General features: G+C 61.8%; 99 protein-coding genes and 1 riboswitch. Of the genes, 50 read left to right on the forward strand and 49 right to left on the reverse strand.

The window, feature by feature from the left end:
- Nucleotides 1-3: 3 nt before the first annotated feature.
- Nucleotides 4-399, forward strand: a complete 396-nt coding sequence (locus OC71_RS01820) for a DUF1090 domain-containing protein (protein ID WP_041063442.1) — start codon at nt 4-6, stop codon at nt 397-399.
- A 178-nt stretch (nt 400-577) separates the two neighbouring features.
- Here OC71_RS01820 and OC71_RS01825 read toward each other — a convergent pair whose 3' ends face one another.
- Nucleotides 578-1027: a cytochrome c gene (locus OC71_RS01825; protein WP_041063443.1), complete on the reverse strand. Its 450-nt coding sequence runs from the start codon at nt 1025-1027 to the stop codon at nt 578-580.
- Between the two features lie 128 nt (nt 1028-1155).
- Here OC71_RS01825 and OC71_RS01830 point away from each other — a divergent pair, with 128 nt between their 5' ends.
- Nucleotides 1156-2340, forward strand: a complete 1185-nt coding sequence (locus OC71_RS01830) for a murein transglycosylase A (RefSeq protein WP_041063445.1) — start codon at nt 1156-1158, stop codon at nt 2338-2340.
- A 140-nt stretch (nt 2341-2480) separates the two neighbouring features.
- On the opposite strand, the gene OC71_RS01835 is transcribed toward OC71_RS01830, so the two are convergent.
- Together OC71_RS01835 and OC71_RS01840 are read right to left on the reverse strand one after the other, a co-directional pair.
- Entirely contained in the window at nt 2481-2864 is a 384-nt protein-coding gene (locus tag OC71_RS01835; protein WP_027610617.1) for an MAPEG family protein, read from the reverse strand.
- A 39-nt stretch (nt 2865-2903) separates the two neighbouring features.
- Entirely contained in the window at nt 2904-3737 is an 834-nt protein-coding gene (locus OC71_RS01840; protein ID WP_041063447.1) for an EamA family transporter, read from the reverse strand.
- Nucleotides 3738-3888: 151 nt separating this feature from the next.
- Between OC71_RS01840 and OC71_RS01845 the strand changes: the two genes are divergently transcribed.
- Nucleotides 3889-5154 (forward strand): sodium:proton antiporter, encoded by a 1266-nt coding sequence (locus tag OC71_RS01845; protein ID WP_041063449.1) that lies wholly within the window; start codon nt 3889-3891, stop codon nt 5152-5154.
- Here OC71_RS01845 and OC71_RS01850 read toward each other — a convergent pair whose 3' ends face one another.
- Nucleotides 5155-6054 (reverse strand): formate/nitrite transporter family protein, encoded by a 900-nt coding sequence (locus tag OC71_RS01850; protein ID WP_041063451.1) that lies wholly within the window; start codon nt 6052-6054, stop codon nt 5155-5157.
- Between the two features lie 151 nt (nt 6055-6205).
- Nucleotides 6206-6613 carry an acyl-CoA thioesterase gene (locus tag OC71_RS01855; protein ID WP_003229043.1) on the reverse strand — a complete coding sequence of 136 codons (408 nt, stop codon included), beginning with the start codon at nt 6611-6613 and terminating at the stop codon, nt 6206-6208.
- A 196-nt stretch (nt 6614-6809) separates the two neighbouring features.
- Nucleotides 6810-6908, forward strand: a riboswitch (S-adenosyl-L-homocysteine riboswitch).
- A 23-nt stretch (nt 6909-6931) separates the two neighbouring features.
- Here OC71_RS01855 and ahcY point away from each other — a divergent pair.
- The 4 genes from ahcY to OC71_RS01875 all read left to right on the forward strand — a co-directional run bounded on the left by ahcY (nt 6932) and on the right by OC71_RS01875 (nt 12401).
- Nucleotides 6932-8341, forward strand: coding sequence for an adenosylhomocysteinase (ahcY, locus tag OC71_RS01860; RefSeq protein ID WP_007959684.1), 1410 nt, complete (start codon nt 6932-6934; stop codon nt 8339-8341).
- Nucleotides 8342-8515: 174 nt separating this feature from the next.
- Nucleotides 8516-9361 carry a methylenetetrahydrofolate reductase [NAD(P)H] gene (gene metF / locus OC71_RS01865; RefSeq protein WP_003229047.1) on the forward strand — a complete coding sequence of 282 codons (846 nt, stop codon included), beginning with the start codon at nt 8516-8518 and terminating at the stop codon, nt 9359-9361.
- Nucleotides 9362-9509: 148 nt separating this feature from the next.
- Nucleotides 9510-10322, forward strand: a complete 813-nt coding sequence (locus OC71_RS01870) for an ABC transporter substrate-binding protein (protein ID WP_041063457.1) — start codon at nt 9510-9512, stop codon at nt 10320-10322.
- Nucleotides 10323-10544: 222 nt separating this feature from the next.
- The gene (locus OC71_RS01875; RefSeq protein ID WP_041063459.1) at nt 10545-12401 is read left to right on the forward strand and encodes a DEAD/DEAH box helicase; all 1857 of its coding nucleotides are present in this window, start codon (nt 10545-10547) and stop codon (nt 12399-12401) included.
- A 232-nt stretch (nt 12402-12633) separates the two neighbouring features.
- On the opposite strand, the gene OC71_RS01880 is transcribed toward OC71_RS01875, so the two are convergent.
- From OC71_RS01880 to OC71_RS01890, 3 genes are all read right to left on the reverse strand, one after another.
- Nucleotides 12634-13227 carry a YceI family protein gene (locus OC71_RS01880; RefSeq protein WP_041063462.1) on the reverse strand — a complete coding sequence of 198 codons (594 nt, stop codon included), beginning with the start codon at nt 13225-13227 and terminating at the stop codon, nt 12634-12636.
- Between the two features lie 31 nt (nt 13228-13258).
- On the reverse strand, nt 13259-13810 hold the full coding sequence (locus tag OC71_RS01885) for a cytochrome b (protein ID WP_041063464.1): 552 nt from the start codon (nt 13808-13810) through the stop codon (nt 13259-13261).
- A gap of 346 nt (nt 13811-14156) precedes the next feature.
- Entirely contained in the window at nt 14157-15944 is a 1788-nt protein-coding gene (locus tag OC71_RS01890; protein ID WP_041063465.1) for a flavin monoamine oxidase family protein, read from the reverse strand.
- A gap of 224 nt (nt 15945-16168) precedes the next feature.
- On the opposite strand from OC71_RS01890, the gene OC71_RS01895 reads away from it, so the two are divergent.
- Both OC71_RS01895 and OC71_RS01900 read left to right on the forward strand, forming a co-directional pair.
- Complete coding sequence (locus OC71_RS01895) at nt 16169-17575, forward strand: adenosylmethionine--8-amino-7-oxononanoate transaminase (protein ID WP_041063467.1); 1407 nt, start codon at nt 16169-16171, stop codon at nt 17573-17575.
- A gap of 144 nt (nt 17576-17719) precedes the next feature.
- Complete coding sequence (locus tag OC71_RS01900; protein WP_041063469.1) at nt 17720-18439, forward strand: 16S rRNA (uracil(1498)-N(3))-methyltransferase; 720 nt, start codon at nt 17720-17722, stop codon at nt 18437-18439.
- A gap of 4 nt (nt 18440-18443) precedes the next feature.
- Here OC71_RS01900 and OC71_RS01905 read toward each other — a convergent pair whose 3' ends face one another.
- Both OC71_RS01905 and OC71_RS01910 read right to left on the reverse strand, forming a co-directional pair.
- Nucleotides 18444-19346, reverse strand: a complete 903-nt coding sequence (locus tag OC71_RS01905; protein WP_041063471.1) for a transporter substrate-binding domain-containing protein — start codon at nt 19344-19346, stop codon at nt 18444-18446.
- Nucleotides 19347-19387: 41 nt separating this feature from the next.
- Nucleotides 19388-20629, reverse strand: a complete 1242-nt coding sequence (locus tag OC71_RS01910; RefSeq protein ID WP_041063473.1) for a D-amino acid dehydrogenase — start codon at nt 20627-20629, stop codon at nt 19388-19390.
- Between the two features lie 108 nt (nt 20630-20737).
- On the opposite strand from OC71_RS01910, the gene OC71_RS01915 reads away from it, so the two are divergent.
- Nucleotides 20738-21694 carry a LysR family transcriptional regulator gene (locus OC71_RS01915; RefSeq protein ID WP_041063475.1) on the forward strand — a complete coding sequence of 319 codons (957 nt, stop codon included), beginning with the start codon at nt 20738-20740 and terminating at the stop codon, nt 21692-21694.
- A 51-nt stretch (nt 21695-21745) separates the two neighbouring features.
- On the opposite strand, the gene OC71_RS01920 is transcribed toward OC71_RS01915, so the two are convergent.
- On the reverse strand, nt 21746-22363 hold the full coding sequence (locus OC71_RS01920; RefSeq protein ID WP_007964065.1) for a hemolysin III family protein: 618 nt from the start codon (nt 22361-22363) through the stop codon (nt 21746-21748).
- Between the two features lie 171 nt (nt 22364-22534).
- Here OC71_RS01920 and OC71_RS01925 point away from each other — a divergent pair, with 171 nt between their 5' ends.
- Nucleotides 22535-23455 carry a LysR substrate-binding domain-containing protein gene (locus OC71_RS01925; RefSeq protein WP_041063477.1) on the forward strand — a complete coding sequence of 307 codons (921 nt, stop codon included), beginning with the start codon at nt 22535-22537 and terminating at the stop codon, nt 23453-23455.
- 196 nt (nt 23456-23651) lie between these two features.
- Here OC71_RS01925 and madM read toward each other — a convergent pair whose 3' ends face one another.
- From madM to pilG, 16 genes are all read right to left on the reverse strand, one after another.
- A complete protein-coding gene (madM, locus tag OC71_RS01930) occupies nt 23652-24416 on the reverse strand; it encodes a malonate transporter subunit MadM (RefSeq protein ID WP_041063479.1) in 765 nt (254 codons plus the stop codon).
- A 1-nt stretch (nt 24417) separates the two neighbouring features.
- On the reverse strand, nt 24418-24834 hold the full coding sequence (gene madL, locus OC71_RS01935) for a malonate transporter subunit MadL (protein ID WP_027610595.1): 417 nt from the start codon (nt 24832-24834) through the stop codon (nt 24418-24420).
- A gap of 66 nt (nt 24835-24900) precedes the next feature.
- Complete coding sequence (gene mdcH / locus OC71_RS01940) at nt 24901-25821, reverse strand: malonate decarboxylase subunit epsilon (protein ID WP_041063482.1); 921 nt, start codon at nt 25819-25821, stop codon at nt 24901-24903.
- The gene (locus OC71_RS01945; RefSeq protein WP_041063484.1) at nt 25818-26438 is read right to left on the reverse strand and encodes a malonate decarboxylase holo-ACP synthase; all 621 of its coding nucleotides are present in this window, start codon (nt 26436-26438) and stop codon (nt 25818-25820) included. Before OC71_RS01945 ends, mdcH begins: the two co-directional genes overlap by 4 nt.
- The gene (mdcE, locus tag OC71_RS01950) at nt 26432-27217 is read right to left on the reverse strand and encodes a biotin-independent malonate decarboxylase subunit gamma (RefSeq protein ID WP_041063486.1); all 786 of its coding nucleotides are present in this window, start codon (nt 27215-27217) and stop codon (nt 26432-26434) included. Before mdcE ends, OC71_RS01945 begins: the two co-directional genes overlap by 7 nt.
- Nucleotides 27214-28065, reverse strand: a complete 852-nt coding sequence (locus tag OC71_RS01955) for a biotin-independent malonate decarboxylase subunit beta (RefSeq protein WP_041063488.1) — start codon at nt 28063-28065, stop codon at nt 27214-27216. The genes mdcE and OC71_RS01955 overlap by 4 nt, the downstream gene beginning before the upstream one ends.
- The gene (locus OC71_RS01960) at nt 28058-28357 is read right to left on the reverse strand and encodes a malonate decarboxylase subunit delta (RefSeq protein WP_003229075.1); all 300 of its coding nucleotides are present in this window, start codon (nt 28355-28357) and stop codon (nt 28058-28060) included. The genes OC71_RS01955 and OC71_RS01960 overlap by 8 nt, the downstream gene beginning before the upstream one ends.
- A complete protein-coding gene (locus OC71_RS01965) occupies nt 28357-29229 on the reverse strand; it encodes a triphosphoribosyl-dephospho-CoA synthase (protein WP_041063495.1) in 873 nt (290 codons plus the stop codon). Before OC71_RS01965 ends, OC71_RS01960 begins: the two co-directional genes overlap by 1 nt.
- Nucleotides 29229-30899, reverse strand: coding sequence for a malonate decarboxylase subunit alpha (gene mdcA / locus OC71_RS01970; RefSeq protein WP_041063497.1), 1671 nt, complete (start codon nt 30897-30899; stop codon nt 29229-29231). The genes OC71_RS01965 and mdcA overlap by 1 nt, the downstream gene beginning before the upstream one ends.
- Before the next feature lie 321 nt (nt 30900-31220).
- Nucleotides 31221-31586, reverse strand: a complete 366-nt coding sequence (locus OC71_RS01975) for a DUF6124 family protein (protein ID WP_041063499.1) — start codon at nt 31584-31586, stop codon at nt 31221-31223.
- 530 nt (nt 31587-32116) lie between these two features.
- On the reverse strand, nt 32117-32587 hold the full coding sequence (locus OC71_RS01980; protein ID WP_041063502.1) for a chemotaxis protein CheW: 471 nt from the start codon (nt 32585-32587) through the stop codon (nt 32117-32119).
- Complete coding sequence (locus tag OC71_RS01985) at nt 32580-38492, reverse strand: Hpt domain-containing protein (RefSeq protein ID WP_041063504.1); 5913 nt, start codon at nt 38490-38492, stop codon at nt 32580-32582. Before OC71_RS01985 ends, OC71_RS01980 begins: the two co-directional genes overlap by 8 nt.
- An 11-nt stretch (nt 38493-38503) precedes the next feature.
- On the reverse strand, nt 38504-40558 hold the full coding sequence (locus OC71_RS01990) for a methyl-accepting chemotaxis protein (protein WP_041063506.1): 2055 nt from the start codon (nt 40556-40558) through the stop codon (nt 38504-38506).
- Nucleotides 40559-40712: 154 nt separating this feature from the next.
- Nucleotides 40713-41252: a chemotaxis protein CheW gene (locus tag OC71_RS01995; RefSeq protein ID WP_007964098.1), complete on the reverse strand. Its 540-nt coding sequence runs from the start codon at nt 41250-41252 to the stop codon at nt 40713-40715.
- 10 nt (nt 41253-41262) lie between these two features.
- Nucleotides 41263-41628, reverse strand: coding sequence for a twitching motility response regulator PilH (gene pilH, locus OC71_RS02000; protein WP_025109154.1), 366 nt, complete (start codon nt 41626-41628; stop codon nt 41263-41265).
- 60 nt (nt 41629-41688) lie between these two features.
- Nucleotides 41689-42093 (reverse strand): twitching motility response regulator PilG, encoded by a 405-nt coding sequence (pilG, locus tag OC71_RS02005; protein ID WP_041063509.1) that lies wholly within the window; start codon nt 42091-42093, stop codon nt 41689-41691.
- 225 nt (nt 42094-42318) lie between these two features.
- Here pilG and gshB point away from each other — a divergent pair, with 225 nt between their 5' ends.
- The 7 genes from gshB (at nt 42319) to OC71_RS02040 (ending at nt 48408) form a co-directional block, all read left to right on the forward strand.
- A complete protein-coding gene (gene gshB / locus OC71_RS02010; protein WP_041063511.1) occupies nt 42319-43290 on the forward strand; it encodes a glutathione synthase in 972 nt (323 codons plus the stop codon).
- A gap of 107 nt (nt 43291-43397) precedes the next feature.
- Entirely contained in the window at nt 43398-44297 is a 900-nt protein-coding gene (locus tag OC71_RS02015) for an energy transducer TonB (protein WP_041063513.1), read from the forward strand.
- Between the two features lie 212 nt (nt 44298-44509).
- The gene (locus tag OC71_RS02020) at nt 44510-45082 is read left to right on the forward strand and encodes a YqgE/AlgH family protein (protein WP_041063515.1); all 573 of its coding nucleotides are present in this window, start codon (nt 44510-44512) and stop codon (nt 45080-45082) included.
- Nucleotides 45082-45519 carry a Holliday junction resolvase RuvX gene (ruvX, locus tag OC71_RS02025; protein ID WP_003229101.1) on the forward strand — a complete coding sequence of 146 codons (438 nt, stop codon included), beginning with the start codon at nt 45082-45084 and terminating at the stop codon, nt 45517-45519. The genes OC71_RS02020 and ruvX overlap by 1 nt, the downstream gene beginning before the upstream one ends.
- A gap of 81 nt (nt 45520-45600) precedes the next feature.
- Nucleotides 45601-46107 (forward strand): bifunctional pyr operon transcriptional regulator/uracil phosphoribosyltransferase PyrR, encoded by a 507-nt coding sequence (gene pyrR, locus OC71_RS02030; RefSeq protein ID WP_007964111.1) that lies wholly within the window; start codon nt 45601-45603, stop codon nt 46105-46107.
- Between the two features lie 28 nt (nt 46108-46135).
- On the forward strand, nt 46136-47140 hold the full coding sequence (locus OC71_RS02035) for an aspartate carbamoyltransferase catalytic subunit (RefSeq protein ID WP_041063517.1): 1005 nt from the start codon (nt 46136-46138) through the stop codon (nt 47138-47140).
- Nucleotides 47137-48408 carry a dihydroorotase gene (locus tag OC71_RS02040; RefSeq protein ID WP_041063519.1) on the forward strand — a complete coding sequence of 424 codons (1272 nt, stop codon included), beginning with the start codon at nt 47137-47139 and terminating at the stop codon, nt 48406-48408. The genes OC71_RS02035 and OC71_RS02040 overlap by 4 nt, the downstream gene beginning before the upstream one ends.
- Nucleotides 48409-48515: 107 nt before the next feature.
- Here the strand turns inward: OC71_RS02040 and OC71_RS02045 are convergent, their stop codons facing one another.
- A complete protein-coding gene (locus OC71_RS02045) occupies nt 48516-48947 on the reverse strand; it encodes a TM2 domain-containing protein (protein WP_041063521.1) in 432 nt (143 codons plus the stop codon).
- Between the two features lie 248 nt (nt 48948-49195).
- Between OC71_RS02045 and OC71_RS02050 the strand changes: the two genes are divergently transcribed.
- Nucleotides 49196-49822, forward strand: coding sequence for a C40 family peptidase (locus OC71_RS02050; protein ID WP_041063523.1), 627 nt, complete (start codon nt 49196-49198; stop codon nt 49820-49822).
- Nucleotides 49823-49943: 121 nt separating this feature from the next.
- Here the strand turns inward: OC71_RS02050 and OC71_RS02055 are convergent, their stop codons facing one another.
- Nucleotides 49944-50978 carry a type IV pilus twitching motility protein PilT gene (locus OC71_RS02055; protein WP_041063525.1) on the reverse strand — a complete coding sequence of 345 codons (1035 nt, stop codon included), beginning with the start codon at nt 50976-50978 and terminating at the stop codon, nt 49944-49946.
- A gap of 56 nt (nt 50979-51034) precedes the next feature.
- Between OC71_RS02055 and OC71_RS02060 the strand changes: the two genes are divergently transcribed.
- From OC71_RS02060 to OC71_RS02110, 11 genes are all read left to right on the forward strand, one after another.
- On the forward strand, nt 51035-51721 hold the full coding sequence (locus OC71_RS02060) for a YggS family pyridoxal phosphate-dependent enzyme (protein ID WP_041063527.1): 687 nt from the start codon (nt 51035-51037) through the stop codon (nt 51719-51721).
- Nucleotides 51722-51749: 28 nt separating this feature from the next.
- Nucleotides 51750-52568 (forward strand): pyrroline-5-carboxylate reductase, encoded by an 819-nt coding sequence (proC, locus tag OC71_RS02065; protein ID WP_041063530.1) that lies wholly within the window; start codon nt 51750-51752, stop codon nt 52566-52568.
- Between the two features lie 10 nt (nt 52569-52578).
- Nucleotides 52579-53169, forward strand: coding sequence for a YggT family protein (locus OC71_RS02070; RefSeq protein ID WP_041063533.1), 591 nt, complete (start codon nt 52579-52581; stop codon nt 53167-53169).
- Nucleotides 53166-53462 (forward strand): DUF167 domain-containing protein, encoded by a 297-nt coding sequence (locus tag OC71_RS02075; RefSeq protein ID WP_041063536.1) that lies wholly within the window; start codon nt 53166-53168, stop codon nt 53460-53462. The genes OC71_RS02070 and OC71_RS02075 overlap by 4 nt, the downstream gene beginning before the upstream one ends.
- A 228-nt stretch (nt 53463-53690) precedes the next feature.
- Nucleotides 53691-54830 (forward strand): homoserine O-acetyltransferase, encoded by a 1140-nt coding sequence (locus tag OC71_RS02080; protein ID WP_041063539.1) that lies wholly within the window; start codon nt 53691-53693, stop codon nt 54828-54830.
- A 7-nt stretch (nt 54831-54837) separates the two neighbouring features.
- On the forward strand, nt 54838-55458 hold the full coding sequence (gene metW, locus OC71_RS02085) for a methionine biosynthesis protein MetW (protein WP_003229126.1): 621 nt from the start codon (nt 54838-54840) through the stop codon (nt 55456-55458).
- 26 nt (nt 55459-55484) lie between these two features.
- Nucleotides 55485-55919 carry a DUF4426 domain-containing protein gene (locus tag OC71_RS02090; protein WP_041063542.1) on the forward strand — a complete coding sequence of 145 codons (435 nt, stop codon included), beginning with the start codon at nt 55485-55487 and terminating at the stop codon, nt 55917-55919.
- The gene (gene rdgB, locus OC71_RS02095) at nt 55916-56512 is read left to right on the forward strand and encodes an RdgB/HAM1 family non-canonical purine NTP pyrophosphatase (RefSeq protein WP_041063545.1); all 597 of its coding nucleotides are present in this window, start codon (nt 55916-55918) and stop codon (nt 56510-56512) included. The genes OC71_RS02090 and rdgB overlap by 4 nt, the downstream gene beginning before the upstream one ends.
- Nucleotides 56509-57714, forward strand: a complete 1206-nt coding sequence (gene hemW, locus OC71_RS02100) for a radical SAM family heme chaperone HemW (RefSeq protein WP_041063547.1) — start codon at nt 56509-56511, stop codon at nt 57712-57714. The genes rdgB and hemW overlap by 4 nt, the downstream gene beginning before the upstream one ends.
- A 22-nt stretch (nt 57715-57736) precedes the next feature.
- Nucleotides 57737-58060, forward strand: a complete 324-nt coding sequence (locus OC71_RS02105) for a DUF3392 domain-containing protein (RefSeq protein ID WP_003229134.1) — start codon at nt 57737-57739, stop codon at nt 58058-58060.
- A gap of 130 nt (nt 58061-58190) precedes the next feature.
- A complete protein-coding gene (locus tag OC71_RS02110; RefSeq protein WP_041063550.1) occupies nt 58191-58739 on the forward strand; it encodes an RNA 2'-phosphotransferase in 549 nt (182 codons plus the stop codon).
- A 129-nt stretch (nt 58740-58868) separates the two neighbouring features.
- Here the strand turns inward: OC71_RS02110 and trmB are convergent, their stop codons facing one another.
- The 4 genes from trmB to OC71_RS02130 form a co-directional block, all read right to left on the reverse strand.
- On the reverse strand, nt 58869-59594 hold the full coding sequence (gene trmB, locus OC71_RS02115) for a tRNA (guanosine(46)-N7)-methyltransferase TrmB (protein WP_027610572.1): 726 nt from the start codon (nt 59592-59594) through the stop codon (nt 58869-58871).
- A 9-nt stretch (nt 59595-59603) separates the two neighbouring features.
- On the reverse strand, nt 59604-60398 hold the full coding sequence (locus OC71_RS02120; protein WP_007964131.1) for a thiazole synthase: 795 nt from the start codon (nt 60396-60398) through the stop codon (nt 59604-59606).
- A 60-nt stretch (nt 60399-60458) separates the two neighbouring features.
- Nucleotides 60459-60659, reverse strand: coding sequence for a sulfur carrier protein ThiS (gene thiS, locus OC71_RS02125; RefSeq protein ID WP_161794890.1), 201 nt, complete (start codon nt 60657-60659; stop codon nt 60459-60461).
- Between the two features lie 80 nt (nt 60660-60739).
- A complete protein-coding gene (locus OC71_RS02130) occupies nt 60740-61111 on the reverse strand; it encodes a DUF423 domain-containing protein (protein WP_041063556.1) in 372 nt (123 codons plus the stop codon).
- A gap of 74 nt (nt 61112-61185) precedes the next feature.
- On the opposite strand from OC71_RS02130, the gene mtgA reads away from it, so the two are divergent.
- A complete protein-coding gene (gene mtgA, locus OC71_RS02135; RefSeq protein WP_041063559.1) occupies nt 61186-61908 on the forward strand; it encodes a monofunctional biosynthetic peptidoglycan transglycosylase in 723 nt (240 codons plus the stop codon).
- Between the two features lie 206 nt (nt 61909-62114).
- Here mtgA and rpoH read toward each other — a convergent pair whose 3' ends face one another.
- The 4 genes from rpoH to ftsY form a co-directional block, all read right to left on the reverse strand.
- Nucleotides 62115-62969: an RNA polymerase sigma factor RpoH gene (rpoH, locus tag OC71_RS02140; RefSeq protein ID WP_003229146.1), complete on the reverse strand. Its 855-nt coding sequence runs from the start codon at nt 62967-62969 to the stop codon at nt 62115-62117.
- Nucleotides 62970-63085: 116 nt separating this feature from the next.
- Entirely contained in the window at nt 63086-64111 is a 1026-nt protein-coding gene (ftsX, locus tag OC71_RS02145) for a permease-like cell division protein FtsX (RefSeq protein ID WP_041063562.1), read from the reverse strand.
- Entirely contained in the window at nt 64108-64779 is a 672-nt protein-coding gene (ftsE, locus tag OC71_RS02150) for a cell division ATP-binding protein FtsE (protein WP_003229148.1), read from the reverse strand. The genes ftsX and ftsE overlap by 4 nt, the downstream gene beginning before the upstream one ends.
- Nucleotides 64776-66296: a signal recognition particle-docking protein FtsY gene (ftsY, locus tag OC71_RS02155; protein ID WP_041063567.1), complete on the reverse strand. Its 1521-nt coding sequence runs from the start codon at nt 66294-66296 to the stop codon at nt 64776-64778. Before ftsY ends, ftsE begins: the two co-directional genes overlap by 4 nt.
- A gap of 344 nt (nt 66297-66640) precedes the next feature.
- Between ftsY and OC71_RS02165 the strand changes: the two genes are divergently transcribed.
- From OC71_RS02165 to OC71_RS02185, 5 genes are all read left to right on the forward strand, one after another.
- Nucleotides 66641-67996, forward strand: coding sequence for a pitrilysin family protein (locus OC71_RS02165; protein WP_025112091.1), 1356 nt, complete (start codon nt 66641-66643; stop codon nt 67994-67996).
- The gene (locus tag OC71_RS02170) at nt 67989-69476 is read left to right on the forward strand and encodes a pitrilysin family protein (protein WP_041063572.1); all 1488 of its coding nucleotides are present in this window, start codon (nt 67989-67991) and stop codon (nt 69474-69476) included. Before OC71_RS02165 ends, OC71_RS02170 begins: the two co-directional genes overlap by 8 nt.
- Nucleotides 69476-70081 (forward strand): 16S rRNA (guanine(966)-N(2))-methyltransferase RsmD, encoded by a 606-nt coding sequence (gene rsmD, locus OC71_RS02175; RefSeq protein WP_041063575.1) that lies wholly within the window; start codon nt 69476-69478, stop codon nt 70079-70081. Before OC71_RS02170 ends, rsmD begins: the two co-directional genes overlap by 1 nt.
- 113 nt (nt 70082-70194) lie before the next feature.
- Entirely contained in the window at nt 70195-71193 is a 999-nt protein-coding gene (locus OC71_RS02180; RefSeq protein ID WP_041063576.1) for a hydrolase, read from the forward strand.
- Nucleotides 71169-72020, forward strand: a complete 852-nt coding sequence (locus OC71_RS02185; protein ID WP_177327896.1) for an AraC family transcriptional regulator — start codon at nt 71169-71171, stop codon at nt 72018-72020. The genes OC71_RS02180 and OC71_RS02185 overlap by 25 nt, the downstream gene beginning before the upstream one ends.
- Before the next feature lie 78 nt (nt 72021-72098).
- Here OC71_RS02185 and OC71_RS02190 read toward each other — a convergent pair whose 3' ends face one another.
- Entirely contained in the window at nt 72099-72953 is an 855-nt protein-coding gene (locus OC71_RS02190) for a sulfurtransferase (RefSeq protein ID WP_041063579.1), read from the reverse strand.
- Nucleotides 72954-72984: 31 nt separating this feature from the next.
- Nucleotides 72985-73656: a TetR/AcrR family transcriptional regulator gene (locus tag OC71_RS02195; protein WP_007964152.1), complete on the reverse strand. Its 672-nt coding sequence runs from the start codon at nt 73654-73656 to the stop codon at nt 72985-72987.
- 145 nt (nt 73657-73801) lie between these two features.
- Here OC71_RS02195 and OC71_RS02200 point away from each other — a divergent pair, with 145 nt between their 5' ends.
- From OC71_RS02200 to OC71_RS02220, 5 genes are all read left to right on the forward strand, one after another.
- A complete protein-coding gene (locus tag OC71_RS02200) occupies nt 73802-75232 on the forward strand; it encodes a coniferyl aldehyde dehydrogenase (protein WP_041063582.1) in 1431 nt (476 codons plus the stop codon).
- Between the two features lie 28 nt (nt 75233-75260).
- On the forward strand, nt 75261-75806 hold the full coding sequence (locus tag OC71_RS02205) for a hypothetical protein (protein WP_041063585.1): 546 nt from the start codon (nt 75261-75263) through the stop codon (nt 75804-75806).
- Between the two features lie 130 nt (nt 75807-75936).
- Nucleotides 75937-77532, forward strand: a complete 1596-nt coding sequence (locus tag OC71_RS02210; protein ID WP_041063588.1) for a GMC family oxidoreductase — start codon at nt 75937-75939, stop codon at nt 77530-77532.
- Nucleotides 77533-77647: 115 nt separating this feature from the next.
- The gene (gene coaD, locus OC71_RS02215; RefSeq protein ID WP_003229157.1) at nt 77648-78127 is read left to right on the forward strand and encodes a pantetheine-phosphate adenylyltransferase; all 480 of its coding nucleotides are present in this window, start codon (nt 77648-77650) and stop codon (nt 78125-78127) included.
- Nucleotides 78128-78229: 102 nt separating this feature from the next.
- On the forward strand, nt 78230-78481 hold the full coding sequence (locus OC71_RS02220) for a YfhL family 4Fe-4S dicluster ferredoxin (RefSeq protein WP_003195146.1): 252 nt from the start codon (nt 78230-78232) through the stop codon (nt 78479-78481).
- A gap of 151 nt (nt 78482-78632) precedes the next feature.
- On the opposite strand, the gene OC71_RS02225 is transcribed toward OC71_RS02220, so the two are convergent.
- The 3 genes from OC71_RS02225 to OC71_RS02235 form a co-directional block, all read right to left on the reverse strand.
- Nucleotides 78633-78956 carry a hypothetical protein gene (locus OC71_RS02225; RefSeq protein WP_041063610.1) on the reverse strand — a complete coding sequence of 108 codons (324 nt, stop codon included), beginning with the start codon at nt 78954-78956 and terminating at the stop codon, nt 78633-78635.
- Nucleotides 78957-79025: 69 nt separating this feature from the next.
- Nucleotides 79026-79838 carry a bifunctional DNA-formamidopyrimidine glycosylase/DNA-(apurinic or apyrimidinic site) lyase gene (gene mutM, locus OC71_RS02230; protein WP_041063613.1) on the reverse strand — a complete coding sequence of 271 codons (813 nt, stop codon included), beginning with the start codon at nt 79836-79838 and terminating at the stop codon, nt 79026-79028.
- Nucleotides 79839-79850: 12 nt separating this feature from the next.
- On the reverse strand, nt 79851-80663 hold the full coding sequence (locus OC71_RS02235; protein ID WP_174377003.1) for an HDOD domain-containing protein: 813 nt from the start codon (nt 80661-80663) through the stop codon (nt 79851-79853).
- Between the two features lie 228 nt (nt 80664-80891).
- On the opposite strand from OC71_RS02235, the gene OC71_RS02240 reads away from it, so the two are divergent.
- From OC71_RS02240 to ilvD, 6 genes are all read left to right on the forward strand, one after another.
- The gene (locus OC71_RS02240; protein ID WP_041063618.1) at nt 80892-81431 is read left to right on the forward strand and encodes a type 1 glutamine amidotransferase domain-containing protein; all 540 of its coding nucleotides are present in this window, start codon (nt 80892-80894) and stop codon (nt 81429-81431) included.
- 207 nt (nt 81432-81638) lie between these two features.
- A complete protein-coding gene (locus OC71_RS02245) occupies nt 81639-82835 on the forward strand; it encodes a class I SAM-dependent rRNA methyltransferase (protein ID WP_041063621.1) in 1197 nt (398 codons plus the stop codon).
- 437 nt (nt 82836-83272) lie between these two features.
- Nucleotides 83273-84346 carry a SagB family peptide dehydrogenase gene (locus tag OC71_RS02250; RefSeq protein WP_041063625.1) on the forward strand — a complete coding sequence of 358 codons (1074 nt, stop codon included), beginning with the start codon at nt 83273-83275 and terminating at the stop codon, nt 84344-84346.
- Nucleotides 84343-85320, forward strand: coding sequence for a diiron oxygenase (locus tag OC71_RS02255; protein WP_041063628.1), 978 nt, complete (start codon nt 84343-84345; stop codon nt 85318-85320). The genes OC71_RS02250 and OC71_RS02255 overlap by 4 nt, the downstream gene beginning before the upstream one ends.
- Nucleotides 85313-86545 (forward strand): multidrug effflux MFS transporter, encoded by a 1233-nt coding sequence (locus OC71_RS02260; RefSeq protein WP_041063631.1) that lies wholly within the window; start codon nt 85313-85315, stop codon nt 86543-86545. The genes OC71_RS02255 and OC71_RS02260 overlap by 8 nt, the downstream gene beginning before the upstream one ends.
- Before the next feature lie 257 nt (nt 86546-86802).
- Nucleotides 86803-88644 carry a dihydroxy-acid dehydratase gene (gene ilvD, locus OC71_RS02265; RefSeq protein WP_041063634.1) on the forward strand — a complete coding sequence of 614 codons (1842 nt, stop codon included), beginning with the start codon at nt 86803-86805 and terminating at the stop codon, nt 88642-88644.
- 190 nt (nt 88645-88834) lie between these two features.
- Here the strand turns inward: ilvD and OC71_RS02270 are convergent, their stop codons facing one another.
- Nucleotides 88835-89890 carry a hypothetical protein gene (locus tag OC71_RS02270; RefSeq protein WP_041063639.1) on the reverse strand — a complete coding sequence of 352 codons (1056 nt, stop codon included), beginning with the start codon at nt 89888-89890 and terminating at the stop codon, nt 88835-88837.
- A gap of 241 nt (nt 89891-90131) precedes the next feature.
- On the opposite strand from OC71_RS02270, the gene OC71_RS02275 reads away from it, so the two are divergent.
- Entirely contained in the window at nt 90132-91523 is a 1392-nt protein-coding gene (locus OC71_RS02275) for an L-cystine transporter (RefSeq protein WP_041063642.1), read from the forward strand.
- Nucleotides 91524-91637: 114 nt separating this feature from the next.
- Here the strand turns inward: OC71_RS02275 and OC71_RS02280 are convergent, their stop codons facing one another.
- Nucleotides 91638-92150 (reverse strand): dihydrofolate reductase, encoded by a 513-nt coding sequence (locus tag OC71_RS02280; RefSeq protein ID WP_041063645.1) that lies wholly within the window; start codon nt 92148-92150, stop codon nt 91638-91640.
- 85 nt (nt 92151-92235) lie between these two features.
- Here OC71_RS02280 and OC71_RS02285 point away from each other — a divergent pair, with 85 nt between their 5' ends.
- Together OC71_RS02285 and OC71_RS02290 are read left to right on the forward strand one after the other, a co-directional pair.
- Nucleotides 92236-93609: a DUF2868 domain-containing protein gene (locus OC71_RS02285; protein WP_041063648.1), complete on the forward strand. Its 1374-nt coding sequence runs from the start codon at nt 92236-92238 to the stop codon at nt 93607-93609.
- Nucleotides 93602-94987: a GTPase/DUF3482 domain-containing protein gene (locus OC71_RS02290; protein WP_041063651.1), complete on the forward strand. Its 1386-nt coding sequence runs from the start codon at nt 93602-93604 to the stop codon at nt 94985-94987. The genes OC71_RS02285 and OC71_RS02290 overlap by 8 nt, the downstream gene beginning before the upstream one ends.
- Nucleotides 94988-95148: 161 nt before the next feature.
- On the opposite strand, the gene OC71_RS02295 is transcribed toward OC71_RS02290, so the two are convergent.
- The 5 genes from OC71_RS02295 to OC71_RS02315 all read right to left on the reverse strand — a co-directional run bounded on the left by OC71_RS02295 (nt 95149) and on the right by OC71_RS02315 (nt 100866).
- Nucleotides 95149-95706, reverse strand: coding sequence for a phosphonate degradation HD-domain oxygenase (locus OC71_RS02295; RefSeq protein WP_041063655.1), 558 nt, complete (start codon nt 95704-95706; stop codon nt 95149-95151).
- On the reverse strand, nt 95706-96839 hold the full coding sequence (locus OC71_RS02300; RefSeq protein ID WP_041063659.1) for a TIGR03364 family FAD-dependent oxidoreductase: 1134 nt from the start codon (nt 96837-96839) through the stop codon (nt 95706-95708). Before OC71_RS02300 ends, OC71_RS02295 begins: the two co-directional genes overlap by 1 nt.
- A 165-nt stretch (nt 96840-97004) precedes the next feature.
- Entirely contained in the window at nt 97005-98030 is a 1026-nt protein-coding gene (locus OC71_RS02305; protein ID WP_041063660.1) for a putative 2-aminoethylphosphonate ABC transporter substrate-binding protein, read from the reverse strand.
- A gap of 35 nt (nt 98031-98065) precedes the next feature.
- Nucleotides 98066-99790: a putative 2-aminoethylphosphonate ABC transporter permease subunit gene (locus tag OC71_RS02310; protein WP_041063663.1), complete on the reverse strand. Its 1725-nt coding sequence runs from the start codon at nt 99788-99790 to the stop codon at nt 98066-98068.
- Nucleotides 99790-100866 carry a putative 2-aminoethylphosphonate ABC transporter ATP-binding protein gene (locus OC71_RS02315; protein ID WP_041063666.1) on the reverse strand — a complete coding sequence of 359 codons (1077 nt, stop codon included), beginning with the start codon at nt 100864-100866 and terminating at the stop codon, nt 99790-99792. Before OC71_RS02315 ends, OC71_RS02310 begins: the two co-directional genes overlap by 1 nt.
- Between the last annotated feature and the right edge of the window lie 29 nt (nt 100867-100895).

Here is a 100895-nt window from a genome sequence, read left to right on the forward strand (position 1 = left end):
TTTATGAAATTTCTTGCACCGCTCGCCTTGCTGACCCTCTGTGGCGTTTTGGCCGCACCTGCGATGGCCGACGAAGACGCGCCGGGCCTGACCGGTTGCGCCGCGAAGAAGCAGGGCATCATCAATCAGATCGAACAAGCCAAATCCCGAGGCAACACCGATCAGCAGGCCGGTCTGCAAACCGCTCTGGATGAAGTGACCAAGAACTGCACCGATGCCGGCCTGAAGAAAGAACGCGAAAACAAGGTGCTGGAAGCCAAGCACGAAGTCAGCAAACGTCAGGCTGATCTCGACAAGGCGATGAAGAAAGGTGATCCGGAGAAGATCGACAAGCGCAAAAACAAACTCGCCGAGTCGCGCAAAGAACTGCAGGATGCGCTGGACCAGATTGACAAGTAACCCGTATTGAGGGCGATGTCCTGTGGCGAGGGAGCTTGCTCCCGCTGGGCGGCGCAGCCGTCGTAACCCCATTCAATCGATTTGAGTCTGTTACAGCGCGGTTGAGTGGGGTTGGGGCCGCTTCGCGGCCCAGCGGGAGCAAGCTCCCTCGCCACAGTTTTCCAGCAGTCTCAGACAATCAATGATCCCGAAACTCTTTATGGCAAGCGCTGCAGGCATCTTCAACCTTCTGCACCGCCGGTCCCAGGTTGCCGGCCTTGTACGGCTGAACCTTGCTGGCGATCACCAGTTCACCGGTGGCCGCCTCAAGGTTACGGGCCAATTCCTGAAAGCGGGCCTGACGCAGCCAGACATCGTCCTTGGCGCTGGTGTGATCTTCTTCGCGCACCTGCGGGAAATGCTTCCACGGTTCATGGGACAACGCATCAAGTTTCACCGCGCCTTCGGCGAATTTCGGCCCGTCGAACGGAATGCGTCCGCGCAACATGCCGCCCAGGTCTTCACCGGTCTTGAGCATCTGCTTGAAGATCGCCTTACGTTGACCCAGCGGCGAATTCGGATCGACGCCGCCACAGGCGGACAAGGTCAGACAGGCCAGCAATACAACAGAAATTCTTTTAAGAGTCATGGTGGCTTCAGGTCACGGAATTCGGCGGCCAGTATCCTCGCGTCGCCGTCAAACACCAATAGCCCTATTAAAAATACGGGTTGCCCGAGCGCATGGAGCACTCGGGCAACCGGCACAGGAATCACTCCATGAACAGCCGTTTCAAGGCCTGGCGTCACCCGCTGATCGCAACCCTGCCGCTGCTGGCAATCCTTGCTGGCTGTACGGGCGGCGACAATGCCAAACCGAAAACCCACGCCTTGGCGACTTATTCCAGCGCCACCTGGGAAGCCCTGCCGGCGGTGTCCGACAGCGACCTGGTCGCCGGTTTCGGCTCGTGGCGCAGCGCCTGCACCCGACTCAAGGCTGATCCGATCTGGGGTGGCACCTGCGCGGCAGCCGCCAACGTGCCGCAGAGCGCCGGCGAAATTCGCGCGTTTCTCAAGCAGAACCTGGATGTGTTCGGGTTGCGCGCCGAACACGACAACCCCAACGGCCTGATCACCGGTTACTACGAGCCGGTCTACCCCGGCAGCCTGACCCCCACCGAAACAGCCAACGTGCCGGTATATGGCGTGCCCGAAGACATGATCATCGTGTCGCTGGACAGCATTTACCCCGAACTCAAGGGCAAGCGCCTGCGCGGTCGCCTCGAAGGCCGGGTGCTCAAGCCGTATGACGACGCCGCAACCATCGAATCCAAAGGCGTCAAAGCCCCGGTAGTGGCGTACCTGACCGATCCGATGAACCTGCAGTTTTTGCAGATCCAGGGTTCCGGGCGAATTCAGACACCGGACGGCAAACAACTGCGCATCGCCTACGCCGACCAGAACGGCCACCCGTACCGACCGATCGGTCGCTGGCTGGTGGAACAGGGCGAGTTGAAGAAAGAAGACGTGACCATGAGCGCGATCAGCAATTGGGCCAAGGCCAACCCGTCGCGCATTCCGGAGCTGTTGGGCAGCAACCCGAGTTATGTGTTCTTCACCCGCAACCCGGACAGCAACGAAGGCCCACGTGGTTCACTGAACGTACCGCTGACCGCTGGGTACAGTGCGGCGGTGGATCGCAAGGTGATTCCGTTGGGCAGTCTGCTGTGGTTGTCGACCACCCGTCCGGACGGCACCGCTCTGGTTCGCCCGGTCGCGGCGCAGGACACTGGCGGCGCGATTGCCGGCGAGGTGCGCGCGGACTTGTTCTGGGGCACCGGCGACGCAGCCGGGCAACTGGCCGGGGACATGAAACAGCAGGGGCAGATCTGGATGCTCTGGCCTAAAGGTGCGGCGTTGCCGCAAGTGCCCCAGGTCGCCGACACGGTTAAGGACAAACCTTAAGCGCCTCGGCGCCTGAGCCATTGCCTTCGCGGGCCAGCCCGCTCCCACAGGTATCCATGGCGAGCACAAATCCTGTGTACACCCAAGCCCCCTGTGGGAGCGGGCTTGCCCGCGAAGAGGCCGGCAGCAGCACCCGAGAATCAGACAGATACAAAGAAGAACGCAGCAATCAGCCCCATCCCGACAAACCACACCAGCGACCGCAAGATCGCCCAATCCGCCAGGTAGCAGATGATGTACAGCAGGCGACTGGTGATAAACAGCACCGCCAGCACATTCACTGTCACCAGCTGCGCCGTGCCCACCAGATGCGCAACAATCACTGCGGCAGCAAATGCCGGCATCACTTCGAAGCTGTTCAGCTGCGCTGCATGCGCCCGTCGGGCGACGCCGCCCACGCTATCGAGAAAGTCCCGAGGATCATGATTGTCACTGAGCCGGAAACCGCCCGAGACCTTGGCCACAATCGTGCACACATACGGCAGGAAAATCGCGATCAATACACACCACAGAGCCACCGTCATAACGCCGTCCTTTTTTCGAGTGTTGGAAATGGCGGGCAGTCAGAACTTCATCACCAGCATGCCGATCAGCACCAGCCCACAGGCTAAGAGCCGCGGCCTGCCGAAAGGTTCTTTCAGATAACGCATACCGAACAGCACCACCAGGATCACGCTGATTTCACGCAGCGCTGCCGCTTCGGCAATCGAGCCCAACTGCATCGCCCATAGCACCAGAGCGTAGCTGAACAACACGCAGAACCCGACCGCCAGCCCCAGCTTCCATTGCTCGCGCCAGAACACCAGAAATGCCGGGCGTTTGGCGACCCACGCCAGCAACGGAAACGGCCAGGCGCTGAGCAGCGTGACCCAGACCAGGTAATCCAGCGGATGCGACCAGCGCCGCAAGGCTTGGCCATCGATGTAGGTGTAGCAACCGATGCACAAGCCGATCAGCGCCACCACCGGCAGCATCGACCACGGCAAATGTTTACCACCACCGCCCTGCCAGAGCAGGCAGACCATGCCCAACGGAATCAGCATGATTCCGAAGATCTGCTGCGTGGTGAGCACTTCGCCGGCGAAGATCAGGGTCAGCGCCAGTACCACCAGCGGCGACAAGCCGCGCATCAAGGGATAGACCAACCCGAGGTCGCCGACCCGATAAGCCTGGATCAGCAGATAGCGATACAGCAGCTCGAATGCTGCCGACGCCAGAATCCACGGCCAGATTTGCGCCGGTGGCAGGCTGATGAATGGAAAGGCCAGCGCCACGAACAACAGCGCCACCGTGTCCATGCACGCCACCACCAACAGCCGTTCGGCACTGAACTTGATCAGGGTATTCCACGTCGCATGCAACAGCGCCGCCATCAACACCAGAACTGTCGCCGCCACGTCCCACTCCTTGATTTTTTGTTGACCCTACACCAATGCGTACCACTGACCAACCGAGGGACGTGATTGTGTCCCCACCCCGAAACAGCCCATCCAACGTTCGCGCCGAAGAATCGGGGCGCTGTCTTTCCCCCCATCCAATGGAGCCCGGATGCTAGAACTTGTAGCCGCTTTTATCTGCCTCACCACCCTTCTCACCTTCGTCAATTACCGCTTCATCGGCCTGCCGCCGACCATCGGCGTCATGGTCACCGCGCTGATGTTCTCCCTGTTGCTGCAAGGCCTGAGCGTGCTCGGCTACCCCGGCCTCGAAGAACGCGTGCAGCAACTGATCGGCCAGATCGACTTCGGCGACCTGCTGATGAACTGGATGCTGTCGTTCCTGCTGTTCGCCGGCGCCCTGCACGTCAACCTCAACGATTTGCGCAGCTATCGCTGGCCCATCGGCCTGCTGGCGACGTTCGGCGTGCTGATTGCCACCGCCGTGATCGGCAGCCTCGCCTATTACATTTTTGCCCTGTTCGGCTGGCACGTGAGCTTCCTCTACTGCCTGCTGTTCGGCGCGCTGATTTCGCCGACCGACCCGATCGCGGTACTCGGCGTACTGCGTACCGCCAATGCCTCGAAACCGCTGAAAACCACCATCGTCGGCGAGTCGTTGTTCAACGATGGCACGGCGGTCGTGGTGTTCACCGTGCTGCTGGGCATCGCTCAGTTGGGTGAGACGCCGACTCTCAGCGCCACGGCCATGCTGTTCGTTCATGAAGCCCTTGGCGGCGTGCTGTTCGGCGGGCTGATCGGTTATGGGGTGTACCGGATGATCAAAAGCGTCCAGCAGCATCAGATCACTGTGATGCTGACCCTGGCGCTGGTGATCGGCGGTTCGGCGATGGCCACCGAGTTGCACGTTTCGGCGCCGATTGCGATGGTGGTCGCCGGTCTGATCATCGGCAACCTGGGACGCAACCTGGCGATGAACGACATGACCCGCAAGTACCTCGACGGCTTCTGGGAGCTGCTCGATGACATGCTCAACGCCCTGCTGTTCGCGCTGATCGGCATGGAGCTGTTGCTGCTGCCGTTCAACTGGGCGCATGTGGCGGCGGCCAGTTTGCTGGCGCTGGCGATCCTGCTGTCGCGCCTGCTCACCGTGGCCCCGGCCATCGTTCTGTTACGGCGTTGGCGCACAGTGCCGCGTGGCACCATCCGCATCCTGACCTGGGGCGGTTTGCGCGGTGGTGTCTCGGTGGCACTGGCGCTGGCCCTGCCGCTGGGCCCGGAGCGCGATCTGCTGCTGAGCATCACCTACATCGTGGTGCTGTCGTCGATCCTGTTGCAGGGTCTGACCATCGGCAAACTGGTCAAGCACGCCACCCGTGACGAGCCGGCCACAGCGGCCGAGCCCGCGCATCACTGATCATTTTCTGATCTGCTGCGGATCGGGCTTCTTGGCCTGATCCGCAGACTCTTTGCCAGTTTCTTTCGGCGCGCCGCTCTCGCTGCGGATCTGCGCATGGCTGATCAGGGCAAAGATGCAACTGCCGCCGATGATGTTCCCCGCCAGCGTCGGACCGGCAAACACCATCCAGAAATCACTCCACGGCAACTCGCCGGCAAACACCAGATACGAGACTTCTGCCGAACCGACCACGATGTGGGTGAAGTCGCCCAACGCCATCAGATAAGTGATGAGGATGATGATCCACATCTTCGCGCTCTCCATGGACGGGATCATCCAGACCATGGTGGCGATCATCCAGCCGGAGACGATGCCCTTGGCGAACATCTGGCTGGCGTGGTTCTCCATGACCTTGCGGCCGATTTCAAGGAAGGCGTGATCGGTCTTGGTGTCAAAGATCGGCAGCTCGAGCATCACGTACGCCACCAGAATCGTCCCGCACAAATTGCCGAACAGGACGACGCCCCACAAGCGGATCAACCGGCCAAAATTGGCCAGGGTCGGTTTGGTCATCACCGGGAGGACGGCGGTCAGGGTGTTTTCGGTGAACAGTTGCTGGCGGGCAAGAATCACCGCGAGGAAACCGGCACAGTAGCCGAAACTGGCAATGACCTTGAATTCGTCGCCCTCGGGCAGGCGTGAATTGAGCAGGCCCATGCCCATCAGCGACAGGCCCATGGTCAATCCGGCCGCGAGCGCCGACCACCACAACGCGGCGATGCTGCGCTCCAGTTCCTGATCGCCCTGAGTGCGGATGATTTCATGCAGAACCGCTGCGCGAGGCGGCTGGTTTTTCTCGACTTCATGTTGTTCATCGGTCGAGAGATTGGGGGTCTTGCCGTCTGTCGGGGTGGTCATGGCGTGGGAACCGGGTGGGGGCTTTTAGCTACGACCCTTGCCGTTCGGAATACGTTCTGTAGGAGCTTCCGAAGGCTGCGATCTTTTGATTTTGCTCGACCAAAACAAAGTCAAAAGACCGCAGCCTTCGGCAGCTCCTACAGGGCTTGCATTACTTGGTGACGAGCTCATCTTCCTTGAACTGATCTTTGACGTACTTGATCTCGGTCCGCCCGTGCGGCGCCGGCAGGCCGTCTTCGCCGAGGTTGACGAAGACCATCTTCTCGACCGTGAGGATGCTCTTGCGGGTGATCTTGTTGCGTACTTCGCAGGTCAGGGTGATCGAGGTGCGGCCGAACTCGGTGGCGGTGATGCCCAGTTCGATGATGTCGCCCTGGCGCGAGGCGCTGACGAAGTTGATTTCGGAAATGTACTTGGTCACCACGCGCTGATTGCCCAACTGGACGATCGCGTAGATCGCCGCCTCTTCGTCGATCCAGCGCAGCAGGCTGCCGCCGAACAGGGTGCCGTTGGGGTTCAGGTCTTCGGGTTTTACCCATTTGCGGGTGTGGAAATTCATGTTCACTCCTGAGCGTTTGCCGAAAGATGGCGCCATCTTGGCAGACCGGGCGGTCAGGCTCCATGAGCCTTCTACTATGGTCGCGATTAGCGATCTTCATCTGGCCGACAGAAACCCTTTGGAAGATCAGTCTAGACGGCTATAATCGCCCCCGTTTCAAAACGGTAACCTTCACTTGCTACCGTTTTCCCGCCACCTGTCCGAGGGGCGCTGCAGCAGGATCAACCTGTCAGGCTCGGATGGGGCGTTGACTGGCCACGGCCGGACACTAAACGCACAACGGCGCCCATTCGCATACATTACGAATGGAGGCTCTTCATGAGCGCTGTTATCACGCCTGCAGATTTTAACGATTACAAAGTTGCCGACATGTCCCTGGCTGCCTGGGGCCGTCGCGAAACCATCATCGCCGAGTCGGAAATGCCGGCCCTCATGGGTCTGCGCCGCAAGTACGCCTCCGAGCAGCCACTCAAGGGCGCGAAAATCCTCGGCTGCATCCACATGACCATTCAGACTGCCGTGCTGATCGAAACCCTGGTTGCCCTGGGTGCCGAAGTACGCTGGTCGTCCTGCAACATTTTCTCGACTCAGGATCAGGCCGCTGCGTCCATCGCTGCCGCCGGCATCCCGGTTTTCGCCTGGAAAGGCGAGACTGAAGAAGAGTACGAGTGGTGCCTGGAGCAGACCATCCTGAAAGATGGCCAGCCATGGGACGCCAACATGATCCTCGACGACGGCGGCGACCTGACTCAGCTGCTGCACGACAAGTACCCACAAGTACTGGATCGCGTTCACGGCGTGACCGAAGAGACTACCACTGGCGTTCACCGCCTGCTGGACATGCTGGCCAAGGGCGAGCTGAAAATCCCTGCGATCAACGTCAACGACTCGGTGACCAAGTCCAAGAACGACAACAAGTACGGCTGCCGTCACAGCCTGAACGATGCGATCAAGCGTGGTACCGACCACCTGCTGTCCGGCAAGCAAGCGCTGGTCATCGGTTACGGTGACGTGGGTAAGGGTTCGGCCCAGTCCCTGCGTCAGGAAGGCATGATCGTCAAGGTTTCCGAAGTTGACCCGATCTGCGCCATGCAGGCCTGCATGGACGGTTTCGAACTGGTTTCGCCGTTCATCGACGGTATCAACGACGGCACCGAAGCGAGCATCGACAAAGCGCTGCTGGGCAAGATCGACCTGATCGTGACCACCACCGGTAACGTCAATGTTTGCGACGCGAACATGCTCAAAGCCCTGAAGAAGCGCGCTGTTGTCTGCAACATCGGCCACTTCGACAACGAAATCGACACCGCTTTCATGCGCAAGAACTGGGCGTGGGAAGAAGTGAAGCCACAGGTTCACAAGATCCACCGTACCGGCCCGGGCGCGTTCGATGCACAGAACGATGACTACCTGATCCTGCTGGCCGAAGGCCGTCTGGTGAACCTGGGCAACGCCACCGGTCACCCGAGCCGCATCATGGACGGCTCGTTCGCCAACCAGGTACTGGCGCAGATCTTCCTGTTCGGTCAGAAGTACGCCGACCTGTCGCCAGCCCAGAAAGCCGAGCGTCTGACCGTTGAAGTACTGCCGAAGAAACTCGACGAAGAAGTGGCCCTGGAAATGGTGCGCGGCTTCGGTGGCGTGGTTACTCAACTGACCAAGCAACAGGCTGACTACATCGGCGTGACCGTCGAAGGCCCGTTCAAGCCGCACGCTTACCGCTACTGATTGGCTGAGCGTCGACGCGGTGTGCCTTGCGCACCGCGTTGCCTGACTGGCGCTGCTGACCGCTCTGTGTAGGAGCTGCCGCAGGCTGCGATCTTTTGATCTTCAAAGATCGCAGCCTGCGGCAGCTCCTACAGGAGTACAGCGTCCGGCTTACGTGTTTCCAAGGGTATGACCATGTCCCAAGACCGTCGCTACAGCTTCGAGTTCTTCCCGACCAAGACCGATGCTGGGCATGAAAAACTGCTCAACGTTGCCCGTCAGTTGGCAACGTACAACCCCGATTTCTTTTCCTGCACCTACGGCGCTGGCGGTTCGACCCGTGATCGCACCCTCAACACCGTTCTGCAGCTGGAAAGCGAAGTCAAAGTACCGGCCGCACCGCACTTGTCGTGCGTCGGCGACAGTAAAGACGACCTGCGCGGACTGCTGAACGAGTACAAGGCTGCCGGCATCAAGCGCATCGTCGCCCTGCGCGGTGACCTGCCGTCCGGCATGGGCATGACCAGCGGCGAGCTGCGTCACGCCAATGAACTGGTTGAATTCATTCGTGAAGAAACCGGTGATCATTTCCACATCGAAGTTGCCGCTTATCCGGAGATGCATCCGCAAGCGCGCAATTACGAAGACGATCTCGCCAACTTCGTGCGCAAGGCCCGCGCCGGCGCCGACAGCGCGATCACCCAGTACTTCTTCAACGCCGACAGCTACTTCTACTTTGTCGACCGTTTGCAGGCGCTGGGCGTGGACATTCCGGTGGTACCGGGGATCATGCCGATCACCAACTACAGCAAGCTGGCGCGTTTCTCCGATGCCTGCGGTGCGGAAATCCCGCGCTGGATCCGCAAGCAACTGGAAGCCTACGGCGACGACAGCCAGAGCATTCAGCGCTTCGGCGAGCAGGTTGTCAGCGAAATGTGCGAACGCCTGCTGCAAGGTGGCGCACCAGGGCTGCACTTCTATTCCATGAACCAGGCCGAGCCTAGTCTGGCGATCTGGAATAACCTGAAGTTGCCGCGCTAAAAAGCACCTAAGCAAAATCAAAAGATCGCAGCCTTCGGCAGCTCCTACAGGGGTGTCGCGGCTGCGATCTTTTGCTTTTGAATCCCCGAATTAGAGCTTGTGCAGGCACTTTCTGGCTCTTTCGCGTTTCTCGTCGTAATCTCAAGCCATGCCTTTGATCGCGCAATTATTCACGGTGCTGGTTTTTGCTTGCCTGAGCTTTGCCGCTCGGGGCGAGAAGTTGCGTATTGTCACCGAGCCATGGGCGCCGTACGTGTACGAAGAGGACGGCAAGAACCTCGGGCTGGATTACGAAACCACGGCCATCGTGTTCAAGCGTCTGGGGATCGAGGTCGAATGGCAATTTTTGCCGTGGAAACGTTGCCTGTCGATGCTCGAAACCGGTCAGGCTGACGGCGCACTGGACATCTTTCACAGCGACGAGCGCGACGCCACCCTGCTCTACCCCATCGAACCGCTGTCGGACGTCGAGTTCGTGATGTTCTACGCCAACGACCGGCCACACCCGTTCAGCAAACTCGAAGAACTCAAAGGCCTAACCATCGGCACCTCGCCGGGTTATCTGTACAGCCCTGACTTCAGCGAATCGACACTGTTCACCCGCGAACCGGCGCCAACCCACGAAGCCAACTTCGGCAAACTGCTGCGCGGGCGTATCGACTTGCTGATCACCGATCGCCGCGTCGGTCAGCATTTGCTCGATCAATTGAATATCCGCGATCAAATCAGCGAAAACCCTACAGTTATCAGCCGCCAGAGCCAATATCTGGCCGTTCGCCGCAATGCCGGGATGGATCTGCTGGTGGCGCGTTTTGGCGCCGAGCTCAAGCGCTTCAAGCGCGAACCGGCCTACGCCGAGCTCAGCGCACGCTACGGCGCAGCCCCGGTCGACGCCGCGCCAATGAGCAACGTCTCGGCCAGCCGCAAAACCGTTGAGCAGCAGGAAAGCAGCGCGCAGTGATTGCTCTGTTATACTCCGGCGTTCCCGCCAGGCTCACGCCCGGACGCCCGGAACCGTAACAGGCCTCCAGTCCCGCTACAGCGCAGCTTTTCAGCCCGCGCGAGCGCTCCTGACGTGCCTTCGAGACCGCAGCAGGACCGGACGGGATCGCGTCCTCTTAAACGCGATTCGCGCCAGGCAAGACTCCCATTGGGCCAAGCCCTAACTAAAACAGGATTACTCATGTCCTTTGCTTCCCTCGGTCTCTCCGAGGCTTTAGTCCGTGCCATCGAAGATGCGGGCTATACCGAGCCTACTCCGGTGCAACAGCGGGCCATTCCCGCCGTGTTGCAAGGTCGCGACCTGATGGTTGCGGCACAGACAGGTACCGGTAAAACCGGCGGTTTCGCCCTTCCGATCCTGGAGCGGTTGTTCCCCAACGGTCACCCGGACAAATCCCAGCGTCACGGCCCGCGCCAACCGCGCGTCCTGGTCCTGACCCCGACCCGCGAACTCGCGGCCCAGGTTCACGAGAGCTTCAAGATCTACGCCCGTGACCTGAAATTCGTCAGCGCCTGCATCTTCGGCGGTGTCGGCATGAATCCTCAAGTCCAGGCCATGTCCCGTGGCGTTGACGTCCTCGTCGCCTGCCCGGGTCGCCTGCTTGACCTCGCCGGCCAAGGCAGCGTTGACCTGTCCCACGTCGAAATCCTCGTCCTCGACGAAGCCGACCGCATGCTCGACATGGGTTTCGTGCACGATGTGAAGAAAGTCCTCGCGCGTCTGCCGGCCAAGCGTCAGAACCTGCTGTTCTCGGCGACCTTCTCCAAAGACATCACCGATCTGGCCGGCAAACTGCTGCACAACCCGGAACGTATCGAAGTCACGCCGCCGAACACCACGGTCGAGCGCATCGAACAACGCGTGTTCCGTCTGCCGGCCAGCCACAAGCGTGCCCTGCTGGCGCACCTGATCACCGCCGGCGCCTGGGAACAGGTGCTGGTGTTCACCCGCACCAAGCACGGCGCCAACCGTCTGGCCGAATACCTGGACAAACACGGCCTGCCGGCTGTGGCGATCCACGGCAACAAAAGCCAGAACGCCCGCACCAAAGCCCTGGCCGACTTCAAGGCCGGTGAAGTGCGCATTCTGGTAGCGACCGACATCGCCGCGCGCGGTCTGGACATCGACCAGTTGCCACACGTGGTCAACTTCGAGCTGCCGAACGTCGATGAAGACTACGTGCACCGCATCGGCCGTACTGGCCGTGCCGGTCGTTCGGGCGAGGCGATCTCGCTGGTCGCGCCGGACGAAGAAAAACTGCTGAAAAGCATCGAACGCATGACCAAGCAGAAAATCGCCGACGGCGACCTGATGGGCTTCGATGCCAGCACCATCGAGGCCGAGAAGCCTGAAGTGCGCGAGCGTCCGGACATGCGCAACCCGCGCAACTCCCGCGGTCCGCGCGGCGACGGTCCGAATGGCGGCGGCGGTCGTAAAGACAAAGGCAAAGACAAGGGCAAGGAAAAACCCGCCGGCGAACGCGGCGAGCGCCCTGCCCGTCAGCAGAAACCACGTGAAGGCACGCCGAGCCGCGAACAGCGCCCAAGCCAGCCACCACGCGCGGCGGCTGATCGTGCACCGGACGAGTTCCTCGACGACGATATCGATAACTTCGGTAACCGCGTCGATTACGTGCCGAAAGCTGCTCCAGCCGGTGGCCGTGGCCGTCGTCCGGGTGCTCCGGCACAAGGTGCAGGCGCAGGCGCTCCACGCGGTGGTCAATCGCAAGGTCGCCAGAACGGCCCGCGCAACAGCAATGGTTCGAGCACCGGCACTCCGCCGGGCAAACGCAACGGCCCGCGCAACGGAGCTCCGCGTGACGGCCAGGGCCGTCGTGACGAGTCCTCGCGCAACCGCCGTCCGGCTCGCGACGATCAGCAACGCGCCGAACCGGCCGTGCAGAACCCGCGCAGCACCGGGCCGAAGATCATGCACAAGGAGTCCAAGGCTGACCGCTTCCCGACACCTGAGCAGCTCGATCAACTGCCGACCCGTCCGCGCGGCGAAAAACCAGCCTTGCTGACCCGCAATCGCTGAGTTATCGCAGCCATTAAAAATGCCCCGGTTCGAAAGAGCCGGGGCATTTTTTATGGATGTCCCAGAACCCGCTTTCTGTAGGAGCTGCCGAAGGCTGCGATCTTTTGAGGTTGGTTTTTCCAGGATCAAAAGATCGCAGCCTTCGGCAGCTCCTACAGGGATTCGGGTTGTGGCGGGCAATAAAAAACGCCCCCGGCCTTACGACCGGGGGCGTTTTAGTGTGGCAGCGAAGTTATTTCGCTTTCACACCTTCGAACGAGATGTACAGGTCGACGTTGTCGGACTGTGGACCCAGGTCCATCATCTTGCCGAAATCAGAACGCTTGATGCTGGTAGTACCTTCGAAGCCGGCACGGTAGCCGCCCCATGGATCCTTGCCTTCGCCCAGGAACACGGCCTTGACCACGATTGGCTTGGTCACGCCGTGCAGGGTCAGGTCGCCGGTCACGTCAGCCGTGTCTTTGCCAGCGGCGTTCTTGCCGGTGGATTTGACGCTGGTGGAGACGAACTTGGCGTCAGCGTATTTGCCCACGTCCAGGAAGTCTTTGCTGGCGATGTGCTTGTCGCGCTCGGCGTGGTTGGTGAACACGCTGGCGGTCTTCACGTTGAATTCGATTTTGCTGTCTTCAGGCTTGGCAGCGTCAAAGCTGAACTTGCCGTCGATGTCCTTGAAGGTACCGGTGATGTAGCTGTAGCCCAGGTGGCTGATCTTGAAGTCGACGAAAGCGTGCTGGCCTTCCTTGTCGACGGTGTAATCAGCAGCCATCACGTTCGCGGACAGTACGGCCGAACCGATTGCCAGAGCGGCCAGAGTCTTTTTCAACATGCTTTCTTTTCCTTTGAGTCGAGGTTGAATTTCAGGATTTGCGACCGAGCATTCGCGTCAGGGTCGCATCACGATCGATAAAGTGGTGCTTCAATGCTGCCAACGCATGGAGACCGGAAAAAATTACCAGCGCCCACGCCAGCCAGAGATGAATCACCCCAGCGGTATCTGCCTGATCCGGTAGCCCGGAAACCAGTGCAGGCACTTCAAACAGACCAAACACCGGAATCCCGACACCGTCTGCGGTGGAAATCAGGTAACCGGCAAGCATCACAGCGAACAGCCCGACGTACAGAAACCCGTGGCCGAATTTGGCGCCGATGCGGGTCATGCGGCTGTAGCTTTGCAGCGTCGGTGGCGGTGGGCTGATAAAGCGCCACAACACCCGCAACACCATCACACCCAGCAGCACCAGACCGATGCTCTTGTGCAGATCCGGCGCGTCTTTGCGCCAGCTGCTGTAGTAATCCAGCCCCACCATCCACAGACCCAGCGCAAACAGTCCGAAGACCGCCAGCGCCACGCCCCAGTGCATGAAGATGCTGACCCAACCATAGCGTGAAGCAGAGTTACGTAGCTGCATTGCCCAAATCCTGTGAGAACTGCGAACCAAGACTAGCGAGTTATCTATCGAATTAAAGCGGAAAATTTTGCTTTGAAATATCGAGAAATACGATCAAGAGTCTGTAAGTGGCTTGTTAAGGAAAGATTAACCGGGAAAAGTGTGGCGGGATGTCAGGTGGAAGATCCTGATGATGTGCTGTATGAACAGGCCTCATCGCGGGCAAGCCCGCTCCCACAGTGGACAATAGCGCACACAAACTCTGCGCTCACCGCAAAACCTGTGGGAGCGGGCTTGCCCGCGATGAGGTTCTCACAGGCAATAAAAAAGCGCGGCCGTAGCCGCGCTTTTCATTCACCGCAAAGCCTTACTGCGCTTTGCTGTCCGTGCCTGCCGCCGGAGCCGGCGCTGTAGTCGGTTTCGCCGCTGGCTTCTTCGCCGGCTCAGCCTTTTTCGCCGCAGGCTTGGCCGGGGCCTTTTTCGCCTCGGTTTTCGCTGCAGGCTTCTTCGCCGCAGGCTTGGCTGGCGCTTTCTTCGCCGGCTCGGTTTTCACCGGAGCAGCGGGTTTCGGCGCTTCCACCGGAGCTGGCGCAGGTGCCGGAGCCGGTGCAGGCGCTGGAGTCACTGGCGCTGGAGCCGGCTCAGGTGCCTTCGTAGGCTCTGGCTTCTTCTCGTCGTCCGAACCGCCAAACAGGTTGCTGAAGAAGTTACCTTTCTTCGCCGCCACGGCACCCGCCGCGCCCGCCGCTGCTGCAGCCGGAACCACTTTGACCGGCTCAAACGACTTGCCGGCGGCCAGGTCTTCAACCTGACTGGCCGCACGCTGACCGGTGCGCAGCGCACCTTCCAGGGTGCCCGGATACAGGGTGTCGGTGTGCTCGCCCGCGAAGGTCACGCGTTGCAGCGGACGCTCCCACAGGCGCCAGAACTTGCTGATCTGGCCCGGACCGTAAGCCAGGTAAGCGCCGCCCATCGACGGATCGGTGCTGTAACGACGGATTTCATAACCGGTGAACGAGCCACGGGCCTGTGGATAAAAAGCGTGCAGACGGATCAGCACCTGATCGACCATCTGCTTGTCGCCGAACGCCTGCATCACGCGGGCGTTGTCGCCGGACAGGTTGATCACCACATTGGCGCCGCCCTTCAGCGCCGGCTCGATCCAGAGCATGCCGAGGCCGGCGTTGCTGTAGATCTCACCGGACATGCGCGCCTTGCTTTCCCACACCGGCGTCTTGAACTTCAACATGATCTGGTCGCGCCAGCCGTAGTTGGTGCCCTTGATCGCGGCCAGATGCTGGGCGTCCAGTGCCGGGGTCAGCGCAATCTTGTTCAGCGCGCGCAGCGGCACGGCCAGCACCACGTAATCAGCCTGGTAGCCGACACTGCCGACCTTGACGGTCACGCCGTCCTTGTCCTGAGTGATCGCCGACACCGGCGAGTTGGTTTTGATGGTCTTGATCTGCTTGACGAAGGCCTGGGCCAGTACCTGGCTGCCGCCGACCAGACGCGAAGCACGCAGGTCGCGGTCGGAGACGCCGCGATACACGCGGTTCTGCTGGGCGAAATACAGCAGCGACAGGCGCGAAGGCTCGTCGTAGTGGGTGCGGATGTCCTGGTTGATCAACTGACGCGCGGTGGCCGGCAGGTTCTGCTTGTCGAGCCAGCTCGACACGTTGATCTGGTCCAGCGCATGCAGGGTGTTGGTCGCGGCCGGGTTCTGCGGGTCGTCGATCGAACGGGCCAGATCGTCGAGGGTTTTCTGATAGCGCTTCAAGGCATCGGCGGTGGCCGGTTGCTTGGTCGCCAGATCGGCTGCGGAGAAATACTCGCCGTCGATCAGATAACCCGGGGTACGCACGAATTCAGGGGCCGGCGTGGTGCTCAGCTTGAAGGTCGAGACGTATTTGTTCAGCACCGGCTGGGTCTTGTCGTTGCCGATCCACTCGCTGGTGGCCATGCCCGAGCGACCGCCCAGGCTCGGTTTGGCTTCCAGCAGGGTCACCTGCCAGCCCTTGTTTTGCAGCTCGTAAGCCGCGGTCAGGCCCGACAGGCCGCCGCCGATCACGATTGCGGTTTTATCCTTGGCCAGCGCCGTAACGCTGAACAGCCCCAACATCACCAGCGCACAGGCGCGCAGCCAACCGACAGACATTCAGCGAACTCCGGAAATACACGTAGGAAAAAGCAGTTTTTGCGGGTCAGACGACCCAAAGAACCGCGAAGAATACGTCAGCCATCAAAACGCCGCCAGCGACGTCTATCGGCCCATACAAAGTAGCTCAATCGACACAATGGGTTGTTCCGACGCGATGCATTGCATAGGCTTGCGCGATTGTTTGCCCGCGCCTGACGCGAGCCGCCTCGAGGAGACTGTAAATGGGCCTGAATAACCAGTGGATGCAACGCGACCTCGCGGTGTTGTGGCATCCCTGCACCCAGATGAAAGACCACGAACAGCTGCCGCTGATCCCGATCAAGCGCGGTGAAGGCGTGTGGCTCGAAGACTTCGAAGGCAAGCGCTACCTCGACGCCGTCAGCTCCTGGTGGGTCAACGTGTTCGGCCACGCCAACCCGCGCATCAACCAGCGCATCAAGGATCAGGTCGATCAGCTGGAGCACGTGATTCTCGCCGGTTTCAGCCATCAACCGGTGATCGAGCTGTCCGAGCGCCTGGTGAAGATGACCCCGCAAGGCCTGAACCGGGTGTTCTACGCCGATAACGGTTCGTCCTGCATCGAAGTCGCGCTGAAAATGAGCTTTCACTACTGGCTCAACCGTGGCCAGCCGAACAAGAAGCGTTTCGTCACCCTGACCAACAGCTACCACGGCGAAACCATGGCGGCGATGGCGGTCGGTGACGTGCCGCTGTTTACCGAAACCTACAAAGCGCTGCTGATGGACACCCTCAAGGTGCCGAGCCCGGATTGCTACCTGCGCCCCGAAGGCATGAGCTGGGAAGAACATTCGCGCAACCTGTTCGCCGCCATGGAACAGACGTTGGCAGAGCATCATGACAGCGTGGCGGCAGTCATCGTCGAACCGTTGATTCAAGGCGCCGGCGGCATGCGCATGTATCACCCGGTGTACCTCAAGCTGCTGCGCGAAGCCTGCGACCGCTACGGCGTGCACCTGATTCACGACGAAATCGCCGTTGGCTTCGGCCGCACCGGCACGATGTTCGCCTGTGAACAGGCTGGCACCCGCCCGGACTTCCTCTGCCTGTCCAAGGCCCTGACCGGCGGCTACCTGCCACTGGCGGCGTGCCTGACCACCGACGAGGTCTACAGCGCGTTCTACGACGACTACCCGACCCTGCGCGCCTTTCTCCATTCGCACAGCTACACCGGCAACCCGCTGGCCTGTGCGGCGGCGCTGGCGACCCTGGATATCTTCGAGCAGGACAACGTCATCGAGAACAACCAGGCACTGGCCCGGCGCATGGCCTCGGCCACTGCGCATCTGGTCGATCACCCGAACGTCAGCGAAGTGCGGCAGACCGGCATGGTCCTAGCCATCGAAATGGTCAAGGATAAAGCCACCAAAGAGGCCTACCCTTGGCAGGAACGTCGCGGCCTGAAGGTGTTCCAGCATGCGCTGGAGCGTGGCGCGCTGCTGCGGCCGCTGGGCAGTGTGGTGTATTTCCTGCCGCCGTACGTGATCACCCCGGAGCAGATCGATTTCCTCGCCGAAGTCGCCAGCGAAGGCATCGACATCGCCACTCGCGACAGCGTCAGCGTGGCGGTGCCGAAGGATTTCCACCCGGGCTTCCGTGATCCGGGCTGATCTATTTCACTTAAGCTTCAGCGGTGACCGGAGTACCGTCATCGCTGGCAAGCCAGCTCCCACAGGTCCTGCGCAAAACCCTGTGGGAGCTGGCTTGCCAGCGATGGGGCCGCCAGACTTTTACAAATTTTACAGAGACCCCGCATGAGACTGTCCCGCTTCTTTATCGACGCCCCCCTGAGCACCGGCGAACACGAACTGCCGGAAGCCCAGGCGCATTACATCAGCCGCGTGCTGCGCATGGCCGAGGGCGATGCGGTGCAGTTGTTCGACGGTTCCGGCCATGAGTTTCGCGGCGCGCTGGTGGAAGTCGGCAAGAAACGCGTCGTCGTACAGATCGACGAGCAGTTCGCCGGGCAGATTGAATCGCCGCTGCAGATCCACCTCGGCCAAGGCCTGTCCCGGGGCGAACGGATGGACTGGGCGATCCAGAAAGCCACCGAGCTGGGCGTGACGGAAATCACCCCGATCTTCAGCGAGCGCTGCGAAGTGCGCCTGAAGGACGAACGCGCCGACAAGCGCCTGCTGCACTGGCGTCAGGTGGCGATCAGCGCTTGCGAGCAATGCGGTCGTTCGCGGGTTCCGGTGATTCATCCACCGGTGCTGCTGGCGGACTGGCTGAAACAGACCGAAGCCGAGCTGAAACTGGTGCTGCACCCGGTGGCCGAGCCGTTGGTCAGCCACGCCAAGCCTGGGACCCTGGCGTTCCTGATCGGACCCGAAGGCGGCTTGTCCGACGCCGAAGTCGAGCAAGCCAAATCCAACGGTTTCCACGCCGCCCGCCTCGGCCCACGCGTGCTGCGTACCGAGACTGCGCCGGTTGTGGCACTGGCGGTGGCGCAGCAATTGTGGGGTGATTTCTAACCCGTCACGGCACCGGATCACTGATCGGTTTGGCGATGATTGCCTTGAGTTCGCTGGTCATCGGGAACTCAAGGTTCAAGCCTTTCGGCGGGATCGGCTGTTCGAACCACTTACGGTAGATCCCGTTGATCTCCCCCGAACTGTACAGATCGGCCAGCGCGCCGTTCACCAGCGCGAGGAATGGCGGATCATCCTTGCGCACCATGCAGCTGTAGATTTCCCGCGATTGCTCCTCCCCCACCACGACCCAGTTGTGCGGGTCCCGCGCCTTGGCCCGCTCGCCGTAGAGCAATGCGTCGTCCATGTAGAAGGCCGCTGCCCGTCCCGACTGCAGCATCTGGAACGCCTCGCCGTGATCCTTGGCGCTGATCACGAACATGTTCAGTTTGTGGTCAAGGTTGTAGCTCTTCAGATAGCGCTCGTTGGTGGTGCCGGCGGTGGTCACCACGTTCTTGCCGCGCAGGTCATCGAAGCTGTGGATGCCGCTGTCCTTTGCGGTCAGCAACTGCCCTTTGACGTAGATGAAACCGTAGGAGAACGCCACCTGTTTCTGCCGCTCGGCCGTCACCCCGGTGGAGCCGCACTCAAGATCAACCGTGCCGTTCTGCACCAGCGGAATCCGCGTCTGCGACGTCACCAGGTTGTACTTCACCTTCAGCTCCGGCAACGCCAGTTGCTGCTTGATCCGCTCGACAATCTTGCCCGCCAGCTCCACCGAATACCCCATCGGCTGCCCGGTGTGATCGCCCACATACGAGAACGGCACCGACGCATCGCGATAGCCCAGGGTGATGCTGTTGGCGCTGGCGATCTTGCCAAGCGCGCCGGTCAGCGGCACTTCATTGGCCTGTGCCTGGGCGCCGATGAACAGCGCCAGTGTGCAGCCGAGCAACGTGATTTTTTGCATTGTTATTCTCCGTTGTAGTTGGGGTGTTTTAGCAGAAACCGTCACGCCGCACGGGGATTGAGCCCGTGCAGGTCAATGGATGTACGCTGCTGACCGATCAGTTCGCTGAGCAACTGCCCGCTGCCGCAGGCCAGGGTGAAACCGAGCGCGCCGTGGCCGAGGTTGAGCCACAGATTGCGATACGCCGTGGCGCCCAACAACGGTACGCCGGTGGGGGTGGCCGGGCGCATGCCCGCCCATTCCACAGCCGCGTCGTAATTGCCGGCATCGGGAAAGGTGTCGCGGGCCTGGCGCTTGATCAGTGCCAACCGCTCGGGATCTACCGCCGGGTCGAAACCGACGATGTCGACCATCGCCGCCACCCGTAACTGTTCGCCGATGCGCGCGTAGACGATCTTGCGGTCGTAGTCGGTGATGCTCACGTCCGGCGCCCGATGCTCATCGCCGATCGGCACGGTCAGGCTGTAACCCTTCAGCGGATACAGCGGCAGGCGCAGGCCGGGCAGCGCCAGCAAAGGGCTTCGGTGCCCGGCGGCGATCACCAGTTGTTCAACTGGCAGGGTTTCGTTGCCAAGCTCAATCGCCGTAACGACGCCGTGGCTGTGGCGAATGCCGGTGACTGCCTGACCGAGGCGAAACTCGCAGCGACCCGACGCCGTCAATCGCGCCGCCAACTGCTGGCAGAAGGCGTGACAGTCGCCGACTTCTTCATCCGGCGTGTAGATCGCGCCTACAAACGGCGCATCGGTCAGTGCCGGTTCCAGCTGCGCACATTCGGCGGCGGACAACACCTGTTGTTGCTGCGGATCGGCCAAGCCCTTGCGCGCATGGTCGAAGCTGGCGGCATTGCGGAAGGTCACCAGTTTGCCGTTGCGCCGCCAGTTGAAACCGATGAGCCCGTCATCCTCGCGCCAGCGTTTCAGCGTGCTCTGGCTGAACAGCGCCAGACGCAACAGATGCGCCGCGTTTTCCCGGTTGACCGAGGTGCGGCAGGCGGCGAGAAACGACGCCATCCAGCGCCACTGCGCCGGGTCCAGACGCGGGCGCAGCTTGAGCGGCGAGTCGCCGCGCAGCATCCAGCCGATCGCCTGCAACGGCACGCCGGCATCGGCCAGCGGCGCCACATAGCGGTAGGACAACTGGCCGCCGTTGGCGAAGCTGGTTTCGCTGCCCAGCGACTGCCGCGCCTCGACCACTGTTACTTCGAAACCGTCGCGCACCAGCGCATAGGCCGTTGCCAACCCGATCACGCCGCCGCCGATGATGCACACACGCTGAGCCATGTCCGTCCCTATTTCTATGTGAAGACGAGGCTGAGGTTAGGATGAGGTGACAGGCGCCGAACAATGAATAAAGATGCCAGACCTATAAACAAAGGTTATGGACTCGCCATGCGCCTTCGCCACATCGAGATTTTTCAGGCCATTCGCCAGACCGGCTCGGTCAGCGCCGCTGCGCAATTGCTGCACGTCTCTCAGCCGGCGGTGACCAAAGTGCTGCAGCACGCCGAGCAGCAGTTGGGCTTTCCGCTGTTTCTGCGGGTGCGCGGTAAATTGCAGGCGACTCCGGAAGCGCTGGAGCTGGAGCGCGAAGTCGACAAGGTCACGGAAAGTCTGCAAGGCGTGCGACGCCTGGCCCAGAGCCTGCGCCGCGAGCCCGGCCACAGCCTGCGGATCGGCGCGACCCCGGCGCTGGCGCTGTCGTTGCTGCCGCCGGCGATCCGGCAATGGACGGCACAGTTCCCGGACATCGCCTGCGAACTGTCCAGCGCCCACAGCCGCGAGCTGATGCAGAACCTGCTGATGCGCGAAGTGGACGTGGCCCTGACGTTGCAGTTGCCGGATCATCCGGGACTGAAGGCGCAGGCATTGGCCTCGGGCGTGTTGGTGGCGCTGGCGCCGAAAGGTTACTGGCCGGAGGAAGAAGCCGGTCAGCCGTTGCCGCTGATGGCGTTGGCGGGAGCACCGCTGATCGGGCTATCCAGCGCCGACCCACTGGCTGCCCGACTCGACAGCTACCTGGAAACGGTCGAGCCACCGCCTCGCGTGCGGATCGCCGTGCAGACGTATTCGCTGGCGCGGGCGATGGTGGAGTCTGGCGCCGGGGTGGCGGTGATCGACCCTTTCACGGCACTCGGTGCTTCGCCAACCAGCACCGTAATCCGCCCGTTGGCGCCGCCCTTGCCGATCACGTTGTACGCAGTGACCCGCGCCACCGAACCGCCACCGCATACCCTCGGCGACTTGTTGCAGATATTCAGCAGACGCGCGCAGATACAACTGCAAACCCTGGTCCCTGTGGGAGCTGGCTTGCCAGCGATTGCGGTGGCCCCATCAACACATGAGTGACTGACAGGCCGTCATCGCGGGCAAGCCCGCTCCCACAGGATTTGTGATGTTCTAAAGGACATAAAACAGAATCGCCACAAAGTGCAGCAGACTCCCGGCGATCACGAACAAATGCCAGATCCCGTGCGCATGCCGTAACCGGTGATCCAGGGCAAAAAAGATGATCCCCACGGTGTACAACACCCCGCCCGACGCCAGCCAGGCAAACCCTGCCGTGCCCAACGCCGCAATCAACGGTTTGACCGCCACCAGCACGATCCAGCCCATCACCGCGTAGATCACGATCGACAGGATCCGCGCTTCGGAGCGTGGCTTGATCTCCTGCAGGATGCCGATCAGCGCCAGCCCCCAGACAATCCCGAACAACGTCCAGCCCCACGGCCCGCGCAGCGTCACCAGGCAGAACGGCGTGTAGCTGCCGGCGATCAGCAGATAGATGGAAAAGTGATCGACCTTCTTCATGATCGCTTTCTTGCGCCCGCGCACGCTGTGGTACACGGTCGAGGCGCTGTAGAGCACCAGCAAGGTAAAGGCGTAGATCGCCACGCTGACGATCTTCCACGGACTGCCGTCGAGGCTGGCAATCACCAGCATCCACACGCCGCCGATAAACGCGGCCACGGCCCCGACCAGATGCGTCCAGGCGTTGAGTTTTTCCCCGTGATACATGTGTCGCTCACCTCAAGATTCGTTACCGCAACGCGCAAGGCTCGGGCCTTGAGCGTAAAAGCGCAATGTTTCTGTTCAAAGCCAGGATCAAAAGATCGCAGCCTCCGGCAGCTCCTACAAAGAGCGGCGCATACCGGGCACAATCGACGCATTCTAAAAAGAGTCCGCGCCATGCTGATCGACGAAGAATTGACCCTGAAAAAACTCGAGGTGTTCCTCGCCTTCATGCGCACCGGCAATCTGGCGCGTGCCGCAGCCGAGTTGCAGACCAGCAATGTCAGCGTGCACCGGGCGATCCATTCGCTGGAAAGCGCCCTGCGCTGCCCGCTGTTCAAGCATGAAGGGCGCAACCTGACGCCATTGGAAAGCGCCTACGTGCTCGAAGAACGCGCGCAGAAGCTGATCCAGGACGTGGTCGAGAGTGTGCGCCTGACCCGCGAGGCCGCCGGTTTCTCCGCTGAACGCTTCAAACTCGGCTCGCTGTACTCGCTGACGGTGAAAACCGTACCGCAACTGATCATGGGCCTGAAGATCCGCCGCAGCGAACTCAACATCGACCTGATCCTCGGCTCCAACATCGACCTGCTCTACAAACTGAAGAACATGGAAGTCGATGCGATTCTGGTGTCGCTGGACGACACGGTCAGCGACCCGGACTGCGAGCAGATCCCGCTGTTCTCCGACGACATTTTCCTCGCCACACCGGCAGATTCAAGGTTCGCCCAACGCAGTGAAGTCGATCTGGCCGAGGTGCGCGACGAAACCTTTATCACCCTGACCCAAGGCTTCGCCACCCATCAGGACGGCATTCGGGTATTCAAGCAAGCGGGGTTCGAGCCGAAGGTGGCGATGCAGGTCAACGACATCTTCACCCTGCTGAGCATGGTCAGCTCCGGGGTCGGCTATGCGCTGCTGCCAGGAAGGATTGCGGCGGTGTACGAGAATCGGGTGAAGCTGATCCCGTTGCAGGAGAAGTACCGCTTGCAGCAGCACATTGGCGTGGTGTTCTTGAAGGCCAAGGAGCGCGATCCGAATCTGCTGGCGTTGCTGGCGGAGTGTCGGATGTATGCCAATCGCCAGGTTGGGATTTAGAGCAAAATCAAGATCAAGAGCTACCCCCTCACCCCAGCCCTCTCCCCCAAAGGGTAGAGGGGGAAAGGGAGCAGATCTTCATGGGTTTCAAGACCTGAGTTCGACTCAGGACTTTCAAGTCGGCATACCTCCAGCATCCAACTCGGTCAGTCCCCTCTCCCCCCGGGAGAGGGTTAGGGTGAGGGGCTTTTGATTTTCAGCCCACAATCCCGCGAACAATGAAGAACAACAGCGAAGGCCCCAGCAAGCACCCAAGCCCGGTGTGGAACGTCGCCGTCAATGCCCCATAAGGCACCAACCGCCGATCCGTCGCCGCCAGCCCCGCCGTCACCCCGCTCACCGTCCCGGCCAGACCACCGAACACCATCGCCGAACGCGGATTATCCAGGCCCATCCAGCGCGCCGCGACCGGCGTGCCGATCATCACCAGAATCGCCTTGATCAACCCGGTGGCAATCGACAGCGCCATCACATCCGAAGTCGCGCCAATCGCCGCGCCGGTCACCGGCCCGACGATGTAGGTCACCGCGCCCGCGCCGATGGTGGTCATGCTCACCGCATCGCGATAGCCGAAGGCCCAGGCCATGCACGCGCCGACAATGAACGGCAACACCGTACCGAGCAGCAGCGCGATCACGCCAATCAACCCGGCCTTCTTCGCCTCGGTCGCCTGCACTTCGAACGCCGTGGCGACAATCGCGAAATCCCGCAGCATCGCCCCGCCCATCAGGCCGATGCCGGAGAACAGCGTCAGATCCGCCAGGCCTTTCTGGCCGCCCGTCAGGGTGCCGCCGACCCAGGCCAGCACCAGACCGATGACGATGGCAATCGCCGAGCCGTGAATGCGCCCGAAAGTCAGGCGTTTGGAGAGAATCACCGAGACCCACATGATCACGCCGACGAAAGCGAACGCGGTGATCAGGCCGTTGTGTTCCAGACCGTTTTCAATGAGTGCCCACATGTCAGCGACCTCCTACCGGGGTACCGACCGGGGTGACTTCCACCGGTTCGTCAGGCAATGGCTCACCTTTATGGGTGCGGCTGATCAGGGCAATCGTGCAGCCACAGACCAGCACCGAACCGATGGCCGCCAGCACCGCCACCGGGCCGCCGTGCAGGGCGGTGACGACGTTCTGTTGCGCGGCCATCGCCACCACCACCGGAATGTACATTGCGCCCCAGAAGCCGACGCCCATCTCGCAATCCTTGGTCATGCCGCCGCGTTTCTGCATCCACAACCGCGCGCAGATCAACAGGATCATGGCGATGCCGACCCCGCCGACGTTGGATTTGACGCCCAGCAACACGCCGAGCATGTCGCCCATGATCACCCCTGCCAGCGTACAGATCGCCAACAGCGCCACACCGTAAATAATCATTGTTGTAGTCCTCAAAGTGCATCGTCGAATGTTGTTTTTGTTGTTCGAAGCCTGAGTCGCGGCGGTTTATGGTCGGCGGCCACCCTCCTCTCGCAACAGCGCCTGCAAGGTGTCCAGACGCGCACTGTCGAAGGCAGTGACCGTGCCCGATTCGAACACCCGGCGCGCCAGCCCGGTCAGCACCGCACCGGGCGGCAGTTCAATCTGTAAACGCACGCCGCGCTCGTAAGCGCTTTGCACGGTGCCGCGCCAGTCCACCACGCGGCACATGTTGAACGCGAGATCGTCGCGCAGGGCGTCAGTCTTGATCAGCGGACGCGCGCGACTGCCACTCAGGTAAGCGATTTTCGGAGTCTTCAGTTCAACTTTGGCGAAGGCTTCGGCGAGGATTTGCGCAGGTTTTTCCAACAGCGGACAGTGCGACGGCACGCTCACCGCCAGACGTTTCGCCAGACCGGCGCCACGACTGCGCGCCAGTTCCGCCACCGCTTGCATCGCCGCGTCACTGCCGGCAATCACCACCTGGTTATCGGCGTTGATGTTGGCCAGGTAAACCGGCGACTCCGCGCTGTGCACCTGCGCCAGCAGCGTTTCGACGGTGGATAATTGCAGGCCGATGATTGCGGTCATGCCAAAGCCTTGTGGATAAGCCTGCTGCATCAATTCACCGCGCAGGCTGACCAGATTTAACGCATCGCTGAAGCTCAGCGCCCCGGCGACCACCGCTGCCGGGTATGCGCCGATGGACAGGCCGGCGACGTAATCCGCCGTGAGTCCGTCCTGCAGCAACTGCCGCGAGGCAGCGACCCCGGCGATCAACAGGCACAGCTGAACCGCCCGGGTGCTGCGCAACGCATCGGCAGAATCGAGCAATGCGACATCTTCACCGAGCACCTCGCTGGCCTCGGTCAAGGTTGCCCGAGGCAAACGCTGGAGCATGCCCGGTTGCTGCGCGCCCTGGCCGGGGAACACCAGCAGGCTGCTCACGCTGCCTGCTCCTGCGGGTTCCACGGATCAGCCACCAAACAGGCTTGATGGGCGTTTTTCAGCAGCACCCGTGCAGACCCGCCGGCCCATTCGCGCAACGCGACTGCACCGAACGGCGTCTGCAATTGCATGTCGACCCGGCACACGGCTTGATCAAAAACCGCGACCAGTTTGCGTGCCTGATTACGGGTGATCATCTGCGGCGTACGCAGAATCAGATCGAGATCGCTGGCCTCATGCATCGCGACAAAACCACTGGCCAACTCAAACCCGACACTGCCGCTGATGCCCCAGACCCAACCGCAATCATCGAGCATCGGCCGCAGTTGTTTGAGGGCCTGCATCACTGGCAGATCGCGCGCGCAATCGACATGACAAAGCGCTTCGGGGCTGACCCGACAGGCAATCGAATCGAGCGCCATAAACGCCGCCAGCCGCTGCTCACGGAACACACCGCGCACGCCCACCGCGACCAAACCTTCAGCGCTCACCGCCCGCCGCACCACCACCGGTTGCCCGGCAGCCAGCGATTCGACTGCCCACTGCGGCGCATCCGCCGGCAACTGCGCCGGGGTCATGCCCCACAGCAGATCGTGGGCCAGTGGCAGGTTCACCACTGCGCCCTCAGCAGTTCACGCACGCGGCTGGACGCTTCACGGTTTTTCGCACCGAGACGCTTGCTCAAGTCAGTGCTGGCGATATCGCCGATGGCCTGTTTCAGGCACTCGGTCACCCGCGCCAGATCCTCCGCCGTCGGCTGCTCGATCTGCTGCACCGAGAGGGTTTCCCAGAGCAATCCGAGGCTGGCGTAGCTGTCGATGTCATAGGCCATCGGCGGCACGCTGGCGGCCAGTGCTTCCAGTTCCTCGACACTGCGCAGTGTCACTCGCGCCGCCGAGGCCTTGCCCATCGCATGCACCATCACCCCGGGATCGCGCAGGGCAATCAAGCGGTTGGCCTGATAACCGTGGGCCAGAAACGCCCCGGACATCGCCTTGCCCACCAGCAGCGCAATCACCGGATGCCCGGCCAGACGGGCGCGGGCATAAGCGTCCGCCGCACCGGCCAGGGCCTGGTGAATGCCGAGGGCTTCTTCGCGGCGGCCGTAAGCCTGGCTCGGAACATCGACGATGGCGATGATCGGGCGCTTGTGAGCTTGATCATGATCAGCCGTGATCACCTCATCCACAGCCTTAGCCAGACCCCAGCCTTCGAGCAAACCGACTTCGCCGTTGCGAGCCCGTGGGAAACGGTTGTCGGGGTCAGCGACCACCGCAATAAATCGCCCGAGTTCGCCATCGGCAACTTGCAACGACGGCGGCAAGCCTTCTACGGCTTTCGCGCCAGCGCTCAGGGCGTTGAACCAGTTCAAACCGCGCACGGAATAACCACTCATGAGCGCTCTCCTTGATACAGATCGCGAACCACCGACGGTTCGATTTGCTTGCCAGTGTCCAAACGGTTCAGGCGTTGCAGAAACCAATCGGCACGCTGACTGCGCGGCCGGGTTGGCAAACCCTGTTGCAGCAACGCACCGACCTGCTGGCGAATCTGTGCCACATCATCGGCGACGTAACGATCCACCAAGCCGCTGGCGAAACGCTGCTCGCCACCGGTCAGGCTCCAGATGAAGGGCCGGTCGCGGGAGTCGTATTCCTCGATCCCGGCTTCCTGCTCGATCACCTGTGGGCCGTTCAACCCAAGGCGCGCTTCCTGGGTCACCAGCAAATAACTGCACAGCGCAGCGGCAATCGACATGCCGCCGAAACAACCGACGCTGCCCGCGACCACGCCGACCACCGGTTGGTACTGCTGCAAGTCGACAATCGCCGCATGAATATCGGCAATCGCCGCCAACCCGAGATTGGCTTCCTGCAAGCGCACGCCACCGGTTTCCAGCAGCAACACGGCGCGCGTCGGGATGCCTTTGCGGTTGTCTTCGGCGGCCAGTTCCAGCGCGCCGGCAATCTTCGCTCCGCCGACTTCGCCGAGGCTGCCGCCCTGGAACGCGCCTTCAATCGCGGCGATCACCAGCGGCAGGCCATCGAGGCTGCCTTTGGCAATCACCACGCCGTCATCGGCTTGCGGTACCACGCCCTGGCGTTCGAGCCACGGCGACATGACCCGTTGAAACGGGTCGAGCAATTCGCGGAAGGTCCCGGCGTCGAGCAAGGCTTTCGCCCGTTGCCGCGCACCGAGTTCGACGAAGCTGTGCTTGTGCAACAGCGCTGCGCTGTCAGTCATGGCCGATCTCCTCGAAACCTTGTTCCAGACGCAGGCGCACCACACCCGGCGTGGCGCCGAAATCGTGAATATCGATGGCCATCGCCGGTGGCGTGGTGCCGTCGAACATCCGCGCAAACAGATGCTGCCAGCGCTGCTGCGCACCGTTGACCGAAGTCTGCACATTGATCGTCAGCTTGCCGGCCAGCCCCGGCTCGATCAGCACTTCCAGATCGCCCGAGCCGACACAACCGACCAGCGCGCGCCCGCGTGGCGGCTGCCCGGCGGGAAATTCAAAGGATAAGGTTTCCATCAAAACGCTCCCTGAAGGATGCCGTCGCGCTCGATTCGGTCGAGCAGCAGCGTGGCGGCGAGCAAGTCGGCGGCGCCACCGGGCGAGGCATTCAATGCGATGAGTTGTTGATCCAGTGCGTGCAGGCGCCGACGCCCGTTGAGGCTGGCGCTGCCACCGGCGTCGAGCACCGCTTGCGCGCCTTGCTGCATAGCGTGCAGGCCCTGTTCACCGGCGCGGTAGAGCACGCAGGTGTCGGCCAGATCGGTCATGATCGCCAGCAGCGCATCGAGCCGGGCGTTCTGTTCGCCGTGACCGTTGGCGCGGCTGCGTTTGAGTTGCGGCAGGCCGCGTTGCAACACGGAAGGGAAGCCGAGTTGCGCTTCCTCACGGGCACCGCGTGCGCCGTAACGCAGGGCGACTTGTGCGCCGTGGCTCAGCGGTTTTGGTGCGTAGCGATCATCCAGCAAGGCCAGACGTGCGGCGCGAAGAGAGACGGCGTTGGCGCCGGAGGATTTCGGTTCCAGCGCAGCGGCGGTCACCAGTAATCCCAGTGCCCAAATTGCTCCGCGATGGGTATTCACCCCGTTGGTGGTCGCGAGCATCGCTTGCTCGCCTTCGCGACCGAGGCGGCCAATCGCTTCGCGCAACGTTGAATCGACTGCGCCGATTTCAGCTGCGGCTTCAGCCATTTCCTTGAACGCCGGCCACAACGACAATGCCGAAGCGTGCATCAGGCCCAGGTGCAGATCGGTGTGCGCGCCATTGCCACGCCGGTCGACCAGCGCCGGTTTCGGCGACAGATCGGCTTCGTCGATCAGCGCATCCACCGCCAGATCGGCCAGGCGTTCGCTCAGGCTCAGGGGTTTCGCTTGCAGGTTGAGTGCGTGCATTACCAGCTCCTGAACTTGGCGGGCGGGTTGTAGAGGCCGCCGGACCACTCGACCAGATCGGCCACGCTTTTCGCCGCCAGCAGTTCACGGGTGGCGTCGGTGCGGCGGATGCCGAGGTCTTCGGGCAAAGCGATCAGGCCTTCGCGGCGCATGCGTTCAGTGTCTTTCGGGTTGTGGCGCAGGCCGATGGCGGTGACGCCGGCGACCGCTGCAATCATCGCCTGGCGCTCTTCCAGCGAGCGCGCTTTGTACAGGTAGGCGATGCCTTCTTCGGTGAGCAGGTGGGTGACGTCGTCGCCGTAGATCATGATCGGCGCCAGCGGCATACCGCTTTTCTTCGCCACTTCCACCGCGTCGAGGGTTTCGACGAAGGTCGGTTTGCCGCCCTCCTGGAAGGTCTCGACCATTTGCACGACAAGTTTCTTGCCGCGTTCGAGCATCGGTTGCGGCGCGTCGTCGTGGCGCATGTCGAGCCACGCCGGGGTGCCGTGACGCCGACCGCGCGGGTCGTGGCCCATGTTCGGCGCGCCGCCGAAACCGGCGAGGCGACCACGGGTGACGGTCGAAGAATGGCCGTCGCCATCGACTTGCAACGTTGCGCCGATAAACAGATCCACCGCGTACTGCCCCGCCAGTTGGCAGAACATCCGGTTGGAGCGCAGCGAGCCGTCGCGGCCGGTGAAGAACACGTCCGGGCGCGCGGCGATGTAGTTTTCCATGCCCAGTTCGGTGCCGAAGCAATGCACGCTCTCGACCCAACCGCTCTCGATCGCCGGGATCAACGTCGGGTGCGGGTTGAGCGTCCAGTTGCGGCAGATCTTGCCTTTGAGGCCGAGGGATTCGCCGTAGGTCGGCAGGATCAGTTCGATCGCGGCGGTGTTGAAACCGATGCCGTGGTTGAGCGACTGCACGTTGTGTTTTTCGTAGATCCCGCGAATCGCCATCATCGCCATCAACACGTGCACCGGTTTGATGTGCCTTGGGTCGCGGGTGAACAGCGGTTCGATGTAGAACGGCTTGTCGGCCACCACCACAAAATCCACCCATGACGCCGGAATATCCACGCGCGGCAGTTCGCTGACATCGTCGACCAATTGGTTGACCTGAACGATGACGATGCCGTCGCTGAAGGCCGCCGGTTCGATCAGTGCCGGGGTGTCTTCGGTGCTGGGGCCGGTGTAGATGTTGCCGGCGCGGTCGGCCATGAACCCGGCCGAGAGCACGACGTTGGGGATCAAGTCCACCACCAGCCGCGCGTAGAGTTCGATGTAGGTGTGAATCGCGCCGATTTCCAGCAAGCCGTCTTCGAGCAACTGGCTGATGCGCAGGCTCTGGGTGCCGGCGAAGGAGAAATCGAGCTTGCGGGCGATGCCGCGTTCGAACAGATCAAGGTGCTCGGAGCGACCGACGCTGGGCATGATCATGTGCAGATCATGCAGCTTGGCCGGATCGGCTTTGGCCAGCGAACGGGAAAGGAAATCCGCCTGCTTCTGGTTGTTGCCCTCCAGCACCACCCGGTCGCCGGGATGAATCAGCGCTTCGAGCGCGGCGACGATCTTGTCGCTTGGCAGTACCACACCGTCGGCCAGCCCGCGCACCTTGTCGAGACGCCGCTGCTTCTCGTCACGCCGCCGCGTCCAGCGCGAGTCGGGGGAAATTGTTGTTGTCATGCTCACTCCACGGGGTTCGCTGTCGTGGAGCCAAGGTAGGCGTGTGAGCGGGGCGCATCAATCAAGCGCGGTGGTGGATCGTTACGGTCAGGGTAACGATCGAGAGCTGCCCTCACCCTAGCCCTCTCCCGGAGGGAGAGGGGACTGATTGGGGGATGCTCAAGGGATACGCCGACCTGGGAGTGTTGTACTGAATCCGGAATTCACCAGGTTTACCAAATCCATAATCGACTCGGTTTTTCAGGTCGATGTACAACGCCAGACACCTCGGTCGGCCCCCTCTCCCTCCGGGAGAGGGCTGGGGTGAGGGTCGGCTTTTAATCACTCCGTCGGCACCAACCTATCCAACACCCGATTCACCGCCATCTCCGCCACCATCACCACCTGAGCAATGCCCTGCAGCGTCTTGCGGTGCGTGCCTTGCACCAGCGCCGCATGGTTGTTGAGCATGACCGTAGCGGAGCCGAGGGATTCGCTGGCGTCGGCCAGCAGGGATTCGCTGTCGGCGTCGGGGTTGGCCATGTACAGCGTGTTGGGGGTGTAGGGCGTGGCCATGAGGTCGGGTTTTGGCGGGCCGAGGTAATGGTCGAGGGCGCGTTCGGCGGCTTCGTGGAATTTCTTTGATTCGGGGGCTTCGTAAGGGGATGCCGCATCTGTTGGCGGCGGATTTGGTGTTGGTTTAATCATTCTCAGGTTCCGAAATAAGGCTGGAACCGCTTCTCTGCTAAAAGAAGGGGTGGCAGCTGAACGCAGGTTAGCAGACCGGGGAACCTAAGGAAGCCGGCGCGCCGAAGCGCCCTGCGCACAGCCGCCATCGAATGCAGGCACTGAGCCTGACGATGATGTATGTGCACCCTTAGATTAACCACGGGCTGCTAAACCCGATCACTGGGAATCAGTGACGCAATCAAGTTACGCAGCCTGCCGAGGGCGCACAAGCCGGCGGATTCTGGTGCATGCGTAGGCAGTGGCGCAAGGATTTGTAGGCTGGTGAGGCGTAACACCGGGTGTCTTTAAACAGCTGTGCTGGAAAGTGTTTATTGCACTGCAGAAATTGAAGATTTTCCTGTAAGAATTTGCTGATTCAACTGGCCCCATCGCTGGCAAGCCAGCTCCCACAGGGTTTTGTGTGACTCACAAAATCCGAATACGACGCGGACACTGTGGGAGCTGGCTTGCCAGCGATGAGGCCAGTCAAAGCACCACAAACCTCTAAATCAGTGAACCAGCCCAGCCTCCACCAACAACTGCTCCAACCCCAACAAATCCGGGACCTTGGCCACCTGTTCCCCGACCTGCACCGCCGCCTGTTCCAGCGCACACAACGGCACATCGACATAACTCAACTGACTGTCGAGCTTGTACGAACGCGGGATCCCCTGCACCAGCAGCGCAATGAATTTCAGCCGCGGCAAGCCGCCGAGGGCGTTGAGGATGACGATCCGCGCGCGTTCGCCGATAACGATTTTCTGCCCGCACGCCGACTCGAAACTCAGCAGCGGAATCTGCCGCTCCCGCCAGCTCACCCGCCCCAGGTACCACGGCGGGGTATCGAGGTCGAAGGCGCTGGCCTGGTAGTCGATCAGCTCGGCGACGGCGACGTTGGGCAGGATCAGGTTGCGGTCGGCCAGTGGCAGCAGCAGGCCGGTGAGTTGGCTGCTGCGCGCGTTGTGGCGACGCTCATGCATGTTTCTTGCTCCAGTGGGCAATGCTTTCGAGCAGTACCGATTCCTGATACGGCTTGCCGAGGTAGTCGTTGACGCCGATGGCCATCGCACGGTCGCGGTGTTTCTGCCCGGTGCGCGAGGTGATCATGATGATCGGCAGGTGTTGCAGGCGTTCGTCGTGGCGCACCTGGGTGGCGACTTCGAAGCCGTCCATGCGCGGCATTTCAATGTCGAGCAGCATCAGGTCGGGCATGTGTTCTTCGAGCAGCAGCATCGCGTCGACGCCGTCCTTGGCGGTCAGCACGTTCATGCCGTGGCGTTCGAGCAAACGGCTGGTGACCTTGCGCACGGTGACCGAGTCGTCGACCACCAGCACCAGCAGGGGTTTCTGCGGCTCACTGTCGATGTCCGCCTGCGCCGGATGCTGGGCGATCCGCGCCTGCATCGCGCGGATCGGCGCGAGCAAATCAAGAATCAGCACCACCCGACCATCGCCGAGAATCGTCGCCCCGGACACTCCTTGCACCGCCGCAAACTGCGGGCCGAGGCTCTTGACCACGATCTCGCGAGTGCCGGCCATCGCATCGACCTGCACCGCGATGTGCCGGTCATTGCACTGCACCAGCAGCACCGGCAATGGCAGGCTCTGGCCGAGCAGTTTGGGGCGTGGCGCGGTTTTCAGCAGCTCGCCCAGATAGCACAGTTCGTAGCGCTGACCGGCGTAGTGGTAGCTCGGCGGATCGTTGCGGTAGTGCGCTTCCAGATCATTCGGCAACACGCGGACGATGCCTTCGATGGTGTTCAGCGGAATCGCGTATTGATCCTCGCCGCACTGCACCATCAGCGCGCGGTTGACCGACACGGTGAACGGCAGACGAATGCGAAAATGCACGCCCTGCCCCGGCACCGAATCGATGCTCATGGTGCCGCCGAGCTGGCGGACTTCTTCGTGAACCACGTCCATGCCGACGCCGCGTCCGGAAATCTGAGTGATCTTTTCCGCGGTGGAAAAGCCCGGCTGCAGGATGAACTGCAGCACGTCGCGGTCGCTGATTTCGGCGTCCGGTGCCAGCAGGCCGCGCTTGATCGCCTTGCGCCGCACCGCTTCGAGCGGCACCCCGGCGCCATCGTCACGGATATCGAAAACGATGTCGCCGCCCTCGCGGGTCAGGTCGAGGGTGATCGTGCCCTGCGCCGGTTTGCCCGCCGCCAGCCGCACTTCGGCCGACTCCAGGCCATGGTCGACGGCGTTGCGCAGCATGTGCTCCAGCGGCGCGGCCATGCGCTCCAGCACGTTGCGATCCATCTCGCCTTCGGCGTTGCCGATGATGAACGCGACGTCTTTGTTCAGCTCTTCGGCGACCTGCCGCACGATGCGTTTGAGGCGCGGCAACATCCGTTCGAACGGCACCATGCGCGTGCGCATCAGGCCTTCCTGCAACTCGGTGTTGATCCGCCCCTGTTGCTGCAACAGGTTCTCGGCGTCGTGGTTGCGGCGCTCGAGGGTTTCCTTGAGATCGAGCAAGTCGGAGGCGGATTCGAACAGTGCCCGCGACAGTTGCTGCAACTGCGAATGGCGGTCCATTTCCAGCGGGTCGAACTCTTCGTAACCGAGGCGTTCGGCATCGACTTGCTGACGGCTGAGAATCCGTCCCTGGGTTTCAGTGTCGAGCCGGCGCAACTGATCGCGCATGCGTTCGATGGTGGTTTCCATCTCGTTCAGCGCGGTTTGCGCATCGCTGACCTGCTGCTCGATACGCCCGCGGAAAATCGAAGTTTCGCCGGCCAGATTGACCAGTTCATCAAGCAGTTCGGCGGAGACCTTGACCATGTCCGCGCCGGCATCGGCGGCAGGCACCGCAGGCTCGGTCTTGGCCGGAATCGGCCGCAACGGCGGCGTGTCGGGGGTCGCCGGATGGCTGAAATTCTGGATCGCGTTGATCAGCCGATCCGCCGGCGGGCATGGCTGCCCGGCGCGCACGCCGTCGAGCATCTGCGCCAGGCGGTCATGCCCGCGCTGCACCAGCGCGAACAGTTCGGCGGACGGCTGCAGCACGCCGGTGGCGAGGCTTTCGTAAAGGAATTCGAGCTCATGGGCGAGGTCGCCGATCGGGCCGATCTCGACCATCCGCGCGCCGCCCTTGAGCGTGTGCAGATCGCGCAGCAGGGTTTCCACTTCCTGCCGATTGCCCGGCTCGGCCTGCCAGCGCAGCAACGCCGCGCCGGAGCTTTCGATGATGTCGAAACCCTCTTCGAGGAAGATGTCCAGCAGCTCCGGATCATGCGCCGCGCTGTCTGATTCAGCCGTCGGTTGCGCCGCTTCGGCAGTACCGGCGGCGCCCTGGCGGAACTGGCGGATCGTCTCGATCAGATCCTGCGCCGGGCGCAATGGTTGATGCGCCTGCAACTGCTCCAGCAACAAGGCCAAGCGGTCATGGCCCTTGTGCAGCAAGCGGCCCAGCGCATCGCTGTGACTGTAGCGACGATCCACCAGCCCTTCGTAAAGGCTTTCCAGCTCATGGGCCAGATCGCCGATGGCGTCGACCTCGGCCATCCGCGCGCCACCCTTGAGCGTGTGCAAATCGCGCTGCAACGACGACAGCGGCGCAGCGTTGTCCGGGTCGCTCAGCCAGCGTTGCAAGGCTTGCCCGGCGCTGTCGAGAATGTCTACCGCCTCTTCGAGGAAAATCTCGACGATCTCGTCGTCCGGCGCAGTCTCGACATTGGCGCGGGACAGTTCGGCGGTGGCGGCACCCAGTTCGCTGATGTTCAAGGTGCGGCTGCCGTCGCTGCGGATCAGCCCCATCGCCGTCGGATCGAGGCTTTCATCGAGCAGTTCGTGCAAGGCGCGGATGCGCTGCGGCTGCGGGGTAATTTCCTGGCCGGCAGCCAGTTCGTCGAGCATGTTGATCAGCGCTTCATGAGCGTTCTGCGCTTCGTGGAAAAACCTGTCGCTGACCGCCAGGCTGCTTTCTTCGACAGCGCCATACAGGTCGAGCAAGGCTTCGCACAACACATCCACCGGCAGCAGATCGGCGAGGTGTGCGCCTTCGCCCAACGTGGTCAGCTCATCCAGCAGCGCACTGAGTTCCTGGCGCTCGCCGGGGTGTTGCTGCCAGCGTTGCAACAGGCTTTCGGCATCGAGCAGGATGTCCATGCCCTGGGCGAGGAAGTTGTTGATCAGTTGCGGATCGCGCTTGATCCGCAGGCCGGTGTTCGGCGCGCTGAGGATCGCTTCCAGACGTTCGGCCAGCAGCGTTTCGGTGCGTTTGATCAGCGACTGCGCACCGACAATCGGCGCCAGCGGATCGTGCTTGAGCTGGCGCAAACCAACGCGGAACAGGCCTTCGGCTTCGAGGAGCAATTCCACTTCATCCAGATCCAGTGGCAACTGATGCGCCTTGAACTCGCGCGCCAGTTTATCCAGCGGCGCGGCCAGTTCGGCAATCGGCAATACGCCGGCCATCGACGCACTGCCCTTGAGCGTGTGCAAGGCGCGCTGCAATTCGTCGCTGGCCGGCAGCGGCACATGCTCGGCGGCCTGATCGAGAAAGCGGTTGAGGCTGGCGAGGTGGGTTTCGGCCTCGTTGCGGAAGATCTCCAGCAACAGCGGATCGAGGGCCGCCACATCGTCGACGTCTTCGGCCGCCAGCGGCTCGACGCCTTTGGCCAGCGCATGCGCGCGGGCCGCCAGTTGATCGACATCGCTGCGCTGCCGCTGGCGCTGAGTGGCGAATTCGCTGATCAGTTCCGGCAGCAACAACACCGTGTCGGTGAGCAACTGCTGCACCTGCGCACCGGGCTCGACGCTGTGTTCCAGCACGCGGTTGAGCAGGTTTTCCACCGCCCAGGCCAGCTCGCCAAGGATCAGCGCACGCACCATGCGCCCGCTGCCCTTCAAGGTGTGAAAGGCGCGGCGCAGTTCGGTCAGGGCGGCGCGGTCATGAGTGTCAGCCGTCCAGCGCGGCAGGTATTCGTGCAGGACTTCGAGCACCTCGTCGGTCTCTTCGAGGAACACTTCGCGCAGTTCATCGTCCACCGGTGCTTCATCGCGCGGCGGCGGCATCAGGCTGCCGGGGGTGATCAAGGCAGGCGGGTTGACTGCCGATACCGGACTGGCCAGCACCTCGGCCAGCGACTGCACGGTCTGCGGATCGTCCAGCGCCTGCAGGTCCTGCATCACCAGCGCTTCGCTGGGGCTGAGTACATCGTCGAGCAACGGCACGTGAGGTTCGCCGGGTGGCTCGTCAGGAAAGAAACCGAGGCTGGCGAGGCTCTTCTGTGCAACATCCAGCAGTTGTTCATTCGGCGCTTGCGGGTCGTCGCTCAGGCGTTCGAGGTAATACTCGAGGCTGGTGATGACGTCGGCGAGGTGATCCAGTTGCTGCCAGCCCGGCTCATGCGGATCGAGCAGCAGGTGTTCGCGGATGAAGCTATTGCAGGCCTCGACCAGACTCGCCGCGCGGCTCAGCGGAATCATCGCCAGCGCGCCGCGCACCTGGGTCAGCAACTCCGGCAGCGGTTGCAGTTGCTGGCGATCCCAGTCGGCGTCGATGTAATCGACGATCATGTCCTTGGCCTGTTGCAGGCAGATGCGCGCTTCCTTGATCACGATCTGGTGGATCTGTGTCAGGTCGGTGGTCGGCAGGCGCGCGTCTTCGGGACTTTCCGGCTCTACGGTGCCGACCATTCCGGCAAGGTTGGCTTCGACGTAGAGCAGCGCGCCGGCAACGTCCATCAGGGTCGCGTCATTCGGTTCGCGCTGGCCCTGAGCGAGGCTGAGCACCACCGCCAGTTGATCGATGATGACTTTGCGCGGCTGGCCGAAACCGAGCACCGCGAGGGTATCGGCGATCTGCCGCAACGGCGCCAGCAGGCTCTCCAGGTCGGAGGTGTGTTGACGGTCGCTGCGCACGAACAGGTCGAGGCGCTCCTTGACCCGCACCAGCTCTTCGCACAGCGCCGCCAGCACCGAGCGCATCGCATCGCGGTCGGGGCCGGCCAGGCGCGCGCGTTCTTCGTCGACCATCGCGCTGTCGGGCAACGCGTCGTCCAGGGAGTAGCGATCTTTCATGGTCAGCATCTGCCCGGTGGGATGTTCGGCTTTGGCAATATAGAACAGCAGGCTTTTCAGCAGCTCCGGCGGGGCCGGCTGATTGAGGCCGCGCGGGCCTTGTTCAAGCAGGCGCTTGAGTTCCTTGTCGGCGTCCTTGAACAGGCTGCGCAGTGCCGGACTGTTGGCGATGGAGCCTTCGCGCATGCCTTCGACCAGCGCTGAAGCGACCTGCCACAGCGGACTCAACGGCGCATCGCCGCTGAGCGCTTCGAGGCGCTGGAAGACTTTCGCCAGGTATTCGAGGTGCGTCTGGTCGTCCTGCTCGCGCAGCAACCCGACCAGCGCCATTTGCAGCATCTGGCGCAACTTGCGCAATACGTTGGGCAATTCGGCCGGCTCCAGCGCTGCCAGCGCTTCTGCGTTCAACGGCGGCAAGTCCGGCAGTGGCGGGCTGAACAGGCTGGTTTCCGAGAGCAGGCTGTCGCCGCGCGCACTGCGCAGGTCGTTGATCAGCGGCAGCACCACCAGCGGCAAGTCGCGGCGGGCGCTCTGCACGCGATCGAGGTAAATCGGCAATTGCCCGAGGGCTTGCAGCAGCAAGTGCAGGGCTTCATCGCGATGGGCGACGCGCCCCTGCTGCAAGGCTTCGACCAGATGCTCCATTTCTTCGGCGAGCAACGCCGCGCCGTAGAACTCGACCATCTGCAAACTGCCGTGCACCTGATGGATATAGCCCAGGCACTCATCCAGCCCCGGCGCGGCCTGCGGGTCATCGAGCACGGTTTCAATCGCCTGATGCGCCTGTTTCAGCGTTTCGGCAATTTCACCCTTGACCCATTCGAGGGCCACGTAGTCGTGCCGGTCACCCATAACCACTCCACTCACGCCTTGTCCGTCGCGGACGCCGACGGCAAGGTGAAACCGGATACCGAACGGCGCAGCTGACTGGCCATCTTCGCCAGGTTGCCGATGCTCTCGGCGGTGGCGGTCGAGCCAGACGAAGTCTGCGAGGTGATCTGCTGGATCACGTTCATCGTCAGCGAGATTTGCCCGGCCGACGAGGTCTGCTGCTGTGCCGCGTTGGAGATGCTCTGGATCAGCGCCGCAAGGGTTTTCGAAACACCTTCGATTTCTTCCAGCGCCACACCGGCATCCTGCGCCAGTCGCGCGCCACGCACCACTTCGGTGGTGGTCTGCTCCATGGAAATCACCGCTTCGTTGGTGTCGGTCTGAATCGCCCTCACCAGCGTTTCGATCTGCCGGGTGGCGGCGGACGAGCGCTCGGCCAGCCGCTGCACTTCATCGGCAACCACGGCAAAACCGCGTCCGGCGTCCCCGGCCATCGAGGCCTGAATCGCCGCGTTGAGCGCGAGAATGTTGGTCTGGTCGGCAATGTCGTCGATCAGGCTGACGATGTCGCCGATTTCCTGGGACGACTCGCCGAGGCGCTTGATGCGTTTGGCGGTGTCCTGAATCTGTTCGCGGATGTTGTCCATGCCGTGGATGGTGTTGTGCACCACCTCGTTGCCCTTGTTGGCGATTTCCACGGAACGCTCGGCCACCGCCGAGGACTCAGCGGCGTTGGCCGACACCTGATCGATGGACTGGGCCATGTCGCTGATCGCGGTCGAGGCTTCGGAAATCTGCTGCGCCTGATGCTCCGAGGCCTGGGCCAAGTGCATGGCAGTGGCCTGGGTTTCCTGCACGGCGGCAGCCACCTGGCCGGCGGTGAGGTTGATGGTCGCAACCAGATCGCGCAGTTGGTCGACCGAGTAGTTGATCGAGTCGGCGATGGTCCCGGTGAAGTCTTCGGTCACCGAGGCGGTCACCGTCAGGTCACCGTCGGCGAGGTCTTCGATCTCGTCGAGCAGGCGCATGATCGCGTTCTGGTTACGCTCGTTCTTCTCGGCGGTCTCGCGCAACTGGCGGTTGGTTTCGCGGACCATGACCATGCCGATCAGGATGATCGAGGCCAGTGCCAGCAAGCCCAGGACGTAGCCGCCAATGGTGTCGGTGCTGCGCCCGCCGGCAAGGTTTTCGAAACCGCTGGCGAGGTGCGAAGCCTCATCAAGCAGGGTCTGCGACAGGCTGAAGATGTTGCTCGCCGATTCACGGACCTTGAACAGCTCCGGCGAGGTTTCGAGGATTTCGTCCACGGAGCCGGAGACGAACTGGAACAGCTCGGAAATTTCACTCAGGCGCGCACGGGCATCGCGGTCTTCGACCTGGCTGATTTTCAGGGTCGGGTTGCCCTGCAACATACCGTTGAGCACCTGGCCGAAACGGGTGGCGTCGCGGCCAAAAGCGTCGGCGGCCTGCTGCGAGTTTTCGTCGCCTGCAAGCACGGTGTTGACCGCGCCGAGAATGCGTTCGGCCAGCAGCGATTGGCGCTGGGCCATCGCCACTTGCGCCGCCGGGGCGCCGCGTTGCAGGAGAATTTCGACGACTTTTTCGTATTCGATCTGCAACTGCGGCACAGTTTCGGCCAGGGTCGCGGCGACCTGATGCAGCGAGAGTACGGTCTGTTCGCTGGAGAGAATCGCGTCGGTGTTTTTCAGCAGGCGTTCCCAATCCAGCTGCACCGCGCGCATTTCCGGGCGCACGGCGGCTGGTGCGGGTGGCAGGCCGGTGGCCGGGTCGCCCTTTTTCAGATAACCCCAGCGCTGGGCAAAATCGTTGCGCGCATCGCTCAGCAGCTTGAACGCGGCGGCCTTGCCGGCGGCGGCCTCGGTGGCGTTCTTGGCGATGCGTTGCGACAGCACGCGCAGCTCACCGGCGTGGCCGATGTACTGCTTGTCGTAATTGGCCTGGGTGTTGAGGTAGGCGAAGTTGGCGAACAGCAGCATGATGAACACGATCAGTGCGATGAACAGCACGATGATCTGCGAACGACTGCGCGACCCTTCTGCCGACTTGCCTGTTTTTGCTTTTGTCATCGGTCCTCGCCTATTCCCGCGCCATTTAAAGCTCACCGAAAACCCTGTGGGAGCGGGCTTGCCCGCGATGAGGCCGGCACATCCGACATCTATGGCGACTGATCTGACGCCATCGCGGGCAAGCCCGCTCCCACAGATTTGGGTGGTGTTTCGACTAAATCGCGACGCTCATGAACACCGGCGATTTGGCCAGCGCAAACAGGCTGAACACCCGCCAGTTCTGCTCACGCCGGAAATAGCCTTTGACGAACTCGGCCTTGGAGCCTTGGCGCTTGCTGATCGAGATCGGTTCGAAGCTGTCCTGCTCGAAGTGCTGCAGGCCGAACACCTCATCCACCAGCAGCCCGGCAAACACGTCGTTGTGCTCCACCACCAACACCCGCCGCTGTTTGCGCAGCGGTGACAGTTCGTGACCGAAAAAGCCGCACAGGTCCATGATCGGCAGCAAGCGCCCACGCAGGTTAGCCACCCCTTTGACCCACGGCTTGACCCCGGGCAACTGAGTGCAGCGCGGTTCGTGCAGCACTTCGCTGACTTCGCCCATCGGCGTCACGTACCAATGCTCGCCGAGGCGAAAACCGATGCCGCTCCAGCGATCCTGACGGCCGGGCTGCGACGGCAGGTCCGCCGCCAGCAGACGGCAGCGCTGGTCGATCTGCCACAGCAGTTCGAACGCGGTCAGCGACTGGTTCATGGCCGCGCGATCAACCGGCCAGCACGTTGTTCAGGGTCTTGATCAGCATGTCTTCTTCGACCGGTTTGGTCAGGTAATCCTTCGCACCCTGGCGCGTGCCCCAAACCTTGTCGGTTTCCTGATCCTTGGTGGTGATGATGATCACCGGAATATGGCTGGTCTCGGCATCCTTGGTCAGTTGCCGGGTGGCCTGAAAGCCGTTGAGGCCGGGCATGACGATGTCCATCAGCACGGCGTCGGGTTTTTCCTGACGGGCCAGGGCCACGCCGTCGGCGCCGTTTTCGGCCTTGAGCACTTCATGGCCGTGCTTTTCCAGCATGCCGGTGAGTTTGTACATTTCAGTCGGCGAATCATCGACGATCAGGATACGTGCCATGGTCTTCCCCATTTTTCTTGTCGACTCCCGGCCCGCTGGCCGAGCGTCACTGTACGTGTCTTACTGCGGCAAAACGGCGGCAAAGCCCGGAACGTGGGCCTGAATCGCGTCGAGCAGTTCTTCCTTGCTGAAAGGCTTGGTCAAAAATTGATCAGAACCGACAATCCGCCCCTTGGCCTTGTCGAACAGCCCGTCACGCGACGACAGCATGATCACTGGCGTGGCCTTGAACGCACTGTTGTTCTTGATTAAAGCGCAGGTCTGATAACCATCCAGACGCGGCATCATGATGTCGACAAAAATGATCCCGGGGTGGTTGTCGGCGATCTTGGCCAACGCGTCGAAGCCGTCGATGGCCGTGATGACCTCGCAGCCCACATTCTTCAACAGCGTTTCGGCGGTGCGACGAATCGTTTTCGAGTCGTCGATCACCATGACCTTCAAGGCGCTGGACTGCTGTTCCATAAGGGGGCTCTACCGTCGCCTTTGCGAATCAAATTGTCCGTTTTGCGATGAGTAATGGCTGGAAACCCTTGATGCTCAAGGGCCAGCACGCTATGCCAGCCTTTTTAGCACAGTCTCCAGATGCAATCTATCGACGGGTTTTTCCTTGACCGAAAACCCGCCCGGAGCCACTCTGGCGGCACTTTTTCAATACCGATCCGGTAGCCAATTTTCGAGGAAAACCCAATGAGCGTTCGCGTCGGGATTGTCATGGACCCTATCGCCAGCATTTCCTATAAAAAGGATAGCTCGCTGGCCATGCTGCTGGCCGCGCAGAAACGTGGCTGGGAACTGTTCTACATGGAACAGCGCGACCTGTATCAGGCCGAAGGTCAGGCCCGGGCGCGCATGAAGCCGCTGAAAGTCTTCGCCAACCCGGAAAAATGGTTCGAACTGGACGCCGAGCAGGACAACCTGCTGAGCGACCTGGACGTGATCCTGATGCGCAAGGATCCGCCGTTCGACATGGAGTTCGTCTACTCCACCTACCTGCTGGAACAGGCCGAAACCGCCGGCGTGCTGGTGGTCAACAAACCGCAGAGCCTGCGCGACTGCAACGAGAAGCTGTTCGCCACGCTGTTCCCGCAGTGCACCCCGCCGACCATCGTCAGCCGTCGTCCGGACGTGCTGCGTGAATTCGCCGACCACCATGGCGACGTCATCCTCAAGCCGCTGGACGGCATGGGCGGTTCGTCGATCTTCCGTCATACCGCCGGTCACCCGAACCTGTCGGTGATCCTTGAAACCCTGACGCTGCACGGCAAGCAGCAGATCATGATTCAGGGTTACCTGCCGGCCATCGTCGATGGTGACAAACGCATCCTGATGATCGACGGCGAGCCGGTGGATTACTGCCTGGCACGGATTCCGGCCCAGGGCGAAACCCGTGGCAACCTCGCCGCCGGTGGTCGTGGTGAAGCGCGGCCGCTGACCGACAAGGATCGCTGGATCGCCGCGCAAGTCGGCCCGACCCTGCGTGAGAAAGGCCTGCTGTTCGTCGGTCTGGATGTGATCGGTGAGCACCTGACGGAAATCAACGTCACCAGCCCGACCTGCATCCGCGAAATCGACAACGCATTCGGCACCGACATCGGCGGCATGCTGATGGACGCGATCGACAAGAAGCTGCAAGCCGCCGGCAAAAAGCCACAAGCTTGATGCACGTCACATGCAGTCTGTCGCTTGAAGCGTGAAGCCCAAGGCGTGAAACCAACATTGCGTTATCATGCGCAGCCTCTGAAAAACGCGATGTTGGTTTTCTTGTCATGACCCTCCCGTCCGATCTGCCCGCAGAACTCGCCCAGCGTGGCGTGCGCCCGGCCGATCGCCTCGGTTTTACCCTGTTTCTCGCGGCGCTGATTCATTTGGCGCTGCTGCTCGGCGTGGGCTTCACCATGGTCGAGCCCAAGCAAATCAGCAAAACCCTGGAAATCACCCTCGCCACCTTCAAGAGCGAAACCAAGCCGAAAAAGGCGGATTTTCTCGCTCAGGAAAACCAGGAAGGCAGCGGCACCCTCGACAAGAAGGCGATTCCCAAGACCACCGAGGTCGCGCCGTTCCAGGACAATCAGGTCAAGAAAGTCACCCCGCCTCCGGCCGCCAAGCCAGAAGTACGCGAGGCCGCGCCGAAAGCTGCGGTGACCACGGTGGCGCCGAAACAGCAAAAGGCGCCGACCAAGAAAGAAGAAACCAAAACCGAAACCAAGCCTGCGGTCAACGCGCCGACATTCGACAGCTCGCAGCTGTCCAGCGACATCGCCAGCCTCGAAGCCGAACTGGCCAACGAACAACAGCTGTACGCCAAACGCCCGCGGATTCACCGCTTGAGCGCGGCCTCGACCATGCGCGACAAGGGCGCCTGGTACAAGGACGACTGGCGCAAGAAGGTCGAGCGCATCGGCAACCTCAATTACCCGGAAGAAGCGCGGCGCAAGCAGATTTACGGCAACCTGCGCCTGATGGTTTCGATCAACCGCGACGGCTCGCTGTATGAAGTGCTGGTGCTCGAGTCCTCCGGCCAGCCGCTGCTGGATCAGGCGGCGCAGCGCATCGTCCGACTGGCGGCACCGTTCGCGCCGTTTACCGGCGATCTGTCGGATATCGACCGACTGGAAATCATCCGCACCTGGAAATTCGCCCGGGGCGACAAGCTTTCCAGCAACTGACCGCCGGCATAAGGGCTTTTGTGGCGAGGGAGCTTGCTCCCGCTGGGCTGCGAAGCGGCCCCCTGGCATTTTTCAGACACACCTGGATATCAGATTTTACGACTGCTGCGCAGCCGGGCGGGAGCAAGCTCCCTCGCCACAGGGGGCGGGCAGACCATTTGCAACGCATCTCCAGCTTGTCAGTTCGCCCCTTGAACGCCACACTATCGCTCATGAAAAACGTCAGCCCCAGCTACCTCAAGCATCATTTCCTGATCGCCATGCCGCACATGGCCGACCCGAACTTTGCCCACACCTTGACCTACATCGTCGAGCACACGGCCAATGGCGCCATGGGGCTGGTGGTCAATCGACCGCAAGAGCTGAATCTGGCTGACATCCTCGAGCAATTGCGCCCGGACATCGATCCGCCAGCGCTGTGCCAGCATGTGCCGATCTTCATCGGTGGCCCGGTGCAGACCGATCGCGGTTTCGTCCTGCACCCGTCGGGCAAGACCTTTCAGGCCACCGTCGAACTGGACGGTGATCTGGCGCTGTCCACCTCGCAGGACGTGCTGTTCGCCATCGCCGACGGCGTAGGCCCGGCGAAAAGCGTAATCACCCTTGGTTATGCCGGTTGGGAAGCCGGGCAACTGGAGGCCGAGCTGGCCGACAACGCTTGGCTGACCTGCCCGTACGACGCCGACATCCTGTTCAACACCAGCAGCGAGCTGCGTCTGGAAGCGGCGGCACGGCACCTGGGGATCAACCTCAGCCTGCTGACCAGTCAGGCGGGGCACGCCTGATGGCCCTGCGCCTGATTCTCGGCTTCGACTACGGCACCAAACAGATCGGCGTTGCGGTCGGCCAGGTGATTACCGGCCAGGCCCGTGAGCTGTGCACCCTGAAAGCGCAGAACGGCGTGCCCGACTGGAATCAGGTCGAAGCGCTGTTCAAGGAATGGAAACCCGACGCCGTGGTGGTCGGCCTGCCGCTGAACATGGACGGTACGCCCAGCGAGATGTGCCTGCGCGCGGAGAAATTCGCCCGCCGTCTCAATGGCCGTTTCAATGTGCCCTTCTATACCCACGACGAACGCCTGACCACCTTTGAAGCCAAGGGTGAGCGACTGGTGCGTGGCGGGCAGAAAGGCAGTTACCGCGACAACCCGGTGGACGCCATCGCCGCCGCTCTGCTGCTGCAGGGCTGGCTCGATGAAAACACTGCATTGTTTGAATCCTGACAAGCGCTTCGGCGCTTTTCTTTTGGTTATAAACCCAGCCACGTCCGGCAGGACGCGGCTCGGAATCACGAAGGAGCATCCATGAGCCTGCCCAATCCCGCCGATCTGATCAGCCAGATGGCGACCCGCCTCAAGGCGCACCTTGCACAGCGTGATATCAGCGAACCGCGTTACATCGGCATTCGCACCGGTGGTATCTGGGTCGCACAGGCCCTGCTCAAGGAACTGGGCAGTGACGCGCCGCTGGGCACGCTGGATGTTTCCTTCTACCGCGACGACTTCAGCCAGAACGGCCTGCACCCGCAAGTGCGTCCGTCGGCCCTGCCCTTCGAGATCGAAGGCCAGCATCTGGTGCTGATCGATGACGTATTGATGAGTGGCCGGACCATCCGCGCCGCCATGAACGAACTGTTCGACTACGGCCGCCCGGCCAGCGTGACCCTGGTCTGCCTGCTCGACCTGGACGCCGGCGAGCTGCCGATCCGCCCGAACGTGGTCGGCGCGACCCTGTCGCTGGCCGCCAATGAGCGGGTCAAGCTGTCCGGCCCGGAGCCGCTGACGCTCGAACTGCAAGACCTGAATTCCTAACCCGCCCTTATTGAGAGTCCCCCTCGCGATGACGCCTCTAGATACCAAGCGCCCGCTGCAGCTCAATGATCAGGGCCAGCTGCGCCACTTCCTCTCGCTCGACGGCCTGCGCCGCGAGTTGCTGACGGAAATCCTCGACACTGCCGACTCGTTCCTCGAAGTCGGTGCCCGGGCGGTGAAGAAGGTCCCGTTGCTGCGCGGCAAGACCGTGTGCAACGTGTTCTTCGAAAACTCCACCCGCACCCGCACCACCTTCGAACTGGCGGCCCAGCGGCTGTCGGCGGACGTGATCACCCTGAACGTGTCGACCTCGTCGGCCAGCAAGGGCGAAACCCTGCTCGACACCCTGCGCAACCTCGAGGCCATGGCCGCCGACATGTTCGTCGTGCGCCACGGTGATTCCGGCGCCGCACACTTCATCGCCGAGCATGTCTGCCCGCAGGTGGCGATCATCAACGGCGGCGACGGCCGTCATGCGCACCCGACCCAGGGCATGCTCGACATGCTGACCATCCGTCGGCACAAGGGCGGTTTCGAAAACCTCTCGGTGGCGATTGTCGGCGACATCCTGCACTCGCGGGTCGCGCGCTCGAACATGCTGGCCCTGAAGACCCTGGGCTGCCCTGACATCCGCGTGATCGCGCCGAAGACCCTGCTGCCGATCGGCATCGAGCAGTACGGCGTCAAGGTCTACACCGACATGAACGAAGGCCTCAAGGACGTCGACGTGGTAATCATGCTGCGCCTGCAGCGCGAGCGCATGAGCGGCGGCCTGCTGCCGAGTGAAGGCGAGTTCTATCGCCTGTTCGGCCTGACCACCGCACGTCTGGCCGGAGCCAAGCCCGATTGCATCGTCATGCACCCGGGGCCGATCAACCGTGGCGTGGAAATCGAGTCCGCGGTGGCCGACGGCCCGCACTCGGTGATCCTCAATCAAGTCACCTACGGCATCGCGATCCGCATGGCCGTGCTGTCCATGGCCATGAGCGGGCAAACAGCGCAACGTCAATTCGAGCAGGAGAACGCCCAGTGAAGCTCAGCATTCTCGGCGCCCGCGTCATCGATCCAAGCAGCGGCCTGGATCAAATCACCGATATCCACGTTGAAGCCTGCAAGATCGTCGCCCTTGGCGCCGCACCCGCCGGTTTCACTGCCGTTGAAACCATCGACGCTCAAGGCCTCGTTGCCGCGCCCGGGCTGGTCGATCTGAACGTCGCCCTGCGCGAACCGGGCTACAGCCGCAAAGGCAGCATCGTCAGCGAAACCCGCGCGGCGGCGGCGGGCGGCGTGACCAGTCTGTGCTGCCCGCCGAAAACCAAACCGGTACTCGACACCTCGGCCGTGGCCGAACTGATCCTCGACCGCGCCCGCGAAGCCGGCAACACCAAGGTGTTTCCGATTGGCGCGCTGAGCAAAGGCCTGGACGGCGAACAGCTGGCAGAGCTGGTGGCGCTGCGCGACGCCGGGTGTGTGGCGTTCGGCAATGGTCTGGAGAGTTTCCGCAACACCCGCACCCTGTGCCGGGCACTGGATTACGCGGCCACTTTCGACCTGACAGTGATTTTCAATTCGCAGGATCACGATCTGGCCGATGGCGGTCTAGCCCATGAAGGTGCCGTTGCCAGTTTCCTTGGCTTGCCGGGCATTCCGGAAACTGCGGAAACCGTGGCTCTGGCTCGCGATCTGCTGCTGGTCGAGCAGACCGGCGTGCGCGCGCACTTCAGCCAGTTGACCAGCGCGCGCGGCGTGGCTCTGATCGCTCAGGCGCAGGCCCGTGGCTTGCAGGTCACTGCAGATGTCGCCCTGTATCAGTTGATTCTCACCGATGAAGCGCTGATCGACTTCAGCAGCCTGTATCACGTGCAACCGCCGCTGCGCACCCGCGCCGACCGCGACGGCCTGCGTGAAGCGGTGAAGTCCGGGGTGATTTCGGCGATATCCAGCCATCACCAGCCGCATGAGCGCGACGCCAAACTGGCGCCGTTCGGCGCGACCGAGCCGGGCATCAGCAGTGTTGAATTGCTGCTGCCGCTGGCGATGACGCTGGTTGACGATGGCTTGCTGGACCTGCCGACCCTGCTGGCGCGCCTGAGCACTGGGCCTGCGGACGCGCTGCGTTTGCCGGCGGGCAAACTGGAAGTCGGCGGCGCGGCGGATATCGTGCTGTTCGATCCGAAGGCGTCCACCGTGGCCGGTGAAGGCTGGCTGTCGAAGGGCGAGAACTGCCCGTTCCTCGGGCACAGCCTGCCGGGCGTGGTGCGTTACACCTTGGTGGATGGGCGGATCAGCCACCAGGCGTAACGCTGTGGCGAGGGAGCTTGCTCCCGCCGGGCTGCGCAGCAGACCTTCTTTTGGATCAAGAGAGGGGCCGCTTCGCGACCCAGCGGGAGCAAGCTCCCTCGCCACAATTACTGGAAAGCGCCGCGATTCTGCGCGTTGCGCACGGATACCTGATCATTCAGGGTCCAGAAGTCATACAGCACCCCGACAAAGAACAACCCGCCGGTCAGCAGATACAGCAACCCGCTGATCCACTTGCCCTGGTACATCCGGTGCACGCCGAACACGCCCAGGAACGTCAGCAGAATCCACGCCACGTTGTATTCGATCGGCCCTGCGGTGAAACGCAGATCCGCCTCGCGATCCATTGCCGGGATCAGGAACACGTCGATCAGCCAGCCAATGCCCAGCAGACCGAAGGTGAAGAACCAGATCGTCCCGGTCACCGGCTTGCCGTAATAGAAGCGGTGAGCGCCAGTGAAACCAAAAATCCACAGCAGATAACCGATGATTTTGCTGTGCGTATCCTGCGGTGCAGCGACCTGCTGATAGCGGTTCATGAAGACCTCGATTCACTCGATAGATAAATTTTCTTTAATTCTTTGTGACTTTTTTACAGGGAGCCGACGTACGGCAAATGATACTGTGTCGTCCGTCAAAGCCTTATACCACCGGACTTCTGTCGGACAATCGCGTCCATTTGCCGCTTGTTTGGTTCCGTTGCCTCCCGATTGAATCGACCAACGGCCTCGGAAGGGACAAAAAAGCTGTTATAAAGTTGCGCGCTACCACCTAAGAGCCACGCCTAATGCGACCATTTTTCAAGACATGGCTAACTATTTGCCTATTAATGCCACTGGCCGCCCACGCCACCAATCGTGAGCAACGTCTTCCCAACGTTAACGGTTTCACTCCTAAATCCCATGCTTCGGCTCCTTCGAGCAAGAGCAGCAAACAAACGAAACACACCACGCTCGCCAGCAAGAATCACGGCAAGCTGGTGCCACCGATGGCCAACAAGGAAAGCAGCAACGTCCTGAGCCGTGCGGTGAACGTCCTCGGTACTCCCTACCGTTGGGGCGGCAGCAGCCCAAGTAAAGGCTTCGACTGCAGCGGTCTGGTCAAATATGCGTTCAACGATTCCACGTTCGACCTGCCACGCACCTCCAACGCCATGGCCAGCGGGCATGGTGAGAAAGTCGAACGCAAGGACCTGAAACCGGGCGACCTGATTTTCTTCAACATCAAGAGCCGCCGGGTCAACCACGTTGCCATCTACCTGGGCAACGACCGCTTCATCCACGCACCACGCCGTGGCAAAGCGGTCAGCATCGATACGCTGAACAAGCCGTACTGGGAACAGCACTACGTGGTTGCCAAGCGTGTGCTGCCGAAAGAACCGGGCGGCAAGCAGATGCGCGTGGTTCAGCGCTGAAACACGATCAACTGTGGCGAGGGAGCTTGCTCCCGCCGGGCTGCGCAGCAGCCCCAAAATCTTGTGAGCGCTACGCGCTCAAGCGGGAGCAAGCTCCCTCGCCACAGGTGCATTCCAGCCTTTAGAAATTATCCGGCGTACGCGCCTTTTCCCGCGCATGCTCGCGGCTGATCAAGCCCTTGGTCACCAGTTCCTTCAGGCACATGTCGAGTGTCTGCATCCCCAACGACCCACCGGTCTGAATCGCCGAATACATCTGCGCCACCTTGTCCTCGCGGATCAGGTTCCGGATCGCCGACGTTCCCAGCATGATCTCGTGCGCCGCCACCCGCCCGCCACCGATCTTCTTGATCAGCGTTTGCGACACCACCGCCAGCAGCGACTCGGACAACATTGAACGCACCATGGACTTCTCGTCGCCCGGGAACACATCGACAACTCGGTCGATGGTCTTGGCGGCCGACGTCGTGTGCAGCGTGCCGAACACCAGGTGCCCGGTCTCGGCGGCAGTCAGTGCGAGGCGGATGGTTTCCAGGTCGCGCATCTCACCCACCAGGATCACGTCCGGGTCTTCGCGTAGCGCCGAGCGCAATGCCGTGGCGAAACTGCGGGTATCGCGATGGACTTCGCGCTGATTGATCAGGCATTTGCGCGATTCGTGGACAAACTCGATCGGGTCTTCGATGGTGAGAATGTGATGATGGCGATGGGTGTTGAGGTAGTCGATCATCGCCGCCAGCGTGGTCGACTTGCCGGAACCGGTCGGCCCGGTCACCAGCACCAGCCCGCGTGGCGCATCGGTGATCTTGCGAAACACATCGCCCATGGCGAGGTCTTCCATGCTCAGCACTTTCGACGGAATGGTGCGGAACACCGCACCGGCGCCACGATTCTGGTTAAACGCATTGACCCGAAAACGCGCGACGCCGGGAACCTCGAACGAGAAATCCGTTTCCAGGTGTTTCTCGAAGTCGACGCGCTGGGTGTCGTTCATGATGTCGTAGATCAATTCGTGCACTTGCTTGTGATCCAGCGCCGGCAGATTGATCCGCCGCACATCGCCATCGACGCGGATCATCGGCGGCAGACCGGCCGACAGGTGCAGGTCGGAAGCGCCCTGTTTGGCGCTGAACGCCAGCAGTTCAGTGATATCCATAGCGTCCCTCAATTCCAGTAGAATGCCGCGAACCTTCAGACCGCCGGCGCCTCTTGATGTCCACGATAGCAGACAACATTCTTCAGGTTAGTTCGCGCATCCAGGCTGCCACCGCAGCGGCCGGGCGCAGTGAAAACAGCGTGCAGTTGCTGGCGGTCAGCAAGACCAAACCCGCACAAGACCTGCGTGAAGCCTACGCCGCCGGCCTGCGTGACTTTGGCGAGAACTATCTGCAGGAAGCCTTGGGCAAACAGCTCGAACTGGCCGACCTGCCCTTGATCTGGCACTTCATCGGCCCCATTCAATCGAACAAGACTCGCGCTATCGCCGAGCATTTCGACTGGGTGCACTCCGTGGATCGCCTGAAAATTGCCCAACGCCTGTCCGAACAGCGCCCGGCCGAGCTGCCGCCGCTGAACATCTGCATTCAGGTCAACGTCAGTGGTGAGGCCAGCAAGTCCGGCTGCACCCCGGCCGACCTGCCGGCGCTGGCCGAGGCCATCAGCGCCCTGCCCCGATTGAAACTGCGCGGGCTGATGGCGATTCCCGAGCCGACCGAAGATCGCGCCGAACAAGACGCCGCTTTTGCTGCCGTGCAACGTTTGCAGGCCAGCCTGAATCTGCCGCTCGACACACTTTCCATGGGCATGAGCCACGACCTCGAGTCGGCCATCGCCCAAGGCGCCACCTGGGTGCGGATCGGTACCGCCCTGTTTGGTGCCAGAGATTACGGTCAGCAATGACCGACAGCCATCTGAAAAAGGACCTGACATGAGCAACACACGTATTGCCTTTATCGGTGCCGGCAACATGGCCGCCAGTCTGATCGGCGGCCTGCGCGCCAAGGGTCTGCAAGCCAGCCACATCCGCGCCAGCGATCCGGGTGAAGAAACCCGCCAACGCGTCAGCGCCGAACACGGCATCGAAACCTTCGCTGACAACGCGCAGGCCATCGACGGTGTCGACGTGATCGTGCTGGCGGTCAAGCCACAGGCGATGAAAGCCGTGTGCGAAGCCATCCGTCCAAGCCTGAAACCGCAGCAACTGGTGGTGTCGATCGCAGCCGGCATCACCTGCGCGAGCATGACTGCTTGGCTCGGCGAGCAGCCGATCGTGCGCTGCATGCCGAACACCCCGGCGCTGCTGCGTCAGGGCGTCAGCGGTTTGTACGCCACCAGCGAAGTGACTGCCGAACAGCGTCAGCAGGCTGAAGAGCTGCTGTCCGCCGTGGGCATTGCGCTGTGGCTGGACGAAGAGCAGCAACTCGATGCGGTGACCGCCGTCTCCGGTTCCGGCCCGGCGTACTTCTTCCTGCTGATCGAAGCGATGACCGCTGCTGGCGTCAAACTCGGCCTGCCAAAGGAAATCGCCGAGCAACTGACCCTGCAAACGGCGCTGGGCGCCTCGCACATGGCGGTATCCAGCGATGTCGACGCTGCCGAGCTGCGCCGCCGCGTGACGTCGCCAAATGGCACCACAGAGGCCGCGATCAAATCATTCGAGGCTAATGGCTTCGAAGCCCTGGTGGAAAAAGCACTCGGCGCCGCCGCGCACCGCTCGGCCGAAATGGCCGAACAACTGGGCAAATAAGGAGCCTTACATGATTGGATTGAACACCGCAGCGGTTTACGTGCTGCAAACCCTCGGCAGCCTGTACCTGCTGATCGTGCTGTTGCGCTTCGTCCTGCAACTGGTGCGCGCGAACTTCTACAACCCGCTGTGCCAGTTCGTGGTCAAGGCCACCCAGCCGCTGCTCAAGCCGCTGCGCCGGATCATCCCGAGCCTGTTCGGCCTGGATATGTCATCGCTGGTGCTGGCAATTCTGGTGCAACTGGCCTTGATGGCCCTGACCCTGCTGCTGACCTACGGCACCACCGGTAACCCGCTGCAGCTGTTCATCTGGTCGATCATCGGCGTGACCGCGCTGTTCCTGAAGATCTTCTTCTTCGCCCTGATCATCAGCGTGATCCTGTCGTGGGTCGCCCCAGGCAGCCACAACCCGGGCGCTGAACTGGTCAACCAGATCTGCGAGCCGGCGCTGGCACCGTTCCGCAAGATTCTGCCGAACCTCGGCGGTCTGGACCTGTCGCCGATCTTCGCCTTCCTCGCGCTGAAGCTGATCGACATGCTGGTGATCAACAATCTGGCGGCGATGACGATGATGCCGGAAATCCTGCGCCTGCTGATGTGAGCTGGTTTCGCTGGGACGGGGACGATTTGATCCTCGAATGTCATCTGCAACCGGCAGCCCGCAGCGATGATTTCGCCGGGCTGCACGGTGACCGCCTGAAGATACGCCTGACCGCGCCGCCGGTCGAGGGCAAGGCCAATGCGTATCTGATGGGCTTTCTGGCCAAGGCGTTTGGGGTGTCCAAAAGCCAGGTCAGTTTGCTCAGCGGCGAGCTGAACCGGCAGAAACGGGTGAAGATCTGTTCGCCGAAGAAGCTGCCGGAGTTGCCAGGGTTGTTTGGGCGCTTGTCTTGAGTTTTGCGGCGTCTGTACCCCTCACCCCAGCCCTCTCCCCCTGGAGAGGGAGCCGATCCAGGGTGTTTTCAGAAACTGAGTTCAGCCCGGATAGATCAGGTCGGTGTAGCTCAAAAGAACACCTCGGTCGGTCCCCTCTACCTCTGGGAGAGGGCTAGGGTGAGGGCCGCTTGCCGCTAACCCCCCCGGTCTTTAGACTTACGCCTCATTTCAACGAGAGCAGGGTCGATGCCAGCTGCCTTTCCCCCCGATTCTGTTGGTCTGGTGACGCCGCAAACGGCGCACTTCAGTGAACCTCTGGCTCTGGCCTGTGGCCGTTCGCTGCCCGCCTACGACCTGATCTACGAAACCTACGGCACGCTGAACGCGCAGGCGAGCAACGCCGTGCTGATCTGCCACGCCTTGTCCGGGCATCATCATGCCGCCGGCTATCACAGCGTCGACGACCGCAAGCCCGGTTGGTGGGACAGCTGCATCGGCCCGGGCAAACCGATCGACACCAATAAGTTCTTCGTGGTCAGCCTGAACAATCTGGGCGGCTGCAACGGCTCCACTGGCCCGAGCAGTATCAATCCGGAAACCGGCAAGCCATTTGGCGCCGACTTCCCGGTGCTCACCGTAGAAGACTGGGTGCACAGCCAGGCGCGTCTGGCCGACCGGCTCGGCATTCGTCAGTTCGCCGCCGTGATCGGTGGCAGCCTCGGCGGCATGCAGGCCTTGCAGTGGACCATCACCTACCCGGATCGCGTGCGTCACTGCCTGGCTATCGCCTCGGCGCCCAAGCTGTCGGCGCAGAACATCGCCTTCAACGAAGTCGCGCGTCAGGCGATCCTCACCGACCCGGAATTCCACGGTGGTTCGTTCCAGGAACAAGGGGTGATCCCCAAGCGTGGGCTGATGCTGGCGCGGATGGTCGGGCACATCACCTACCTGTCCGACGACTCCATGGGCGAGAAATTCGGCCGTGGCCTGAAGAGTGAAAAGCTCAACTACGACTTCCACAGCGTCGAGTTTCAGGTCGAGAGCTATCTGCGCTATCAGGGTGAAGAATTCTCCGGGCGTTTCGATGCCAACACCTACCTGTTGATGACCAAGGCGCTGGACTACTTCGATCCGGCGGCGAACTTCGACGATAACCTGGCAAAAACTTTCGAAAACGCCACCGCCAAGTTCTGCGTGATGTCGTTCACCACCGACTGGCGCTTCTCCCCGGCCCGCTCGCGGGAGCTGGTGGACGCGCTGATGGCGGCACGCAAAGACGTGAGTTATCTGGAGATCGATGCGCCACAGGGCCACGACGCCTTCCTGATTCCGATTCCGCGCTATTTGCAGGCGTTCGGCAATTACATGAACCGAATTACGGTGTGAACAAGCCATGAGAGCTGATCTGGAAATCATCCAGGAATGGATCCCCGCCGGCAGCCGCGTGCTCGACCTCGGCTGCGGCGACGGCGAACTGCTGACCTGGCTGCGCGACAACAAGAATGTCACCGGTTATGGCCTGGAAAACGACGCCGACAACATCGCCGAATGCGTGGCCAAGGGTATCAACGTCATCGAGCAGGACCTGGACAAGGGCCTGGGCAACTTCGCCAGCAACAGTTTCGACATCGTCGTCATGACTCAGGCCCTGCAAGCCGTGCATTACCCGGACAAGATCCTCGACGAAATGCTGCGGGTCGGTCGTCAGTGCATCATCACCTTCCCCAACTTCGGGCACTGGCGCTGCCGCTGGTACCTGGCAAGCAAGGGCCGGATGCCGGTGTCGGAATTTCTGCCGTACACCTGGTACAACACGCCGAACATTCACTTCTGCACCTTCGAAGACTTTGAAGAACTTTGTCGCGAACGTGATGCGAAGGTCATTGATCGGCTTGCCGTGGATCAACAGCACCGCCACGGGTGGGCCAGTAAGCTATGGCCTAATCTGTTAGGTGAGATTGGTATCTACCGCGTCAGCAGCCCGGTGCTTGCAGATCATCGGGTCGCGGTCTGAACCACGACATTTCGAGGAGAACGATCATGGGTCGCTTGATTACTGTGCTATTGGCCGCCTGCCTGAGTCTGTCGGCGGTGGCCGCCGATGCCATCAAGGGCGAACGCAAGGAAGTGTTCGGTGACGTTACCGTGCACTACAACACCTTCAACTCGACCTTCCTGACACCCGAGATCGCCAAGGCAGCCGAGCTGATCCGCAGCAAGAACCAGGGCGTGATCAACGTCTCGGTAATCAAGGACGGCAAACCGCTGATCGCCAACGTCACTGGCACGATCAAAGACCTGACCAGCCAGAGCGTGCCGCTGAACTTCCGCCAGGTCACCGAACAGGGCGCGATCTACTACATCGCGCAGTACCCGGTGGAGCAGCAGGAAACCCGCACCTTTGAAATCAAGGTGCAGAACGGCGACAAGATCAACACCATCAACTTCAACCAAGAACTCTTTCCCGGCGAATGATGAACCTCACGCAACTCGTACTGGCCAGCCATAACGCCGGCAAACTCAAGGAACTCCAGGCCATGCTCGGCGATTCGGTGCAACTGCGCTCGATCGGCGAATGGAGCAAGGTCGAACCGGAGGAAACCGGTCTGTCGTTCGTCGAGAACGCGATCCTCAAGGCGCGCAATGCCGCGCGCATCTCCGGCCTGCCGGCGCTGGCCGACGATTCCGGCCTGGCGGTGGATTTCCTTGGCGGCGCGCCGGGCATCTACTCGGCGCGCTATGCCGACGGCAAGGGTGATGCGGCGAACAACGCCAAACTGCTCGACGCGCTTAAAGACGTGCCGCAAGCCGAGCGCGGTGCGCAGTTCGTCTGCGTGCTGGCACTGGTGCGGCATGCCGATGATCCGCTGCCGATCCTCTGCGAAGGCCTGTGGCACGGGCGCATCCTGACCGCCGCCAGCGGCGAGCACGGTTTCGGCTACGACCCGCTGTTCTGGGTGCCGGAGCGTGACGTGTCCAGCGCCGAACTGAGCCCGGCCGACAAAAACCAGATCAGCCACCGCGCCCGTGCAATGGATCTGCTGCGCCAGCGTCTGGGTTTGAAATGACCGACAACCCCTCCGCGTCGTCGCTGATCATCGGCGGCGCCGCCTCTTCGCCTCGGGCGCCGCTGCCGACGCTGCCGCCTCTGGCGCTGTACATCCACATCCCGTGGTGTGTACGCAAATGCCCGTATTGCGATTTCAACTCGCACACCGCCAGCCCGGTGCTGCCGGAACAGGAATACGTCGACGCGTTGCTGGCTGACCTGGATCAGGACCTGCACGCGGTGTATGGCCGTGAAATCAGCTCGATCTTCTTCGGTGGCGGTACGCCGAGCCTGTTCAGCGCGCAAGCCCTCGGGCGCTTGCTAAAAGGCGTCGAGCAGCGCATCCCGTTTGCGCACGACATCGAGATCACCCTGGAAGCCAATCCAGGCACCTTCGAGCAAGAGAAGTTCGTCGCGTATCGCAAGCTGGGGATCAATCGCCTGTCGATCGGCATCCAGAGCTTCCAGCAGCAGAAACTCGAAGCCCTCGGCCGTATCCACAACGGCGACGAAGCAGTGCGCGCGGCGGGTATGGCACGCCAGGCCGGGTTCGACAACTTCAACCTCGACCTGATGCACGGCCTGCCCGATCAGTCACTGGACGATGCCTTGAGCGACCTGCGCCAGGCCATCGAACTGAAACCGACGCACATCTCCTGGTATCAGCTGACACTGGAGCCGAACACGGTGTTCTGGAACCAGCCGCCGGTGCTGCCGGAAGACGATACGCTGTGGGACATTCAGGAAGCCGGGCAAGCGCTGCTGGCCGCGCACGGTTACGCGCAATACGAAGTCTCGGCCTATGCCCAGCCCGGGCGGCCGGCGCGGCACAACCTCAATTACTGGAGTTTCGGCGACTTCATCGGCATCGGCGCCGGCGCCCACGGCAAGCTCAGCCATCCGGACGGGCGCATCGTGCGCACCTGGAAGACACGCCTGCCAAAGGACTATCTCAACCCAGCCAAGAGTTTCCAGGCCGGCGAGAAAGCCCTGAGCAATGACGAGATGCCGTTCGAGTTCCTGATGAACGCCCTGCGCCTGACTGCCGGGGTGGAATCACGCCTGTATCCCGAACGCACCGGCCTGCCGCTGGAAAGCCTCGCAGAAGGCCGGGCAGCGGCAGAACAAAGTGGCCTGTTGCAGGTCGAACCGTCACGTCTGGCGGCCACCGAGCGCGGACAGTTGTTCCTCAACGACTTGCTGCAACAATTTCTGAACTGATTTCAGCCCCAAGGGAAAACGCATGGATTTGATACTCGATCTGCTCGCCACCGTGTCCCGCTGGAGCCGCAGCAACCTCTCGGAAATCGCCCTGGCGCTGGTGGGCTGCCTGCTGGTGCTGTTCGGCGCCGACTTCAAAGGCTGGGTCGAACAACGCCTGGGCAGCATCGCCGGCGCCCTGCGCGTACCACTGATGGCCCTGCTCTGCGTGATCGGCAGCGGCGCCGCCCTGATCTACGCGACGCCGTGGGTGGTCAAGGGCCTGAGCCAGTTCAACAACTACAGCCTGGCGCCGGTGTTGCTGGTGGTGCTGGTGCTGATCGGCGTCGTCGCTGACCGCCGCTGATCTTTCAGTACCCCCAAAACAACTGTAGGAGCTGCGGCACGCTGCGATCTTTTGATCTTCAAATCAAGATCAAAAGATCGCAGCGTGCCGCAGCTCCTACATTCGATTGCGCCAAGAGACAGGGAAGTTCATGAGCAAAAAACTGTTGGACGAGACAAGCAAATTTCTCAGCTTCGTATTGCGCCACGAACCTCAGGCGATCGGTCTGGTGCTGGATTCTGAAGGCTGGGCGAATATCGACGCACTGATCAGCGGCGCTGCGCGTGACGGTCATGAACTGGATCGCGAACTGATTGAAGCGGTCGTGACAAGTAGCGACAAGAAGCGCTTCTCGATTTCCGAGGACGGCCAACTGATTCGTGCGGTTCAGGGCCACTCAACGAAAAGCGTGGATCTGCAGTTCGAGCAGAAACCGCCACCGCAAACGCTGTATCACGGCACAGCAACGCGCTTTCTTGATTCAATCAAAGAACAGGGTCTGATCCCGGGATCACGCCATCACGTGCACCTTTCCCAAGACATCGGCACCGCTTCGACCGTCGGGAAGCGCTATGGCACCGTGGTGATTCTGCAAGTCGCCGCACGGCAGATGGAAGAACAGGGCTTCAAGTTCTTTCAGGCCGAAAACGGCGTCTGGCTGACAGAACAGGTGCCGGCGCGCTTCATCTCTACCCTGTAATTTCTCGAACACCCAAAACAACTGTGGGAACGAGCTTGCTCGCGAAGGCGTAGTGTCAGTCAACTCAGCGTTGAATGATCCATCGCATTCGCGAGCAAGCTCGCTCCCACCGTTTTTATTGCATGTTGCTTAAGCGATTTTCTCGAACTTCAGATCCCACACGCCATGCCCAAGACGTTCGCCGCGGCGTTCGAACTTGGTGATCGGGCGCTCGGCCGGGCGCGGTACGCATTTGCCGTCTTCGGCGAGGTTGCGGTAGCCCGGGGCGACGTTCATCACTTCCAGCATGTACTCGGCGTACGGTTCCCAGTCGGTGGCCATGTGCAGGATGCCGCCGACCTTCAGCTTGCTGCGCACCAGTTCGGCGAAGGACGCCTGAACGATGCGACGCTTGTGGTGACGGCTCTTGTGCCACGGGTCAGGGAAGAACAGCATCAGGCGATCGAGGCTGTTGTCGGCGATGCAGCGGTTGAGCACTTCGATCGCGTCGCAATCGTAGACCCGCAGGTTGGTCAGGCCCTGAGTCAGCACGCCATTGAGCAGCGCGCCAACACCCGGACGGTGCACTTCCACACCGATAAAGTCCTGATCCGGTGCCGCCGCGGCCATTTCCAGCAGCGAGTGGCCCATGCCGAAACCGATCTCCAGCGAGCGCGGTGCCGAACGGCCGAACACCTGATCGTAATCCACCGGCGCGTCGGCCAGCGGCAGCACGTACAGCGGCGCGCCCTGGTCCAGACCACGTTGCTGGCCTTCGGTCATGCGCCCGGCGCGCATCACGAAGCTCTTGATGCGGCGGTGTTGGCGCTCGTCGCCCTCTTCCGTCTGGATAGGCGTGTCGTTCGATTCAGTCATCAATGGCTCTTACTTGATCAGACCATCCAGCGGCGAAGAGGCGCTGGCATAGAGTTTTTTCGGCATGCGGCCGGCGAGGTAGGCCAGACGGCCCGCGACGATCGCGTGTTGCATGGCTTGGGCCATCATCACCGGTTGCTGGGCGTGGGCGATGGCCGAGTTCATCAGCACGGCGTCACAGCCCAGTTCCATGGCGATGGTGGCGTCGGAGGCGGTACCGACACCGGCATCCACCAGCACCGGAATTTTCGCTTCTTCGAGGATGATCTGCAGGTTGTACGGGTTGCAGATCCCCAGACCGGAACCGATCAGACCGGCCAGCGGCATGACCGCGATGCAGCCGATTTCCGCCAGTTGCCGGGCGATGATCGGGTCATCACTGGTGTAAACCATCACGTCGAAGCCTTCCTTGACCAGCGTTTCCGCGGCCTTGAGGGTTTCGATCACGTTGGGGAACAGGGTTTTCTGGTCGGCCAGCACCTCCAGCTTCACCAGGTTGTGGCCGTCGAGCAGCTCACGGGCCAGGCGGCAGGTGCGCACGGCCTCGATAGCGTCGTAGCAACCGGCGGTGTTCGGCAGGAAGGTGTAGCGATCCGGCGACAGCACTTCGAGCAGGTTCGGCTCGCCTTCGATCTGGCCGAGGTTGGTACGGCGCACGGCGAAGGTGACGATCTCGGCACCCGAGGCTTCGATGGCCTGACGGGTTTCTTCCATGTCACGGTACTTGCCGGTACCGACCAGCAAACGCGACTGGTAAGTACGACCGGCCAGAACAAAAGGCTTGTCGCTGCGAACGATGCTCATGGGGAATCCTCTTTAGGGGTGAGGGTCTTGCAGAATTCTGTGCCCTTGCGGGCCGGGCGACTAGCCGCCGCCGATGGCATGCACCACTTCAACATGGTCGCCGTCATTGAGAACGGTGTCGGCATGCTGACTGCGCGGGACGATATCCAGATTGAGTTCAACTGCCACCCGCCGACCGGTCAGGTCCATACGGGCAATCAGGGCCGCAACGGTTTCACCGTCGGGCAGTTCAAGGGATTCGCCGTTCAACTGAATGCGCATGCGCCAGGCCGCCATCATTTTTAGGGGGTGGCATTCTAGCCCGATCATGACCTAAAGGTCAGCACCAAGCGTCAAGCGGTTTACTGCAGGCGCCAGGCGGCAAGCCCAAGGCACAGCCAGCCGACCAGAAACGCCAGCCCGCCGAATGGGGTGATGATGCCGAGCTTGCTGATGCCGGTGGTAGTCAGCACATACAGACTGCCGGAGAACAGCAGGATACCGAGGGTGAACGATGCCCCCGCCCAAGCGACGAGACGCCCCTGAATCTGCGAGGCCAACAGTGCAACACCAAACAACGCCAAAGCGTGCACCAGCTGATAGGTCACGCCAGTGTGGAAAATCGCCAGATACTCGGGGGTCAGGCGGTTTTTCAGGCCATGAGCGGCGAAGGCGCCCAGGCCCACACCGGTAAAACCAAAGAAAGCGGCCAGCATCAGAAAGCCACGCAGCATGTGGAACTCCAGTCAGACTCGTTCGGCAGGGTCTGTATAATGGCCCGCTCCATCGGTTCGGCCAAGCCATCTCTATGCTGCGTTCACTTTTGCGTCGTCTCACGAAGGCCCTGCTCTGGTTCGCGGGCGGCAGTGTATTGCTGGTGTTGCTGTTTCGCTTCGTGCCGCCGCCGGGCACGGCGCTGATGGTCGAGCGCAAGGTTGAATCCTGGGTCGACAGCGAGCCGATTGACCTGCAGCGCACCTGGAAACCGTGGGACGAGATCTCCGACGATCTGAAGGTCGCGGTCATGGCCGGCGAAGATCAGAAGTTTCCCGAGCACTGGGGTTTTGACTTCGGCGCGATCCAGGCCGCATTGGCCCACAACGAACTCGGCGGTTCGATTCGCGGCGCCAGCACCCTGAGCCAGCAAGTGTCGAAGAACCTGTTTCTGTGGTCGGGGCGCAGCTATCTGCGCAAAGGCCTGGAGGCCTGGTTTACTGCACTGATTGAAGTGTTCTGGCCCAAGCAGCGGATTCTTGAGGTTTATCTGAACAGCGTCGAGTGGGATGACGGGGTGTTTGGTGCCGAAGCGGCGGCGCGCCATCACTTTGGTGTGAGCGCCAAGTCACTGTCGCGGCAGCAGGCCAGTTATCTGGCGGCGGTGCTGCCTAACCCGCGCGTGTGGAGCGCCAGCCATCCGACGGCTTATGTATCGCGCCGGGCCGGATGGATTCGGCAGCAGATGAGCCAGTTGGGCGGAACCAGTTATTTGCTGGGGCTGGATGATTCGCGTCGGGCGCCTTGGGCGCGATAGCCCTCACTGTTCTTATAGACACTGAAAATTCCTGTGGGAGCGGGCTTGCCCGCGATAGCGGTAGTTCAGCCACCATCTACATGAATGACCCGACGCCATCGCTGGCAAGCCAGCTCCCACAGGGATTAATGCCGCCCTGACATATGCGCATAAAAAAACGCCCCGATCATCGCTGATCGGGGCGTTTTTGTTTGCCTGAGCGCCGGTTACGCGGCGATCGACAACTTGAGCTTGTTCATCGCGCTCTTCTCGAGCTGACGGATCCGCTCGGCCGACACGTTGTACTTCTGTGCCAGGTCGTGCAGCGTGGCTTTCTCTTCTGCCAGCCAGCGCTGGTAGAGGATGTCACGGCTACGCTCGTCCAGCACTTCCAGCGCTTCGTGCAGGTTGTGGTTGGAGTTGTCGCTCCAGTCGGCATCTTCCAGTTGACGCGCCGGGTCGTACCGGTGGTCTTCCAGGTAGTTGGCCGGCGACTGGAAAGCACTGTCGTCATCGGCCTCTGCAGCCGGGTCGAAAGCCATGTCATGGCCGGTCAGGCGACTTTCCATCTCGCGCACTTCACGCGGTTCGACGCCGAGGCTTTCCGCCACACGGTGGACTTCCTCGTTGTTCAGCCACGCCAGACGCTTCTTCTGGCTGCGCAGGTTGAAGAACAGCTTGCGCTGGGCCTTGGTGGTCGCGACTTTCACAATGCGCCAGTTGCGCAGGATGAACTCGTGAATTTCCGCCTTGATCCAGTGCACGGCGAACGACACCAGACGCACACCCATTTCCGGGTTGAAGCGCTTTACAGCCTTCATCAGACCGACGTTGCCTTCCTGGATCAGGTCAGCCTGAGCCAGACCGTAGCCGGAATAGCTACGGGCGATGTGTACGACAAATCGCAGGTGGGCGAGCACCATCTGCCGAGCCGCCCCAAGATCCTGCTCATAGTAGAGACTCTCGGCCAGTTCACGCTCCTGCTCCGGCGTCAGCAATGGAATGCTGTTGACGGTGTGCACATAGGCTTCCAGGTTCGCACCCGGAACCAACGCGTACGCAGGTTGCAAAGAATTGGTCATGCGAAAAAACCTCCCACTTACATACTCGTGCCTCTCGGCACTGCGAAAAATTGACCGGGAATTCAAGTGCAAGTTCCCAAAAAAAACCGCAAGGTCAATCACGCGCAAAAAAGATTCTACTTCGGCGCCAGCTCCCTGAGATGACGTGCGACTGCAATCCATGCACCGATATAACCCAACAGCACCGCGCCAAGCAAGAGCGACAGACCGTCGGCAACTGGCACTCCGGCCAGCGCGAAATCACTGCCGTACAAGCCGGCCAGTCCAACCACCGCGTCGTTCAGCCAGTTCAGGCCGAACGCCAGCACACCCCAGGACAAGACACCCGCACCGAAGCCATACAACGCGCCCATATAAAGGAAGGGACGACGCACATAGCTGTCGGTGCCGCCGACGAGTTTAATCACTTCTATCTCTGTGCGGCGGTTTTCAATATGAAGACGAATGGTATTGCCTATCACCAAAAGTAATGCAGAAACCAACAGCACCGTCAGACCGAAGACAAAACGGTCACCGAGCTTGAGGATCGCTGCCAGACGCTCGACCCAGACTAGATCAAGTTGCGCCTGTTGTACCTTGGGCAGCTCGGAAAGTTTTTGTCTTAATGCTTCCAGAGTCGGCTTGTCGACCTCGTTCGGGGTCACCAGCACCACGCCCGGCAGCGGGTTTTCCGGCAGTTCGCGCAAGGCCTCGCCCAGACCGGACTGCTGCTGAAATTCTTCCAGCGCCTGATCGCGGCCGACATATTCGGCATCAGCGACGCCGGGCATACCCTTGATCTGCTCGCGCAACGACTCACCCTGCTCAGGCGTGGCGTCCAGTTGCAGATACAGCGAAATCTGCGCCGCCCGCTGCCACGAACCGCCGAGACGCTCGACGTTGTTGATCAGCAGCGACAGGCCCATCGGCAAGCTCAGCGCCACGGCCATCACCATGCAGGTGAAGAAGCTGCCGATCGGCTGCTTGCCAAGGCGACGCAGGCTGTCGAGCAGGCTGGCGCGGTGACTTTCAATCCACGAACGCAACAGCGTGGAGAAGTCCGGGCCATCGTCATCGTCGTGTTTTTTCTTCTTCGGCGGTTGCGGGTCGGCGGCCTTCGGGGCCACGCGCTCGGAAACCTTCGGACTGCGTGTCGCACTCATACGCCGGCCTCCCCGTCGCCGATCAGTCGGCCGCGTTGCAAGGTCAGCATGCGGTGCCGCATGCGCGCAATCAGGGCCAGGTCGTGACTGGCGATCAGCACGCTGGTGCCCAGCCGGTTGATGTCTTCGAAGACGCCCATGATCTCGGCCGCCAGACGCGGGTCGAGGTTACCGGTCGGTTCGTCCGCCAGCAGCAGCGCCGGACGGTGGACGATGGCGCGGGCGATACCGACGCGCTGTTGCTGACCAGTGGACAGGTCGCCGGGGTACAGATCGGTTTTATCCGACAGCGCCACGCGCTCCAGCGCCGAATCGACGCGCTTGGCGATCTCGGCCTTGGACAGGCCGAGAATCTGCAGCGGCAGCGCGACGTTGTTGAACACCGTGCGATCGAACAGCAACTGGTGATTCTGGAACACCACGCCGATCTGCCGACGCAGGAACGGGATCTGTGCGTTGCTGATGGTGCTCAGATCCTGCCCGGCCAACAGCAATTTGCCGCTGGTCGGACGCTCCATCGCCAGCAACAGGCGCAACAGCGTGGATTTACCGGCACCGGAGTGGCCGGTGACAAACAGAAACTCGCCACGACGGACTCGAAAGCTCAGCTCATGCAAGCCGACGTGACCGTTCGGGTAGCGTTTACCGACCTGTTCGAAACGAATCATGAACGCTCCCGCTCGGCAAACAGTGCCTGGACAAAGGGTTCGGCTTCAAAGGTACGCAGATCGTCGATGCCTTCACCGACGCCGATGTAGCGGATCGGCAGGCCAAACTGCTTGGCCAGGGCGAAAATCACCCCGCCCTTGGCGGTGCCGTCGAGCTTGGTCAGCGCCAGGCCGGTCAGTTCGACGGTCTGGTTGAATTGCTTGGCCTGGTTGATGGCGTTCTGGCCAGTGCCGGCGTCGAGCACCAGCAGCACTTCGTGCGGCGCGTCGGCGTCGAGCTTGCCGATCACCCGGCGAACTTTCTTCAGTTCTTCCATCAGGTTGTCTTTGGTATGCAGACGACCGGCGGTGTCGGCGATCAGCACGTCAATGCCACGGGCCTTGGCAGCCTGCACGGCGTCGAAGATCACTGAAGCCGAGTCCGCGCCAGTGTGCTGGGCGATCACCGGGATCTTGTTGCGCTCGCCCCAGACCTGCAACTGCTCAACGGCAGCGGCGCGGAAGGTGTCACCGGCGGCAAGCATGACTTTCTTGCCTTCCAGCTGCAGCTTCTTCGCCAGCTTGCCGATGGTGGTGGTCTTGCCGGCGCCGTTGACGCCAACCACCAGAATCACGAACGGCTTGTTCTGCGAGGCAATTTTCAGCGGCTGTTCGACCGGTTTGAGCATCGCCGCCAGTTCGGCCTGCAGCGACTTGTACAGCGCGTCGGCATCGGCCAGCTCCTTGCGGGCGACCTTCTGAGTCAAGCGCTGGATGATCTGCGTAGTGGCTTCGACACCGACGTCGGCGGTCAGCAGACGCGTTTCCAGCTCATCGAGCAAATCGTCATCAATGGTTTTACGGCCGAGAAACAGGCTGGCCATGCCCTCGCCGATGCTGGCGCTGGTTTTCGACAGGCCTTGCTTGAGGCGGGCGAAAAAGCCGACTTTGGTTTCTTCGCTGCGCGGGGCTTCCACTGGCGTTTCAGCGACGACTTCTACCGGCACCACCGGAGCAGCGACGACCGGTGCAGGTGCAGGTGCAGGTGCAGGTGCAGGCTCGGGCTGCTGAACGACCGGCGAAACAGGGGCAACGAACACCGGGGCCGCCGGCTCGGCAACAACCGGCGCAGGCTCGACAACCGGCTCAACCACTGGCGCCGGAGCGACTTCCGAGACGAACGCGGCAGGTGCAGGAATCGGCGGCGTCAGATGCGGCGCGGCCTCTTCGACCAAGGCTACCGGCTCTTCCGCCACCGGCAAGGTCAGCCACGGCTCGGCCGCCGGGGTCAGTGGCAGCTCGGCCGCTACCGGGGTTTCAGGCTCGGGCTCGACCGGTTGCAGCACCGGCTCGGCAATCGGCAGCACGATCGGCGCCGGCTCTTCTTCTATAGCAGGCGCTGGCGTCGGAGCCGGTTCAGGAATCGCGGGCGGCTGTTCGACGACGGGTTCCTGCGGTTTCTTACGCAGCCATCCGAACAGGCTTTTCTTCTCGCCAGCCGCAGCTGGGGTCTTCTTGTCGTCGTTGGAACCAAACATGGAGGACGGCTATCTCACGGTAGCGACGCGCCATAAGGGCGCCCCGGCAAATAAATATTCGATGCAGAACAGACTGTGTTTCATCCAGCTTGTTCACGCGCAACATTTTGTCGAGGCGCCAGCGGCACCCCAAAGATTCGTATTAACGAAGGACTAAACCGGCAAAATCGGCGAAAAAGCGAAGTCTAGTCGATAAACCGCAGCTTTCTGCCGCCAACCTATACAACCGCATCAGGCCTGAAAACCTGATAGGCGTGGTCGCCGGTAAAACGGATCAGTATCCTAGCACCCTCTCGCCCGCCGACGCTAAGACCAAGCGGGCAGCCCAACAGGTTAAAAAACGAATGAATGCTCTAGCCCGCCGCGCTGCAGGCCTGCTGCTCAGCACAGTCTGCCTGCCCCTTTCGGCCCTGGCGGCCGACCCGCAACCGACCCACGAATTCACCCTCGACAACGGCCTGAAGGTCGTTGTGCGCGAAGACCATCGCGCGCCGGTGGTGGTGTCGCAGGTCTGGTACAAGGTCGGCTCCAGCTACGAAACTCCGGGCCAGACCGGTCTGTCCCACGCGCTCGAGCACATGATGTTCAAGGGCAGCGAGAAAGTCGGCCCCGGCGAAGCCTCGTTGATCCTGCGCGACTTGGGCGCTGAAGAAAACGCCTTCACCAGCGACGATTTCACCGCCTACTACCAAGTGCTGGCCCGCGACCGTCTGGGCGTGGCCTTCGAACTGGAAGCCGACCGCATGGCCAATCTGCGCCTGCCGGCCGACGAGTTCGCCAAGGAAATCGAAGTCATCAAGGAAGAGCGCCGCCTGCGCACCGACGACAAGCCGATGTCCAAGGCTTACGAGCGTTACAAGGCTATGGCTTACCCGGCCAGCGGCTACCACACACCGACCATCGGCTGGATGGCGGACCTGGACCGGATGAAGGTCGAAGAGCTGCGCCACTGGTATCAGTCCTGGTATGTGCCGAACAATGCCACGCTGGTAGTGGTCGGCGACGTCACCCCCGATGAAGTGAAGACCCTCGCCCAACGCTACTTCGGGCCGATTGCCAAGCGCGACGTGCCACCGGCGAAGAAACCGCTGGAACTGGCCGAGCCGGGTGAGCGCCAGATCACCCTGCATGTGCAGACCCAACTTCCCAGCCTGATGCTCGGCTTCAACGTGCCAAGCATTGCCACTGCTGAGGACAAGCGCTCGGTCAACGCCCTGCGCCTGATCTCGGCGCTGCTCGACGGCGGTTACAGCGGGCGCATCCCGACGCAACTGGAGCGCGGTGAAGAGTTGGTCTCCGGCGGTTCGTCGAGCTACGACGCCTACACCCGTGGCGACAGCCTGTTCACCCTGTCGGCGACGCCGAACACCCAGAAGAAAAAGACCATGGCGCAAGCTGAAGCCGGTCTGTGGAAACTGCTGGAACAGCTGAAAACCACCGCACCGTCCGCCGAAGAACTCGAGCGCGTGCGGGCGCAAGTGATCGCCGGCCTGGTGTTCGAACGTGATTCGATCACCAGTCAGGCCACCGCCATCGGCCAACTGGAAACGGTCGGGCTGTCGTGGAAGTTGATGGACACCGAACTTGCTGACCTGGAAAGCGTGACCCCGCAAGACATCCAGAACGCCGCCAAGCTGTATTTCACCCGCGAACGTCTCAGCGTCGCCCACGTCCTGCCACTGGAGACGACTCATGAGTGAGCGCAAATCCCCACGCCTGCTGCTCGGTTTGATCGCCATCGCCGTGATCGGCTCTGCCGCGTTCTATCTGATGCCCGGTGTCAAAACCGACGCCAGCGAAGCGCTGGACAACGCCAAGACCAGCCAGAAGCTGCAATCGCTGGCCGAACTCGACGGCAAGGCCCCGGCCAGCCGCAAGCTCGACGTGCAGACTTGGAACACCGCCGGAGGCGCCAAGGTACTGTTCGTCGAAGCCCATGAGCTGCCGATGTTCGATATGCGCCTGATCTTCGCCGCCGGCAGCAGTCAGGACGGCAATGCGCCGGGCCTGGCAGTCCTGACCAATGCCATGCTCAACGAAGGTGTGGCCGGCAAGGACGTCGGCGCCATTGCCCAGGGCTTCGAAAGCCTCGGCGCGGATTTCGGCAACGGTGCCTACAAGGACATGGCGCTGGCTTCGCTGCGCAGTCTGAGCGCCGCCGACAAGCGCGAGCCGGCGCTGAAGCTGTTCTCCGAAGTGGTGGGCAAACCGACCTTTCCGGCCGACTCCTTCGCACGCATCAAGAATCAGATGCTCGCCGGTTTCGAGTACCAGAAACAGAACCCCGGCAAACTCGCCAGCCTTGAGCTGATGAAACGTTTGTACGGCGACCACCCTTACGCGCATTCCAGCGACGGCAACCCGCAGAGCGTGCCGAAGATCACTCTGGCGCAACTGCGTGAGTTCCACGCCAAGGCCTACGCGGCGGGCAACGTGGTGATCGCGCTGGTCGGTGATCTGTCTCGCGCCGAAGCCGAGGCGATTGCCAATCAGGTCTCCGGCGCCCTGCCGAAAGGCCCGGCGCTGGCGAAAATCGCCCAGCCGCAGGAACCGAAGGCCAGCGTCAATCACATCGAGTTCCCGTCCAAGCAAACCAACCTGCTGCTCGCGCAACTGGGCATCGACCGTGACGACCCGGATTACGCGGCGCTGTCGATGGGCAACCAGATCCTCGGTGGTGGCGGTTTCGGCACCCGGCTGATGAGCGAAGTGCGCGAGAAGCGCGGCCTGACTTACGGCGTGTATTCCGGGTTCAGCCCGATGCAGGCTCGCGGCCCGTTCATGATCAACCTGCAGACCCGTGCGGAAATGAGCGAAGGCACGCTGAAACTGGTGCAGGACGTGCTCGCCGATTACCTGAAAACCGGCCCGACCCAGAAAGAACTCGACGACGCCAAACGCGAACTGGCCGGCAGCTTCCCGCTGTCCACCGCAAGCAACGCCGATATCGTCGGCCAACTGGGCGCCATGGGCTTCTATAATCTGCCGCTGAGCTATCTGGATGACTTCATGCGGCAGTCCCAGAGCCTGACTGTCGAGCAGGTCAAAGACGCGATGAACAAACACCTGAGCACGGACAGACTGGTCATCGTCAGCGCTGGCCCGACCGTGCCGCAAAAGCCGTTACCGGCCCCATCTGATAAACCTGCCGAGCAACCGCTCGGGGTTCCGGAGCATTAATGGCTACTCGTCCTAAAAAACCTGCGCAGAACGTCCACAACGGTGTGAACCAGCTGCGCATCATCGGCGGCGAATGGCGCAGCCGCAAACTGAGTTTCCCCGATGCGCCGGGGCTGCGCCCGACGCCGGACCGCGTGCGCGAAACCCTGTTTAACTGGCTCGCGCCGTATGTGGCCGGGGCCAAGGTGCTGGACCCGTTCGCCGGCAGCGGCGCACTGTTTCTTGAAGCACTGTCGCGTGGCGCGGCCATGGGCCAGGCGCTGGATGCCAGCCACGTAGCGGTGTCGAGCCTGAAGGAACACCTCGGCACCCTGCGCTGCACCAACGGCCAGGTGCAGACCGCCGACGCGCTGCGTTATCTGGAGACCCAGGTCGCCACGCCGTTCGATCTGGTATTTCTCGATCCGCCGTTCAACCAGAACCTGTTGCCAGCGGTCTGCACCTTGCTGGAAGAACGCCAATGGCTGGCGCCGGATTCGTGGATCTACACTGAAAGCGAGACCGCGCCTTCGACGCTGGGCCTGCCGGGCAACTGGCGCCTGCACCGCGAGCAGAAATCCGGGCGGGTGTACTACGCGTTGTGGCAACGTATGGCCGTTAACTGAACATATTGAAAAACCCTGTGGCGAGGGAGCTTGCTCCCGCTGGACTGCGCAGCAGTCCCCAAAAAGGGCCGCTTCGCGCCCCAGCGGGAGCAAGCTCCCTCGCCACAAAAGGTGTGTGTCCTCTGGAAACTGAACGCTTCACCCCCGCCTTCGGCCTCGGCAACCCGCACCTGCAAACCTTGTGGGGGCCGCTGTGGCGCAAAACCGTCCACCTTGATCGCGAGCGTGAACGCCTGTGGCTGGATGACGGCGACTTCCTCGACCTCGACTGGCATGGCCCGCACAGCGCCGAGGCGCCGCTGGTGCTGGTGCTGCATGGGCTGACCGGTTCTTCAAATTCGCCTTACGTCGCCGGGATCCAGGCCGCGCTCGCCGCCCAAGGCTGGGCCAGTGTCGCGCTGAACTGGCGCGGCTGTTCCGGCGAGCCCAACCTGCTGCCGCGCAGTTACCATTCCGGTGCCAGCGAAGACCTCGCCGAAGCCATCAAACACTTGCGCGCCAAGCGCCCGCTGGCGCCGCTGTATGCGGTTGGTTATTCGTTGGGGGGCAATGTGTTGCTCAAGCATCTGGGCGAGACCGGCAGCGACAGCGGCGTGCTCGGTGCGGTGGCCGTGTCGGTGCCGTTTCGGCTTGATCAGTGTGCCGACCGCATTGGCCAGGGTTTCTCCAAGGTCTATCAAGCACACTTCATGCGCGAGATGGTCGCCTACATCAAGAACAAGCAGCGCCAGTTCCAGCATGACGGGCGTGAGGATGGCCTGGCAGCCCTGGCGGCGCTCGGTTCGCTGGAGAACATGCGCACCTTCTGGGACTTCGACGGCCGGGTCACCGCGCCGCTGCACGGTTTCACCGATGCCGAGGATTACTATCGACGGGCGTCGAGTCGTTACTTTCTCGGTGAAATCCGCACCCCGACCCTGATCATTCAGGCGGCTGACGACCCGTTCGTGTTTCCGCACAGTTTGCCGACTGCCGAGGAGCTGTCCACCAGCACCCAGTTCGAATTGCAGGCCAAGGGCGGGCACGTCGGCTTTGTCGATGGCACGTTCCGCCAGCCCGGCTATTACCTGGAACGGCGCATTCCGCAATGGCTGGCCCGTGTGACGTCGTGAGCGATCAGGGCGAGTCGATCCGCTTCTGGCAAACCGCGCCGCTGGCCGGGGTCGAGTTGCTGTCGGCGCGCTACATCGAGCATCGCTTCGCCCCGCACGTCCACGACGGTTATGTGATCGGCATGATCATGGCCGGTGCCCAGCGTTATCGCTATCGCGGCGCCGAACACCTGGCCGGCAGCGGCACGCTGGTGCTGATCAATCCGGACGAATTGCACACCGGGCACAAGGGCACTGAGGATGGCTGGCTGTACCGGGCGTTTTATCCCGATACCGGACAGATCGTGTCCTTGCTCGAAGAACTGGAACTGCCCTGCGCGCCGATGCCGGCGTTTGGCGCGACGCTGTACCGCGACCCGGATCTGGTCAACGGCTTCTGTCAGTTGCACCGCTTGCTGGAAAGCCCCGCCACCGCACTGCAACAGCAGACGGTGTGGCGCGAAATGATGATGCTGCTGTTGCAGCGGCATGCAGCGGTGCAGATCAACGGCAGCCCGGGCAAGGAACATCGCGCGGTGGTGATGGCCAAGGAGCTGCTGCACGCGCAACTGGCGGCGCCGCCATCGCTGGAAGAACTGGCGGCTGCGGTGAATCTGTCGCCCTTCCACTTCGCCCGTGTCTTCCGCCACGCCACCGGCATGCCGCCGCACACCTGGCTGATGCAGCAGCGCATCGCCACGGCCCGGGGTTTATTGCAGAGTGGTTGCCTGCCGGTGGAAGTCGCCATGCAGTTGGGTTTTGCCGACCAGAGTCATCTGAGCCGGCAGTTCAAGCAGGTTTACGGGGTTGGGCCGGCGGCGTATCGCAGTGCCCGCGTGGAACGCTAAAAGATCGCAGCCTGCGGCAGCTCCTACAGGGAAATACATTCCAATGCAGGAGCTGCCGAAGGCTGCGATCTTTTGATTTTATTCGCCTGTGGCAATGCCCCGAGCAGGCTCGTTGATCCATTCACTCCACGACCCGGCATACAACGAACCCAGCGGATACCCCGCCAGGCACAACGCAAACAGGTTGTGACACGCCGTCACCCCGGAACCGCAATAAGCGACCAGGTCCGTCGGCGAACGCTCGCCGAGTTTCGCCGCAAAACGCTGCTTGAGCTGCTCCGCTGGCAGGAAGCGCCCGTCGCTGCCGAGGTTCTCGGTAAACGCCGCGCATTGCGCCCCGGGAATGTGCCCGGCAATCGGATCGATCGGCTCCACCTCACCCTTGAAGCGCGGCAAGGCCCGGGCATCGAGCAATGTCAGCGACGGCTGCGCAAGGCGCTTGTGCAATTGCTCGGCGCTCAGCAGCAGTTTCATGTCTGGCTGACCACTGAAGTTGCCCCGGCTGACCGACGGCGCATCCAGGCTCAGCGGCAAACCCGCCGCGTGCCAGGCCTTGAGCCCCCCGTCGAGAATGAACACGCCATCGCGCTTGCCCAGCCACACCAGCAACCACCAGGCCCGGGCCGCATAGGCACCGGGGCCGTCGTCGTACAAAACCACGTCGCTGTCGGCATGGATGCCCCACGCCTGCAGACGCTCGATCAACGCCGCCGGCTCGGGCAACGGGTGACGTCCGGTCACGCCTTTGACCACTTTGCCACTGAGGTCGCGTTCAAGGTCGGCGAAGCGGGCGCCGGCGATGTGCCCTTCGGCATAGCTGCGCTGCCCGTAGTCCGGGTCTTCGAGGGCAAAACGACAATCGAGAATCACCAGCCCCGGCTGCTCCTTGCGGGCATCCAGTGCGGTCGGGCTGAGCAGTTGCGCAATCGGCATGACGGACTCCTGTGAGCGACTTCGAAATGGGTTACCGCCCTTCCTCGAGGGCCTGGGCCAGCGGTACGTAGAACTCGTCGAACAAGGCATTCACCTCTTCGCGGGCCTGATCGGTGACGAATCCGGCTTCCAGCACCAACACCTGATACACGCCACGCTTGATGGCCTGCTCGCTGAGGTGGTTGGAGTTTTCCCGGGTGGTGCACAGAAAGCGCACCCACGAGGTGAGGATGATCCAGGCATTGATCGTCAGGGATTCGATCTGCACCCGGTCCATCTTGAGAATGCCCGCGGCGACAAAGCCCTCGTAGATCGCCATGCCCTGGATCACGCAGCGCTGGGAAAAACGCCGGTAGCGCGCGGCCAGATCCGGGTCACTGTCGAGCAGGTGTTCCAGATCCCGATGCAGAAAGCGGTAGCCCCACATCGCCGACAGCAGCTCCTTGAGGTAATAGCGTTTGTCTTCGACGGTGGCGGCACGCCCCTGCGGCGGGCGCAGAAAGCTGTCGACCAAACTTTCGTACTCACTGAACAGCACGGCGATGATCGCCTGCTTGTTGGGGAAGTGGTAGTACAGATTGCCCGGAGAAATCTCCATGTGCGCGGCAATGTGATTGGTGCTGATGCTGCGCTCGCCCTGCTGATTGAACAGTTCGAGGCTGTTCTGCACGATGCGCTCGCTGGTTTTTATTCGTGGGGCCATGGCTTGAGCTTTAATTCAGAGTGCGGTGAGGGGCATCTTACGACCTAACCGGAATTGGATAAAACAAAGCTGTGTCGGGAAGTCATTTGACTTTCTAGAGCATAGACTCTAAAAAGTCCTCACTACAATAAATCCGGAGCCGACGATGACTGCCGACATTGCTTATCTGCAAACGCTGCAACAGCCCCTGGAAGAGCTGGATCGGCTGTTCGCGGCACAGCGCGCCGCCTACACAGCCAACCCGATGCCACCGGCGGCCCAGCGTCAGCAATGGCTCAAAGCGTTGCGCGACTTGCTCAGCAATGAGCGCCAGGCCTTGATCGACGCCATCAGCGCAGATTTCAGTCATCGCAGCGCCGATGAAACCCTGCTTGCCGAGCTGATGCCCAGCCTGCACGGTATCCATTACGCCAGCCGCCACCTCAAGGGCTGGATGAAGTCGTCGCGACGCAAAGTCGGCATGGCCTTTCAGCCGGCATCAGCGAAAGTCGTGTACCAGCCGCTCGGCGTGGTCGGTATCATCGTCCCGTGGAACTACCCGTTGTATCTGGCCATCGGCCCATTGGTCGGTGCGCTCGCGGCGGGCAACCGGGTGATGCTCAAACTCAGCGAATCGACTCCGGCCACCGGCCAGTTGCTCAAAACTCTGCTGGGACGAATTTTCCCCGAAGACCTGGTCTGCGTAGTGCTCGGCGAGGCCGATATCGGCGTGGCGTTCTCCCGTCTGCGCTTTGATCACTTGCTGTTCACCGGCGCCACCAGCATCGGCAAGCATGTGATGCGCGCGGCGGCGGAAAACCTGACCCCGGTAACACTCGAACTGGGCGGCAAGTCCCCGGCCATTGTCTCCCAAGACGTACCGCTCAAGGACGCCGCCGAACGCATCGCCTTCGGTAAAACCCTCAACGCCGGCCAGACCTGCGTCGCGCCCGATTATGTGCTGGTGCCGCAAGACCGTGTCGGCGCGTTCGTCGAAGCCTATCGCCAGGTAGTGAACAATTTCTATCCGACCCTCGCCGACAACCCGGACTACACCGCGATCATCAACGAGCGCCAACTGGCCCGGCTCAACAGTTATGTCAGCGACGCCACCAGCAAGGGCGCGCTGCTGATTCCGCTGTTCGAACAAGGCCAGGGCCGGCGCATGCCGCACAGCCTGCTGCTGAACGTCACCGACGAGATGACCGTGATGCAGGACGAAATCTTCGGCCCGCTGCTGCCGATCGTGCCGTATCAGGATCTCGATCAGGCGTTTGCCTACATCAATCAGCGCCCGCGTCCTCTGGCGCTTTACTACTTCGGCTACGACAAACGCGAACAGAACCGCGTGCTGCACGAAACCCACTCCGGCGGCGTGTGCCTGAACGACACCTTGCTGCACGTAGCGCAGGACGACATGCCATTCGGCGGCATCGGCCCGTCGGGCATGGGCCACTATCACGGCCACGAAGGCTTCCTGACTTTCAGCAAGGCCAAGGGCGTACTGATCAAACAGCGCTTCAACGCCGCGAAGTTGATCTATCCGCCGTACGGCAAATCGATCCAGAAACTGATCCAGACGCTGTTCATCCGCTAATCGTCGTCACCGCCGGGTAATAACAACAATGCACCCAAGCCTGACCGAAACACCTGCCCTGTCGCGCCGTGGCCTGCTGAAATTCAGCCTCGGTGCCACTGCGTTCCTCGCCACCGCCGGCCTTGGCGCCAGCCTCAGTGGTTGCTCATCGAGTGTCGCGGCCAATGGCTTCGTCACTTTGCGCGACGGCGACCTGCTGTTTCTGCGCGCCTTGATTCCGATCATGCTCGAAGGCGCCGTGGCCACCGAGAAAATGCCCGGTGCGGTGGATGCCACTCTGAAGTCGCTGGACTTCAGCCTCGATCACCTGTCGCCGGAGATGCTCAAACTCACCCGACAACTGTTCGACGTGCTCGGCATGGCCGTCACCCGCGGGCCGCTCACCGGCATCTGGGGCAGTTGGGAAAACGCCAGCCCCGAGGCGATGCGTCACTTCCTCGACCGTTGGCAGAACAGTTCATTGAGCCTGCTGCGCATGGGCCACAGTTCTTTGCAGCAGATGGTGATGATGGCCTGGTACACCCGCGCCGAGTCCTGGGCGCATTGCGGTTACCCCGGCCCGCCCACGGTCTGAAATCGAGTCGCGCCGTTCGCGAGCAAGCTCGCTCCCACAAGGGAATGCATTTCAATGTGTGAGCGGGCTTGCTCGCGAAGGCGCCAGTCGGCACACCAGCGTACCCAGAATAATAAAGAGAACCTGATCAATGCCCGTACCCGACCCGTTCCGCGAAGGCCTTGCCCGTGGCTGGAAAACCTACAACGGCGCACAACTGACCGACGACCTGACGCTGCAAACCGACGTGGCCATCATCGGCAGCGGTGCCGGAGGCGGCACCACGGCGGAAATCCTCAGCGCCGCCGGTTACAAAGTGCTGCTGATCGAAGAAGGCCCGCTCAAGACCAGTTCCGACTTCAAAATGCTTGAAGACCAGGCCTACAGCAGCCTCTATCAGGAAGGCATCGGCCGCATGAGCAAGGACGGCGCGATCACCATTCTGCAGGGTCGTGCGGTGGGCGGCACCACGCTGATCAACTGGACGTCGAGCTTCCGCACGCCCGAGCCGACCCTCGAACACTGGGCCAGGGAACACAACGTCAAAGGCCACAGCCCGGCCGAGATGGCGCCGTGGTTCGAGAAAATGGAACAGCGCCTCGGCGTCGCGCCATGGAGGGTCCCGCCCAATGCCAATAACGACGTGATCCGCAAGGGCTGCGAGCAACTCGGCTACAGCTGGCACGTGATCCCACGCAACGTCCGTGGCTGCTGGAACCTTGGCTATTGCGGCATGGGCTGCCCGACCAATGCCAAGCAGTCGATGATGGTCACGACCATTCCGGCGACCCTGGAAAAGGGCGGCGAGCTGCTGTACCTGGCCCGCGCGGAAAAACTGTTGATCAGCGGCGACAAAATCACCGGCCTGCAATGCGTGGCGATGGACGAGCGCTGCGTCGCGCCGACCGGACGCAAAATCACGGTCAAGGCCCGGCATTACGTGCTGGCCGGCGGCGGCATCAACAGCCCGGCCCTGCTCTTGCGTTCAGACGCGCCGGACCCGCATCAGCGCCTCGGCAAACGCACCTTTTTGCATCTGGTTAACATGTCTGCGGGGCGCTTCGACGAGGTGATCAATCCGTTCTACGGCGCGCCGCAGTCGATTTACTCGGATCATTTCCAGTGGAAAGACGGCACCAGCGGGCCGATGGGCTACAAACTCGAAGTGCCGCCGCTACAACCAGCGTTGGCCGCGACGCTGCTCGGCGGTTTCGGTACGCAGAACGCCGAACACATGGCTGATCTGCCGCGCACCCACGCGATGCTGGCGCTGCTGCGCGACGGTTTCCATCCGGACAGCCCCGGCGGCAGTGTCGAATTGCGCGGCGACGGCTCACCAGTGCTCGACTATCAAGTCTCGCCTTACGCCTGGGAGGGCTTGCGTCGCGCGTTTCACAGCATGGCCGAGATCCAGTTCGCCGGCGGCGCGAAAGCGGTAATGCCGATGCACGCCGATGCGCGCTACGTAAACACCCTGGCCGAGGCGCGCAAATTGATCGACGGTCTGAGCCTTGAGCTTTACCGCACGCGACTGGGCAGTGCCCACGTGATGGGCGGTTGCGCAATGGGTGAAGACCCGAAAAACGCGGTTACCGACAGCCTTGGCCGGCATCATCAACTGAGCAATCTTTCGGTTCACGACGGCTCGCTGTTCCCCACCAGCATTGGCGCCAACCCGCAATTGTCGGTGTATGGACTGACTGCACAACTGGCGACATCCCTCGCCGATCGGCTGAGAAATCCGTGAAAAAAACGGTTTATCGCGTCGTCTATAGTGCTTTCTTACCCAACAGGCGACTTGGCCGACCGGGACGGCTGCGATACCATCCGACTCCCCAACGGACTCCCGCCAGGACGACGCGATGAACCGAGTGTTGTACCCAGGTACCTTCGACCCTATTACCAAAGGGCATGGCGATCTGGTCGAACGCGCCTCGCGCCTGTTCGATCACGTGATCATTGCGGTCGCCGCCAGCCCGAAGAAAAATCCGCTGTTCCCGCTGGAACAACGGGTTGAGCTGGCTCGCGAGGTCACCAAACACCTGCCCAACGTCGAAGTGGTCGGCTTCTCGACGCTGCTGGCGCATTTCGCCAAAGAGCAGAACGCCAATGTGTTCCTGCGCGGTCTGCGTGCGGTGTCGGACTTCGAATACGAATTCCAGCTGGCCAACATGAACCGCCAGTTGGCCCCGGACGTCGAGAGCCTGTTTCTCACCCCGTCCGAGCGTTATTCGTTCATTTCTTCGACGCTGGTGCGGGAAATCGCCGCGCTGGGCGGCGATATCAGCAAGTTCGTGCACCCGGCCGTGGCCGATGCCCTGACCCTGCGCTTCAAGAAGTAACGACCGTTCAAAAGGCGCCCGCGTGCACTGCGGGCGCCAATGCGGCACAATTGCGCGCATTGATTTATTGCGCCCGGGCCTGCCGCCCCGGCTGGAGTTAGCATGTCCCTGATCATCACCGACGATTGCATCAACTGCGACGTCTGCGAACCCGAGTGCCCGAACGCTGCCATTTCCCAAGGCGAAGAGATCTATGTGATCGACCCGAACCTGTGCACCCAGTGCGTCGGCCACTACGACGAACCGCAATGCCAGCAGGTCTGCCCGGTGGATTGCATTCCGCTGGACGAGGCGCATCCTGAGACTGAAGAACAGTTGATGGAAAAGTACCGCAAGATCACCGGCAAGGCCTGAGTCCTTCAGCGCCTGTTCCGACGCCATCGCGGGCAAGCCCGCTCCCACAGGGTTGTGTGGTGATACACAAATCGTGTGAACACCGAAATCCTTGTGGGAGCGGGCTTGCCCGCGATGAGGCCATCAATAACACCGCTGATCTCGGATCAGCTCACTCACGCTGCTCAAACCCCTCCCCCGTACACCCCAGACACCGCACAAAAGCAGCTTTCGCCGGATCCACCACCAGCGCCTGCCCCGCATCGCCCACCCCGCCACCCAGCGCGGTAAACGGCAATGACACCACAAACACCCCCGCACCCAGCACCGTTGCCACCACCAATAAAGGTCGGGCAATCAGTAAATCGCCGATCATGGCGTAGGCGGGAGGGTTCTGGATGGCGTAGCGCGGATCACCGCTGCCGTTTTCCGTGGCCTGAACGGCCAGGCTGGAACACAGCAGCAGTGTGACAAACAGGGCTTGCAAGGACTTCATGGCACGATCCTTCGGGCTGAACAGTGAGACCACTCACTATAGACCGTAGGACTTTTTCAGCTTTTTGCCTCAGGTCTGACAGCGCGGACAGAACACACTGGCCCGTTGCCCCAGCTTCACTTCGCGCAGGCCGGTGCCGCAAACCTTGCAGTTTTCACCGCCACGACCATACACGAACAGTTCCTGCTGGAAGTACCCCGGCTGCCCGTCACCGCCGATGAAATCGCGCAACGTAGTGCCGCCACGCTCTATGGCCGCAGCGAGGATGCGCTTGATCTCGATCGCCAGCTTCAGATACCGCGCCCGGGAGATGCTTTTGGCTTCGCGGCGCGGATCGATCCCGGCGGCGAACAGCGCTTCGGTCGCGTAAATGTTGCCGACGCCGACCACCACCGCGTTGTCCATGATGAACGGCTTGACCGCCATCGAACGCCCGCGTGACAACTGGAACAGGCGCTCGCCGTCGAACAGATCGGTCAATGGCTCCGGCCCGAGGCGAATCAGCAGTTCGTGATTGAGCGGATCGCTACTCCAGAGCATCGCACCGAACCGGCGCGGATCGGTGTAGCGCAGGGCAAGCCCTGATTCCAGCTCGATATCGACATGCTCATGCTTGGCCGCCGGCATCCCGGCCTCAACCAGCCGCAAGTTACCGGACATGCCCAAGTGGCTGATCAGCGTGCCGACTTCGGCGTTGATCAACAAATACTTGGCCCGCCGCTCGACCAGCACGATGCGCTGCCCGGAAAGACGCACATCGAGGTCTTCGGGGATCGGCCAGCGCAGCCGACGATCCCGCACGATCACCCGGCTGACGCGCTGGCCTTCCAAGTGCGGAGCAATGCCCCGGCGGGTGGTTTCGACTTCCGGCAGTTCAGGCATGGCGTCCTCGAATCAATGCGCGCCGAGGTCGCGGATGGTCTGTTTGAGGGTTTCGAAATCGTAGTCCGACAGGCCCACGTAATCGAGAATCAGCGCACCGATGCTGTTCCACTCGTGGTCCTCGGTCTGATTGCCCAGCACCCGATACGACGCACAGATGTGTTCGGCCATCTTCAGGATCGCCAGCAGATTCTTCATCTGGCTGTTGCGCGAGGATTCGTCGCTGAAGATCGCCAGCGCATTGTGGTGATTGGCGATCGCCGTGCTGACATGTTCCGGCAGGCGCCACGACTTGGCGGTGTAATAGCCCACCACCGCGTGGTTGGTGTTGAACTCGCTGTTCTCGGTGTCCACCACCCGGCATTCGGCGCTGGCGTTGGCGTAAGCCTTTTCCAGTACCGACATGTAGTTGGGGAAGCGCTGCAGCATCAACGGCACGCCGCAATCGTGGAACAGGCCCAAGGCGTAGGCTTCATCGCCGGCCTGGGTGCCGATGCGCTTGGCCAGGGTCAGGCACGTCATCGCCACGTCCTGGGCGGTATCCCAGAAACGGTTGAGGGTGACGATGGTGTCGTCGTTCATCTCGCCCTTGATCGACTGCGCGTTGATCAGGTTGATGATCGAACGGCTGCCCAACAGGTTCACCGCACGCTGGATCGAGGTGATCTTGTTGCTCAGGCCGTAATACGGCGAATTGACGATTTTCAGCAGCGAACCGGACAGGCCGGGATCCTGAGAGATCAGCTTGGCGATCACCTCCAGGTCCGGGTCGGGCATGTACTGCTCCATTTGCAGATCCACCATGATCTGCGGCTGCGCCGGCACACTGATGCCTTGCAGGGATTGTTGAATCTGTTCGGTGGTCAGCTCTTGGGACATAAGTACACACTCTGGGACAGGCGGCGATTCTAACCTCTAAAAACCGCACGACGACACACCAGTGGGCAATTGTCAGGAACTTTCATTCGCGCTCAGGCTTCGGACTCTGTAAGGCCGACCGGACAATCAAGCACCGGCTCGGCGGTAATTTCCCGCAGACTCAGGAGCTTATCGATGACTACCTCCCTCACCGGCAAACGCGTTGCCATTTTGGTAACAGACGGTTTCGAACAGGTCGAGTTGACCGGCCCCAAGCAGGCACTCGAGCAGGCCGGCGCCCAGGTCGACATCCTTTCCGCCGAGGCCGGCAAGGTCAAAGGCTGGCACCACGACAAACCGGCGGATGAGTTCAAGGTCGACCAGACCTTTCAAGGTGCCAGCAGCGAGCAGTACGACGCGATCGTCCTGCCGGGCGGCGTACAGAACTCCGACACCATCCGCATCGACCAGGACGCCCAGCATCTGGTGAAAACCGGGGCCTCCACCGGCAAACCGATTGCGGTGATCTGCCATGGCGGCTGGTTGCTGATTTCCGCCGGGTTGGTCAACGGCAAAACCATGACCAGTTTCAAGACACTCAAGGATGACCTGGTGAATGCCGGGGCCAACTGGGTCGACAAGGAAGTGGTCAAGGACGGTCATCTGATCAGCAGCCGTCAGCCGGACGATATTCCGGCGTTCAACAAGGAGTTGATCGACGCACTGTCGGCCTGACGCGCCTCTGTGGCGAGGGAGCTTGCTCCCGCTCGGCTGCGCAGCAGTCGCAAGCCCTGCCAACCGGTTCTTCCTGATGAATCGAGTGGCATGAATTGGGGCCGCTTCGCAGCCCGGCGGAAGCAAGCTCCCTCGCCACATGTCCAGCGCTGAACCTGCACACGCATCAACACGCTATACTCCCGCTCTTTTTTCCGGAGCGACGTCATGTCCCTGCCTAGCCTGCGCCTTAAAGCCAACGCCGACCGTCGCCTGCGCAACGGCCACTTGTGGGTCTACAGCAACGAAATCGATGTGGCCGCCACGCCACTGCACGGCTTCAAGGCCGGCGATCAGGCGATCCTCGAAGCCGCTGGCGGCAAGCCGCTGGGCATCGTCGCCATGAGCCCGAACAACCTGATCTGCGCGCGTCTGCTGTCGCGCGACATCAAGTTGCCGCTGGACAAGTCGCTGCTGGTGCACCGCCTGAACGTGGCCCTGTCACTGCGCGAGCGTCTGTTCGACAAGCCGTTCTACCGCCTGGTCTACGGCGACTCCGATCTGCTGCCAGGTCTGGTAGTCGACCGTTTCGGCGACATCCTTGTCGTGCAGATCGCCTCGGCGACCATGGAAGCGCATAAAGATGCTGTGATCGCTGCACTGACCCAAGTGCTCAAGCCGAGCGGCATCCTGTTCAAAAACGATTCCGCCGCCCGTGATGCCGAAGGCCTCAACCGCTACGTCGAAACCGTGTTCGGCCTGGTGCCGGAGTGGGTGGCCCTGGAAGAGAACGGTGTGAAATTCGAAGCGCCGGTCATTGGCGGCCAGAAAACCGGCTGGTTCTACGACCACCGCATGAACCGCGCCCGCCTCGCCCCTTACGCCAAAGGCAAACGCGTCCTAGACCTCTATAGCTACATCGGTGGCTGGGGCGTGCAGGCTGCGGCGTTCGGCGCCAGTGAAGTGTTCTGCGTCGATGCATCGGGCTTTGCCCTCGACGGCGTCGAGCGTAACGCCGCGCTGAACGGCTTCGCCGACAAGATGACCTGCATCGAAGGCGATGTCTTCGAAGCGCTGAAGGAACTCAAGGCCAGCGAAGAACGTTTCGACGTGATCGTTGCCGATCCGCCTGCGTTCATCAAGCGCAAGAAAGACATGAAGAACGGCGAAGGCGCCTACCGTCGCCTGAACGAGCAAGCCATGCGCCTGCTGACCAAAGACGGCATTCTGGTCAGCGCTTCGTGCTCGATGCACCTGCCGGAAGACGATCTGCAGAACATCCTGCTGACCAGCGCCCGTCACCTGGACCGCAACATCCAGTTGCTCGAACGCGGCGGTCAAGGTCCGGACCATCCGGTACACCCGGCTATCGCCGAGACTCGCTACATCAAGAGCATCACCTGCCGTCTGCTGCCGAACAGCTGATTGGCTCATGAAACGGGGAGCCTGCGGGCTTCCCGTTGCTTTACGGCGATGCAATATCGTCGAATTCCTTTCCTTTTCCTACAACTAACTTCCTACATGTACGCAGGACATTTCCCTGCGCATTGAATTTCAAGATCCAAAACTTACAAACTTGACCTTGCAGCACATCCACTCCGACAAAATTAATAGAAATTTCCTACCCAAGTATCGCTTGCCAATAATTCATTACAACCTATTATTAAGTTGTCACCACGACGGTGACATTCACTCTCAATGAACAAGGAGTTCATACTTATGAAAGCAATTACTCTGGAAACCAACAAAATCGCAAACCTGGCTTTTCTGGTTGCGCCTAAAGCCCGTTAAGTAAACCTGAACGCTGGGGAGTGCCGGCACCCCAGCGTTCTTTCGACTACGTCCAGAGTGATGAATACAACATGTACATCAATCCTTATTTATTCATATTGCCGCGCACGCCCGGACAAATAGTCTGGAACTACAAAGACCACACTCAACATGAACTGGACCTGAGTTACTCTTGTCGACTTGCACAACTAATCAATAATCCGGGACAGTTCGACAGACGCAACATAATAGACTCACAACTTCTAAACGCAGGCATATTAACCGTTGCAAAAATAGACAGTCCGCCATGGGGCTGGGACGAGCTGTCGAAGATTTATCATATTGGTACCCAGAACATTCCCTGCGAACAGACGCCCCAGAATATTCATGAGTGGTCCAGGCAATACCTGAACCATTGCAGTGCGGTGCTGACCACACCGGCACCCGCTCAAGATCGCCCGATACTTGAAGACGCACCTCGAATCGCCCTCCCCGCCTCTGCGGCCCTGACCGTCGCCAGCCTGGGTAATGTCCTGCGCTTGAGAAAAACCTGCCGCTCCTTTACTGGCGAAGCGATCACGCTCGGCGACGTCGGCACGCTGATGTATCTCACACTGGGTTTTCTTCACCATCGCGACCATGACCGCGACGAAAGCATCGCCGAAGGCCTCGGCGCCCGTCGCAGCAGTCCCTCCGGGGGTGGACTGAATGCCTGTGAAGGCTTTCTTCTGGCACGCAATATCGAGGGTCTTGAACCGGGCCTCTACGCCTATCACCCGGCAGACCACGCGCTCAGCCGGGTCAACCCATTGCCCGAACCTGCGCTCGGCCATTTGCTGGCGGGCCAGCATTTCATCAATAACCTGCCTCTGGGCCTGTTCATCACCGCTCGTTTCGACAAGCTCTGGTGGAAGTATGAACACTCGCGCGCCTATCGCATGGCGTTCGTCGAGGCGGGTCATCTGTCGCAGACCTTTCAACTGGTGGCCACGGCGCTGGGCCTGGGAACGTGGCTGACCGGGGCATTCGCTGATCGGCAGGTCGAAGCCCTGCTCAAGCTCGAAGGCAGCGCTGAACAACCGTTGTTCTTTGTCGGCTGCGGTGCCAGCGACGGTCAGGCGATGTGTCAGGAAATGCGCGAGCTGTTGCTGGAGACGCGGACATGAACGTGCCATCCACGGATCTTCCCGAAGCGCCAACGTCCTGGGCGCTTCGATTCACCCTCGGCGACTGGAACAACCACGCTTCGGTACGCACCAGCCGGCACGACTACCAGTTGCCGGAAGACCTGCAGCTGCAACTGCAGACCCGCTTCTGGTTCCCGCCGGCCTTCCTGCCGTATCTGTCCCATCCGGCCATCGAAGCCGCAGGCAGCAAGGTCATGCATCGGCTGGCAGCCAGCCACCTGGTGCACTTCCTGGACTACACCACGCTGCTTGAACACCGCATCGTCAACCGCGCCGTGGAAACCATCGTCCACGGCGAGTTGCCCGCCTACATTCCTTCACGGATGAAAACCGCCGCGCTGCAGCTGTATACCGACGAGGGTTATCACGCGCTGTTCTCCCATCATCTAGCCGAACAGATCGCCGAACTGCATGGTTTTACCGGTCGCCCGCAGATGCCGCTGCGCATCACCCGCCTGACCGGTCAGATTGCCCGAACGCCGGAGAGTAAACGCCCACTGGCATGGTTTCTGCTGGGTTTCGTCTCGGAAACCATCATTGCACGGGAGCTGCTGGATGTGTGTCGGGAAACGCTGGTCAGCAGCGTGAATGACATGTTGCGCGATCACCTCGCTGACGAAGCGCGCCACAGCCGGTTTTTTTCCGAAGTCTTCCACTACCTCTGGTTGACCCTGAACAGCCGCCAGCGCGCCTTCGTTGCCAGAACCTTGCTGGAGACCCTGGCGACCTTCTTCGAGGTGGACGAGCAATGGCTGCACCAAAGCCTGCGCCGCGCCGGTATCGGCGAAGGTGCGATCAAGGAAATCCTCGACGGCCTGACCAACGAGCACGCCAGCCGCCAGCGTGCCAGATCCGGAGCCGTGGCCACGCTTGCCGCACTCGAAAGGGCCGGATTTTTCGCGCTACCCAACAACCGCAAACTTTTCGCCAAGGCAGGACTGATCGATGCATGAAGGAAGAAAGGCAGTAACAACCCGACAACGCCGTGGGGCGGTCAGTCTGCTGTTGGCCATGGTGCTGCTGGGTGTGTTTCCGCTGGATGTTCTGCTGCCTTCGTTCCCGGCGCTGGCCGAACACTTCGCTCGCACTCCAGCCGATATTGCCCTGTCGATCAGCCTGTTCGCCGTGGGCATTTCCTTTGCCCAACTGGTGATCGGGCCGTTGTCCGACGTCATCGGGCGCAAGGGACTTTTACTCGCCGGCATGGGAGTCTCGATCCTCGGCGCCATCGGTTGCGTGACGACCAGTGACTACATACTGTTCATGGCTTTTCGCATCGTGCAGGCCATCGGTTGCGGCTGTTTTGTCCTGTCGCAGGCGCTGGTACAGGACCTGTTCGATGGCAAGGAGCGCGATCGCCTGCGGATCCTGATGGTGACCGCCACCGGGATCTTCATCTCCCTGTCACCGCTGGCTGGCAGCTTCCTGCAAGCGGCCCTGGGCTGGCGCGGCAGCTTCTGGGTGTTCATCGTTTTGGCGGCAGTGGTGTTGCTCAAAGCCTGGCTGTTTCTGGAGGGTGGGCGGCCAGCCGTCAAGGCTACACCGCTCAATTTTCTCAGCGCCTATCGACGGGTGCTCAGGGATTTCGAGTTCGTCGGCTACTGGCTGATTTCGGCTTTCGCATTCGCCTGCCACTTCTCGTTCGTCGTCATTTCGCCGTTGATCTTCATGGATCAATTGCAGTTGTCCGCCTACGACTTCTCGCTGATCCTGCTGATCTACGGTGCGGCCTATGTCGCTGGCGGGATCGTCGCCACTCTGCTGAGCCGGCGAATCTCGCCCGGACAGCAAATGGTGGTGGGGCTGAGCCTGATCCTGCTGGCGGGGCTGGTGATGCTGTTCATGGCCAGGCACCTTGCGCTCTCAGCGACCACAGTGCTGATTCCGATGTTGATCTGCACCGCCGGCACCACTATCACACGCCCTGCAGCCACCTCGCGGGCCATGAGCCTGTTTCCCGAGAATGCCGGCACCTCGGCTTCGGCCGGCAGTACGATCATTTTCATTTGTGGTGGCTTGATCAGCGCCTTGATCAGCCTGAGCCCAAGCAACCTGCAAGCCACCCTCGGCTACTGTTTTGTCCTGCTCAGTTGCATCGCGCTGGCGTTGAACAAGCGGATCAGCCATCGCGCCAGCGTCATCGAAAACGGCGCCGTCACGCCCTCTGGCAGCGATTGAGCCTGCCAGTCGTCATGCCATACGCACCGTCGGCACTGGAACAACGCTTTGCGCCATTCCCTCCAGACGCCAGCGGTGTAGAATCGGCTGATTCATCGCCATTCATCCCCCGGCGGGTTTATGAGCTCAGGCTGAGGCAAGCGGCGATCCCGCAAAGTCATCGGCAACATCCAGGACACACGGCCATTTCTGAGTGTTCCAGACGTCAATAGAAGCTCACTCCCTTTTGATACCTGATTAGCCGCCCGGAGTGCTCCATGCCAGATTACCGCTCGAAAACATCCACCCACGGCCGCAACATGGCCGGCGCCCGCGCACTGTGGCGCGCCACCGGGATGAAAGATGACGACTTCAAGAAGCCGATCATCGCCATTGCCAACTCCTTTACCCAGTTCGTGCCGGGCCACGTGCACCTCAAAGACCTCGGTCAACTGGTCGCCCGTGAGATCGAACGCGCCGGTGGCGTCGCGAAAGAATTCAATACCATCGCCGTGGATGATGGCATCGCCATGGGTCACGACGGCATGTTGTATTCGCTGCCGAGCCGCGAGATCATCGCCGACTCCGTCGAATACATGGTCAACGCCCACTGCGCCGACGCCATCGTCTGCATCTCCAACTGCGACAAGATCACCCCGGGCATGCTGATGGCCGCCCTGCGCCTGAACATTCCGGTGATCTTCGTGTCCGGTGGTCCGATGGAAGCCGGCAAGACCAAACTCGCTTCCCACGGCCTCGACCTCGTCGACGCCATGGTGATCGCCGCCGACTCCAGCGCTTCTGACGAGAAAGTCGCCGAGTACGAGCGCAGCGCTTGCCCGACCTGCGGTTCCTGCTCCGGCATGTTCACCGCCAACTCGATGAACTGCCTGACCGAAGCCCTCGGCCTGGCATTGCCGGGCAACGGTTCGACCCTCGCTACCCACAGTGATCGCGAGCAGCTGTTCCTGCAGGCCGGCCGCACCATCGTCGAGCTGTGCAAGCGTTACTACGGCGAGAACGACGAATCCGTGCTGCCGCGCAACATCGCCAACTTCAAGGCGTTCGAGAACGCGATGATGCTCGACATCGCCATGGGCGGTTCGACCAACACCATACTGCACCTGCTGGCGGCCGCCCAGGAAGCCGAGATCGATTTCGATCTGCGCGACATCGACCGTCTCTCGCGCAGCGTGCCGCAACTGTGCAAAGTGGCGCCGAACATCCAGAAGTACCACATGGAAGACGTGCACCGCGCTGGCGGCATCTTCAGCATCCTCGGTTCGCTGGCACGCGGCGGTCTGCTGCACACCGACCTGCCAACCGTGCACAGCCGCAGCATGGAAGAAGCCATCGCCAAGTGGGACATCACCCAGACCGACGATGAAGCCGTGCATCAATTCTTCAAGGCCGGCCCGGCGGGCATCCCGACCCAGACCGCGTTCAGCCAGTCGACTCGTTGGGAAACCCTGGATGACGACCGTGAAAACGGCTGCATCCGCAGCTTCGAACACGCCTACTCGAAAGAAGGTGGCCTGGCCGTGCTGTACGGCAATATCGCGCTGGACGGCTGCGTGGTGAAGACCGCCGGCGTTGACGAGTCGATCCACGTCTTCGAAGGCAACGCGAAAATCTTCGAAAGCCAGGACAGCGCGGTGCGCGGCATCCTTGCCGACGAAGTGAAGGAAGGCGACATCGTCATCATTCGCTACGAAGGTCCGAAAGGTGGCCCGGGCATGCAGGAAATGCTCTACCCGACGTCGTACCTGAAGTCCAAAGGCCTGGGCAAAGCCTGTGCGTTGCTCACCGACGGTCGCTTCTCCGGCGGTACTTCCGGCTTGTCGATCGGCCACGCTTCGCCAGAAGCTGCGGCCGGCGGCGCGATCGGTCTGGTTCAGGATGGCGACAAAGTGCTGATCGACATTCCGAACCGCTCGATCAACCTGTTGGTCAGCGATGAAGAACTGGCTGCGCGCCGGGTCGAGCAGGACAAGAAAGGCTGGAAACCGGTCGAACAGCGTCCACGCAAAGTGACCACCGCCCTGAAGGCCTACGCCCTGCTGGCGACCAGCGCCGACAAGGGTGCGGTGCGTAACAAGGCGATGCTCGACGGGCTGTAAATTTTAGCCGCCGAATAAAAATGCCCCGCCAAGTGCGGGGCATTTTTTTGCTTGATCGAATCAATGGGTGAACACGAGGGCCCCATCGCTGGCGAGCCAGCTCCCACAGGGATTTATGGTGTTCTCACCATTTGTGTTTCACCTTGGACACTGTGGGAGCTGGCTTGCCAGCGATGGGAGCGACCCGGTCTTACTGAATTTCCTCTGGCTTCACAATCACCCAGTTCTTGTCCGCCGTCACCGGCAACCCTTCCTTGGCCTGCGCCGCCGCGTGCTTGGCCATCATGCCGTTCAATTGAGTCATGTATTTGTCCTTGCGGTTGACCCACAAGTGAATGCCGCCCTTGGCTACATCCACATCGTGGAACAGCATGTAGCCGTCGCTGCTCGGGGTGTCGCCGCCCACCAGCACCGGTTTTTTCCACTCGTCGATATAGGTCAGGATCGCCGCATGCTTGCCGGCCATCCAGGTCGCCGGGGTCCACAGGTACGGGGTCAGTTCGAGGCCGAGGTTGGCCTTCTCGTCATACTTGCCGGCGGTGATCTGCTTGCGCGCGGTCGTCAGCTCGCCGGTTTCGCGGTTCTTCAGCAAGGTGGTCACGCCGATCACGTTCTGCGGTTTGACGTTGTAACCGTACTTCGGATCGGCCGCGACCATGCGTACCAGTTCTTCCGAGGCAGCGGTCATCACGTAGACCTCGATGCCATTCTCCATCAACTTGTTGTACAGCTCGGCCTGGCCGGTGAAGACTTTCGGCGGCTGCACATCGAGGTTCTTCACCACGTCGCCGTCGTAATAGGTCGCCGGCACCGGTTTGCCCGACGCCATCAGCTCATCGACGTAGCCTTTGAGTTCCTTGAGCGTGAAGCCGGAGAATACCTGCGCCACCCACGGGTAGCAGACCATGTCGTCGACTTCGCACAGGCGATAGTAGTAACTGAACAGGCTTTCCTTATGGTCGGCGGTGTCCTTGAACGGCATCAGCTTCAGGGAGGGATCGAGTTTGTCGCGGGTGATCAGGCCCTTGTTTTCCATGAACGGCAGCAACGACTCTTCGAGGTCATAGCGGTAACTGGTGTTGTCCATGTCGAACACCGCGTAGTTACCTTTGTTGGCGTTGGCCGCGATCATCGCGTCCAGCGCCTTGGCCTGATCCGCCGGCCAGTGCTTCAGATCGGTGGCGAATGCGTGGGCGGCCAAGCCCAATCCAAGCACCACAGCGAGCATTTTCGGTGCGAACTTCATCGACGTTTTCTCCCTGACTGAAAGACATCGACGCTAACAAATAAGTGTGACAGTCCTCGTCTGTCAGCGACCGCTTACGTCTTCTCAACGCCAGTTGCATTGCCGAGAGCGACAAGCGCTTATTCCAAAAACGACGGACGACCTGCTATTTCGGTATTAATTCATTGGAAATCAAACTGTTAGGCTTGCCGGTTCGCAGTTGCCCCAGAAGGCGACTGGCACAAGTCTTATCGGAGTCTTCATGAATCTGCCGCTGATCCTCAATCTGCTGGTGTTCCTCGCCCTGCTCTTCGGTCTGGCGCAAACTCGCCACACGACGTGGAGCCTGGCGAAAAAAGTCCTGCTCGCACTGGTGCTGGGCGTGGCGTTCGGCGTGGCCCTGCACACCGTTTACGGTGCCGGCAATCCGGTGCTGAAAGCCTCGATCGGCTGGTTCGATCTGGTCGGCAACGGTTACGTGCAGTTGCTGCAAATGATCGTGATTCCGCTGGTGTTCGCTTCGATCCTCAGCGCGGTGGCACGTCTGCACAACGCGTCGTCGCTGGGCAAGATCAGCTTCCTGACCATCGGCACGCTGCTGTTCACCACCGCGATTGCGGCGCTGATCGGTATCGGCCTGACCAACCTGTTCGGCCTCACCGCCGAAGGCCTGGTCGCCGGTACTCAGGAAATGGCCCGTCTGCAAACCATCCAGACCGACTACGCCGGCAAGGTCGCCGACCTGAATGTGCCGCAGCTGCTGCTGTCGTTCATTCCGCAGAACCCGTTCGCCGACCTGGCCCGGGCCAAGCCGACCTCGATCATCAGCGTGGTGATCTTCGCCGCTTTCCTCGGTGTCGCGGCGCTGCAACTGCTCAAGGATGACGTCGAAAAAGGCCAGAAAGTGATCAACGCCATCGACACCTTGCAAGCCTGGGTGATGCGTCTGGTGCGTCTGGTGATGAAGCTGACCCCGTACGGCGTATTGGCGCTGATGACCAAAGTGGTCGCCGGCTCCAACCTGCAAGACATCATCAAGCTCGGCAGTTTCGTCGTGGTTTCGTACCTCGGTCTGGGCCTGATGTTCGTGGTGCATGGCCTGCTGGTGTCAGCGGCCGGGATCAACCCGCTGCGGTTCTTCCGCAAGATCTGGCCGGTGCTGACGTTCGCGTTCACCAGCCGTTCCAGCGCCGCGAGCATTCCGCTGAGCATCGAAGCGCAGACCCGTCGTCTGGGCATTCCGCAGTCAGTGGCAAGTTTTGCCGCCTCGTTCGGTGCGACCATCGGCCAGAACGGTTGCGCCGGTCTGTACCCGGCGATGCTCGCGGTGATGGTGGCGCCAACGGTCGGCATCAATCCGCTGGATCCGCTGTGGATCGCGACGCTGGTGGCAATTGTGACCCTGAGCTCGGCCGGTGTGGCCGGAGTCGGTGGCGGCGCGACATTCGCCGCACTGATCGTGCTGCCGGCGATGGGCTTGCCGGTGTCACTGGTGGCGCTGCTGATTTCGGTGGAGCCGCTGATCGACATGGGTCGTACGGCGTTGAACGTGAGTGGTTCGATCACGGCCGGTGCGATTACCAGCCAGGTGATGCAGCAGACGGATAAAGCGCTGCTGGATGCCGATGAGCATGCGGAGCTTGCTCAGGCCTGACAGCAACACACACTTGTGGTGAGGGAGCTTGCTCTCGCTGGGTTGCGAAGCGACCCCAACATCTTGGGCCTGCTGCACAGGCCAGCGGGAGCAAGCTCCCTCGCCACAGGTTAATTAAGCTTTTTCCCAGACTTCGAAGTTGTACGCGGGCTTGCCGCCCTCAGCCGGATTCGGCACGTTCGACACCAGCGTCCACTGGTTCAGGTCAAACTCCGGAAACCACGCATCCCCTTCCGGGCTCAGCGCCACACGGGTCAGATACAGACGATCGGCCTGCGCCAGCCCTTGCGCATACAACTGCGCGCCGCCAATCAGCATCAACTCATCGACGCCCTGCGCTTTCGCCCATTCCTCGGCGCGCACCACTGCAGCTTCCAGCGACGGATACACTTCCGCCCCCTCCAGCAGCAGATCCGGCTGACGGCTGACCACGATGTTCAAGCGGCCCGGCAGCGGACGACCGAGCGAATCCCAGGTCTTGCGGCCCATGATGATCGGCTTGCCGAGGGTCGTGGCCTTGAAGTATTTGAAGTCCCCCGGCAGGTGCCAGGGCATGCTGTTGTCGACGCCGATCACGCGGTTTTCACCGAGGGCTGCGATCAGGCTGAGGGGGAGTGATTTAGTCATGCCGGCGAGGATACCAGAGCCTCGCTTGACCCGATAAGCGCCACAGCGGTTATGCTCACGGCTCAATCGAGCAACGGAATGGCGCGTGACTGAACTGACTCCCCTGCAAAACCTCTGGCTGACTGAAACCATCCGCCTGCGTGAAGAACACGCAGGTCTCCTGGAGGATCTGGAAGCCAATCGACTGGCCCGCGCGGCCGGCGGCGATCTGCCGAGCCGTATTCAGCGCCGGGCGGCGTGGCTGGCCGAGCGCGACGGGCTGAGCACGGCACTCAAGCACTGGCTGCAGGGCGCGCGTCTGGCGCTGGTACTGCTGGTGATTTTCGCGCTGCTGAGCGGCGCCGGACTGGCCTTCGCCGCACTGAGCCAGTCACCGGTGAATGTGTTCTGGGCCTTGGGCAGCCTGCTCGGGCTGAACCTGATTCTGCTGCTGAGCTGGGCGCTGGGGCTGATCTTTGCCGGTGAACACGGCGCCACCCTCGGGCGCTTGTGGCTGTGGCTCAGCGAAAAACTCGCCCGCGATGCCAAAGCCGCGCAACTCGCGCCGGCCCTGCTGCTGATGTTGCAGCGCAAAAAACTCAATCGCTGGGCGCTCGGCACATTGGTCAATGGCCTGTGGTTACTGGCGATGCTCAGTGCACTGCTGTTGCTGCTGACGCTGATGGCGACCCGGCGCTATGGCTTCGTCTGGGAAACCACGATCCTCAGCGCGGATACGTTCATCAACCTGACCCAAGCCCTTGGCGCGCTGCCGGCGCTGCTCGGTTTCAACGTACCCAGCGTGGAAATGATCCGTGCCAGTGGCGACGCGGCGCTGGGTATCGAAAGCGCGCGACAGGCCTGGGCGACCTGGCTGGTCGGTGTGCTGGTGGTCTACGGCGTGCTGCCGCGTCTGCTGCTGACGCTGGTGTGTTTCTGGCGCTGGAATCGCGGCAAAGCCGCGCTGGCGCTGGACCTCAACCTGCCCGGCTACGCCCAGCTGCGCGAACGGCTGATGCCGACCAGCGAACGTCTCGGCATTAACGACGCGGCGCCTGAGCAGTTGCATCGCGTCGAAAGCAGCGTCAGCGAACACGCCAGCGAGGGTGCCCTGCTGGTCGCCATCGAACTCGACGATCAACGCTCCTGGCCGCCAGCGCTGCCGAAAACCGTGAGCAACGCCGGGATCCTCGACAGCCGCGAATCGCGGCACAAACTGCTCGAACAGCTCAGCCGTTTCCCTCCGGCGCGCCTGTTGATCGCCTGCGATCCACGACGCTCGCCGGATCGCGGCAGCCTCGCGCTGATTGCCGAACTGGCGCGCAACGCCAGCGCCACCCGCGTCTGGCTGCTGCAAGCACCACCCGGCGAAGCGCTGGACAGTGCCCGTCTCGGCGACTGGCACGTCGCGTTGCAACAACTGGAGCTGCCGTTCGCCGATTGCGCACCGATGAACTGGCTGGAGACAGGTCATGACTGATGCCCGGAAAGCGCCGCTGAAACTCGCGGTGGTCGGCCACACCAACGTCGGCAAGACCTCGCTGCTGCGCACCTTGACCCGTGACGTCGGTTTCGGCGAAGTCTCGCACCGGCCCAGCACCACTCGGCATGTCGAGGGCGCGCGGTTGTCGGTGGACGGCGAGCCCTTGCTCGATCTCTACGACACGCCGGGGCTGGAAGACGCCATTGCCCTGCTGGATTTCCTCGAGCGTCTGGAGCGCCCCGGCGAACGCCTCGACGGCCCGGCGCGACTGGCGCGGTTTCTCGACGGCAGTGAGGCGCGCCAGCGTTTCGAACAGGAGGCGAAAGTGCTGCGGCAACTGCTCGCCTCCGACGCCGGTCTGTATGTGATCGACGCCCGTGAGCCGGTGCTGGCCAAGTATCGCGACGAACTCGAAGTGCTGGCCAGCTGCGGTAAACCGCTGCTGCCGGTGCTGAATTTCGTCAGCAGCGCCAACCATCGCGAACCGGACTGGCGCGAAGCGTTGGCGCGGCTCGGCCTGCATGCGCTGGTGCGGTTCGACAGCGTTGCGCCGCCGGAAGATGGCGAGCGGCGCCTGTACGAAAGCCTCGCGCTGCTGCTGGAAAACGCCCGGCCGCAACTGGAACGGCTGATCGCCGATCAGCAGGCCCAGCGCCTGGCGCGCCAGCAAAGTGCGGCACGCCTGATCGCCGAATTGCTGATCGATTGTGCGGCGTGCCGGCGCAGCGTGGTCAGCGAGGCCGAGCAGGAACAGCAAGCCATCAGCGAATTGCGCAAAGCCGTGCGCCAGCGTGAGCAGAAATGCGTTGAGGCGCTGCTCAAGCTCTATGCGTTCCGCCCGCAGGATGCGGCGGCCAGTGATTTGCCGTTGCTCGACGGGCGTTGGGGCGATGACCTGTTCAACCCGGAAACCCTGAAGCAACTCGGCGTGCGGGTGGGCGGCGGGATTGCTGCCGGTGCCGCTGCCGGGGCTGGGGTGGATTTGCTGGTGGGGGGGATCACCCTCGGTGCGGCGGCGCTGGCCGGGGCGATTGCCGGCGGTGCGCTGCAAACGGCGCGCAGTTATGGCAGCCGCTTGCTGGGCAAGATCAGGGGCCAGCGGGAGTTGACCGTGGATGACGGGGTGTTGCGGCTGCTGGCGTTGCGGCAGCGCCAACTGTTGCTGGCGCTGGATCAGCGCGGGCATGCGGCGATGGACGCGGTTCAGGTCGCCACCCCGCAGGACAAGACCTGGCGCGAGGGCAAGCTACCGGAGGCGCTGAACAAGGCGCGGGCGCATCCGCAGTGGTCTTCGCTCAATCCGCATGCGAAGTTGAATCAGGCGGAGCGGCAGGAGCAGATTGAGGCGTTGGTTGATCGGGTGCTTGAGCTTTAGATCGCTACCCCCTCACCCCAGCCCTCTCCCCCAAGGGGTAGAGGGGGAAGGGAGCAGATCTTCTGGCTTTTCAAAACCTGAGTTCGACTGGATATTTCAGATCGATGTAGGGCCCAAGAACAACACGGTCGGCTCCCTCTCCCTCCGGGAGAGGGTTGCAATCACTCAGCCGACAACAAAACCTCAGCCTTGCGCTTCAGCACACCCAAATCCATCACCGGCACCGCCCTCTCCTTGGCCAGCTCGTCCCACTGGCGCATGCGCAAACTCACGGCACACAACGGATCACGCTCAAACGCATCCGCCTCAGCCTCGCTCATCACCCCGCCCTGATACTCCAGGGTCCGGCGACTCGCTTCACTCAGGCGCTCGAAATACCCAGGCTCACGCAAGGTCAGATAGCGCTTGGCCTGCACGTGATATTCCACCAGCCGGGCCATACGCTCACTAAAACCCGCCTCACGCAAGTAGTCCGCACCCAATCGCTCATGGCTGACCACGCCATAGCCGCCCATGTTCTCGGCGCCCTCGGCACACAAATGACCGATGTCATGGAAGAACGCCGCCAGCACCACTTCATCATCAAACCCTTCAGCCATCGCCAACTGCGCGGCCTGAGACATGTGCTCGATCTGCGACACCGGCTCGCCGATGTAGTCGCTGTTACCGAAGCGTTCGTACAAGTTGAATACCCGGGCGACAATTTGTGGGTGATCCATCAGATTTCCTCCAGCAACCGCGCGACATTGCGTTCGGCCAGTGCCGGACCGACGCTCATGCCGACGCCGGTGTGCATCAACGCCACACTCAGCCCCGGGGCCGGGCGCAGCAACGAAAACGGTCCCGGCCCCCGGGCACCGTAGACGCCCTGCCAGCGCTCGAGCACTTGCACCTTGCAGCCCAGCGTCTGTTCGGCCAGATCGAGCATCCAGTTGTCCACTTGCTCGGCATTGAACGGCGACGGATCGCTGCCGTAATGGTGCGAGTCGCCGATGATCAGCTCGCCATACGGCGTCGGGCTGATCAGCAGGTGAATGCCGTTGTCGTGCAGGTGCGGTTGCTCACGCAGGATCTGCGCCTGCACCGCCGCCGCTTGCGGCAGATCGGCGAAGGCGCCGTAGTGCACGCAGCTCAGACCGGTGAGCAAGGCGTGTTGCAGGTTCAGCTCAATCTGCGGTTTGGCGCGAAGCATTTGCAGGCGGCAGATCTGCGGATCGAGCGCGGCGATCGGCTCGGCCAACAGGGTCTGATAATCGTGGCCGGAGCAGACGATGATTTGCTTTGCCGTGAAGCTGCCGGCGGTGCTGTGCAGGCGCCCCGGTTGGACGTCGCGCACCAGCGTACTGAAATGAAACTCGACGCCGAGGTCGCGGCGCAGGTAGTCAATCAGCGCGGGGATTGCTTCGCGCGAGTACAGCTGTTGATCGTCCAGGCCGTGCAATGCAGCACGGTGGTGACTGAACTGGCCGTGGTACAGATCACGCAGTGCGGCGCCACGCAGCAAGGCCACGTTGTAACCGTGCTCCACGGCGCGACCGTTGCAGAAAGCTTCGAGCACGTGTTCTTCGGCTTCGCTGCGGGCGAACAGGTACGAGCCGTTGCGCTTGATGTGCAGACCGGCGAGTTGCGCCCAGTCGCCCCAGATCTCGCGGCTGGCCTTGGCCAGTTCGAGCATCTGGCCCGGCGGCTGGCCGGTGACCAGCGCCTGACCGAAGTTGCGCACCGAAGCGCCGAGGGGCGTGGCGGTGCGTTCGAAAACGCTGACCTTGAGACCGCGTCTGGCGGCGGCGTAGGCGTGGGACAGGCCGAGGATGCCGGCGCCGACGATGAGCAGGTCTTGGTGTTGTGTCATAAAAGCAATCCCGCTTGTGTGGCGAGGGAGCTTGCTCCCGCTCGGCTGCGCAGCAGTCGTAAATTCAGCAGACGCGGAGTGCCTGACACTACTCGTTTGCAGGATTTGGGACCGCTTCGCGCTCCAGCGGGAGCAAGCTCCCTCGCCACAGGCTGTGTGAGTCAGTTACTTGGCAGCGACTTTCTCGGACTTGCCGTCATAGCGCTTGCGCCACTCGGTGAGGATCTCGTCGCGATTCTTCGAGGCCCAGGCGAAGTCGTTCTTGATCAGGCGCTGCTCGTAGTCGGCCGGCAGTTCGGTCTGCGGCTTGGCGATACCCGGCTGCGCAAGAACCGCAAAGTTCTCCTTGTACAGATCCATCGCCTCGGCGCTGGCGGAGAAGTCCGCGAGTTTTTTCGCCGCGTCTTCATGCGGGGTGCCTTTGATCACCGCTGTGGCTTCGATCTCCCAGCCCAGGCCTTCCTTCGGCAGGATGATGTCCAGCGGCGCGCCCTGGCGCTTCAACTGTACGGCTGGATACTCAAAGGAAATGCCGATCGGAAATTCGCCCGCAGCAGCCAGTTTGCAAGGCTTGGAACCGGAATGAACGTACTGGCCGATGTTCTGGTGCAGACCGTCCATGTAGGCCCAGCCCTGCTTCTCGCCGAAGGTTTGCAGCCAGGCGCTGACGTCGAGGAAACCGGTGCCGGACGACGCCGGGTTAGGCATGACGATCTTGCCCTTGTACTCAGGCTTGGTCAGATCCTGCCAGCTCACCGGTTTACTCAGTCCCTGCTTCTCGGCTTCGACGGTGTTGAAGCAGATGGTCGCGGCCCACACGTCCATCCCGACCCAGGCTGGCGGGTTAGCGGCGTCGCGGTAGTTCGCGCCGATCTTGCCCAGATCCTTCGGTGCGTAGCTTTGCAGCATGCCCTGCTGATCGAGGATGGCCAGGCTCGAAGCGGCCAGGCCCCACACCGCGTCAGCCTGTGGACGGGCCTTTTCGGCCAGCAGTTTGGCAGTGATGATCCCGGTGGAGTCACGCACCCACTTGATTTCGACGTCCGGGTTGGCCTTTTCGAATGCGGCTTTGTAAGCGGTCAGTTGCTCGGCTTCGAGGGCGGTGTACACCGTCAACTCGGTTTTTGCCGCGAAGGCATTCAGGCTGAAAGTAGCGAGCACAGCAGCGGCCAGGGCCATAGGCTTGAACATGATCGTTTTCCTGTCTTGAGTTGAGGTTGGGAAAATCAGTGACCGGGCGCGGTTTGCCGCCAGGCCTGGGAACGGCGCAGCAAGCCGCGCGAAGCCCACGCCAGCAGCAAGGACACGCCTGCCGAGGTGAACAGAATCAGGGTCGACATCGCCGCCGCGCCGCCGACGTTGCCGGCGTCATCCATGTTCAGCACCGCCACCGCCGCGAGGATGGTGTCGGGGCTGTAGAGGAAGATCGCCGCCGACACCGTGGTCATCGCCGAGACGAACAGGTAGCGCACGATGTCCAGCAGCGCCGGCAGACAGATCGGCACGGTGACCCGCAGGTAATGGCGGTACAGCGGCGCCTTGAGCGACAGCGCGGCGGCTTCGAACTCGGCGTCGAGCTGGCGCAGCGCGGTGGTCGCGGTCATTTGTGCGGTGGTCAGGTAGTGCGCAATGGTGCAGACGATCAGCAGGGTCATCGTGCCGTACAGCACGTGCAGCGGGTTGCCGCTGAGGTTGAAGAAGAAGACATAACCCAGACCGAGCACCAGCCCCGGCACGGCCATCGGGATGAAACTGAGCATGCGCAGCGTCAAGTTGAGGCCGCGCTGGCTGCGGGTTTTCTCCATCAGGTAAGCGCCGGTGAAGATCAGCACGCTGCCGATCAGCGCCGTGCCCAGCGCCATCTTCAAGCTGTTGCTGTACGCCAGCCAGCCACCGCCGGCAGTCTCGTTGAACTGGTAGTGATTGAGCGACAGCGACAGGTTGTACGGCCAGAACTTCACCAGCGAGGAGAACACCGCCATGCCGAACACCAGCAGCAACGCCGCGCTGATCAACACAACAATCGCCAGATAGCAGGCATCACGCATTTTCGACGGCGCTGGTTTGAATACTTGCGCACGGCCACTCATGGAATCGCCGTGACGCCGACGCAACCAGGCATCGACGCCGAAGCTGAACAGCGCCGGCAACAACAGCACCATGCCGATCAACGCGCCGCGGCCGAATTGCTGCTGGCCGACCACGGCTTTGTAGGCTTCCAGTGCCAGCACTTGATAGTCGCCACCGACCACCACGGGCACGCCGAAATCGGTGATGGTCAGGGTGAACACCAGACAGAACGCGGCGAATACCGCTTGCCGGGTCGCCGGCCAGGTGATGCTGCGAAAGGCTTTCGCCGGACTGGCGCCCATGCTCGACGCCGCATCGAACAGCCGCGCATCGGCCAGCGACAACGCCGACAGCAGAATCATCAACGCATGCGGAAAGGTGTAGATCACCTCGCCCAACACAATGCCCCAGAACCCGTAGATGTTGTCCGAAAGCAGTCCACGCAGCATGCCCTGGTTGCCGAACAGATAAACCAATGCAATCCCCGGCAGCATCGACGGCGCCATCAACGGCAGCAGGGAAATCCCGCGCCAGAGGCCCTTGGCCGGAATCAGTGTGCGTTGCAGGGCGTAGGCAAACAGGTAGGCCAGCGGGACGACGATGGCCGCGACGCTGAGGGAAACCTTCAGGCTGTTGCCGAGCAGCCAGTGGAAATTCTCGCTGCTCACCAGTTCCTTGGCGGCGAGCCAGCCGCCGCCCTGTCCGGCCTCGCTGCTGAAACCGCGCCAGAAGATCGCCAGCAATGGCAGCAACACCGCGACACCGAGCAGCAACAGCAGCAGGAGTTTGCCACCGAGGACGAAGATCCGGTCGCCGACCTCGGCCCCGGACACTCGCCGCGCCTGCTTGTGCGGTAGCGGCAGTGCGATGTTCGCGCTCATCAGGCAAACACCTGCAGGCTGCGCGGCGGCAAGGCGACCATGATCTGCTGGGCGCCGAGGCGCGGCATGGCTTCCGGCGCCAGTTCGGCGAGCAGCGAATGGCCCGGCAACTGGTCGAGTTCGAAGCTCATGCGGCAGCGATTGCCGAGGAACGTGATCTCGCGAACCTTGGCCGGGAACAGGTTTTCTTCGTGCACCAGCGGATTGACGCTGATCGCTTCCGGACGGCAGAACAGTCGGCCCGAAGCGCCGCTCACGCTGCCATCCGCCAGACGTACATCCATCCCGCCAACCCGGGCGTGACTGGCGCTGCTGCGCTGGAACGGCAGCCAGTTGCCCTGCCCGACGAACTCGGCCACGAACGGCGTGGCCGGGCGGTTGTAGATGTCCTGCGGAGTGGCGTACTGCTCGACCCGACCGTTGTGCATCACGGCGATGCGGTCAGCCATCAGCATGGCTTCGTCCTGATTATGGGTGACCATCAGGGTGGTGATGCCGAGGTTGCGCTGCAGCTGGCGCAGTTCGGTGCACAGATGCTCGCGCACCCGGGCGTCCAGCGCCGACATCGGCTCATCAAGCAATAACAGCGACGGCGCCGGGGCCAGGGCGCGGGCCAGCGCGACGCGTTGCTGCTGGCCGCCGGACAACTGGCCCGGGTACTTTTTCTCACTGCCGCTGAGGCCGACCAGCTCCAGCATCTGCCCGACGCGACGGCGTACTTCGTCACGACCACTGCCGGCGAGGCCGTAGGCAATGTTCGCTTCGACGGTCAGATTGGGGAACAGCGCGTAGGACTGGAACAGAATGCCGTAATCCCGGGCCTGCGGCGCAAGGTGCGAGACGTCGCGGTCACCAAGGTACAACTCGCCGCTGTCCTGCTTTTCCAGCCCGGCGATGCAGCGTAGCAGCGTGGTCTTGCCGCAGCCCGACGGGCCGAGCAGGCACACCAGTTCACCGGCGGCGACGTCGAGGGAGACGTTATCCAGTGCGGTGAACGCGCCGAAGCGTTTCTGCACGCCGCGCACTTTCATCGGCGCACCGGGGTTGATCAGGGCAGTTGCGATGGCAGGATTCATGGACAGACCTCATCAAGCTGATGGGGCCA

Source organism: Pseudomonas sp. W15Feb9B, assembly GCF_000828175.1.
GTDB lineage: Bacteria > Pseudomonadota > Gammaproteobacteria > Pseudomonadales > Pseudomonadaceae > Aquipseudomonas > Aquipseudomonas parakoreensis.

Excerpts from the sequence above, each read along its gene's own strand:
- madL (WP_027610595.1), bottom strand. The coding sequence starts at position 24,834 with ATGATTATTTACGGTGTGGCGCTGTTGGCGATCTGTACGCTGGCAGGG.
- ftsE (WP_003229148.1), bottom strand. The coding sequence starts at position 64,779 with ATGATTCGTTTCGAACAGGTCGGTAAACGCTACCCGAACGGTCACGTC.
- OC71_RS02250 (WP_041063625.1), top strand. The coding sequence starts at position 83,273 with ATGTACATCAATCCTTATTTATTCATATTGCCGCGCACGCCCGGACAA.
- OC71_RS02050 (WP_041063523.1), top strand. The coding sequence starts at position 49,196 with ATGCGACCATTTTTCAAGACATGGCTAACTATTTGCCTATTAATGCCA.
- rdgB (WP_041063545.1), top strand. The coding sequence starts at position 55,916 with ATGATGAACCTCACGCAACTCGTACTGGCCAGCCATAACGCCGGCAAA.
- trmB (WP_027610572.1), bottom strand. The coding sequence starts at position 59,594 with ATGACTGAATCGAACGACACGCCTATCCAGACGGAAGAGGGCGACGAG.
- OC71_RS02090 (WP_041063542.1), top strand. The coding sequence starts at position 55,485 with ATGGGTCGCTTGATTACTGTGCTATTGGCCGCCTGCCTGAGTCTGTCG.
- OC71_RS01835 (WP_027610617.1), bottom strand. The coding sequence starts at position 2,864 with ATGACGGTGGCTCTGTGGTGTGTATTGATCGCGATTTTCCTGCCGTAT.
- OC71_RS01830 (WP_041063445.1), top strand. The coding sequence starts at position 1,156 with ATGAACAGCCGTTTCAAGGCCTGGCGTCACCCGCTGATCGCAACCCTG.
- OC71_RS01870 (WP_041063457.1), top strand. The coding sequence starts at position 9,510 with ATGCCTTTGATCGCGCAATTATTCACGGTGCTGGTTTTTGCTTGCCTG.
- coaD (WP_003229157.1), top strand. The coding sequence starts at position 77,648 with ATGAACCGAGTGTTGTACCCAGGTACCTTCGACCCTATTACCAAAGGG.
- OC71_RS02165 (WP_025112091.1), top strand. The coding sequence starts at position 66,641 with ATGAATGCTCTAGCCCGCCGCGCTGCAGGCCTGCTGCTCAGCACAGTC.
- OC71_RS01920 (WP_007964065.1), bottom strand. The coding sequence starts at position 22,363 with ATGTATCACGGGGAAAAACTCAACGCCTGGACGCATCTGGTCGGGGCC.
- OC71_RS02270 (WP_041063639.1), bottom strand. The coding sequence starts at position 89,890 with ATGAAGTTCGCACCGAAAATGCTCGCTGTGGTGCTTGGATTGGGCTTG.
- mdcA (WP_041063497.1), bottom strand. The coding sequence starts at position 30,899 with ATGACAACAACAATTTCCCCCGACTCGCGCTGGACGCGGCGGCGTGAC.
- OC71_RS02120 (WP_007964131.1), bottom strand. The coding sequence starts at position 60,398 with ATGAGCATCGTTCGCAGCGACAAGCCTTTTGTTCTGGCCGGTCGTACT.
- metF (WP_003229047.1), top strand. The coding sequence starts at position 8,516 with ATGTCCCAAGACCGTCGCTACAGCTTCGAGTTCTTCCCGACCAAGACC.
- ruvX (WP_003229101.1), top strand. The coding sequence starts at position 45,082 with ATGGCCCTGCGCCTGATTCTCGGCTTCGACTACGGCACCAAACAGATC.
- OC71_RS02305 (WP_041063660.1), bottom strand. The coding sequence starts at position 98,030 with ATGTTCAAGCCTATGGCCCTGGCCGCTGCTGTGCTCGCTACTTTCAGC.
- OC71_RS02185 (WP_177327896.1), top strand. The coding sequence starts at position 71,169 with ATGGCTGGCCCGTGTGACGTCGTGAGCGATCAGGGCGAGTCGATCCGC.
- OC71_RS01850 (WP_041063451.1), bottom strand. The coding sequence starts at position 6,054 with ATGACCACCCCGACAGACGGCAAGACCCCCAATCTCTCGACCGATGAA.
- OC71_RS02245 (WP_041063621.1), top strand. The coding sequence starts at position 81,639 with ATGTCCCTGCCTAGCCTGCGCCTTAAAGCCAACGCCGACCGTCGCCTG.
- OC71_RS02020 (WP_041063515.1), top strand. The coding sequence starts at position 44,510 with ATGAAAAACGTCAGCCCCAGCTACCTCAAGCATCATTTCCTGATCGCC.
- OC71_RS02255 (WP_041063628.1), top strand. The coding sequence starts at position 84,343 with ATGAACGTGCCATCCACGGATCTTCCCGAAGCGCCAACGTCCTGGGCG.
- OC71_RS02035 (WP_041063517.1), top strand. The coding sequence starts at position 46,136 with ATGACGCCTCTAGATACCAAGCGCCCGCTGCAGCTCAATGATCAGGGC.
- OC71_RS01925 (WP_041063477.1), top strand. The coding sequence starts at position 22,535 with ATGCTGATCGACGAAGAATTGACCCTGAAAAAACTCGAGGTGTTCCTC.
- OC71_RS01975 (WP_041063499.1), bottom strand. The coding sequence starts at position 31,586 with ATGATTAAACCAACACCAAATCCGCCGCCAACAGATGCGGCATCCCCT.
- OC71_RS01820 (WP_041063442.1), top strand. The coding sequence starts at position 4 with ATGAAATTTCTTGCACCGCTCGCCTTGCTGACCCTCTGTGGCGTTTTG.
- OC71_RS01880 (WP_041063462.1), bottom strand. The coding sequence starts at position 13,227 with ATGTTGAAAAAGACTCTGGCCGCTCTGGCAATCGGTTCGGCCGTACTG.
- OC71_RS02290 (WP_041063651.1), top strand. The coding sequence starts at position 93,602 with ATGACTGATGCCCGGAAAGCGCCGCTGAAACTCGCGGTGGTCGGCCAC.
- OC71_RS02130 (WP_041063556.1), bottom strand. The coding sequence starts at position 61,111 with ATGCTGCGTGGCTTTCTGATGCTGGCCGCTTTCTTTGGTTTTACCGGT.
- OC71_RS02045 (WP_041063521.1), bottom strand. The coding sequence starts at position 48,947 with ATGAACCGCTATCAGCAGGTCGCTGCACCGCAGGATACGCACAGCAAA.
- OC71_RS01905 (WP_041063471.1), bottom strand. The coding sequence starts at position 19,346 with ATGCAAAAAATCACGTTGCTCGGCTGCACACTGGCGCTGTTCATCGGC.
- OC71_RS02055 (WP_041063525.1), bottom strand. The coding sequence starts at position 50,978 with ATGGATATCACTGAACTGCTGGCGTTCAGCGCCAAACAGGGCGCTTCC.
- OC71_RS02220 (WP_003195146.1), top strand. The coding sequence starts at position 78,230 with ATGTCCCTGATCATCACCGACGATTGCATCAACTGCGACGTCTGCGAA.
- OC71_RS01845 (WP_041063449.1), top strand. The coding sequence starts at position 3,889 with ATGCTAGAACTTGTAGCCGCTTTTATCTGCCTCACCACCCTTCTCACC.
- mtgA (WP_041063559.1), top strand. The coding sequence starts at position 61,186 with ATGCTGCGTTCACTTTTGCGTCGTCTCACGAAGGCCCTGCTCTGGTTC.
- OC71_RS02015 (WP_041063513.1), top strand. The coding sequence starts at position 43,398 with ATGACCCTCCCGTCCGATCTGCCCGCAGAACTCGCCCAGCGTGGCGTG.
- OC71_RS02205 (WP_041063585.1), top strand. The coding sequence starts at position 75,261 with ATGCACCCAAGCCTGACCGAAACACCTGCCCTGTCGCGCCGTGGCCTG.
- OC71_RS02240 (WP_041063618.1), top strand. The coding sequence starts at position 80,892 with ATGACTACCTCCCTCACCGGCAAACGCGTTGCCATTTTGGTAACAGAC.
- madM (WP_041063479.1), bottom strand. The coding sequence starts at position 24,416 with ATGTGGGCACTCATTGAAAACGGTCTGGAACACAACGGCCTGATCACC.
- OC71_RS02260 (WP_041063631.1), top strand. The coding sequence starts at position 85,313 with ATGCATGAAGGAAGAAAGGCAGTAACAACCCGACAACGCCGTGGGGCG.
- OC71_RS01980 (WP_041063502.1), bottom strand. The coding sequence starts at position 32,587 with ATGCATGAGCGTCGCCACAACGCGCGCAGCAGCCAACTCACCGGCCTG.
- OC71_RS01960 (WP_003229075.1), bottom strand. The coding sequence starts at position 28,357 with ATGGAAACCTTATCCTTTGAATTTCCCGCCGGGCAGCCGCCACGCGGG.
- OC71_RS02080 (WP_041063539.1), top strand. The coding sequence starts at position 53,691 with ATGCCAGCTGCCTTTCCCCCCGATTCTGTTGGTCTGGTGACGCCGCAA.
- OC71_RS02195 (WP_007964152.1), bottom strand. The coding sequence starts at position 73,656 with ATGGCCCCACGAATAAAAACCAGCGAGCGCATCGTGCAGAACAGCCTC.
- metW (WP_003229126.1), top strand. The coding sequence starts at position 54,838 with ATGAGAGCTGATCTGGAAATCATCCAGGAATGGATCCCCGCCGGCAGC.
- OC71_RS02225 (WP_041063610.1), bottom strand. The coding sequence starts at position 78,956 with ATGAAGTCCTTGCAAGCCCTGTTTGTCACACTGCTGCTGTGTTCCAGC.
- rpoH (WP_003229146.1), bottom strand. The coding sequence starts at position 62,969 with ATGACCAATTCTTTGCAACCTGCGTACGCGTTGGTTCCGGGTGCGAAC.
- gshB (WP_041063511.1), top strand. The coding sequence starts at position 42,319 with ATGAGCGTTCGCGTCGGGATTGTCATGGACCCTATCGCCAGCATTTCC.
- OC71_RS01900 (WP_041063469.1), top strand. The coding sequence starts at position 17,720 with ATGAGACTGTCCCGCTTCTTTATCGACGCCCCCCTGAGCACCGGCGAA.
- OC71_RS02170 (WP_041063572.1), top strand. The coding sequence starts at position 67,989 with ATGAGTGAGCGCAAATCCCCACGCCTGCTGCTCGGTTTGATCGCCATC.
- OC71_RS01995 (WP_007964098.1), bottom strand. The coding sequence starts at position 41,252 with ATGAACCAGTCGCTGACCGCGTTCGAACTGCTGTGGCAGATCGACCAG.
- OC71_RS02295 (WP_041063655.1), bottom strand. The coding sequence starts at position 95,706 with ATGGATCACCCACAAATTGTCGCCCGGGTATTCAACTTGTACGAACGC.
- OC71_RS01910 (WP_041063473.1), bottom strand. The coding sequence starts at position 20,629 with ATGGCTCAGCGTGTGTGCATCATCGGCGGCGGCGTGATCGGGTTGGCA.
- OC71_RS01855 (WP_003229043.1), bottom strand. The coding sequence starts at position 6,613 with ATGAATTTCCACACCCGCAAATGGGTAAAACCCGAAGACCTGAACCCC.
- OC71_RS01875 (WP_041063459.1), top strand. The coding sequence starts at position 10,545 with ATGTCCTTTGCTTCCCTCGGTCTCTCCGAGGCTTTAGTCCGTGCCATC.
- pilG (WP_041063509.1), bottom strand. The coding sequence starts at position 42,093 with ATGGAACAGCAGTCCAGCGCCTTGAAGGTCATGGTGATCGACGACTCG.
- OC71_RS02300 (WP_041063659.1), bottom strand. The coding sequence starts at position 96,839 with ATGACACAACACCAAGACCTGCTCATCGTCGGCGCCGGCATCCTCGGC.
- ilvD (WP_041063634.1), top strand. The coding sequence starts at position 86,803 with ATGCCAGATTACCGCTCGAAAACATCCACCCACGGCCGCAACATGGCC.
- OC71_RS02210 (WP_041063588.1), top strand. The coding sequence starts at position 75,937 with ATGCCCGTACCCGACCCGTTCCGCGAAGGCCTTGCCCGTGGCTGGAAA.
- OC71_RS01885 (WP_041063464.1), bottom strand. The coding sequence starts at position 13,810 with ATGCAGCTACGTAACTCTGCTTCACGCTATGGTTGGGTCAGCATCTTC.
- ftsY (WP_041063567.1), bottom strand. The coding sequence starts at position 66,296 with ATGTTTGGTTCCAACGACGACAAGAAGACCCCAGCTGCGGCTGGCGAG.
- OC71_RS02110 (WP_041063550.1), top strand. The coding sequence starts at position 58,191 with ATGAGCAAAAAACTGTTGGACGAGACAAGCAAATTTCTCAGCTTCGTA.
- OC71_RS01955 (WP_041063488.1), bottom strand. The coding sequence starts at position 28,065 with ATGACTGACAGCGCAGCGCTGTTGCACAAGCACAGCTTCGTCGAACTC.
- OC71_RS01890 (WP_041063465.1), bottom strand. The coding sequence starts at position 15,944 with ATGTCTGTCGGTTGGCTGCGCGCCTGTGCGCTGGTGATGTTGGGGCTG.
- OC71_RS01895 (WP_041063467.1), top strand. The coding sequence starts at position 16,169 with ATGGGCCTGAATAACCAGTGGATGCAACGCGACCTCGCGGTGTTGTGG.
- ftsX (WP_041063562.1), bottom strand. The coding sequence starts at position 64,111 with ATGAGTGCGACACGCAGTCCGAAGGTTTCCGAGCGCGTGGCCCCGAAG.
- OC71_RS01965 (WP_041063495.1), bottom strand. The coding sequence starts at position 29,229 with ATGCACGCACTCAACCTGCAAGCGAAACCCCTGAGCCTGAGCGAACGC.
- OC71_RS02105 (WP_003229134.1), top strand. The coding sequence starts at position 57,737 with ATGGATTTGATACTCGATCTGCTCGCCACCGTGTCCCGCTGGAGCCGC.
- OC71_RS02190 (WP_041063579.1), bottom strand. The coding sequence starts at position 72,953 with ATGCCGATTGCGCAACTGCTCAGCCCGACCGCACTGGATGCCCGCAAG.
- mdcE (WP_041063486.1), bottom strand. The coding sequence starts at position 27,217 with ATGAGTGGTTATTCCGTGCGCGGTTTGAACTGGTTCAACGCCCTGAGC.
- pilH (WP_025109154.1), bottom strand. The coding sequence starts at position 41,628 with ATGGCACGTATCCTGATCGTCGATGATTCGCCGACTGAAATGTACAAA.
- OC71_RS01985 (WP_041063504.1), bottom strand. The coding sequence starts at position 38,492 with ATGGGTGACCGGCACGACTACGTGGCCCTCGAATGGGTCAAGGGTGAA.
- OC71_RS02060 (WP_041063527.1), top strand. The coding sequence starts at position 51,035 with ATGTCCACGATAGCAGACAACATTCTTCAGGTTAGTTCGCGCATCCAG.
- OC71_RS01825 (WP_041063443.1), bottom strand. The coding sequence starts at position 1,027 with ATGACTCTTAAAAGAATTTCTGTTGTATTGCTGGCCTGTCTGACCTTG.
- ahcY (WP_007959684.1), top strand. The coding sequence starts at position 6,932 with ATGAGCGCTGTTATCACGCCTGCAGATTTTAACGATTACAAAGTTGCC.
- OC71_RS02310 (WP_041063663.1), bottom strand. The coding sequence starts at position 99,790 with ATGAGCGCGAACATCGCACTGCCGCTACCGCACAAGCAGGCGCGGCGA.
- OC71_RS02315 (WP_041063666.1), bottom strand. The coding sequence starts at position 100,866 with ATGAATCCTGCCATCGCAACTGCCCTGATCAACCCCGGTGCGCCGATG.
- OC71_RS01915 (WP_041063475.1), top strand. The coding sequence starts at position 20,738 with ATGCGCCTTCGCCACATCGAGATTTTTCAGGCCATTCGCCAGACCGGC.
- rsmD (WP_041063575.1), top strand. The coding sequence starts at position 69,476 with ATGGCTACTCGTCCTAAAAAACCTGCGCAGAACGTCCACAACGGTGTG.
- pyrR (WP_007964111.1), top strand. The coding sequence starts at position 45,601 with ATGAGCCTGCCCAATCCCGCCGATCTGATCAGCCAGATGGCGACCCGC.
- OC71_RS02200 (WP_041063582.1), top strand. The coding sequence starts at position 73,802 with ATGACTGCCGACATTGCTTATCTGCAAACGCTGCAACAGCCCCTGGAA.
- OC71_RS02280 (WP_041063645.1), bottom strand. The coding sequence starts at position 92,150 with ATGACTAAATCACTCCCCCTCAGCCTGATCGCAGCCCTCGGTGAAAAC.
- OC71_RS02275 (WP_041063642.1), top strand. The coding sequence starts at position 90,132 with ATGAATCTGCCGCTGATCCTCAATCTGCTGGTGTTCCTCGCCCTGCTC.
- mutM (WP_041063613.1), bottom strand. The coding sequence starts at position 79,838 with ATGCCTGAACTGCCGGAAGTCGAAACCACCCGCCGGGGCATTGCTCCG.
- thiS (WP_161794890.1), bottom strand. The coding sequence starts at position 60,659 with ATGCGCATTCAGTTGAACGGCGAATCCCTTGAACTGCCCGACGGTGAA.
- hemW (WP_041063547.1), top strand. The coding sequence starts at position 56,509 with ATGACCGACAACCCCTCCGCGTCGTCGCTGATCATCGGCGGCGCCGCC.
- OC71_RS01990 (WP_041063506.1), bottom strand. The coding sequence starts at position 40,558 with ATGACAAAAGCAAAAACAGGCAAGTCGGCAGAAGGGTCGCGCAGTCGT.
- proC (WP_041063530.1), top strand. The coding sequence starts at position 51,750 with ATGAGCAACACACGTATTGCCTTTATCGGTGCCGGCAACATGGCCGCC.
- OC71_RS02070 (WP_041063533.1), top strand. The coding sequence starts at position 52,579 with ATGATTGGATTGAACACCGCAGCGGTTTACGTGCTGCAAACCCTCGGC.